Origin of the sequence: Agarivorans sp. DSG3-1, assembly GCF_046774965.1 — a bacterium.
Classification (GTDB): domain Bacteria; phylum Pseudomonadota; class Gammaproteobacteria; order Enterobacterales; family Celerinatantimonadaceae; genus Agarivorans.
The window spans coordinates 1,091,715-1,207,057 of the sequence record NZ_CP177241.1; the positions used below are offsets into that span (position 1 = coordinate 1,091,715).

Annotated in this window: 110 protein-coding genes (2 of these 110 cut by a window edge); 49 read left to right on the forward strand and 61 right to left on the reverse strand. The window is 43.2% G+C overall.

The features are described 5' to 3' along the window. The 4 genes from ACLD71_RS05135 to ACLD71_RS05150 all read left to right on the forward strand — a co-directional run. Positions 1-1,888, forward strand: partial view of a type I restriction endonuclease subunit R gene (locus tag ACLD71_RS05135; protein WP_411993382.1) — the 3' portion only. Its footprint begins 1,412 nt before the window's first position; the window shows 1,888 of its 3,300 coding nt (coding positions 1,413-3,300); its start codon lies off the left edge, out of view; its stop codon occupies positions 1,886-1,888. 293 nt (positions 1,889-2,181) lie between these two features. Continuing rightward, positions 2,182-2,556 carry a DUF6172 family protein gene (locus tag ACLD71_RS05140; RefSeq protein WP_137675371.1) on the forward strand — a complete coding sequence of 125 codons (375 nt, stop codon included), beginning with the start codon at positions 2,182-2,184 and terminating at the stop codon, positions 2,554-2,556. A 195-nt stretch (positions 2,557-2,751) separates the two neighbouring features. Beyond that, positions 2,752-3,516, forward strand: a complete 765-nt coding sequence (locus ACLD71_RS05145; protein WP_411993384.1) for an endonuclease — start codon at positions 2,752-2,754, stop codon at positions 3,514-3,516. Positions 3,517-3,672: 156 nt separating this feature from the next. Then, on the forward strand, positions 3,673-4,944 hold the full coding sequence (locus tag ACLD71_RS05150) for a GGDEF domain-containing protein (protein ID WP_411993386.1): 1,272 nt from the start codon (positions 3,673-3,675) through the stop codon (positions 4,942-4,944). A gap of 44 nt (positions 4,945-4,988) precedes the next feature. Here the strand turns inward: ACLD71_RS05150 and ACLD71_RS05155 are convergent, their stop codons facing one another. Both ACLD71_RS05155 and ACLD71_RS05160 read right to left on the reverse strand, forming a co-directional pair. Next, positions 4,989-6,509, reverse strand: coding sequence for a M14 family zinc carboxypeptidase (locus ACLD71_RS05155; RefSeq protein ID WP_411993388.1), 1,521 nt, complete (start codon positions 6,507-6,509; stop codon positions 4,989-4,991). A gap of 154 nt (positions 6,510-6,663) precedes the next feature. Beyond that, positions 6,664-7,494 carry a mechanosensitive ion channel family protein gene (locus tag ACLD71_RS05160; RefSeq protein ID WP_411993390.1) on the reverse strand — a complete coding sequence of 277 codons (831 nt, stop codon included), beginning with the start codon at positions 7,492-7,494 and terminating at the stop codon, positions 6,664-6,666. A gap of 222 nt (positions 7,495-7,716) precedes the next feature. On the opposite strand from ACLD71_RS05160, the gene ACLD71_RS05165 reads away from it, so the two are divergent. Continuing rightward, on the forward strand, positions 7,717-8,928 hold the full coding sequence (locus tag ACLD71_RS05165; RefSeq protein WP_411993392.1) for a winged helix-turn-helix domain-containing protein: 1,212 nt from the start codon (positions 7,717-7,719) through the stop codon (positions 8,926-8,928). A 32-nt stretch (positions 8,929-8,960) separates the two neighbouring features. Here the strand turns inward: ACLD71_RS05165 and ACLD71_RS05170 are convergent, their stop codons facing one another. Next, the gene (locus tag ACLD71_RS05170; RefSeq protein WP_411993394.1) at positions 8,961-9,599 is read right to left on the reverse strand and encodes an HAD family hydrolase; all 639 of its coding nucleotides are present in this window, start codon (positions 9,597-9,599) and stop codon (positions 8,961-8,963) included. Between the two features lie 494 nt (positions 9,600-10,093). Between ACLD71_RS05170 and ACLD71_RS05175 the strand changes: the two genes are divergently transcribed. From ACLD71_RS05175 to ACLD71_RS05185, 3 genes are all read left to right on the forward strand, one after another. After that, positions 10,094-11,986: a PTS mannitol transporter subunit IICBA gene (locus ACLD71_RS05175; protein WP_137673466.1), complete on the forward strand. Its 1,893-nt coding sequence runs from the start codon at positions 10,094-10,096 to the stop codon at positions 11,984-11,986. An 88-nt stretch (positions 11,987-12,074) separates the two neighbouring features. Beyond that, positions 12,075-13,223 (forward strand): mannitol-1-phosphate 5-dehydrogenase, encoded by a 1,149-nt coding sequence (locus ACLD71_RS05180; RefSeq protein ID WP_411993396.1) that lies wholly within the window; start codon positions 12,075-12,077, stop codon positions 13,221-13,223. Next, positions 13,223-13,822 (forward strand): MltR family transcriptional regulator, encoded by a 600-nt coding sequence (locus ACLD71_RS05185; protein WP_201798736.1) that lies wholly within the window; start codon positions 13,223-13,225, stop codon positions 13,820-13,822. The genes ACLD71_RS05180 and ACLD71_RS05185 overlap by 1 nt, the downstream gene beginning before the upstream one ends. A gap of 73 nt (positions 13,823-13,895) precedes the next feature. On the opposite strand, the gene ACLD71_RS05190 is transcribed toward ACLD71_RS05185, so the two are convergent. The 9 genes from ACLD71_RS05190 to ACLD71_RS05230 form a co-directional block, all read right to left on the reverse strand. Then, positions 13,896-15,380, reverse strand: a complete 1,485-nt coding sequence (locus ACLD71_RS05190) for a hypothetical protein (protein WP_411993398.1) — start codon at positions 15,378-15,380, stop codon at positions 13,896-13,898. Positions 15,381-15,605: 225 nt separating this feature from the next. Continuing rightward, positions 15,606-16,025: a DUF2141 domain-containing protein gene (locus ACLD71_RS05195; protein ID WP_411993400.1), complete on the reverse strand. Its 420-nt coding sequence runs from the start codon at positions 16,023-16,025 to the stop codon at positions 15,606-15,608. A gap of 104 nt (positions 16,026-16,129) precedes the next feature. After that, positions 16,130-18,538 carry a right-handed parallel beta-helix repeat-containing protein gene (locus ACLD71_RS05200; RefSeq protein WP_411993402.1) on the reverse strand — a complete coding sequence of 803 codons (2,409 nt, stop codon included), beginning with the start codon at positions 18,536-18,538 and terminating at the stop codon, positions 16,130-16,132. Positions 18,539-18,862: 324 nt separating this feature from the next. Beyond that, complete coding sequence (locus ACLD71_RS05205; RefSeq protein ID WP_137673470.1) at positions 18,863-19,234, reverse strand: hypothetical protein; 372 nt, start codon at positions 19,232-19,234, stop codon at positions 18,863-18,865. A gap of 111 nt (positions 19,235-19,345) precedes the next feature. After that, positions 19,346-19,534: a hypothetical protein gene (locus ACLD71_RS05210; protein ID WP_411993404.1), complete on the reverse strand. Its 189-nt coding sequence runs from the start codon at positions 19,532-19,534 to the stop codon at positions 19,346-19,348. A gap of 153 nt (positions 19,535-19,687) precedes the next feature. Further along, positions 19,688-21,523 carry a glutamine--fructose-6-phosphate transaminase (isomerizing) gene (gene glmS, locus ACLD71_RS05215; protein ID WP_137673472.1) on the reverse strand — a complete coding sequence of 612 codons (1,836 nt, stop codon included), beginning with the start codon at positions 21,521-21,523 and terminating at the stop codon, positions 19,688-19,690. A 25-nt stretch (positions 21,524-21,548) separates the two neighbouring features. Then, positions 21,549-22,313 (reverse strand): DeoR/GlpR family DNA-binding transcription regulator, encoded by a 765-nt coding sequence (locus ACLD71_RS05220; RefSeq protein ID WP_137673473.1) that lies wholly within the window; start codon positions 22,311-22,313, stop codon positions 21,549-21,551. A gap of 70 nt (positions 22,314-22,383) precedes the next feature. After that, complete coding sequence (locus tag ACLD71_RS05225) at positions 22,384-23,253, reverse strand: sterol desaturase family protein (protein WP_411993406.1); 870 nt, start codon at positions 23,251-23,253, stop codon at positions 22,384-22,386. A gap of 18 nt (positions 23,254-23,271) precedes the next feature. After that, positions 23,272-24,312 carry a DUF2804 domain-containing protein gene (locus ACLD71_RS05230; RefSeq protein ID WP_411994831.1) on the reverse strand — a complete coding sequence of 347 codons (1,041 nt, stop codon included), beginning with the start codon at positions 24,310-24,312 and terminating at the stop codon, positions 23,272-23,274. Positions 24,313-24,680: 368 nt separating this feature from the next. Here ACLD71_RS05230 and ACLD71_RS05235 point away from each other — a divergent pair, with 368 nt between their 5' ends. Together ACLD71_RS05235 and ACLD71_RS05240 are read left to right on the forward strand one after the other, a co-directional pair. Further along, a complete protein-coding gene (locus tag ACLD71_RS05235; protein ID WP_137673475.1) occupies positions 24,681-26,033 on the forward strand; it encodes an MFS transporter in 1,353 nt (450 codons plus the stop codon). Between the two features lie 120 nt (positions 26,034-26,153). Then, complete coding sequence (locus tag ACLD71_RS05240; protein ID WP_137673476.1) at positions 26,154-26,348, forward strand: hypothetical protein; 195 nt, start codon at positions 26,154-26,156, stop codon at positions 26,346-26,348. A gap of 66 nt (positions 26,349-26,414) precedes the next feature. Here ACLD71_RS05240 and ACLD71_RS05245 read toward each other — a convergent pair whose 3' ends face one another. The 5 genes from ACLD71_RS05245 to ACLD71_RS05265 form a co-directional block, all read right to left on the reverse strand. Beyond that, positions 26,415-26,912: a DUF1456 family protein gene (locus ACLD71_RS05245; RefSeq protein ID WP_411993409.1), complete on the reverse strand. Its 498-nt coding sequence runs from the start codon at positions 26,910-26,912 to the stop codon at positions 26,415-26,417. A gap of 137 nt (positions 26,913-27,049) precedes the next feature. Beyond that, a complete protein-coding gene (locus ACLD71_RS05250; protein ID WP_411993411.1) occupies positions 27,050-28,042 on the reverse strand; it encodes an ABC transporter substrate-binding protein in 993 nt (330 codons plus the stop codon). 76 nt (positions 28,043-28,118) lie between these two features. Beyond that, the gene (locus ACLD71_RS05255; protein WP_137673479.1) at positions 28,119-29,096 is read right to left on the reverse strand and encodes a glutathione S-transferase family protein; all 978 of its coding nucleotides are present in this window, start codon (positions 29,094-29,096) and stop codon (positions 28,119-28,121) included. Positions 29,097-29,121: 25 nt separating this feature from the next. Further along, on the reverse strand, positions 29,122-29,961 hold the full coding sequence (locus ACLD71_RS05260; protein ID WP_411993413.1) for a pirin family protein: 840 nt from the start codon (positions 29,959-29,961) through the stop codon (positions 29,122-29,124). Positions 29,962-29,969: 8 nt separating this feature from the next. Beyond that, positions 29,970-30,353 carry a DoxX family protein gene (locus ACLD71_RS05265; RefSeq protein ID WP_411993415.1) on the reverse strand — a complete coding sequence of 128 codons (384 nt, stop codon included), beginning with the start codon at positions 30,351-30,353 and terminating at the stop codon, positions 29,970-29,972. A 146-nt stretch (positions 30,354-30,499) separates the two neighbouring features. On the opposite strand from ACLD71_RS05265, the gene ACLD71_RS05270 reads away from it, so the two are divergent. The 4 genes from ACLD71_RS05270 (at position 30,500) to ACLD71_RS05285 (ending at position 33,655) form a co-directional block, all read left to right on the forward strand. Then, positions 30,500-31,444, forward strand: coding sequence for a LysR family transcriptional regulator (locus tag ACLD71_RS05270; RefSeq protein WP_411993416.1), 945 nt, complete (start codon positions 30,500-30,502; stop codon positions 31,442-31,444). Positions 31,445-31,651: 207 nt separating this feature from the next. Then, on the forward strand, positions 31,652-32,587 hold the full coding sequence (locus ACLD71_RS05275) for an SPFH domain-containing protein (protein ID WP_137673483.1): 936 nt from the start codon (positions 31,652-31,654) through the stop codon (positions 32,585-32,587). 3 nt (positions 32,588-32,590) lie between these two features. Next, positions 32,591-33,049, forward strand: coding sequence for an NfeD family protein (locus ACLD71_RS05280; RefSeq protein WP_137673484.1), 459 nt, complete (start codon positions 32,591-32,593; stop codon positions 33,047-33,049). Between the two features lie 111 nt (positions 33,050-33,160). Beyond that, a complete protein-coding gene (locus ACLD71_RS05285; RefSeq protein WP_411993419.1) occupies positions 33,161-33,655 on the forward strand; it encodes an LEA type 2 family protein in 495 nt (164 codons plus the stop codon). A 17-nt stretch (positions 33,656-33,672) separates the two neighbouring features. Here ACLD71_RS05285 and ACLD71_RS05290 read toward each other — a convergent pair whose 3' ends face one another. Then, complete coding sequence (locus ACLD71_RS05290; RefSeq protein ID WP_137673486.1) at positions 33,673-33,960, reverse strand: peptidylprolyl isomerase; 288 nt, start codon at positions 33,958-33,960, stop codon at positions 33,673-33,675. Positions 33,961-34,148: 188 nt separating this feature from the next. Between ACLD71_RS05290 and ACLD71_RS05295 the strand changes: the two genes are divergently transcribed. Continuing rightward, positions 34,149-35,447, forward strand: coding sequence for a GGDEF domain-containing protein (locus ACLD71_RS05295; protein WP_137673487.1), 1,299 nt, complete (start codon positions 34,149-34,151; stop codon positions 35,445-35,447). Here the strand turns inward: ACLD71_RS05295 and ung are convergent. Beyond that, complete coding sequence (gene ung / locus ACLD71_RS05300) at positions 35,444-36,103, reverse strand: uracil-DNA glycosylase (RefSeq protein WP_411993421.1); 660 nt, start codon at positions 36,101-36,103, stop codon at positions 35,444-35,446. The genes ACLD71_RS05295 and ung overlap by 4 nt on opposite strands. A gap of 66 nt (positions 36,104-36,169) precedes the next feature. Next, positions 36,170-36,949 carry a polyphosphate kinase 2 gene (ppk2, locus tag ACLD71_RS05305; protein ID WP_303513227.1) on the reverse strand — a complete coding sequence of 260 codons (780 nt, stop codon included), beginning with the start codon at positions 36,947-36,949 and terminating at the stop codon, positions 36,170-36,172. Positions 36,950-37,203: 254 nt separating this feature from the next. On the opposite strand from ppk2, the gene gmk reads away from it, so the two are divergent. From gmk to ACLD71_RS05330, 5 genes are all read left to right on the forward strand, one after another. Further along, complete coding sequence (gene gmk / locus ACLD71_RS05310; RefSeq protein WP_303513225.1) at positions 37,204-37,830, forward strand: guanylate kinase; 627 nt, start codon at positions 37,204-37,206, stop codon at positions 37,828-37,830. 73 nt (positions 37,831-37,903) lie between these two features. Next, positions 37,904-38,179: a DNA-directed RNA polymerase subunit omega gene (gene rpoZ / locus ACLD71_RS05315; RefSeq protein WP_137673491.1), complete on the forward strand. Its 276-nt coding sequence runs from the start codon at positions 37,904-37,906 to the stop codon at positions 38,177-38,179. A 110-nt stretch (positions 38,180-38,289) separates the two neighbouring features. Then, entirely contained in the window at positions 38,290-40,401 is a 2,112-nt protein-coding gene (spoT, locus tag ACLD71_RS05320) for a bifunctional GTP diphosphokinase/guanosine-3',5'-bis pyrophosphate 3'-pyrophosphohydrolase (protein ID WP_303513221.1), read from the forward strand. A 10-nt stretch (positions 40,402-40,411) separates the two neighbouring features. Next, complete coding sequence (trmH, locus tag ACLD71_RS05325; protein ID WP_137673493.1) at positions 40,412-41,125, forward strand: tRNA (guanosine(18)-2'-O)-methyltransferase TrmH; 714 nt, start codon at positions 40,412-40,414, stop codon at positions 41,123-41,125. 122 nt (positions 41,126-41,247) lie between these two features. Beyond that, on the forward strand, positions 41,248-42,867 hold the full coding sequence (locus ACLD71_RS05330) for a methyl-accepting chemotaxis protein (protein WP_411993425.1): 1,620 nt from the start codon (positions 41,248-41,250) through the stop codon (positions 42,865-42,867). Between the two features lie 5 nt (positions 42,868-42,872). Here ACLD71_RS05330 and ACLD71_RS05335 read toward each other — a convergent pair whose 3' ends face one another. Together ACLD71_RS05335 and ACLD71_RS05340 are read right to left on the reverse strand one after the other, a co-directional pair. Next, positions 42,873-43,130, reverse strand: a complete 258-nt coding sequence (locus tag ACLD71_RS05335; protein WP_411993427.1) for a hypothetical protein — start codon at positions 43,128-43,130, stop codon at positions 42,873-42,875. 40 nt (positions 43,131-43,170) lie between these two features. Next, a complete protein-coding gene (locus ACLD71_RS05340) occupies positions 43,171-43,602 on the reverse strand; it encodes an HIT domain-containing protein (protein ID WP_137673496.1) in 432 nt (143 codons plus the stop codon). 169 nt (positions 43,603-43,771) lie between these two features. Here ACLD71_RS05340 and ACLD71_RS05345 point away from each other — a divergent pair, with 169 nt between their 5' ends. The 3 genes from ACLD71_RS05345 to ACLD71_RS05355 all read left to right on the forward strand — a co-directional run bounded on the left by ACLD71_RS05345 (position 43,772) and on the right by ACLD71_RS05355 (position 47,149). Continuing rightward, entirely contained in the window at positions 43,772-44,665 is an 894-nt protein-coding gene (locus ACLD71_RS05345; protein ID WP_411993428.1) for an acyltransferase, read from the forward strand. Between the two features lie 76 nt (positions 44,666-44,741). Further along, positions 44,742-46,421 (forward strand): ABC transporter substrate-binding protein, encoded by a 1,680-nt coding sequence (locus tag ACLD71_RS05350; RefSeq protein WP_411993430.1) that lies wholly within the window; start codon positions 44,742-44,744, stop codon positions 46,419-46,421. After that, a complete protein-coding gene (locus ACLD71_RS05355; RefSeq protein ID WP_411993432.1) occupies positions 46,409-47,149 on the forward strand; it encodes a substrate-binding periplasmic protein in 741 nt (246 codons plus the stop codon). Before ACLD71_RS05350 ends, ACLD71_RS05355 begins: the two co-directional genes overlap by 13 nt. Positions 47,150-47,204: 55 nt before the next feature. Here ACLD71_RS05355 and ACLD71_RS05360 read toward each other — a convergent pair whose 3' ends face one another. From ACLD71_RS05360 to ACLD71_RS05395, 8 genes are all read right to left on the reverse strand, one after another. Continuing rightward, complete coding sequence (locus ACLD71_RS05360) at positions 47,205-47,810, reverse strand: thiol:disulfide interchange protein DsbA/DsbL (RefSeq protein ID WP_137673499.1); 606 nt, start codon at positions 47,808-47,810, stop codon at positions 47,205-47,207. Positions 47,811-47,903: 93 nt separating this feature from the next. Further along, a complete protein-coding gene (locus ACLD71_RS05365) occupies positions 47,904-49,565 on the reverse strand; it encodes an AMP-binding protein (RefSeq protein ID WP_137673500.1) in 1,662 nt (553 codons plus the stop codon). Between the two features lie 110 nt (positions 49,566-49,675). Further along, positions 49,676-50,149, reverse strand: a complete 474-nt coding sequence (locus ACLD71_RS05370; protein WP_411993435.1) for a CYTH domain-containing protein — start codon at positions 50,147-50,149, stop codon at positions 49,676-49,678. A gap of 8 nt (positions 50,150-50,157) precedes the next feature. Further along, positions 50,158-51,129, reverse strand: a complete 972-nt coding sequence (locus ACLD71_RS05375; protein ID WP_411993436.1) for a serine/threonine protein kinase — start codon at positions 51,127-51,129, stop codon at positions 50,158-50,160. Positions 51,130-51,188: 59 nt separating this feature from the next. Next, a complete protein-coding gene (locus ACLD71_RS05380) occupies positions 51,189-51,590 on the reverse strand; it encodes an MAPEG family protein (RefSeq protein ID WP_411993438.1) in 402 nt (133 codons plus the stop codon). 5 nt (positions 51,591-51,595) lie between these two features. After that, a complete protein-coding gene (gene ccoG, locus ACLD71_RS05385; RefSeq protein WP_137673505.1) occupies positions 51,596-53,005 on the reverse strand; it encodes a cytochrome c oxidase accessory protein CcoG in 1,410 nt (469 codons plus the stop codon). A 90-nt stretch (positions 53,006-53,095) separates the two neighbouring features. Beyond that, the gene (locus ACLD71_RS05390; protein WP_368411619.1) at positions 53,096-53,368 is read right to left on the reverse strand and encodes a YihD family protein; all 273 of its coding nucleotides are present in this window, start codon (positions 53,366-53,368) and stop codon (positions 53,096-53,098) included. Continuing rightward, positions 53,368-54,504 (reverse strand): GGDEF domain-containing protein, encoded by a 1,137-nt coding sequence (locus ACLD71_RS05395; RefSeq protein ID WP_235836215.1) that lies wholly within the window; start codon positions 54,502-54,504, stop codon positions 53,368-53,370. Before ACLD71_RS05395 ends, ACLD71_RS05390 begins: the two co-directional genes overlap by 1 nt. Before the next feature lie 567 nt (positions 54,505-55,071). Between ACLD71_RS05395 and pgi the strand changes: the two genes are divergently transcribed. Continuing rightward, on the forward strand, positions 55,072-56,724 hold the full coding sequence (gene pgi, locus ACLD71_RS05400) for a glucose-6-phosphate isomerase (protein WP_411993441.1): 1,653 nt from the start codon (positions 55,072-55,074) through the stop codon (positions 56,722-56,724). An 88-nt stretch (positions 56,725-56,812) separates the two neighbouring features. Here pgi and ACLD71_RS05405 read toward each other — a convergent pair whose 3' ends face one another. Together ACLD71_RS05405 and ACLD71_RS05410 are read right to left on the reverse strand one after the other, a co-directional pair. Then, complete coding sequence (locus tag ACLD71_RS05405; protein ID WP_411993443.1) at positions 56,813-57,475, reverse strand: DUF4760 domain-containing protein; 663 nt, start codon at positions 57,473-57,475, stop codon at positions 56,813-56,815. Between the two features lie 426 nt (positions 57,476-57,901). After that, positions 57,902-58,495, reverse strand: a complete 594-nt coding sequence (locus ACLD71_RS05410) for a sugar O-acetyltransferase (protein ID WP_411994833.1) — start codon at positions 58,493-58,495, stop codon at positions 57,902-57,904. Positions 58,496-58,666: 171 nt separating this feature from the next. Between ACLD71_RS05410 and ACLD71_RS05415 the strand changes: the two genes are divergently transcribed. Next, the gene (locus tag ACLD71_RS05415) at positions 58,667-61,060 is read left to right on the forward strand and encodes a DNA polymerase II (protein ID WP_411993445.1); all 2,394 of its coding nucleotides are present in this window, start codon (positions 58,667-58,669) and stop codon (positions 61,058-61,060) included. Between the two features lie 528 nt (positions 61,061-61,588). Beyond that, on the forward strand, positions 61,589-61,723 hold the full coding sequence (locus tag ACLD71_RS05420; protein WP_255437875.1) for a hypothetical protein: 135 nt from the start codon (positions 61,589-61,591) through the stop codon (positions 61,721-61,723). Here the strand turns inward: ACLD71_RS05420 and glgX are convergent. From glgX to ACLD71_RS05435, 3 genes are all read right to left on the reverse strand, one after another. Beyond that, complete coding sequence (gene glgX, locus ACLD71_RS05425) at positions 61,720-63,807, reverse strand: glycogen debranching protein GlgX (protein WP_137673510.1); 2,088 nt, start codon at positions 63,805-63,807, stop codon at positions 61,720-61,722. The genes ACLD71_RS05420 and glgX overlap by 4 nt on opposite strands. Positions 63,808-63,925: 118 nt before the next feature. Then, the gene (locus tag ACLD71_RS05430) at positions 63,926-64,108 is read right to left on the reverse strand and encodes a hypothetical protein (RefSeq protein WP_303513183.1); all 183 of its coding nucleotides are present in this window, start codon (positions 64,106-64,108) and stop codon (positions 63,926-63,928) included. An 80-nt stretch (positions 64,109-64,188) separates the two neighbouring features. Continuing rightward, positions 64,189-65,310 (reverse strand): 1-acyl-sn-glycerol-3-phosphate acyltransferase, encoded by a 1,122-nt coding sequence (locus tag ACLD71_RS05435; RefSeq protein ID WP_411993447.1) that lies wholly within the window; start codon positions 65,308-65,310, stop codon positions 64,189-64,191. A gap of 170 nt (positions 65,311-65,480) precedes the next feature. On the opposite strand from ACLD71_RS05435, the gene ACLD71_RS05440 reads away from it, so the two are divergent. After that, on the forward strand, positions 65,481-66,839 hold the full coding sequence (locus ACLD71_RS05440) for an MATE family efflux transporter (protein ID WP_411993448.1): 1,359 nt from the start codon (positions 65,481-65,483) through the stop codon (positions 66,837-66,839). A 1,890-nt stretch (positions 66,840-68,729) separates the two neighbouring features. Here the strand turns inward: ACLD71_RS05440 and ACLD71_RS05445 are convergent. Both ACLD71_RS05445 and nadE read right to left on the reverse strand, forming a co-directional pair. Next, positions 68,730-69,398, reverse strand: coding sequence for a trimeric intracellular cation channel family protein (locus ACLD71_RS05445; RefSeq protein ID WP_411993450.1), 669 nt, complete (start codon positions 69,396-69,398; stop codon positions 68,730-68,732). Between the two features lie 73 nt (positions 69,399-69,471). After that, a complete protein-coding gene (gene nadE, locus ACLD71_RS05450; protein ID WP_411993452.1) occupies positions 69,472-70,302 on the reverse strand; it encodes an ammonia-dependent NAD(+) synthetase in 831 nt (276 codons plus the stop codon). A gap of 143 nt (positions 70,303-70,445) precedes the next feature. Between nadE and pyk the strand changes: the two genes are divergently transcribed. Further along, positions 70,446-71,882 carry a pyruvate kinase gene (pyk, locus tag ACLD71_RS05455; RefSeq protein WP_235836212.1) on the forward strand — a complete coding sequence of 479 codons (1,437 nt, stop codon included), beginning with the start codon at positions 70,446-70,448 and terminating at the stop codon, positions 71,880-71,882. A 37-nt stretch (positions 71,883-71,919) separates the two neighbouring features. Here the strand turns inward: pyk and ACLD71_RS05460 are convergent, their stop codons facing one another. Together ACLD71_RS05460 and ACLD71_RS05465 are read right to left on the reverse strand one after the other, a co-directional pair. Further along, positions 71,920-72,606 carry a DUF2786 domain-containing protein gene (locus tag ACLD71_RS05460; protein WP_137673517.1) on the reverse strand — a complete coding sequence of 229 codons (687 nt, stop codon included), beginning with the start codon at positions 72,604-72,606 and terminating at the stop codon, positions 71,920-71,922. 158 nt (positions 72,607-72,764) lie between these two features. Next, a complete protein-coding gene (locus ACLD71_RS05465; RefSeq protein WP_411993454.1) occupies positions 72,765-74,456 on the reverse strand; it encodes a mechanosensitive ion channel family protein in 1,692 nt (563 codons plus the stop codon). 213 nt (positions 74,457-74,669) lie between these two features. Here ACLD71_RS05465 and ACLD71_RS05470 point away from each other — a divergent pair, with 213 nt between their 5' ends. Then, complete coding sequence (locus tag ACLD71_RS05470; protein WP_411993456.1) at positions 74,670-75,500, forward strand: hypothetical protein; 831 nt, start codon at positions 74,670-74,672, stop codon at positions 75,498-75,500. Positions 75,501-75,538: 38 nt separating this feature from the next. On the opposite strand, the gene trpB is transcribed toward ACLD71_RS05470, so the two are convergent. From trpB to ACLD71_RS05565, 19 genes are all read right to left on the reverse strand, one after another. Then, positions 75,539-76,762 (reverse strand): tryptophan synthase subunit beta, encoded by a 1,224-nt coding sequence (gene trpB / locus ACLD71_RS05475; protein WP_411993457.1) that lies wholly within the window; start codon positions 76,760-76,762, stop codon positions 75,539-75,541. 154 nt (positions 76,763-76,916) lie between these two features. Next, entirely contained in the window at positions 76,917-78,278 is a 1,362-nt protein-coding gene (gene glmU / locus ACLD71_RS05480; protein WP_303552695.1) for a bifunctional UDP-N-acetylglucosamine diphosphorylase/glucosamine-1-phosphate N-acetyltransferase GlmU, read from the reverse strand. Between the two features lie 90 nt (positions 78,279-78,368). Continuing rightward, on the reverse strand, positions 78,369-79,808 hold the full coding sequence (viaA, locus tag ACLD71_RS05485; RefSeq protein WP_411993459.1) for an ATPase RavA stimulator ViaA: 1,440 nt from the start codon (positions 79,806-79,808) through the stop codon (positions 78,369-78,371). A 3-nt stretch (positions 79,809-79,811) separates the two neighbouring features. Then, a complete protein-coding gene (locus ACLD71_RS05490) occupies positions 79,812-81,461 on the reverse strand; it encodes an ATPase RavA domain-containing protein (RefSeq protein WP_411993460.1) in 1,650 nt (549 codons plus the stop codon). A 198-nt stretch (positions 81,462-81,659) separates the two neighbouring features. Then, entirely contained in the window at positions 81,660-82,085 is a 426-nt protein-coding gene (locus ACLD71_RS05495; protein ID WP_137673524.1) for a F0F1 ATP synthase subunit epsilon, read from the reverse strand. A 31-nt stretch (positions 82,086-82,116) separates the two neighbouring features. Next, a complete protein-coding gene (atpD, locus tag ACLD71_RS05500; protein ID WP_137673525.1) occupies positions 82,117-83,493 on the reverse strand; it encodes a F0F1 ATP synthase subunit beta in 1,377 nt (458 codons plus the stop codon). Between the two features lie 37 nt (positions 83,494-83,530). Continuing rightward, a complete protein-coding gene (gene atpG, locus ACLD71_RS05505) occupies positions 83,531-84,394 on the reverse strand; it encodes a F0F1 ATP synthase subunit gamma (RefSeq protein ID WP_137673526.1) in 864 nt (287 codons plus the stop codon). Positions 84,395-84,423: 29 nt separating this feature from the next. Further along, positions 84,424-85,965, reverse strand: a complete 1,542-nt coding sequence (gene atpA / locus ACLD71_RS05510; RefSeq protein WP_137673527.1) for a F0F1 ATP synthase subunit alpha — start codon at positions 85,963-85,965, stop codon at positions 84,424-84,426. Between the two features lie 14 nt (positions 85,966-85,979). Continuing rightward, positions 85,980-86,510 (reverse strand): F0F1 ATP synthase subunit delta, encoded by a 531-nt coding sequence (gene atpH / locus ACLD71_RS05515; RefSeq protein ID WP_137673528.1) that lies wholly within the window; start codon positions 86,508-86,510, stop codon positions 85,980-85,982. Positions 86,511-86,529: 19 nt separating this feature from the next. Next, positions 86,530-87,003, reverse strand: coding sequence for a F0F1 ATP synthase subunit B (gene atpF / locus ACLD71_RS05520; protein ID WP_137673529.1), 474 nt, complete (start codon positions 87,001-87,003; stop codon positions 86,530-86,532). 34 nt (positions 87,004-87,037) lie between these two features. After that, positions 87,038-87,292 carry a F0F1 ATP synthase subunit C gene (atpE, locus tag ACLD71_RS05525; protein ID WP_137673530.1) on the reverse strand — a complete coding sequence of 85 codons (255 nt, stop codon included), beginning with the start codon at positions 87,290-87,292 and terminating at the stop codon, positions 87,038-87,040. 51 nt (positions 87,293-87,343) lie between these two features. Next, positions 87,344-88,156, reverse strand: coding sequence for a F0F1 ATP synthase subunit A (atpB, locus tag ACLD71_RS05530; protein ID WP_137673531.1), 813 nt, complete (start codon positions 88,154-88,156; stop codon positions 87,344-87,346). Continuing rightward, a complete protein-coding gene (locus ACLD71_RS05535; RefSeq protein ID WP_137673532.1) occupies positions 88,146-88,550 on the reverse strand; it encodes an ATP synthase subunit I in 405 nt (134 codons plus the stop codon). The genes atpB and ACLD71_RS05535 overlap by 11 nt, the downstream gene beginning before the upstream one ends. A gap of 262 nt (positions 88,551-88,812) precedes the next feature. Then, complete coding sequence (locus ACLD71_RS05540) at positions 88,813-89,733, reverse strand: ParB/RepB/Spo0J family partition protein (RefSeq protein WP_411993464.1); 921 nt, start codon at positions 89,731-89,733, stop codon at positions 88,813-88,815. A gap of 17 nt (positions 89,734-89,750) precedes the next feature. Beyond that, complete coding sequence (locus ACLD71_RS05545) at positions 89,751-90,542, reverse strand: ParA family protein (protein WP_137673534.1); 792 nt, start codon at positions 90,540-90,542, stop codon at positions 89,751-89,753. 11 nt (positions 90,543-90,553) lie between these two features. Then, complete coding sequence (gene rsmG / locus ACLD71_RS05550; protein WP_411993465.1) at positions 90,554-91,180, reverse strand: 16S rRNA (guanine(527)-N(7))-methyltransferase RsmG; 627 nt, start codon at positions 91,178-91,180, stop codon at positions 90,554-90,556. Positions 91,181-91,189: 9 nt separating this feature from the next. Further along, entirely contained in the window at positions 91,190-93,079 is a 1,890-nt protein-coding gene (gene mnmG, locus ACLD71_RS05555) for a tRNA uridine-5-carboxymethylaminomethyl(34) synthesis enzyme MnmG (protein WP_411993467.1), read from the reverse strand. A gap of 370 nt (positions 93,080-93,449) precedes the next feature. Continuing rightward, complete coding sequence (gene mioC / locus ACLD71_RS05560) at positions 93,450-93,887, reverse strand: FMN-binding protein MioC (RefSeq protein ID WP_411993469.1); 438 nt, start codon at positions 93,885-93,887, stop codon at positions 93,450-93,452. A 194-nt stretch (positions 93,888-94,081) separates the two neighbouring features. Continuing rightward, complete coding sequence (locus ACLD71_RS05565; RefSeq protein ID WP_411993470.1) at positions 94,082-94,960, reverse strand: LysR family transcriptional regulator; 879 nt, start codon at positions 94,958-94,960, stop codon at positions 94,082-94,084. Between the two features lie 156 nt (positions 94,961-95,116). On the opposite strand from ACLD71_RS05565, the gene ACLD71_RS05570 reads away from it, so the two are divergent. Then, on the forward strand, positions 95,117-95,839 hold the full coding sequence (locus ACLD71_RS05570; RefSeq protein ID WP_411993472.1) for an oligogalacturonate-specific porin KdgM family protein: 723 nt from the start codon (positions 95,117-95,119) through the stop codon (positions 95,837-95,839). 58 nt (positions 95,840-95,897) lie between these two features. Here ACLD71_RS05570 and ACLD71_RS05575 read toward each other — a convergent pair whose 3' ends face one another. From ACLD71_RS05575 to ACLD71_RS05585, 3 genes are read right to left on the reverse strand one after another with little or no spacing between them, the layout of a single operon-like run. Then, the gene (locus tag ACLD71_RS05575) at positions 95,898-96,902 is read right to left on the reverse strand and encodes a cytochrome d ubiquinol oxidase subunit II (protein WP_411993474.1); all 1,005 of its coding nucleotides are present in this window, start codon (positions 96,900-96,902) and stop codon (positions 95,898-95,900) included. Beyond that, positions 96,899-98,290, reverse strand: coding sequence for a cytochrome ubiquinol oxidase subunit I (locus ACLD71_RS05580; protein ID WP_411993476.1), 1,392 nt, complete (start codon positions 98,288-98,290; stop codon positions 96,899-96,901). The genes ACLD71_RS05575 and ACLD71_RS05580 overlap by 4 nt, the downstream gene beginning before the upstream one ends. A gap of 30 nt (positions 98,291-98,320) precedes the next feature. Further along, a complete protein-coding gene (locus tag ACLD71_RS05585) occupies positions 98,321-98,881 on the reverse strand; it encodes a GbsR/MarR family transcriptional regulator (protein WP_411993478.1) in 561 nt (186 codons plus the stop codon). Positions 98,882-99,881: 1,000 nt separating this feature from the next. Between ACLD71_RS05585 and ACLD71_RS05590 the strand changes: the two genes are divergently transcribed. The 19 genes in view from ACLD71_RS05590 to ACLD71_RS05680 are tightly spaced (at most 12 nt apart) and all read left to right on the forward strand, a layout consistent with a single transcriptional unit that may run on beyond the window. Continuing rightward, entirely contained in the window at positions 99,882-101,030 is a 1,149-nt protein-coding gene (locus tag ACLD71_RS05590) for a tetratricopeptide repeat protein (protein ID WP_411993480.1), read from the forward strand. Then, a complete protein-coding gene (locus tag ACLD71_RS05595; protein WP_411993481.1) occupies positions 101,023-101,286 on the forward strand; it encodes a flagellar biosynthetic protein FliQ in 264 nt (87 codons plus the stop codon). The genes ACLD71_RS05590 and ACLD71_RS05595 overlap by 8 nt, the downstream gene beginning before the upstream one ends. Continuing rightward, positions 101,264-102,028 carry a flagellar biosynthetic protein FliR gene (locus ACLD71_RS05600; protein ID WP_411993483.1) on the forward strand — a complete coding sequence of 255 codons (765 nt, stop codon included), beginning with the start codon at positions 101,264-101,266 and terminating at the stop codon, positions 102,026-102,028. The genes ACLD71_RS05595 and ACLD71_RS05600 overlap by 23 nt, the downstream gene beginning before the upstream one ends. Continuing rightward, on the forward strand, positions 102,029-103,093 hold the full coding sequence (locus ACLD71_RS05605) for a flagellar biosynthesis protein FlhB (RefSeq protein WP_411993484.1): 1,065 nt from the start codon (positions 102,029-102,031) through the stop codon (positions 103,091-103,093). 1 nt (position 103,094) lies between these two features. After that, positions 103,095-105,170, forward strand: a complete 2,076-nt coding sequence (locus ACLD71_RS05610) for a flagellar biosynthesis protein FlhA (RefSeq protein ID WP_411993486.1) — start codon at positions 103,095-103,097, stop codon at positions 105,168-105,170. Then, positions 105,171-105,836, forward strand: a complete 666-nt coding sequence (locus ACLD71_RS05615) for a flagellar hook-basal body protein (protein ID WP_411993488.1) — start codon at positions 105,171-105,173, stop codon at positions 105,834-105,836. Between the two features lie 9 nt (positions 105,837-105,845). Continuing rightward, positions 105,846-106,619 carry a flagellar hook-basal body protein gene (locus ACLD71_RS05620; protein WP_411993490.1) on the forward strand — a complete coding sequence of 258 codons (774 nt, stop codon included), beginning with the start codon at positions 105,846-105,848 and terminating at the stop codon, positions 106,617-106,619. A 3-nt stretch (positions 106,620-106,622) separates the two neighbouring features. After that, the gene (locus tag ACLD71_RS05625) at positions 106,623-107,561 is read left to right on the forward strand and encodes a flagella basal body P-ring formation protein FlgA (protein ID WP_411993492.1); all 939 of its coding nucleotides are present in this window, start codon (positions 106,623-106,625) and stop codon (positions 107,559-107,561) included. After that, on the forward strand, positions 107,551-108,120 hold the full coding sequence (locus ACLD71_RS05630; RefSeq protein WP_411993493.1) for a flagellar basal body L-ring protein FlgH: 570 nt from the start codon (positions 107,551-107,553) through the stop codon (positions 108,118-108,120). Before ACLD71_RS05625 ends, ACLD71_RS05630 begins: the two co-directional genes overlap by 11 nt. Further along, complete coding sequence (locus ACLD71_RS05635) at positions 108,120-109,277, forward strand: flagellar basal body P-ring protein FlgI (RefSeq protein WP_411993495.1); 1,158 nt, start codon at positions 108,120-108,122, stop codon at positions 109,275-109,277. Before ACLD71_RS05630 ends, ACLD71_RS05635 begins: the two co-directional genes overlap by 1 nt. Before the next feature lie 12 nt (positions 109,278-109,289). Then, complete coding sequence (locus ACLD71_RS05640; protein ID WP_411993497.1) at positions 109,290-109,661, forward strand: hypothetical protein; 372 nt, start codon at positions 109,290-109,292, stop codon at positions 109,659-109,661. After that, complete coding sequence (locus tag ACLD71_RS05645) at positions 109,662-110,081, forward strand: flagellar basal body rod protein FlgC (RefSeq protein WP_411993499.1); 420 nt, start codon at positions 109,662-109,664, stop codon at positions 110,079-110,081. 1 nt (position 110,082) lies between these two features. Further along, positions 110,083-110,388, forward strand: a complete 306-nt coding sequence (gene fliE, locus ACLD71_RS05650; protein WP_411993501.1) for a flagellar hook-basal body complex protein FliE — start codon at positions 110,083-110,085, stop codon at positions 110,386-110,388. Beyond that, entirely contained in the window at positions 110,388-111,824 is a 1,437-nt protein-coding gene (gene fliF, locus ACLD71_RS05655; RefSeq protein ID WP_411993503.1) for a flagellar basal-body MS-ring/collar protein FliF, read from the forward strand. Before fliE ends, fliF begins: the two co-directional genes overlap by 1 nt. Beyond that, positions 111,821-112,258 (forward strand): hypothetical protein, encoded by a 438-nt coding sequence (locus ACLD71_RS05660; protein ID WP_411993505.1) that lies wholly within the window; start codon positions 111,821-111,823, stop codon positions 112,256-112,258. Before fliF ends, ACLD71_RS05660 begins: the two co-directional genes overlap by 4 nt. A 2-nt stretch (positions 112,259-112,260) precedes the next feature. Next, positions 112,261-112,968, forward strand: coding sequence for a FliH/SctL family protein (locus ACLD71_RS05665; RefSeq protein WP_411993506.1), 708 nt, complete (start codon positions 112,261-112,263; stop codon positions 112,966-112,968). After that, positions 112,961-114,277: a FliI/YscN family ATPase gene (locus tag ACLD71_RS05670; protein ID WP_411993508.1), complete on the forward strand. Its 1,317-nt coding sequence runs from the start codon at positions 112,961-112,963 to the stop codon at positions 114,275-114,277. Before ACLD71_RS05665 ends, ACLD71_RS05670 begins: the two co-directional genes overlap by 8 nt. Beyond that, entirely contained in the window at positions 114,264-114,725 is a 462-nt protein-coding gene (locus ACLD71_RS05675; protein ID WP_411993510.1) for a hypothetical protein, read from the forward strand. Before ACLD71_RS05670 ends, ACLD71_RS05675 begins: the two co-directional genes overlap by 14 nt. Then, a protein-coding gene (locus ACLD71_RS05680) for a hypothetical protein (RefSeq protein ID WP_411993512.1) crosses the window boundary here: on the forward strand, positions 114,719-115,343 show its 5' portion. The gene runs 200 nt beyond the window's last position; the window shows 625 of its 825 coding nt (coding positions 1-625); the start codon lies at positions 114,719-114,721; its stop codon lies off the right edge, out of view. The genes ACLD71_RS05675 and ACLD71_RS05680 overlap by 7 nt, the downstream gene beginning before the upstream one ends.

Below are 115,343 nucleotides of genomic sequence, written 5' to 3' on the forward strand. Positions count from 1 at the left end.
AGCGCACTCAAGCCAAACAGGAACAACTGCACGTAAATTGCGTGAAGTGTTAATGGCAGAGCAGTTAGACGGGAATGAAGAGCTAGACAGTGAAGATATGCTCCGCTTATCGCTGGAAGCTCGTAAAGGCTCAAACAATATTAGCTACTTTGCATTTACCGCAACACCAAAAGCAAAAACATTAGAACTGTTTGGTCGTAGACCTGATCTTGATGAGCCAGCAAGCGACACAAACAAACCACTACCATTCCACGTTTATTCAATGCGCCAAGCGATTGAAGAAGGGTTTATTCTGGATGTATTACAGAATTACACCAGTTATCGAGTCGCTTACCAATTGGCACACGATAACCCAGCCTCAGATCACAAAGTAGACAGTAAAAAAGCCGCTTCAAAAATGGCGAAGTGGGTTAGCTTACACCCTTACAATATTGCTCAAAAAGTCGAAACCATTGTTGAGCACTTCAACGAAAAAGTGAAACACTTACTAGGCGGTGAAGCAAAAGCAATGGTCGTCACCAGTAGCCGTTTAGAAGCGGTGCGCTACAAACTGGCTTTTGAAAAATACGTGCAAGACAAAGGCTATAACAACGTTAATGCAATGGTGGCGTTTTCTGGCGAAGTGAATGACCCAGATTTTCCAGATCAGCCTTTTACTGAAAACAATATGAACCCTAATCTGCGTGGTCGTGATATGCGTAAAGCATTTGATACTGCTGATTATCAGGTAATGTTAGTGGCTAATAAGTTCCAGACAGGGTTTGACCAGCCTAAGCTTGTCGCTATGTATGTCGATAAGCCATTAAAAGGCGTGGAGTGTATTCAGACCCTCTCAAGACTAAATCGAACGTGTAAGGGCAAAGACAAGACATTTGTGCTCGACTTTGTGAATGACCCAGAAGAGATCTTAGCAGAGTTTAAGGTTTACTTCCAAACGGCTGAACTGGCAGACGTATCCGATCCAAACATTGTTTATGACTTGATGAAAAAGCTCAATCAAGTTGGGATCTACCAGTGGTTTGAAGTAGAAGCGTTTGTTGATGCGTATAACAACAAACAAGCAAACCAAGCCAAACTTGCCAATCTGTGTAAACCAGCCGTTGATCGTTTCACCGTTCGCTATAAAGAAGCCACTCAGGTGCTTCAATCCGCACAGGCGGAAGTATCAAAAGCGAAAATTGAAAAGAACGACAAGAAGATTAAGTTTGCAGAAAACAGCGTTAAACACGCTAAAGAAGCACGAGACATTCTGGAAGTGTTTAAGAAGGATTTAATTTCTTTCTATCGCTACTATGAGTTTACTTCTCAGATTGTCAATTTTGACGATTATGAGCTAGAGAAGCTCAGCCTCTTCGCTAAACACCTTCATCCACTATTACGCTTAGATATCGTGGAAGACGATGTAGATCTATCTGATGTAGTAATGACCCACTACCGTTTGCACGAGCAACGTGAAGCGGATTTGCAACTGGGTAATAAAATCGGTGAAGAGCCTAAACCTTACCTAGCAGCAGCAAAAGAAGGCTCAGGCGCAGCACCGAAAGATCCTAAAACTGAGTATCTTAACGAGATCATTGAGCGAATGAACGATTTGTTCATTGAAGATGGTTTATCTGAAAATGATATGCTGAGTTATGCTCAAACCCTGTTTGGCAAAGTGCAGGATGATGAAGTTACGATGGATCAGGTGAAGAACAACACCAAAGAACAAGCTATGCTTGGTCAATTCCCTGAAGCCATACAAACCGCCATTATCGAAAGTATGGAAACTCACAACACGATGGCAATGAAAGCTCTTTCTGATAATGCCGTTAAAGATGGTTTAGCAAGTATCGTCTTTGATATGTTTATGAAAGGGCTGGGTAAGTCAGGCGAAGCTAAACGTTAAGTAGCGATAATTTGGCGTTGAGCGTAAGATGGTGACAAAAATGGTGACAGAAATGTATCTTTAATTTATAAATACCAATACAAACAGATACTTATTAGTGAAAAATACATTCAGATCCAAAACCTCGAATAACCTAATCATAGCCATAGCCTCAAAGCCATAGCCTCAAAGAGGCTTTGAGGCTATGGCTTTGCTGTGCTTTTGCAAACAATCTCGATTAATCCTTGCTCTATAGCCTAGAATCATTACAGTGTGCGTCCGTTCTATGCTTTAGACTGTTTTCTAGGATTATTATGAAAAAGACTTACCCGCTAACTCACCCAAAACTTAACTTAGCGCGCATTATTGAAGCCGCTAAGTATGATGCTAAAAAGTATATTCGCCGCGAGAAGAACAAAGCTTTGCCTGCTGGTGCAGATTTTTGGGCATTTGATTGTAAATACGGTCCTACTCAAGAAGAAGCAGAAGAAATTCATGTTTCACAAATTAACGCATCTATGGATAAAGCAGAGCAACAACAGCTACCGTCTTTCTACTTAGAGATTATGGCAAAGCCTGCAAACCGCCCAGAGCGACCGGTTTCTGAAGAAGCAATGGACGAAGAAGGCGCTGAGTTAGACGATATTATTGCTAACGCAGAGCAAGAGATAAGCAAAAACGCAGAGTAACACCGTTTACATTTGTCTTTAGAAAACAGTTAAGGCCAATCAGTTATTCCGACTAACGATTGGCCTTTGCTCAACCTGCTACACCACACCAACAATGCCCCCTCAAACCTAAGCCCCTAAGTTATTGATGATTAGCTGAGTTTATAAACTGCCTGTACAGTTGCCGCCTGTTCGTTTGGTTTTTATAAGATTAAGATGTACTTAAAAACAAGCCTAAGCAGCCTACTACGTTGTTTATTGCTGCTTACCCTTTGTTTCCCGACGCTCGCCCTTGCTGATGGAAATCAAACCATTGAATCTTTCACCAGCGCCAAGCGTTTGTTATTGCAGCAGGTGTATATTGAGCCCTCGATGCGTAACACCTTGTATTGCCAAGCCTCATTTGATGAGAAGAAAAATGTTAGCTTAAATGCTGGCTTTTCCACCAGCAAATACCTTAATCGACTGGCTCGCTATGAAACCGAACATGTCGTGCCTGCAGAAAACTTTGGTCGTAGTTTTAGTGAGTGGCGAGAAGGGCACCCAAGCTGTGTAAACAGCAAAGGAAAAAGCTATAAAGGCCGCCGTTGCGCAGAAAAAGCCAACAGCGAATACCGCTTAATGCAGGCAGACATGTATAACCTTTATCCTGCTATTGGTGCGGTAAATGCGGCGCGTTCTAACTATAACTTCACCATGTTAAGCGATAGCGCATCTAGTTTCGGCAGTTGTGATATGCGCATTGAGAGCCGTAAAGCGCAACCACCAGAGCTTGCTCGCGGACCAATTGCTCGCAGTTATTTGTATATGGACGCCAACTATTCTCGTTTTACGCTAAGCAAAAGCCAACGCAAATTAATGCACGCTTGGGATAAACAATACCCGGTTACACAGCATGAATGCCTAAGAGCAGAGCGCATCGAAAAGATTCAGCAAAACCGCAATGCCATTTTATATGAGCGCTGTTTAGCCATGAAATAACATAAGCTTAAGTACGATAGATTAGACTGAATGCTCTATTCCGCTCACCAAATGTGGTTATTTATACGTTATGAGCTGTAAAGCCCTTTAAAAAACATAGGATTAATTGATAATAACAGAGGATAAATAGTCACTCTTACTCTCTTCAATTGGTATATGAATTTACAGCAACGAGATGTTTACTACCCGCTACTCTTCCTAGTCTCTTTGGTATTAGTCCTTTGGCAATACTTTGGTATGGAACATCAGCTGAACTTCAACCTACACGAAGATTCTCCCATTTCGCTCTCACATCAGCTAGCAGATGGTCGCGTGGGAAAAGGCCTATTGCTGAAACAACAAAACAAAGCCACCTTGTTTTGTAGTACGCCCGCCGAAGACAGCGCCCAAGCCTGCGGTATGCAATTCCATCTGCAAAATGGTAAGCAACAAGGTATTGATTTAAGCGCTTATCAAAGCATCGCTATAAACTTGTCTTATCAAGGCAATGCGCCCGATAACCTGTTGCTGCAACTGTATAACCCACAGCAAAAAAAGCCTGAATATTTGCACCTCTACCAACAAAGCCTATTACCCCAACAAGGGCGCGGTACTTATAGTTTTGACCTTGACCAGCTTTATATCCCCTCTTGGTGGCAGTATGCTCAGCGCGACAAACCAAGCAGTGATGAAAACCAGTGGGTAACACATTTAACCTTACTTACCGGTGATAACCAGCAGGCTAAGAATATTGAACTATCACTACATTCTTTAGAGCTTGAAGGTAAATGGCTACAAGCTAAAGACCTCTATATAGCGTTACTGGTGGTATGGTTGATTAGCATTACTCAGGCATTTTTTAGCGTATCGCGCGGTGTAAAAGCCCAAAACAAGCAATCTGATAAACATGCACTAGAGCTAAATAAAGTGAATAGCTTTTTAAGCATTGAGCGCGACAACTACGAGTTTATGGCCAAAACCGATCCACTCACTAGTTGCTTTAACCGCGCGGGACTCAGCAGCATCTTCAGTGATATTGTGATCGAATATGTAGATATAGGTATGCCCGCTAGCATTGTGTTATTCGATATCGACCACTTTAAGCGAGTGAATGACCAATACGGCCACGATGAGGGCGACAAAGTACTGGTAAACATTGCTAACCTAATTCGTCAGCAAATTCGCGAGGGCGACTATTTAGCTCGCTGGGGTGGTGAAGAATTTCTTGTGGTATGTACACACACACGGTTAAAAGGCGCATGTGCCTTGGCCGAGCATTTGCGTAAAAGTGTAGAAAGCACAGTTCTCAGTGAAAAAGCGCGTATAACGAGTTCTTTTGGCGTAGCAGAGATTAACTCCGGTTTCATTGAACAATGGATTAAACGCGCCGACAAAGCATTGTATGCAGCAAAAGACACTGGCCGTAATAAGGTTGTTGCAGCTAAGTAGTTAAGAAAGAGAAAACCTGCTGATTACTCAGCAGGTTTTATTCTTTATAAAGGATTATCTGGACAGTTACCACTGATGTACAGCGGTACACCAACGCCCGGGTCTATTGGAATAAGCTGAGGGCCGTTAGTCGCTTGCGAGCCCCAATATTCAGCAGGCAAGTTAGCACGTAAACCTTGGGCGAGGGGATATTCACAGAAGCCATTAGTATCTTGTGGCGGATGTTGAGCATAACCCGCCAAGCTTGATAAGGCTTCAAACAAGGCAATTCGGTTTATCCAAATCTGTTTGCTGATCAAGCTAGGCTCAGGCAAACCAGGGTTCACCCCTATCACCGCTTGTCCATCTACCAACGCAACCACGTCCCCGCGAAGATCTTTAGTAAAGTTAACCGTTTCCCAGCCTCCGGCTGCTGCACCAATAAATTGATAGTTGCCAGTAGCACCGCTACTTATATTACCAGCACCTAACTGTACCTGAGAAAAACGGCCAGTTGAGCCTACAAACAACCTATCGACTCGCTGCATCACTTCCACCGCCAAGCTTTGTACTAACTTTTCTTGCTGAGAATCAGGAATAGCATCGGCAAAGGGGCTTAATAAACGAAAGTTGCCCTGGTGTTCTTCACTTAAGCAATCAACAGTGGGTAACACACCAAGTACTTGCGCGGGCTGAATGGTTCTAAAATCTAGCTGGCAATCGGTTTTTTGCAGGTCTCCGTGTAAATCCAGCACCGTGTGGGGTTGAAACGCCAATGCTGCTGCCACCATGGCTTGGCTCTCTACTGGACGAATCGGTTTATCAAGCTTCACATGGTGATAACGGTTTAAATCGTAACCACGACCAACAATGCCAATAAAACCTGCTTCAGAGTTTTCAGCAAATCCACCACCGGCTTGCGGATCAAGGTTTTGTCTAATGAGGGCACAATTCTCGTCAATCACCGTGCCTGGAGTAGGGTTGAAGTTACAATTCTGCGGATCCGGCTCCCCGCCATCAGGGTTCGCCCGTAATATAACCAATATATCAAGCTGCTCAAGAATACGCCTACTGCTGTAACCAAACCCAGCGCTTAACCAGCGCATAACAGTAAGTGCAGCTTCGGTACCGGCGGGTTCATTGCCATGTTGCTGAGTAATAATCATCACTCGCTTGCCACTAGGGTTGCCCATTCGTATGCCTAGTAGCTCTCGCCCTTGGGTAGACCACCCAATATGCTCAGGGTTGGTATTACCTCGGCCACCGTCGTCTACCGTGCAAACTACCGCCTGACGAATACTTTGCGGCTCAACCTGCTCGCCACAAACTTGATAATTGATATCAAGATCTGTCGGTAGCGCTTGGTCGATATTCACAATACCCTGGTTATTATCCTTAATAATCAATGCCCCTGTTTGCACTGGCACTCGTGCGAAGTAGGGCATAAAACGCAGCTGAGTGCGCAGGTCTTGGTAGGTTGAGAGTCGCCAATAAGGGTTGTCGTGAACTGCCGAGTGAAACCTGGCTGAGGCAGTAGCACTTAAACCTAACAGCAAAGGCAGCAAGCAAATTGAGCTAAATTTCATTGATCATCCTTGATAAGTGAGAGCTAGAGCAAATAAAGCTCAACTCATAGTCAAAAATAAATCATAGGGCTTTGGCTGTTTAATTAGTAATTAATTAATAATACTAATTATCAATTTACTGTAATTTTTCCTTTGCAGTAAGTAGCTTAGCCATTTATTCATCGGCAGACAGCATACGAATTTCGCGCTGCGGAAAGGGGATTTGCACGCCAGCTTGTTGCAAAGCTTTAAACACAGCAAGGTTGGCAGAGAATTTTGTTTGATGGAATATGGGAGTGGGCACCCAAAAGCGGTAACTAATGTTTATGCCGCTATCGGCGAATGCATCAATGCCCACTTTAGTAGCTGGTGTGCTTTGCACCTCAGCAATGGTCGCCAAGGTGCTTTCAATCAAGGCGATGACTTGCTCGGGGTCACTGCCGTAAGCCACTGCCACCTCACCTTCTACTAAACTATTTTGCTCAGTATTTTTAAGAATTTCCCCAACAATATGGCGATTAGGAATGGTCACGCGTTCGTTGTCTTCGTTCACCAACACCGTCGTCGCCAAATTAATTTCTTCTACGATACCGGTGTAGCCTTTTACGGTGATAGTGTTTTTAAGCACGAAAGGCCGCGTAAGAATAATCGCCAAACCCGCACCATAGTTAGATAAGGTACCTTGAATGGCTAAACCTGCGCCAAGAGAAACAGCACCTAATGCCGCCACAAATGGCGTAATACTTACCCCAAGTTTACCCAAGGCAATAATCACCGTCATGCTAATCAGCAATATCTTCACCACATTAGCGATAAAGTTAGCCAAGGTAATGTCTAAACCTTTACTGTCTAAGGTTTTGAATAACCACTTAGCGACTTTAGAGGCAAACCACAGCCCCAATAGCACAATAATAATGGCGCCCACTAGCTGGAAGCTATAGCGCACCATAAAGTCGACAATAGTTTGATATACCGATTCGAGCTGGGCGAGTTCTTGGTCAATCATTTAGCATTCCTTGCAGGCAGTACAAACAGTGAGCAGACTTGCTGATTAATCATGCTCTTAGTCAAGTTTACTCGTTAAATATTAGCTTGATAGGATAATTTTTGCATGTCACTTAATCATTTACTGAAGCGCGCAACGGGATGTGAAAAATCGCTCTCGATCTAGTTTGCTCTCTCTACTCGCGGTAAGCTGGTTTTTATGGCTAGCGATTAAAAATACTTAATGACAGAAACTCTCTCTCTTCAACAAGCTAGAAAACTGGTACTGCACGCTCAGCTCTTGCCGCCAACAGCAGCTCGCGGCAGCGCAATAGATGCCAGCCTAGCCGCCATTGAGCAACTCGCTTATGTACAGATAGATACTATTTCAGTGATTCAACGCGCTCATCATCACACTCTGTGGAACCGCAACCCTCGTTATCAAGTAGAGCACCTAGATCGATTGGTTAAAGATAAAAAGGTCTTTGAATACTGGTCGCATGCGGCGGCTTATTTACCCATGCGTGATTACCGCTTTAGCTTGCCACGTAAACATGCCTTTGCCAGCGGTCAGCAAAAACACTGGTATAACAAAAACACTCAACTGATGGACGCGATATTAAGGCGCATTAGCGAAGAAGGGCCATTAATGGCCAAAGATTTTGAGCACCATGGTAAAAAAACCGGTGATTGGGCCAGTAAACCGGCTAAACAAGCGCTGGAGTGTTTGTTCATGCAAGGCGATTTAATGGTGCCTTACCGTCAAAACTTCCATAAGGTGTATCAGCTTACCGAACGAGTACTGCCAACAACTATCAACACATCTGTTCCCAGCCAAGAAGAACATAGCCGCTTTTTAGTCACCTCTTACTTACGCGCCAATGGTTTAGGCCAAGCGTCTGAAATGGTGTATTTGCTAAAGAACAATAAAAAGGCAGTAGAGAGTACCTTAAACGAAATGCTGAATAGCGGCGAAGTCGATAGGTTTAACGTTAATGGGCATTCCTATTTTGCATTGCCCGCATCACTCCCCCTACTGAGCAAACCGCTAGCACGCAGCAAATTGAAAATTTTATCTCCCTTCGACAACTTGCTAATCCAACGTAAACGTATGCAAAAGCTATTTGATTTTGACTATTTAATTGAGTGTTACGTGCCTAAGGCTAAACGCCAATACGGCTATTTCTCTTTACCTATTTTGTGGGATGGTCGCTTAGTAGCGCGAATGGACTGCAAAGCTGAGCGTAGCAGCCAAACTCTATATATTTTCAACTTGGTATTAGAGCCTTGGTTGAAAAAGATCGACGCCTTTAGCCTAGCGTTAACAAAAGAACTGGCGATGTTTATGCGCTTTAACCAATGTACTGCTCTGCACTTATCTATTAGCCAAGCCAACGCCAAGCAACTGAATACGACCTTACTCAGCCAACTAACCGCCTTTAGTACAATTCAATAAGCTATCGGCTTCCAATAGTTAGCCACCAACGTTTAAAGCAGCGGGATTACCTCGCCCAAATGCGCGAGAATATGCTTGGCTCGGCGCTTAACCTCATCATTAGCTTGCAACATATCTGGAATCATTATCGCCTGGCAACCTGCGTCTAACGCCGCTTGCATACCGTTATTCGAGTCTTCTAATACCAAGCATTCGGCTGGCGGTAATGCCAAGGCTTCACAAGCCAACAAATAACAATCAGGGTAAGGCTTGCCACGACTCACATCTTCCGAAGTAATCACGCGTTCAAATTGCTCTAAAATGGGAGAGCCGGAAAAATAATGCTTAACCTCCGCCACACCAGAGGAGGTCACCAAAGCACAACGAATGGCTCGTTGCTGTAAATAGCCAAACAACTCGGTAAAACCAGGTTGGTAAGTTACCCCGGCAGCACACAAAGCTTGAAAGTGCTTATCTCTTATCGCTTGGTATCGCGGCAAATCCAGTTCAGCACCAAGGTGTTGCACTAACATTTGTTCACAGGCTGCATCAGGCACGCCAATAAAATACTGATACAAAGCATCGCTCAGCTCTAAGCCTTGCTCTTTAGCGGCATATTTCCAACTGGTTTTATAGATGCTTTCGGTATCAAAGATTAAACCATCCATGTCAAACAACACTGCGTTAATCATAAGTGAAAACTCCCACAACCAAAGAATGTCGATAAAGCATCATTATTGCTCGAACCTTTCATTACCAATACTAAAACGCCAAAGAAAAAACACTACAAAAATGTAATTTAACTACAAAATAGCCATGCCAGGCTCAATAAACGAACCGAAACAGCTCAATAAATGAACTAATCAATACCTAAATTAGGCTTGTAATTTAATTTATGAGATATAAGTCACGATAAATCCACCAGGCACCCACCACAAAAGGGTGATACGCATCACCTTAATATTTACTTAAAAGTCACTTAAATTGGCTTGTAAGTTACCAACGCACAAATGACGTGACATCAATCACTAATTATTCTGGTTACACCCAATCAAAAAGAGACTTGCATCACAAAAACCCACTAAGAGTAGGCAAAATGAAATCTTATGCTAAATTTACATCAACTTGAGAGACACCCAGCGGTCCTTCAAGGACCGACAAACAAATTCATTAAAGGGACAATTCTATGCTATCCCCAGATGCAAAGATTAAAGTACAAAACTTTGGACGCTTCCTCTCCAACATGGTGATGCCGAACATTGGCGCCTTCATCGCTTGGGGTTTTATTACTGCACTATTCATCCCAACCGGTTGGCTACCAAACGAAACGCTAGCCTCTATGGTTGGCCCAATGATTACCTACTTGCTACCACTATTGATTGGTTATACCGGCGGTAAAATGGTTGGCGGCGATCGCGGCGCGGTTGTGGGTGCTATTACAACTATGGGTGTAATTGTAGGTACCGACATTCCAATGTTTATGGGTGCGATGATTGTTGGCCCACTTGGTGGTATCGCCATTAAGAAATTTGATGCAGCGGTTCACGGTAAAGTGAAAAGCGGCTTTGAGATGTTGGTAAACAACTTCTCTGCCGGCATTATCGGTATGATTTGTGCCATTCTTGCTTACTTAGTGATTGGCCCAGCGGTTAAATTGCTGTCTGCGGGTTTAGCTGCAGGCGTTAACGCCATGGTTGAAGCGGGTGCGTTACCACTAGCCTCTATCTTTGTAGAGCCAGCCAAAATCCTATTCTTGAATAATGCGATTAACCACGGCATCTTCTCGCCACTGGGTATTCAGCAGTCAGAAGAGTTTGGTCGCTCAATCTTCTTCTTGATTGAAGCAAACCCTGGTCCAGGTCTTGGCTTACTTATCGCTTACATGGTGTTTGGTAAAGGTAACGCTAAGCAGTCTGCAGCGGGTGCGTCTATCATCCACTTCTTTGGTGGCATCCACGAAATTTACTTCCCTTACGTGTTAATGAATCCACGTCTTATCTTGGCGGTTATTGCCGGTGGTATGACAGGTGTATTCACACTGACTGTATTTGACGCAGGTCTGATTTCTCCAGCATCACCAGGGTCTATTTTTGCGGTACTACTAATGACACCGAAGTCAGGCTTTGTAGGCGTGATTCTATCGGTAATCGCTTCTGCTGCAGTGTCATTCATTGTTGCTTCGCTGCTGCTTAAAACCCAAGCTGATACTGGCGAAGACGATTCACTTGAGCAAGCGACTAGCCAAATGCAAGGCATGAAGTCATCTTCTAAAGGCCAATCTGGTGAAGCGGTAACTGCCGACATGGCTTTAGTTAACAAAATCATAGTAGCGTGTGATGCCGGTATGGGCTCTAGCGCGATGGGTGCCAGCTTACTGCGGAAGAAAGTTGAAGCTGCCAACCTCAATATCGAGGTCACCAACTTAGCCATTAATAACCTGCCAAACGACGCAGATATTGTGATTACTCACAAAGACCTAACCGACCGAGCGCGAACTCATGCGGCTCAAGCACAGCATATATCTTTGAATAACTTCTTAGACAGCGCACTTTACGACAACTTAGTCAGCGAACTAAGCACTGCACAGGCAGCTCCAGCAAAAAAGGCTGAAACACCAGCAGACACAAGCTCTAGCGAATCAGGAACGCTTAAGCTTTCAAAAGAAAACATCTTTTTGGGAATGGAAGCAAAAACCAAACAAGATGTGATCCAGTTTGCTGGTGAACAACTCGTGAAGCTGGGCTACGTGGAGGCCGATTACGTGCCAGGCATGTTAGCTCGCGAAGAACTGGTGTCTACCTATCTTGGCGAGTCTATTGCTGTTCCACATGGAACAATTGAAGCAAAACAATTCGTTAAAGCCACTGGCATCGTGTTCTGTCAGTTCCCAGAGGGCATCCGCTGGGGTGAAGACGAAGACGATATTGCCAAAATGGTGATTGGTATTGCAGCGCAAGGTGATGAACATATTCACGTTATCACCGCCATTACCAACGCATTGGACGACGAAGAAGCAATTGAATGCTTAAAAACAACATCAAACCCGGATGATGTGCTTCGAATCCTAAACGGCAAGTAAGCCCCATTCATTCTTAATACCTACGGAGGCCAAAAACAATTTTGGCCTCCTGTTTCAGTTTTACAGTACTATTTTCGGGACATTTATTATGAAAGCATTACATTTTGGCGCCGGTAATATTGGCCGCGGCTTTATTGGCAAATTATTAGCCGACGCAGGCATCGCAGTTACCTTTGCCGACGTAAACGAAACCGTTATTTCCGCACTACAACAACGTGGCGAGTACCAGGTTAAGGTAGTGGGCGAACAATGCACTTTAGAGCCAGTAAGCAAAGTTACCGCGGTAAATTCAACCAGCGCAGAAGTGGTTGATTGCGTGGCAGAATCTGACCTTGTGACCACTGCAGTGGGGCCAACAGTATTAAACATTATTGCTAAAACCATTGCCCAAGGCATTGAGAAACGCTTGCTAGCCGGTGTCACTCAGCCTATGAACATTATCGCCTGCGAAAACATGGTACGCGGTACTAGCCAGCTAAAAGCGGAAGTACTTAAACATTTACCCCAAGCTTTACATGCGCAAACAGAGCTTTTGATCGGTTTTGTTGACTCAGCAGTGGACCGCATTGTGCCACCAGCAGAAGCCGGTGAAAGCGATCCATTAGCGGTAACCGTAGAAACCTTTAGTGAGTGGATTGTTGACCAGACCCAATTTAAGGGAAACATCCCCGACATTAAAGGCATGGAATGCACCGACAACCTAATGGCCTTTGTAGAACGTAAGCTGTTCACTTTAAACACCGGCCACCTCATCACCGCTTATTTAGGCGTAATGGCGGGCCACGAAACCATTAAAGATGCCATTGAAGACCCAGCCATTAGAGCTGACGTTAAAGCCGCCATGCAAGAAAGTGGTGAAGTGTTGATTCGCCGCTATCAGTTTGACCCAACGGCGCATGCAGCTTACATAGAAAAAATTCTTGGCCGCTTTGCTAACCCTTATTTGCGTGACGAAGTAGACCGCGTAGGTCGCCAGCCTATTCGTAAACTCAGCCCACAAGATCGTTTGATTAAGCCATTGAATGGTACTTTGGAATATCAGCTACCCAATAGCTACTTGATTAAAGGCATTGCGGCTGCCTTCCATTATCAAAACGACGACGATCCACAAGCAGTAGAACTACAAGCAATGTTCAAAGAAAAAGGCTTCTGCGACACACTTGCGCATTATTCAGAGCTGAATAGTAGCGACGAAGTTGTTAAACTAGCCGAACAAGCGTATTTAGCGTTGAAATAATGAATCAGCCAAGTGCCACTAATGTGGCACTTTGTTATTACCGAGACCCTATGCCTATTCACCCCACAAATGAAGCTGAGCTATTAGAAGCTATTGCTGAAGCAAGCAGTGCTAGCGAGTGTTTAATGGCGGCGTACGACGCCCTTGATGACACCGTAGACACCCTGCTAAAAAGCATCTTCAACAAAGACGACTATGCCGTTAAGTTTGCGGTAGACCCCTTGTTGAAAAATGATGGTCCGCTGGGCGACATTATGCTGCGTGCAAAGCTAATTTTGGGTTTAGGAGTGATTTCTCAGGAGATTTACGAAGACATCGAAATTTTTGTCACCCTAAGAGAGTGGACAAAAATTCAAGATGAGAAGGTAAGTTTTACTGAAATAGACATTCTGTTCGAACTTAACAAAGTGCACGCTATTCAACGGATTATGCCCATTGAAGAAGACCTTGCCAGGCTTAACAAACTTAGCGGTCCAATGTACGACATGCATCTTGCTCGTCATAATCAAAAAGTGCGGTCAACCATCGTTTTAGCCATTACCGACATGGTTGCCTATCTATGTCGCGACAATGTGTTAATGCAAACCATGATGCGCTAACCCTCACTTTGCAACAGGCAGGGATGCCTAGTCTCTCGCGCAATTACCAGGCAACACTCTCAAACCCGTGCCGCTAGAAACGACGATTTAAACCTGCAATAAATTGGCGTCGGTCTCCACCAAAGCCAACATACTCCACCATTACCGACCAATACGCATTAACGTTGAAGTTACCGCCGACCAGTCCTTGCCATTTATCTTTGTTCTCTTGGCGAATCTTATAGTCTATGGATAAATCAGTACCAGGAATCGGCTGATTACCCTCAATACGTAACTCGCTGTCTAAATAGCTCACGCCACCATACAAGGCCAAGCTGCGATCGTCTTCAAACTGGAACAATTTTCCCACTCGCGGCACCGCGCTAAATACCACACCGTCGCTGCTGGTTCGATCCATATCTGCATAGGTAAAAGTAAGTGGTACAGCCACAAAGTAGCTTCGCCAACCACCAGCTAGCACGGTGCCAATGCTATAGCTGTAACCCGATACATCTACATTTACATTAAATGGTACCGTTTCTTTTCCTTCTAGAACGCGACACGCTGGGTGGCTAATAATGCCTGAACAGTCAATCTCTAGCTGCTCTAATAAATCGTCACCATTGAGTGCAAAATTAACGTTGGCGTCACCGCTTATCCGGCCAAAGGTGCCAAATACGTTCATGAAAGGAAACAGCCAAGCATCCACTTTAATTTGCGGAGTAGAGGTGCTGTTATCATTGTCGCTAAAGGCCACGAAATCGATCGGTACTTTATTTCCACCGCCACCTGGGCCAACTTCTAATTCATCAAGATCCATGTGCTGGTAAGTATCTACGTAAATCAAACTAATGCCGATAGGCATGGGTAAGTCGTAACCTAGGTCTACGACACGCTGGCCGTAAAAGGGCAATACACGGTCCCATTTTCTTGGCGCATGTTGCTTTTGAGTGCCGCGAGATTGGCTGTCTTTCATTGGCAGAGTGATTTTGTTTAAGCCGCTATCGGTAAGTTCTTCATTACGCGAAACGTTCACTAACATCGCTGAGCCAGACAGGTTTGCGCCGCCATCATTCACCACGTAAGCAGGTACGTCATACTCGTTTACATTCATTGTTGTAGCAAACGTTTGGCCGCTTTCACCCAATCGCCATTCTGCCGACACTCCTGTGCCCCAACCGCCTTGATCAAAGGCATCTAAACTTTGTTGGTTTTCAAATAAGGCTATAAGGTAGTAATTACTGAGGCCTAAACCTAAGCCAACATCGTAACGTTCCACATCCATGTAACTAATGCTGTCGTCTTGATTATTATACAAAGCACCTAGTCCCTGAGACTTGCCCAATATAGGTACTTTAAAGCTGGATAATTCAGAACTAAAGTAACCAGCAGAGTTAGCGACTTCTTGCTCTAGCTCAGGTTGTAACTCAAGCAAGCGCTGCAGACCTACGTCGGCACTTTGCTCGACTTGTTGGCGAACTTCTTCACGCTCACCTGAGGGGATAAGGGTTTTGGTGGAGCATGCGCTTAAGCCCATGACTAACAATAAACTCAGGCCGAACGACGGGGTTAATCTCATTACAATCCTTATAGGGAATGAAGTGCTTCCTGCTGCTTCTACTCAAACTATCTCACTAATTACTTTAGCGGAACAAGCTGCTCTTGAACATAATCGCCATCAATTTACTGATTGAAAAAACAGCTAATTAAGTAGAACTATGAGGCAAATTGGTAGTGAAACATTGCTAGCCAACTGGGCTAGTGATGCGCATACAGGTAAATGGGGCAGGATAATGACAGGTGATTAAATCTCTTCAAGGTAAATTTTAAATATTTGTTCATTGCCAGATAGCGTAATCATTCCATCGTTATATTTAGGTGGCCCAAAACGCCCTTTAACATTGTTGCTAATACCAACGGCTTCACGAGGAATACCAAGCCAATTGGTATCTAACTTACCGTTGGCATTCTCGTCATAATAAACACTAATGGCACACTCTTCTGGCAGCGAGCCACTAAAGGTAAACCTAAGCTGGTTATTGCGAATGTTACTAGCAGCATTGGTTTTTATAATAAAAGGGGTTTTAAGATAGCTGTCTTCTGAGTCCCATACGCTGACCACTATTTGCCCTTTTCCTGCCTTAATCCCCAAGATATCTATGTGGACATCTGCGGCGACCACAAAAAATGGAACAAAACTTAATAGATAAATTAGGCGCTTCATAAGGCTTATATTGAACGATATAGATAACGCCAATGATAAGCCTCTACGACTAATTTGTAATGCTGATTTCGCAGCTACCCGCTTACTTGCGTTGAATAATTACCCTACAGCTTGGTTCTATTCAGCCTCAGCACAGCCAACATCAATAGCAGGCCAAAACCTACACTACCGCCACCACTGTCTGAATCCGGTGTGGGCTCAGGATCAGGAGTCGGTTCTGGGTCCGGCGTTGGGTCTGGATCCGGTGTTGGCGCTGTTGTTTTATCTTTTATGCTTACCGTTACAGAATCATTAGTGCCTGCAAGGGCATTAATCAGCGTTCCCATGCTAATCACTAGCGTTTCGTCACCTTCAATCAGCTCGTCTGCTAGTACTCGAAAAGTTAAAGAGCCTTCAGTGCCAGCGTTAATCACTAAGCTACCAGCAACCAAGTTGTGGTCACTGCTATCGGCAGTGCCGCTCAAGGTATAGGGAATGGTCACTGGGTAAACCCCTGCGTCACTAGACAGCATAACAACAATTGTTACCTGTTGATTCTCTTCAACCTCCAAACTGCTAACACTAAAGCTAGCCAGCGGCACTTCTACCGCAGGATTTACACAATCTTCTCCAGGAAGCCCATAACAACCATTACCGGTTGGGCCTAGCTGTCTATCCCAGGTTATGCCCGCTATCCAGTTTTCGTTATCTCCACCTTTCTCGTAAGCGCCAACATCAGGGTTACCATCGGTAACATCGTCGGTAATACCCGCAATAACACGGCCAGCATCAATAGGGGCAGAGCTGGCTTTTAAGCGAAAATCGCCATTGGCATAATCGACAAAAGGAGATTCGGCCGTGGTTAAGTTGTTCTGCTTGTCTGATTGCGGTTCCCACGAGTCTTTATCAGACAAGTTGTTCCAAACATTCACATTAGAAAACGCGGTACCGTCTTTATGCCACGCCCCCATAGTGGCACTGCCATTCCATAGAGTGTTGTTATAAATGTTTATGTCGGTACCATTCCAATTAATTTGAATACTCGACCACTCGGTATTCCAAATCACATTGTGGTGAACCTCAAAACCTTCGGCGTCGTTATCTAAATAGATACCAGCCGCTTTGCTTTTACTACCCGATGAATAAGCATCGTGCAGCCAGTTGTGGTGGATCTCGGTATTGCTAGGGCCGCCCACGGTGTAAAAAAGGCCGCAATCATCGGCAATTAAATTACTGCGAGAAATGTCGTTAAACGCATATTCAGCATTGTTATTAAAGGCTTGAATAGCATCTCGGCCACCACGGGTAATGGTGTTTCTGAGTACCTTGGTATTGTTGCCACCACGAGCGTTAATAATCGCGTCGTAATTGCCCAAGTAGTTAAAATCGTGAATATAAGAATCGAGAACTTGGGTATTTTCACCAGAATCATAAATACCAGTACCAGAGCCAAAGCCAATCTCACTTTTCTCTATCACGTTGTTTACGCTGTTAAACTGATTCCAGTCACTACGAATATTAACGCTTTGATTATCTGACGAAAAACCCGACACCACCCCTAGTGTGTAGTTGCCATATAAACTGGTAACGCCATAAATGTGGTTGTGCGAGGCTCCACTAGTAATCTCTATTGAGCCACCAAATACCGCAAGGTTTTTAATATGAATATAACTGCGTGAAGATAAATCGATAGTGGTTTCACGCTTGCGCATTTGCACTTGGTTTTCACTTGGCATCACGCCATCAGGCAGCTGCACATAAAGCTTGTTGTTATCGCCATCAACATACCATTCGTTTTGATAATCTAATGCTTCTTTAATCCCTTGCAGAAAAAAGTCACCGCCATCGGCAGGGGCATGAAAAGTGCGGATCCAGGTGGGATTTTTGTCTAGGCTAAAACTCACTTGAGTGGTGGTATTGCTGGTAATGAAGGCGCGCCAAGTTGTCCAGCCAGAGCCCGGTTTATCACCGTAAAAATAAACAGAGCCCCCCTTCGACCAATCCGCATCAGGAATACCCGGTGAATAATCTAAATAAGCATTATCGGCTACCTCAGCGGCACTACCACCCGTGTTTCTTAGCGAGTTTTGAGTAAACGGGTCGCCGTCGATATTGTTCGGCCAGCGCGCTAAATCCATGGCAGTATTGCCTTGCATCACAAAGTTCGATTGGCCTAAATCCCAAGCAACATCGGCAACATAAATATTTGCCGAGTCTTCGGTCCAGTTATTTACCGCTTCCATGGCGGTAATAACGACTTTTTCATCTTGATAAGACTGAAACACAATCGGGTTTGACTCTACCCCAGAATGACTTGGCCGTAACACCTCATGATAAACACCTTCTCGAATGTTCACGGTATCGCCAGCAACCGCTATTTGCGCAGCTTTAGACAAGCTTAGAAAAGGCGTAGCAATAGAACCGTCGGCGGCATCATCGCCGCTCGGCGCAACAAAATAGTCAGCAGCATGAGATAAATGTGAAAGCGTGATTAAGGCGATAAATGTCGATATGTGACTTAGCTTAAAGGACACTGATAGATTCCCGTCTTTATTGTGTTCCATGTTAATTGGCGAAACAATATACTAAATGGAATCCACTATCAATTTATTATAAAACAAAGACTTAAATATGATCAGCAACTATTAAGAGTTTAATATTGACGGACAATAGTAACTATTCAAAAGTCGCCATACGCTGGCTAGATTTTTAGACATGGCTAAGTAAAGGTTTGATCGGCGAAGGCCGTATTGGAGTTTCCGTATTAGCAACAATGTGGAGGGTAAAATTACCGCCTTTACAATGGGCAGCAAAATCGAAATTTTTCTGTATAGCCGCAGGCGACACCGATTGGATTGTTATGTGTTATTGCACTTTCTAATTCTATTTACTTCGATTAACTCTCCGCTCATTGATACAAAAAATAAATTGCCATTTTTATACATGACTTCTAGCTTAGAGCTAAACATACCTGCATGAACCACATTCTCAGGAATTGGCTCAGCGGAAAAATAGCTCTCAGTGTCTTTATCCTGAACAATTATACAGCCGCCCCAGCCCCATACTAATTTTGTACTATTGCCACTACTAGCAACCCACGATTTATTTGGATTTGAAGTAGCAAAAATCGTTATGTCCGATACCGCTTGGTTTTTCAATGAGGCATACAGCATTGCTGGGCAGCCTGTTAAATTCATTGCAAGAACCAAAACAATAATTACTCTAATCATATCTACAACTGACCATATAGCTCCTGACTAACCCGCACGGTACCTTCGCGTATACTTTTCAAAGCAAAAATGCCAAACGTTGAGTGTCGAGTTAAACGCCTTGATAAATATTTAGTGCGACAAACTCATATATTTTTCAAATTTCGAGTTAATAGTTCTGAGTTGTGTATTAAACCATTTTTTGTGAGGAACCAAGTTCTGACCATTAGATTGAGCTTTTCCATCTTCAACCCATTCATTCGCGTCTACTGTACGAGTCCAAATTTCATCGACATAAGCTTTGATTTCATCATCAAACAAAAATTCAGCCCCTTTTGTACCAGCAATAAACTTATCACGCTGTGACAGATCAACGCCTTAGTGCAATTTCCTACAGTGGAGACAACTCAAGACAATAAAAAACCCTGCAGCGTTTACCACTGCAGGGCTTTGAAGTCTTAATTGAGCTTGTGCCTATTCCACTGTAACAGCTTTAGCTAAGTTACGTGGTTGGTCTACGTCGGTGCCTTTAATTAGCGCTACGTGGTAAGACAACAGCTGTAGTGGCACGGTGTAAAGTACTGGCGCTACTAACTCGTCTACGTGCGGCAATTCTAATACGCGCATGGTTTCGTCACTGCTAAAGCGGGCGTTTTGGTCTGCAAATACATACATTTGGCCGCCACGTGCGCGTACTTCTTCAACGTTTGATTTAAGCTTCTCTAGCAACTCGTTATTTGGTGCAACAACCACTACCGGCATATCGGCGTCAATTAACGCTAATGGGCCGTGTTTTAACTCGCCTGCTGCGTATGCTTCTGCGTGAATGTAAGAGATTTCTTTAAGCTTAAGCGCCCCTTCCATTGCAATGGGGTATTGGTCGCCACGTCCTAGGAACAAGGTGTGCTCTTTATCGGCAAAATCTTCCGCCAACTTTTCAATAATTTCGGAAGTGGCTAATACCTGCTCAACCTTGGCTGGCAGTAATTTAAGCTCGGCAATTACTTCTGCTTCACGCTCGGCAGTTACGCGGCCTTGTAAGCGGCCAATACCTAAAGTAAGTAGCAATAGCGCCACCAACTGAGTAGTAAAGGCTTTTGACGATGCTACGCCAATTTCTACGCCAGCTTTAGTCATAAAGGCTAGGTCTGATTCACGCACTAGCGATGAACCAGGTACGTTACAAATGGCCAAGCTAGACATATAACCGAGCTCTTTAGCAATACGCAGCGCGGCAAGTGTATCAGCCGTTTCACCTGATTGAGACAAGGTAACAAACAAGCTATTTGGACGAACTACCGATTGGCGGTAACGGAACTCGGAAGCAATTTCTACGTTACAGGTTACGCCAGCCACAGCTTCTAGCCAGTAGCGAGCAACCATGCCTGAGTTGTACGAAGTACCACAGGCAATAATTTGCACATGTTCTACTTTAGATAGCAGTTCGGCGCCGTTAGGGCCAAACTCTTCAATATTCACACCATTTGCCGAAACACGTTGATCTAGCGTTTGGCGTAATGCACTTGGCTGTTCAAAAATCTCTTTTTCCATAAAGTGACGGAAACCGGCTTTGCCGCCGGCATCGTGCTCTACCGTAGATTCGGTAATTTCACGCTCTACTGGCTCACCGTTTAAGTCAAAGATTTCTGCGCCAGCGCGCGTCACTTCGGCTACGTCGCCTTCTTCTAAATAACTAAAGCGGCGAGTAACAGGCAACAAGGCCAGTTGGTCTGATGCAATAAAGGTTTCGCCAATACCGTGGCCAATCACTAGTGGGCTACCAGAACGAGCAACAACAATACGCTCTGGGTCGTTTTGATCTAGCACTACTGTACCGTAAGCACCTTCCAGTTGAGGTACTGCGCGTTGTACTGCTTCACGCAGTGAGCTAGCGGTTTTTAGTTCGTGGTGAACCAAGTGAACAATCACTTCGGTATCGGTTTGCGAGGTAAAGGTATAACCCAAGCCACGTAGTTTTTCACGTAACTGGTCGTGGTTTTCAATAATACCGTTATGTACTACCGACAAAGTATCACTAGAGATGTGTGGGTGAGCATTTACTTCACTTGGCTCGCCGTGAGTCGCCCAACGGGTATGTGCAATACCAATGGCACCATTTACTTGTGATTCGCTTACTGCGTCAGATAGCTCTTTCACTTTACCTAAACGACGCACACGTTGCAGTTCACCCGCAGCGTTAATTACCGCAACACCGGCAGAGTCATAACCGCGGTATTCTAAACGGCGTAAGCCTTCTACTAAAATTTCAGCAATGTCACGTTGAGCTACTGCTCCTACAATTCCACACATAGTTCTTCTTTCCTTGTCGGTAAATTTATTTCGCTATAACCAGATTAACGCCTTGAGCACGAATTTGCTCGGCGATGGCTGGGTCTAACTGATTGTCTGTGACTAAAGTTGAAATTTTGGACCATGCCAACTCTAGATTATGAATTCTGCGGCCAATTTTATTGGATTCGGCCAATACCACGACTTCTCTTGCAACTTCTGCCATTACTTGGCTTAAACCCACCAGCTCATTAAAGGTAGTGGAACCACGCGCTACATCAATACCATCGGCACCAATAAACAATTGGTCGAAGTCGTAAGCGCGCAATACTTGCTCGGCCACTTGGCCTTGAAACGCCTCTGAATGGGTATCCCACGTGCCACCGGTCATCAAAAGGGTGGGCTCGTTTTCCAGCTCACGTAAGGCACCTGCGATGCTTAAAGAGTTAGTCATTACCACTAAACCTTCTTTGCCAGAGAGCTCCGGTAGCAAAGCCGCGGTAGTGCTGCCGCTGTCGATAATAATGCGATTATGGTGGCGTATTAAACCGGCAGCCGATTGCGCAATCGCTTGTTTTTGCTCTGAAACTTGTTCTTCATCGGGTTCGTTGATCAACTCTTTAGGAATAGGCACAGCCCCGCCATAACGCCTTAGCAACAAGCCATTTGCTTCTAAACTCGCTAAGTCCTTTCGAACCGTAACTTCTGATGTTTCAAAAGAGTGAGCGAGCTCGTCAACCTTTACTTCACCGAGTTCGGCAAGCTTTTCTAAGATTAAGCGACGACGCTGCTGAGTGTTTCGTTTGATCATATTGCCAATGGTTAAGTTTCGAATCGAAACTTATTATAGTGAAGCGAAACTTAAGATCAAGGTTGAAATGTTAATGTTTTGATTTTTCTGCTCGCTTGGTCGGCGGGGCAAATAAAACACGCCAGCGTTGTTTAAACGATAAGCCCGCTACGTTCACTTCTCTAAGCATTGTTCGCCACTCTTTAAAGGTCACGACGAAAGGATTGAAGCTATTGATCGGTTGAGTGATGCCGTATTCAACAACTTGCTGTTCCTTCTCAAAACTGCCAAACAATTTATCCCAAATAATAAAAACACCGGCATAGTTTTTATCAATATATTGCGGGTTGCGCCCATGATGCACCCGATGGTGTGAAGGAGTATTAAATAGCCACTCCAAAGGCCCTAAGCTTTTAATGGCTTGGGTATGCACAAAAAACTGTAAACCTAAATTAAGCAGCACCACAAAAACCACCCATTTAGGATCAAAGCCAATAATGACCAAAGGCAACCAAAACAGCCACATACCGGCTAAGGGGTACATTAAGCTTTGCCTAAACGCGGTACTAAAATTCATATTCTCAGAACTGTGGTGTACTACGTGCGCAGCCCACATCCAGCGCACTCTATGGCTAGCGCGATGAAACCAGTAGTAGCAAAAATCCTGAGCCAGTACCAAAGCAACAAAACTCAATACGTTCATTTCTATTTCAAAGAGTCGCCAAGCAAATAGCATTAAATACAGCTGGCTAATCAACAATCCGGTAAGTAAATCGCTGAGCTGATGCATGCCGGCTAATACAAAATTACACAGCACTTCTGTAGGTTTGTAGCGGGCAGATTCTGCCAAGTGCTGGCATCTATCCCCCCAATACCACTCTGCCACCATGCATAGAACAAACAGCGGCGCGAGCACCAACAACAAATATTCTGGGTGGCTAATAAGTATAGTAACATCCACGGATAACTCCTTATTTAACTACCAGCGCGCAAAATGGTCTTCGCTTAAGCCCAGCACTTTATCTAAGCGATGCTGCTGACCGCATTGATCCACAAGCACTCCACTAAAATGCCCAATGTATTGGCGAAAGTTACTCTTTAACAACCAGAGATTGAGCCGTTCTTGGCGGCAATTGAGCGGGCTGAAATGTAAATCAATGCGCCCATCTGCTGAGTAGATATGCCAATCTGTAGGTACTTGTTCGCTGCCACTGACAGGCACTCTGGTGAACTCAAAATGAACCGGGCCCAGCAGCTGCTTTTGTCCGTCTATCCACAGTACATTTTCGTTAAAGCCGGTTTCGTTTACGCCTGCTGCGAGGTTTACTCCCAAACACACATCGTTTAACTGAGCCGATATGCTTGCCCAGCGCCAGCTAGTTTCACGGCGCATATACCCAGCCGAGAAATCGTAACCGGCCAGAGCATCATTTAAGTGTTGGGTTTCTCCATTGATGGTTAAATTGCCGCTAACGCACAAGGCATTATGTTTTTGGGTGTATGTCCAACCGTTATAAGCAGTGGGGCTACACATAGCCATAACTTGATCGGAGTGCTGACACACTAGCGCTAATTCAGCACTTAAAAATGGCGTTTCTACCGCCAGCTGCCATTGGCCATTTTTGATAGTAATACTGAGAGTGTTTTTGCCATTAATGTAAGCGCGGCTGTTCATGCTACTGGGCTCGGTGCCATAAGCCAGTCCGCAGGGCTTTAACCAACTCACTTCTTGCAAGGTTTGCTTAGCAATGTTGTACACATAACAAAAGCCACTGCCTAAATAGCGAATGTCGGCAATCGCAAAACCCAAAATGTAGTGGGCAGTTTTTACGCTAACAAATTGAAATTGCTTGTAGTGAAAATGCTTCGCCCAGGCTAAAGCAGGTTTATCCATGCTGCTTAAGTATTGGAACTCTGCCAAACCAAGCTGCGCTATTGGCTGATTAAATTGACCATATTGCACCTTACCCGAATCATCAATTAAGCAATGAGGCGCTGCTTTCGTTTCAATCTCTCTCAAGTTTTCTTTCAACACCGCACGCTCACCATTACAAATCATTAACATTTACTTAGCTAAGCAGATATTGAGTAAACATTCTAAAATTGTTATTCAAGTCTGTGAGCGAGCTAGCAGCATCGGCGAGGTTGTTCTGTTGCTTTCCCTAATTAATCTGCCAACAGTCAAAAATACAGAGCATTTATTCACCAAACCCTCACGAGGCAGCCCAAAACACCAATAAATGTGACAGTGAAAACACTTTCAACCTTTACTGTGATCTAGATCGTGCAAATTTTGTGGATCAAGTCACCTTTTGTATTCACAATCCAGCCAGATTTTTTAGCATCTAGTTTTACTAGGTAAACACCCTCCCAGCAGTAAGTCAGTTTATGAACACAAACAAACCTAAATTACGCTTTTGGCAAATCTGGAACATGAGCTTTGGATTTCTTGGTATTCAATTTGGTTTTGGTTTACAAAATGCCAACGTAAGCCGAATCTTTGAAACGCTTGGCGCTAGCATCGACCAAATCCCTATTCTTTGGTTAGCCGCTCCTGTTACCGGTTTACTCATTCAGCCAATTATTGGTTACATGAGTGACCGCACCTGGAATGGCTTAGGCCGCCGCCGTCCGTATTTCTTAGCAGGCGCGATTATGTCGTCGCTGGCCTTAATCATTATGCCTAACTCACCTTACCTGTGGATTGCCGCCGGTATGCTGTGGATTTTAGATGCGTCGATCAACATCTCTATGGAACCATTTCGCGCATTAGTGGCTGATAACCTACCTAGCGAACAACGTACCCAAGGTTTTGCCGTTCAAACCTTCTTTATTGGTGTAGGTTCGGTTATCGCTTCGGCCATGCCTTACGTGCTAGCCAACTGGTTTGGCATTGCTAATACAGCGCCAGAAGGGGTTATTCCGCCGTCGGTTAAAATCTCGTTCTACGCTGGTGCCGTAGTGTTTTTTGGTGCTGTTTTGTGGACAGTGCTAAAAACCAAGGAATACAGCCCAGAAGAAATGGAGCGTTTCGAATCAGCCGAGCCTGAGCAAGAAAGCGGAGATGGTTTTGCCGCGGTATGGGCCGATGTGAAAAAAATGCCTGCCACCATGCGCCAATTGGCCGTGGTACAGTTTTTCTCATGGTTTGCTTTGTTCGCTATGTGGATTTACACCACCTCAGCAGTAACCAGCAGTGTTTATGGCGCAACCGATACTTCTTCAGCCTTATACAATGAAGGTGCAGACTGGGTAGGTTTATGTTTTGCGATGTATAACGGTGTTAGCGCTTTAGCCGCCTTTGCCTTACCTTGGCTAGCTGCTCGAACTAGCCGTAAAGTCGTTCACGCTTTGTGTTTAACGCTGGGCGGTGTAAGCCTTGCTGGCATGTACTTCATTAACGATCCTAAAATGCTAATGATTAACATGGTTGGGATTGGTTTTGCTTGGGCGAGTATTTTATGTATGCCATACGCTATTTTAGCCGGTTCGTTACCGAGCAAAAAAATGGGCTTTTTCATGGGTGTATTTAACTTCTTCATTGTTATCCCACAAATTCTAGCGGCTGGTATATTAGGTTACTTTACCCGTGAATTCTTTGGTGGCGACTCAATGATGGCCTTAGTACTAGGTGGCGCATCTATGGTGGTAGCCGCGGTTGTTACTTTAGGTGTTACCGACCAAGATGACCCACAACTTGCCAACGACGACAGTAACGTAAATCAAGCGCAAACCGCTTAATTTACGCAACAGGCGAGGGTTATCTCTCGCCTATTTTTACTCTCTACTACTCCGCTTTAAGATCTAAACCCTGCCAGTAAACGTAACTATTGTTGAACCTTTATCATGAGGAATCAGCACATGAGTGACCATACCTTTAAAGTTGGAATGAACTGCATCTACGAGAATGGCGAAGCAGTTATTGATAAGTTAGATGAAGTTAATCGGGTAGCCCTAATTCGCGACCAACACACTGGCAACCTGCATACTCGGCACACCTACGAGCTTTATCCAGACGATGCTCAGTTTCATAGTGACAGTGATACTTACTACTAAATTTAGCTGGTTCAAAAACTGAAAAGCCGAGCATTGCTCGGCTTTTTAATCTGAATAACGGGAAGCTTATTCTGTATCCCACTCAAAGTCTGGAGCTTCATCTGGGTTGGCGCGATACTTTAATTGCATGCCATGTAGGAAGTTACGCATAACTTGGTCTTTACACAAACGGTAATGTTTGTGGTCAGATTTGCGGAAAAATGCACTTAGCTCATGCTTGCTAAGTTGGAAACCGGTTAAGCCTAATACATCCAACATATCTTCTGCTTTTAGGTTTAAAGCAATTTTCAGCTTCATTAGCATAATGTTGTTGGTTAAGCGTTTTTCAGGCTCTGGTTGAGCGCCTTCGCGCTTACCACGCTTGTCGTTGATTAAACCGTTTAAGAAAATGGCTAAGGTTTTATCGCTTAAATTTTTGTAAGCGGAATCATCTTCTTTTTTTAACCAATCACTTACTTCTGCGCGGCTCACTTTCAAATCAGCTTGGGCGAAAATGGCAATCATCTTGTTATCGTTGAAGTTAAAGCAATAGCGAAGACGGCGAAGAATATCGTTATTAGTCATGCAAAAGTCCTGAATCAAATAGAAGGGCAGTCATGCTGCCTTAAAAACCAGCAGGAGTTTACGCGATAGTGAATCAAGTAGATAGGCTAATTCCTGCTTATTTATTGAGCGTAGTCAAAGGCTAACACTTAAGCGAGTTAGTCTATAAATATGGCTTTACTATTAATGTTGTCCGGTAGCGTTATATTATAACGCTCTAACTGACTGCGACTGAATAAATAACGGCCTTTTTCTCCGGTTTTAGGCCCAAGACTATGCGGCACCACATCAGTGGTTAAAATGGTATGTGCTAACTCTGCGGCTAGCCGCCCTTGCTCAAAACCAAATAGCACTAACCCACCAATGGCTTTATCTTTTCCTATGGAAAAATCCCAGAAACCAAAGGGTGGAACAGAGGTGTTTTTTGCCGACCACGCTATCACTTGCTCGGCAGGAACATGCTTATTCTTATCGTCTCTTAGCGTATGATATAGGCCAAATACAACCGCATCAAACCCCTCTTCCTCTAGATGATTAATACTATCTTGCCACTCGCTCCAAGAGCTCATCAAGCGTAATTCAAGCTTTATCCCAGACACATTTACTTGGGTATTTCCGCCAAATGTTTCTTTTAATACGGTTTTGGAGGTGGTGCTATCGTCAAACAGTATTAACATCCGCTTAGGCGGCTCATTCATAAACGTACTCACCGTGGCCACAGTGCGCTTTATTAATGGCCGCTCTAACACTCCAGTTATATTTTTCCGCTGGTGAACATGATAACTACGGGGATTATTGTTAATGCCTAAATACACCACTGGTAGCTTGGTTTTAGCAAACCTTGGACCTAGGTATTTAAGCGCGTTATCGTCACCGAGTATCACGAGATCTGGCTTTAGGTCTAGGTAACGCTGCCACGCCATTTCTCCGCGGCTACGATGACGTGAACTGGGGATCCGTTTGGTATCCATTTGAAAGTAACTGAGTTGGTAGTCGTCGGCCAATACCGACTCTAAGCCTTTAATGTAACTTTGGTCCCATGCGTATTCCTGATGATAGCTTTCAATCACCAAAATATGGGGCTTAGCCATTGCTACCAGCGGCAGTAGCAACAATAAACTAATAGTGAATAAACGGCTCAACTTTGTCACTAAGCATCTCATTAATAAGCACTAAACCTAAGTATAGTCAATGCCAATAACCGACACTGACTATTCATTTTCCAGTTTACAAGTGATCTCGCTGGTGGGCTTTATTTAAGTATAAAATAGGCCCGACAGGTACCACCCTAGTAGGATTAACCATACCATGGCTTTGATAATAATGGCGTTTGATATGTTCAAAATTGATGGTTTCAGCGATCCCCTCTATCTGATAAAGCTCACGCATATAAGCATCTATATTGGGGTAATCAACAATACGTTTTAAATTACATTTAAAATGCCCTACATAGACCGCATCAAAACGGATCAAGGTGGTGAATAAACGCCAATCAGCTTCGGTGAGTTGCTTGCCGGTTAAGTAACGCTGTTTAGCTAAGATCTGCTCAATAAAATCTAAGCTTTCGAATAAAGGATACAAGGCCTCTTCGTAAGCTTCTTGAGTAGTCGCAAAACCTGCTCTATATACACCATTATTTACGCTGTGATAAATACGCTGATTAAGCGCCTCAATCTCTGCACGCAGGGCTTGCGGGTAATAATCACCGGCTTTAGCGCCAACGTCATCAAAGGCTGAATTAAACATGCGAATAATGTCGGCAGATTCGTTGGACACAATAGTTTGCTGCTGTTTGTCCCACAATACTGGAACCGTTACTCTGCCGCTATAGTTGGCATCTGCTGCGGTATACACTTGGTGCATAAACTCCGCCTGATTAATTGGGTCACTCACCACTCCTTCACCAGGGGCAAAAGTCCAGCCGTTCTCACCCATAAACCAATGCACCACCGAGTAATCAATCATCTGCTCAAGGCCTTTGAGTTTGCGAAAGATCATAGTGCGATTAGCCCATGGGCAAGCATGCGATACATACAAATGATAACGACCCGCTTCTGCCTTAAAACCCTCTTTACCACTAGGGCCAGCGCTACCATCGGCCGTTACCCAATTGCGAAATTGCGCTTCACTGCGTACAAAGCGCCCTTTGTTTTCTTTGGTTTCGTACCACTTATCTTGCCATTTTCCATCAACTAACAGACCCATTATTTACTCCTAAAATTGTTCGCGACTAAAATTTGTTGTTTTGAAAATCATCAAAGGCCTGTAGCACTTCTTCACGCGTATTCATTACAAATGGCCCGCCCCAAGCGATCGGTTGATTAATCGGTTCTCCGGTTACCACTAACACTCGGCTAGCCTGCTGGCTCTGCAAACGTAGCTCATCCCCTTCGCTAAGCACTCCAAGCTGGTAAGCCTTAATCGCTTGTTTGCTTTGGCCAATGGTCACTTCACCTTCAATCACATAAACAAAACCATGATGATGTGTTGGCAACACTAAATTTAGGTCAGCACTTTCCACCAAGCTTATATCTAAATAACTGGCCGCTGTTTGCTGGGTTTGCACCGCTCCCTTAATGCCGTTCGCCAGCTCGCCTGCTACTACCCTTATTACGTTGCCTTGCTCGTCTTGGCTCACTGGAATTTGCTCGGCACTTAATTCTTGGTAACCCGGCGCCGACATTTTGTGCTCGGCTGCTAAGTTAACCCAAAGCTGAAAGCCCTTAAGCAAACCATTTTCTTGTTCTGGCATTTCTGAATGAATCACCCCACGCCCGGCATTCATCCACTGCACGCCACCCGCTTCAATCACACTCTCGTGGCCAGCATTGTCTTTGTGGCGCATTCGGCCATTAAGAATATAGGTTACCGTTTGAAAACCCCGGTGAGGGTGCTCGGGAAATCCAGCCAAATAGTCGTCAGGCTTATCCGATTCAAAACAATCCAACATTAAAAAAGGGTCTAAGTGCTGAAGCTGAGTATTACCTAGCATTCGCGTCAGTTTTACCCCTGCGCCGTCGCTAGTGGCTTGGCCAGCCACCACTTTCTCTAGCTGTCTCGAGTTCTGCATGCATCCTCCTAAGCGCTACGGTTATCGAATGAATATGCACCCGCGCCATGAGCGACGAGCAATAAAAAACCACCAGCGATAGCAACATTTTTCATCAACATAATCATTTGAATTTGATCGTCAGGATTAAAGTGAAATAACAACCCACTTACTACGCTAAAACCGGCTAACAAAAAAGCAATCGCACGGGTTTTCCAGCCCACTAAAATAGCTAATCCACCCACTAACTCTAGAGCAATCACCAACGGTAATAACATGCCAGGTACTCCCATTGCCTCCATATAAGCTTGGGTGCCGGCGTAGCCAGCAATTTTCCCGTAACCCGACACAATGAAAATTAAGGCCAGTAATAAACGGGCAGTTGGTTGGCTAATTTGTTGTAGTGCGTTCATAACATTATTCTCCTGGTAATTTGGGCTTAAGCCCAATGCTTGAGAACAGATTAGTGTTGTTTTAATAAGCAATAAACCGTGCAATCGGCAATTCATTGTTCCTATAATAGCAACAATACTTTGATACAAAATAAAGGAAGCTAGCCGTGGGCCAATTAGAAGAGATGCAAGTCTTTGTGCGAGTGGTTGAAGCGGGCAGTATTAGCCGTGCCGCAGAGCAATTGGGTGTGGCCAAGTCGGTGGTGAGTCGTCGATTAAGTGCCTTAGAGCAGCGGGTGGGCAGCAATTTAATGCAACGTACTACGCGCAGTTTAAGCCTAAGTGACAGCGGCCAGCAATTTTATCAACGTAGCTTAGTCATCCTTGATGAAGTTGCTCAACTTAACCAAGAGGCCAGCTGCCAAGAACACACTCTAAGCGGCAGTTTGCATATTGCGGTGCCTTTATCCTTTGGTTTGGCTCACTTAAATAGCGCGTTTGATACCTTTATGCAGTTGCACCCAGGAGTGAAACTAAAAATTAGCTTAGCCGATAGCCAGCACGATTTAGTGGCAGAGGGCATTGATATCGCCTTGCGGATTGCTGAACTAAAAGACTCCAGCCTTAAAGCGCGCAAAATTACCCCGATCAACTTTGTATTAGTCGCTGCCCCGCATTACCTAAATAAACATGGCCGCCCTAAACATGCCCAAGATTTAGCTCAACATCAAATACTGCACTATAACCATCGTCCAGCGCCGAGTTGGCAACTAATAGACCAACAGGGCAAGCAACATAATGTTCATTATCAGCCGCATATTAGTGCCAACAATGGTGATTTTTTAAGAGACTTAGCCATTGCAGGCCACGGTATTGCGCTTGCGCCTAATTTTATTGCATGGCAAGCAATTGCCAAGGGGGAATTGGAGGTAGTGTTACCGCACTATAGTTTGCCCTCGCTGTTTGCATGGGCAGTCTATCCCAATACTCGCCATTTGCCGCAACGCAGCCGAGTAATGATAGATTTTCTCAGTGAACGCTTTGGTTTAAACCCTTATTGGGATCAGGCCTTAAACCAGCATTTAGCGTCGTTAAATGACGCTAAACAGTAAAGCCAATCTATTTATCCTTGGCTTTACAACCGCAATCACTTATCTATCAAAAAGCGCTGTATTCTATGCAGTTTTTATGATTACCTTGCAGCTCAATAATAATTGACCCTGGCGAGCATTCTGCGTCATCAGCGGTCCATATAAATGCCGTAGTGTAACGACCTATTCGCGATACAAATTAGTTTTTTAACTGGTAAGGAAAGTGTTATGCCAATTGTTTTTGATTACTTCTTCACGGTGCAAGTTGCGCTACTGATTTTTGCATTGTTCGTGCTTAAATCCTCGATTAAATTTGTACCTCAAAATGAAGCGTGGGTGATTGAGCGTTTCGGTAAATATCAGTCAAGCAAAGAAGCCGGATTAAACTTCCTCATTCCAATGATTGACCAAGTATCAGCTCGTCGCTCGCTAAAAGAGCAAGCTTACGATGTGCCTAGCCAAGCGGCAATTACTAAAGACAATATTTCATTGTCGGTAGACGGTGTATTGTACTTTCGCGTACTTGACCCATACAAAGCTACTTACGGCGTAGAAGACTACGTGTTTGCGGTAACTCAACTAGCACAAACCACCATGCGTTCTGAAATTGGTAAAATTGAGCTGGATAAAACCTTTGAAGAGCGTGATGCGCTTAACGCCAAAATTGTTACCCAAATTAACGAAGCATCGGCTTCTTGGGGTGTAGCAGTATTACGTTACGAGATTAAAGACATTACGCCACCGGCTTCAATTATGGATTCAATGGAATCGCAAATGCGCGCCGAGCGTGAACGTCGTGCTAAAATTCTGGAGTCGGAAGGTGAAAAAGCTGCTGCCATTAATATTGCTGAGGGTGAAAAACAAGCCCGCGTATTACAAGCAGAAGCAGAAAAACGTGAGCAAGTACTTAGCGCAGAAGGTGAAGCCGAAGCCATTATTGCAGTGGCTAATGCCCAAGCTAAAGCCATCACTACGGTGGGTGAGTCAGCAGCTACACCTGAAGGCCAAAAGGCGATTCAATTAGATCTTGCCACTAAGGCGATTGAAGCCAAACATGCCATTGCTAAAGAATCGAGTGTAGTATTGTTACCCGATAGCAGCACAGAAGCAGGCTCGCTAGTAGCTCAAGCTACCACCATTCTTAATACGCTAAATAGAGGCTAAACCATGGCTGAATTGTTTGCCAATCACATTCCGCAAATCTTAATTGCACTGGGCATTGTTCTACTCACTGTTGAAGTAGTGATTATTGGTTTTGCCACGTTCATTTTGTTTTTTGTAGGCTTGTCGTTGGTAATCACCGGCTCACTGATTTGGTTAAACATACTGCCCGATACTTGGAATAGCATTTTGCTCGCCAATGCAGTGTTAAGCTCGTTGTTAGCAGGCGTATTGTGGAAACCAATGCGCAAGTTACAAAATAGCTCAGACGATAAACAAGTGAGTAGCGATTTTGATGGTCACCGTTTCTTCTGTCACCAAGAGATTGATAAGCGTGGTTTAAGCACTTACAAACACTCTGGCATTAGCTGGACCTTAAAGAGTGAACACACCATCGCAGCAGACACCGAAGTAGAAGTCGTGCGCGCAGAAGTGGGCACCTTTTGGGTGAAAACAGTCGACTAATAACCCTAGAGCCCAGTGTTAAACTGGGCTTCTATTTACTCCGCCATTAATGCAAAGCCTTATCGAGTGTGCTTAACTAGCTATAGTTTCTTTGTATATAGGTTTCCCCACATGTGGCAAGCGCTGAGTAAAATCTTGATCTTATCTTCTAGCTTTTGGTTAATTGCCTGTAGCAGCATGGTTCCGAACTACCCGCCTAAAGTAAATTTGGTTTCGGTAATCCCTACCTCTGGTGACAGCATGACACCAAGCTTTGATATTAACTTACGCGTGGTAAATCCCAATAAACAAGCCTTAAGTTTAGCCGGAGCGGTATACACGCTGTCACTAAACGGCCATGAAGTGGTCACTGGCGCAACCAGCGATTTACCAGAAGTACCGGGTTATGCTGAAGCCAATTTTACCCTGCCAGCGCAAGCAAATCTAATCGCAACTTTCCGCCTGCTAGGCTCTTTAGTGCAACTAAAAAGCCCCGAACTGGATTACCAAGTAGATGTAAAACTGGACATAGGAAGCTTATGGCCAGTGGTTAACGTAACCGAAAAAGGAACATTTAAATTAGAAGATTTGGGTCAACAATTGAGTTCGAGTGTTCAGTCACTTTAAGTGACCGAGTAAACCGCTCAATCCCAGCGCTCTGTTACTTTAATCAAGTGATAACCAAACTGCGTTTTTACTGGCCCTAATACTTGGTTTAACGGGCCAGAAAACACCGCTTTATCGAAACTTTTTACCATTTCACCTTTCACAAACTCACCCAAGTCGCCGCCTTCTTTGGCCGATGGGCAACAAGAAAATCGCGCCGCCATGGCTTCAAAACTAGAACCCTTGTTGAGTTTTTCTACTATCTCATTGGCTTTCTTTTCTGAGCTAACAATAATGTGCTTGGCGCGCGCCTTTGCCTTTGCCATAAGTCCTCCCAAATGACTCTGTGGAAGTTATACCGCGCCCCCAAAGATTGGACTAGACTTTGAGCAATAAAAAACAAAAAACGTAAGTAAAAGCTTAATTAACTTATTAGCTCACATTATTTTTAGCCGCATCCAATTAATATTTTAATAACATTAATTTCTTTATTCATTAAATCAACAAGGTGTGAATGAACAAACATTCTAACTACTGGTCGTGGACACGTAATATCTTAATTATTGGTTCCTTGGCGGTGTTAGCGGCAGCGCAGTGGTTACCCAGTAAAAAACTGCTGCTTTACCCCCGTGCTGATATGATGATCGATCTCTTTTCCGACAAAAATAATGGTGGTAATTCTTATGCTTATTGGCTTACCAGTAATCAAGAGTTGGTCTGTGACGTAGAGGATAGCGCCATTCCGGCCAAATATTGCGGAGTGAGTATTAAGTACCATTCTCAGGCGGCAGGTGAATCCGGCGATAAATACTTAGGGTTACGTAACATCGACCTTAGCGACTACGACAAGGTTAATGTCGACGTAGTGTTTGAAGGTCCAAGTACCGAGTTACGCTTTTTTATGCGCGGCACAGAGGCAACCAACGGCAACGATTTATCTAGCGCCAAGTTTATGTTTACTTATTTTAAGCAAAAGGAGCTTCACCAAGTAGCCAGCGCCCAGTTGAGCCACTTTTCTATTCCTGCATGGTGGCTAAACCGCTTTTACCAATCGCGTGAAGACTTCCAGCTAGACTTTTCGTCAATTAAAGAAATCTCCTTTGATATCCCCTCAACAGCAGCAGACGGTTTGTATAAAATAGAGCTGTTCAAGGTAGAAGCGGAAGGTAAATGGATCAGTAACGAGAGCCTGTATGCCGGTATTATTTTCATCTGGTTAGCGTACTTTAGCGCTGAGTGTTGCCGTTATATTCTCCATCAAAAAAAGCGTTTAACCCAATCCATACACACCTTAGAACAAGATGTAGATGAGCTAAAGCATAGCGCCAGCAACGACCAACTTACAGGTGTGCTTAATCGTCGTGGTTTATTAGATAGCGTTGAAGAACATCCGCTGACTGGCGAAAACCACTATTTGTTTGTTTTTGATATTGACCACTTTAAAAAAATTAACGACCGCTATGGCCATAACAACGGTGATGAAGTATTACGCTTTTTTGCTCGCCAACTTAGCGCAGCCATTCGTAGCCAAGATATTTTTGCTCGTTGGGGTGGAGAAGAGTTTGTACTGGTATCGCAACATCCACATGAAGTAGATGCCTTTAACTTTGCTGAACGTTTACGCGAACTGATTTATCGGCAAGATTTTTTACTGTCTAGCCAAGGTAAACAGCAACACATAAAACTCAGCATGAGCATTGGTTTAACCCGAGTAAATAAAGATGAAGCCTTTAACCATGCATTCAATCGAGCCGACGGGGCTTTGTACCAGGCCAAAGATAGCGGCCGAAATCGCTCTCAATTAGCCAGCTAAACTTGCCAGTTAATCGGCTGCTTGTTTTGCTGTGTTAATAGTTGATTAGTTTTAGAAAAGTGCCCACACCCCAAAAAACCACGATGTGCCGATAAGGGCGAGGGATGCACCGCACTCAACACATGATGTTTGGTGGTATCAATAACCTTGCCTTTCTTTTGCGCATGCGCTCCCCACAACAAAAACACCACACCTTGGCATTGCTGGCTAATTTGCTTAATCACAGCATCGGTAAAGGTTTCCCAACCAAACTTAGCATGAGAATGAGCCTTAGCTTGTTCCACGGTTAACACGGTATTTAGTAGCAATACGCCTTGATTAGCCCACGCACTCAAGTTGCCATGCTGTGGAATTTCAAAACCGATAATATCGGCGGCGAGCTCTTTGTAGATATTACGTAAAGACGGCGGGATTTTAAGGCCTTCGGCCACACTAAAACTCAAGCCATGTGCTTGGCCTTTGCCGTGGTAGGGATCTTGGCCAAGAATGACCACCTTTAACTGATCTAAATGGCAGGCATCAAAGGCAGCAAAGACTTGTGACTCGGGCGGGTAAATAACTTTGCCCAACTCACGTTCAGCTGCCACTCGGGCGAGTAATTGCCGGTAGTACTCTTGCTGTTGCTCAGTCTCGAACAAGTGTTGCCAAGTTGCCACGTAATCACCAATGTTATGTCTAAAAATACCGACTAATAATACCCTTTAGCCAAGACAAAACCTCAACTAATAACGCTCTGGTACAAAACTTTGTTCGTTAATCGGTACTCTCACATAATCTTTTTTGTCGATCGGCGGCAATACAATCTCGGCATGTTCTAAATCTTGGTAATCAATTTGCGATAAAAAGTGGCTAATACAATTTAGCCGCGCACTTTTTTTATTGTCTGAGTTAACCACCCACCATGGCGAATGTTTGGTATCGGTATAAGCAAACATTTCATCCTTAGCTTGTGAATAAGCCACCCAGCGGGAGCGAGACTCTAAATCCATAGGGCTAAACTTCCAGCGTTTCATGGGGTTTTCTATACGCTCTAAAAACCGTTTCTCTTGCTCTTCATCGGAAACCGAAAACCAATACTTAATCAAAATAGTGCCAGAGCGAATCAACATTCGCTCAAATTCGGGGCAGGCACGCAAAAAATCTTGATGCTGTTGGTCACTACAAAAACCCATCACTTTCTCTACACCTGCTCGGTTATACCAAGAACGGTCAAACAGCACTATTTCACCCGCAGCCGGTAAATGTGCCACATAACGCTGAAAATACCATTGGCTTTTCTCGCGTTCGTTAGGGGCAGGTAAGGCTGCAATTCGGCAAACCCGAGGGTTAAGCTTTTCTGCTATCCGTTTAATCACACCACCTTTACCCGCAGCATCACGCCCTTCAAAAATCACCACTACTTTCAGGCCTTCGGCAACCACCCATTGCTGCAATTTCACTAGCTCAGTTTGTAATTCTGCCAAGCGTTTTTCATAAGACTTCTTATCGATTTTAGCTGCCATAAACGAACTCACCTTTAATGTTGATAAACAAGCACTACTCGCCTGCCAAATAAAAACAAAAATGAATTAATACAATGAGTTAAATTTAGCAGCTACACAGCCATTTGCCACAAATCAAGCCACGAAAAACGCTTAGCAATACAAAAACAAACAGAATCATAGGATTAGCCGGCGATTTTCCAAGCGCGGGTACTTTAAAAAAAACCACAAAATGGTAACCTTAGGCGCCTTTATACATTCGTTAAGAATTCAACATGGCAATTACCGGCACTTTATACATCGTTTCAGCCCCTAGCGGCGCAGGTAAATCAAGCATGATCAATGCCTACCTTTCTCGCCACCGCGCTTATCCTGCTCAAGTGTCTGTATCTCATACCACGCGTGCTTCACGCCCTGGTGAAATTGATGGTAACCACTATCACTTTATTGACCACGCTGAATTTAAAAAGCTGATTAGCGAACAGGCATTTTTTGAATACGCTGAAGTATTTGGCAACTTTTATGGCACCTCTCGCCATACCATTGAAAAAACCCTGGCCGAAGGCATTGATGTATTCTTAGACATCGATTGGCAAGGTGCTCGCCAAGTAAAACAAATGATGCCAGAAGCGGTATCGGTGTTTATTTTGCCGCCTAGCCGCGAAGAATTAGAGAATCGTTTACACATGCGCGGACAAGATAGCCCTGATGTTATCAAGAAGCGCATGGACGAAGCAGAAAGTGAAATGTCTCATTATAATGAGTACGATTACTTAATCATTAACAGTAATTTTGACGAAGCATTAAGTGAGCTTACCGCCATTATTACTGGACAAAGATTACAAACCCGTCAGCAAGCCGCTAAACACCGCGACCTGTTAGATGAACTTTTATCGAAATAATCACGTTAAATGCTAGCTAATCATCATAAGATCGGCTAGGATCTTGCGTCATTTTTAGTCAACGGAGCTGTGCATGGCACGAGTAACAGTAGAAGATGCAGTAGAACAAGTCGGCAACCGCTTTGATCTTGTCCTTATCGCCGCACGTCGCGCGCGTCAGATCGCAGTAGAAGGCAAAGACCCTCTAGTTGAAGTAGATAACGACAAACCAACCGTTATCGCTTTGCGTGAAATTGAAGAAGGTTTGATCACCACAGAAACAATGGATGCTCAAGACCGTCAGGAACGTCAGGAACGTGAAGCCGCCGAATTGGCAGCCGTTGCCGCTATCGCCGATAAACGCATCTAGTCCGTACCCGTCTATAAAATTACCGTGCTGGGTTTACTCTGCACGGTAAAACTCCCATAATTCCATTCAATCATATCTATTTCTGCGCTCCTCCGCTGATGAGGTAATGTTTGTACTTATTCGAAAGCCTGCGCGAAGTCGCCTCAAGTTACTTAAGCGAAGAACACGTAACACTATTACGTGACGCCTATATATTGGGCAAAGATGCCCATGAAGGCCAGTTCCGCTCTAGCGGCGAACCTTATATTACTCACCCGCTGGCTGTTGCCCGCATTCTTGCTGAATTAAAACTGGATCATCAAACTCTTGCCGCCGCCGTGCTGCACGACACTATTGAAGATACGCCAGTGACTTACGAACAGCTTCAAGAACAATTCGGTACCGAAATTGCCGACTTGGTAGAAGGTGTCAGTAAACTCGACAAAATTAAATTTCGAGACAAAAAAGAAGCGCAAGTAGAAAATTTTCGTAAGATGATGATGGCGATGGTGCAAGACATCCGCGTAATCCTTATCAAACTTGCCGATCGCACCCACAACATGCGTACTTTAGGGTCATTGCGCCCAGACAAACGCCGTCGTATTGCGCGCGAAACACTGGAGATTTACGCACCTATTGCCAACCGCTTAGGTATTCATAGTATTAAGAATGAGTTGGAAGAGCTTGGTTTTGAAGCGCTTTACCCAATGCGTTACCGCGTATTAAAAGAGTCGGTAAAAAATGCACGCGGTAATCGCAAAGAGCTGATCAACGGCATTCATCAAGAACTACAAGGCCGTATTGAAGAAGCGGGCATTGAAGCCGATGTAAGTGGCCGTGAGAAAAACCTCTACAGCATTTACAAAAAAATGGTTAGCAAAGAGCTGCAATTCCATGAAGTTATGGATATTTACGCTTTTCGTATCATTGTAGATAGCCTAGACACCTGTTATCGCGCATTAGGCTTAAGCCACAGCCTCTACAAGCCACGTCCAGGTAGATTTAAAGACTATGTAGCGATTCCCAAGGCGAACGGCTACCAGAGCCTTCACACGTCGTTAGTTGGGCCGCATGGTGTGCCAGTGGAAGTACAAATTCGTACTGAACACATGGACCAAATGGCCGACAAAGGTGTGGCCGCTCACTGGTCTTATAAACAGACTGACGAAAGCTCAAGCACCACCGCGCAAATACGCGCTCAACGCTGGATGCAAAGCTTGTTAGAACTGCAGCAAAGTGCCGGTTCTTCTTTCGAGTTTATTGAGAACGTTAAAACCGATTTATTCCCTGACGAAATATACGTATTCACTCCAGAAGGCAAGATTATTGAATTGCCTACTGGCGCAACCCCGGTTGATTTTGCCTACGCGGTGCATACCGATGTTGGCCACGCCTGTGTTGGCGCGCGGGTAAATCGCCATCCTTTCCCGCTAAGTAAAGCACTGAGCAACGGCCAAACCATTGAAGTGATTACCGCTCCGGGCGCTCGCCCAAATGCAGCATGGTTAAACTTTGTGGTAACCGGTAAGGCGCGCGGTAAAATTCGCCAATTACTGAAAAACCAACGCCGTGAAGAGTCGGTAAACTTGGGCCGTCGCTTACTAAACCATGCCCTAGGCAGCGTGAAGTTAGACAAGATAAACCCTGAGTCTTTAGAGCAAGTATTAAAAGATTTAAAAGCTGAGTCGCTAAATGACTTGCTGGCAGAAATTGGTTTGGGCAATGCCATGAGTATTGTGGTGGCCCGTCGCTTGTTAGGAAACACCGATGAGCTAAGCCACCAGAGCAAAGGCAAAATTGCCATTCAAGGCGCCGAAGGTTTACTGCTTACCTACGGCAATTGTTGTCGCCCAATTCCTGGCGACCCAGTCGTTGCCCACATTAGCCAGGGCAAAGGCTTAGTGGTGCATTTAGAAGCCTGTAAAAACATTAGTGGTTACCAAAAAGAACCTGATCGCTACATCAACGTTGATTGGTCGAAAGATGCTGCGGCTGAAGCTGAATACAAAACTGAAATGCGTATCGACATGGTTAACCACCAAGGTATTTTGGCCAGTTTAACCAATGTAGTGGCCTCCACCGGCGCCAACATTGTAAACATCGTTACCGAAGAAAAAGAGGGGCGGGTTTATACCGTTGACTTACTGGTAACCACGCATAGCCGAATTCATCTTGCCGATATCATGCGTAAAATTAGGGTAATGCCTGAGGTATTACGCGTAGTGCGCTTAAGAAACAAGTAACGAGAACACCATGACACCAGAACGCTATCAACGCATTCGCGCAATGTTAGATGCCCGCCAAACCGATTTAACCATCTGTATGGAGAATGTGCATAAACCCCACAACCTATCGGCGATTGTGCGTACCTGTGACGCTGTTGGCGTAGACCACGTGCATGCTGTATGGGAAAACTACCAAGACGAATTACGCCGAGGCACTGCCACTGGTAGCCAAAACTGGGTTAACGTACATAACCACGAAAACATTGACGATGCGGTGGCTCAAATGCGTAACAGTGGCATGCAAATTCTTGCCACTAACTTGTCTGAAAGCGCCGTGGATTTTCGCGAAATAGACTATACCAAGCCTACCGCCATTTTAATGGGGCAAGAGAAATACGGCATTTCTGATAAAGCCTTAAGCTTGGCAGACCAAGATATTATTGTGCCAATGGTGGGCATGGTTCAGTCCCTAAATGTATCGGTAGCCAGCGCCCTCATTTTGTATGAAGCACAGCGCCAACGCGAAAATGCCCAAATGTATCAAGGCCCAAGTTCAGTGCCCGCAGAAGAGCAAAACCGAATTATGTTTGAAGGCGGTCACCCGATTTTTGCAGAAGCTTGCCGACGCAAAGGGTTGCCGATTCCGCAAATTGATGATGAAGGCCAAATTGTCGCTAATGATGCTTGGTGGGCCAAAATGCAAATGAGTAAAGAGGCGTGGGATCACTTAGATGATGAGTAAATGATACAAATTAGAGTTATTACTTTAATTTGATTTTAAACTTGTTAGTAAATTGATCTAAATTAAGCCCAAAACATCAACCTTATCTGAACATAGTTGCACTTAAATCGAGAAGTGAAACTATGTTCAGTAAAATAAAAATCCCCCATCTATTTCTACTTAGTTCAGCGCTAGTGCTACTGGTAGTGTGTATACAATCTTGGACCAATACCCAAACACTTAAGCAAACACTCTACCAAAGCTACGAAACTCAACTTAGCACCAACTTAGATTTAGCCACCAGCCTAGTATCACACTACCAACAGCAGCAAAACACCCTGGGACGCGAAGAAGCCCAACGGCAAGCGTTGGCGGCGCTGGCAAAACTGCGTTACCAAGGCAATGAATACTTTTGGGTGAATGACTTAGACCTGAAACTATTAATGCACCCAATTCGCCCTGCCAGCATTGGCCGAGATATGAGCCAAGTGCGTGATGCCAAGGGTTTAGCTCACTGGCAAGCGATGCGCGATACAGTGAGAAGAAGTGGCGAAGGCGCAGTTGAATACAACTTTTTACACCCGCAAACGCAAGTGATGCACGCTAAGCTGTCTTATGTAAAACAAGTTAATGATTGGAACTGGATCATTGGCACCGGCGTATACATTGACCGAATCGAAGACGAACTCAATAGTGTGTACTTATTCACCTTACTACGCCTTGTGTGTGCTTTTGGCCTATTTGGCATAGTGGGTGTATTAATCAGCCGCAGTCTAAAGCGACAAATGACCCAATTATCCAGCGCCATTGACCACCTAGCAGCGGGTAACTATAACCATTCCATTCACATTGAAGGCAATAACGAGTTATCAGAGATTGGTGTAAAACTAGAAAGCCTACGCCAACAAACCCAAGGTTTACTGCAGGACGTAAAAGCCTCAAGCGACAACTTGCTGGATGCCAATACTGAGCTAGCCTCAGCCACTCATACCACTCGCCAAAATACTCAAACCCAATTTGGCGAAATCGACCAAATTGCGTCCGCCATGACTGAAATGAACAGCTCGGTTGAAGAAGTGGCCAGTAATAGTGCCGAGACGGCTCAAGTATCCAAGCAAACTGTAGAGCTTGCTCAAACAAGCTTAAAACAACAACTCAACACCGTGCAGCAACTTAACCAACTGTCGCAGCAAATGGCCTCAGCCAAACCTGCAGTAGAAGAGTTACGTGAGTGCAGCCAAAACATCGGCTCTGTGATTGATGTGATTAATGCTATTTCTGAACAAACCAATTTGTTAGCGCTAAATGCCGCTATTGAGGCCGCTCGAGCAGGTGAACAGGGGCGAGGTTTTGCGGTAGTAGCTGATGAGGTGCGTAACTTAGCCTCACGTACTCAGCAGTCAACCGAAGAAATCATGCACACCATTGGGCAGTTGCAGCAAGTATCGGAAACGGTCGAAACAGAGATTGTTGGCACCACTAATGGCTTAGCTGAGCAGGCCGAGCAAGCTCAGAAAAATATTCAGCAAATTGAACAAATTGAGCAAATGGTGTCTGGGTTAGAGCAACGTAACCAACACAATGCAGTGGCAACCGAACAACAGCGCCAAGCCACCGATGAAATAGCACAAAATATTGTTGTATTGCGCGACGGTAGCGAAGCGAACGCGGGAGCGGCGCAGCAAAGCCAACAGGTGCATAGTCACTTAAGTGGTGTTGCAGAGGCTCTGAGTTTACACCTCAAAAACCTCCGTTTTAGCTAAATTAACTATTCTGCTGGAGGAGCGTCGTCTTCTCTAGCCTTAGCATATTTAAACTCGTAATCATCGGCAAACGGCGAGTTGTAGCCCCATATAATCGGTTCACCGACTTGTTTGTCTACCCAGATAAATGGCGTAACTAAGAATCGTGGCGCTTCTAAACGGATGCCGTTCTCTTCAGCTTTGTATAAAGAGCTATTGGTGTCGCACCTTACCGTTAACATCACCAAAATGATGATGAATAACCCTTTCCAAAAACCGTTCATAGTTCTCCCTAACTGTTCTTATTTAGTGCACTAAAGTGTGCTATTCAGCTTTTAACTGCCAAAGTGGCGCTAAAGCATGGTGTAATTGAGCCACTTGCTGGGCTTTTTCTTGCTCACTATAAGGCTTAGCGGGTAGTTTTCCCCATATAGGCTGCGGCCAAAGAGGGTCGTTATGATAACGAACTACGTGATGAACATGCAGTTGTGGCACCATATTACCTAAAGCAGCCAAATTAAGCTTATCTCCCTTATAAAGCTTGATGAGCGCTTCACTCAAGCGTTTAGATTCTCGCCAAAACTGTGCCTGTTGGCAACTATCTAATTGATATATATCACCAATATCATCTTGCATAGGCACTAAAACCAACCATGGGAATTGACTATCGTTAATCAGTAATACTCGAGACAATTCAAAATCGCCGAGCCAAATACCGTCTTTTTGCAGTTGGGGGTGTAAAACAAACTCACTCATGTGGCAATCCTAATGGTGAAACTAAACAGCGTTCAATGACAGTTACTATACAGTGGTCTGCGTTTCGCTTATCAAAAAAAATGCTAGAATGGCGCCAACCATAATTTAAGCTGATTTAAATCTCAATAACTACCGACCCTAGGCTATCTATAGAGCTATATCGATCACTATGTTACGTTTTTTGCCTACACCTTTTTTAACATTGCTTTCAGCAAGTTTAGCCATCATCAATACCGCCTTAGTGGGCTCATTGATTATTGTTTGTAGCCTTATCAAACTGCTACTGCCTAAGCCGCTATACCCATTGATAGGAAAAGTCACCAACCAACTAATGTGGTGTTGGAGTGAAATAAATCGTGGAATTTTTCGGCTAGTAAACAACACAGAGTTTGTTATTGAAGATAACAGCCAACTGAACAAAAACAGCTGGTATTTGATGATATGCAACCATCAAAGCTGGGCCGACATCGTGTTGTTATGCATGCTTTTTGGTTCGCGTATTCCCATGCCTAAGTTCTTCTTAAAACAGCAACTTTTATACGTACCCTTTGTGGGCTTGGCTTGTTGGGCGCTAGATATGCCATTTATGCGCCGCTACTCACGCCAGTACTTGCTTAAGCACCCAGAAAAGCGCGGTAAGGACTTAGCCTCTACTCAACGTTCTTGTGAAAAGTTTAAAAACAGTCCCACCACTGTGATTAACTTTGTCGAGGGCACGCGATTTACTCAAGGCAAACAACAAAATCACAGTACTTATCAGCATCTATTACCTCCCAAAGCATTGGGCATTGCTTACACGCTTTCGGCTTTAGGCGAACAATTTGACCAGATTATTGATGTTACTTTGGCCTATCCAGGCACTACCGAGCAACACCCGCCCTTTAAGGCTTTGCTGGCAGGCCGGCTAGATAAAGTGGTGGTAAAAATAGACACCATTAGCATTGGCAACGAATTACGGGGCGACTACCTGCAAGACAAACATTTCAAACGCCAGTTTAAACTGTGGTTAGATGACACATGGCAAAACAAGGATCAGTATCTACAATCCGTACTAAAAAACTAACTCCGACCAATTTGCAGCCATGACAGCCTGATTTTACTGCTATTTTTATAGGAGTGAACTGTTAGGGAGAGACAACTTGCGTATCATCTTGTTGTTCTTGTGCTGCTTTATTAATGCTAGCTGGGCTGAAGATTATAGCCCTTGGCTTAAAGAGTTTCGTCCATCCAGCCTCAGCCAACAACAACAAATTGAAGAGCTTGCTTGGTTTAAACAAGCCGCCAAACCCTTTCAAGGCATAACTATTCGCGCCATCTCCGAGCGTATCAATACTCACTTGTATGAAGCCACCGTCATTGCCCCACTGTTTTACCAACTCACTGGCATTAAAGTGATTCACGAACTTAGCAGCGAAGACGATGTGGTAAAAAAGCTGCAAAGCCAAATGGATTTAGGCATTAACTATTACGATATATATGTCAGCGATAGTGATTTAATTGGTGGTCATTTTCGCTCAAACAAAGTTCTCAGCTTAAGTGAATTTATGCGTGAACAAGGTAAGCAAGTCACCCTGCCCAGCCTAGATGTGAATGACTTTATTGGTTTGGCTTTTACCACTAGCCCTTATAACGAAATACTGCAGCTACCTGACCAGCAATTTGCCAATCTATATTGGTATCGCCAAGATTGGTTCGCTCGCCCAGAACTGCAGCAACAGTTTAAAGCCATTTATGGCTACCCGCTTGAGGTACCAGTGAATTGGTCGGCTTATGAAGACATCGCAGAGTTTTTTAGCAAGCACGTAAAACAGATTGACGGGCATAAAGTGTATGGCCATATGGACTACGGTAAACGCGACCCTTCATTAGGCTGGCGCATTTCTGATGCTTGGTTATCTATGGCGGGTATGGGCGATGTAGGCTTGCCTAACGGCCTTCCTGTTGATGAATGGGGAATTCGCCGTCATGGGTGCCGCCCAGTAGGAGCCAGCGTTAAACGCGGTGGCGCACTGGATTCGCCAGCAGCCATTTACGCAATACAAAAATACGTAGATTGGCTAGTGCGCTATGCCCCACCAGAAGCACAAAAAATGACCTTTAGTGAAGCCGGTGCAGAAATCGCTAAAGGCCATATTGCCCAACAGATTTTTTGGTATACCGCCTTTACTGCCGATTTAAGTCACCCAGACTTATCCATTACCGACGACAATGGCAAACCCTTATGGAGAGTGGCACCTTCACCACGCGGCGCTTACTGGCAGCCGGGCATGAAATCAGGCTACCAAGACGTAGGCGCATGGACCTTACTCAAATCTACTCCGCTAAAACGCCAGCAAGCAGCGTGGTTATACGCCCAGTTCAACGTGGCCAAAACGGTATCTTTACGTAAAACCATGGTAGGGCTAACCCCTATTCGTGAAAGCGATATTATGTCTCCCGAGTTTACCCAGCGCTCTGAGGAATTAGGGGGCTTAGTTGAGTTTTATCAAAGTAACGCGCGTAACGAATGGACCCCAACTGGGCTTAATGTCCCCAATTACCCCGCATTATCGGCTTTATGGTGGCAATACATAGGGCGCGCCAGTGACCAGAAGGAAGATGTAAGTAAAATCATGCAAGAGTTAGCCAAAAGCATGGATGCGGCGCTCGCTAAAATAGGCCATGAAACCAGAGGCGCTTGCAGCCCTAAGCTAATCTCAAGCCAAGACGAAGCCTTATGGCTAGCCCACCCGGGCTCACCAAAACCCAAACTGGAAAATGAAAAACCGCCTGGCAAAACCCTCGCTTACTCGGAGTTGATTAAACAATGGCAACCCTAGTTAAGTTGTTGGTAACCAGCCTATTGCTCTCCAGTCAAATGCTTAGAGCCAGCGATTTAGTATTTAATACTTATATCGATCCACCTTATGTCTCTCAAGGTGATGAAGGCGTCACAGGCATCAGCATCGATATTCTTAAACTACTAAGACAACATAGCCAACTAAACATAGAGCTGCACTTACTGCCGCTTAAACGCGCTTACGCAGTAGCCTTAGATTCTGCAAACCAATGTGTATTTGCTATTGAACGAACGCAATCTAGGGAGAGTTCTTTTATTTGGATAAGCCCAATGTTTATTAGTCGTTACGCTATTTACCAGCGTAAGTTGCATGCTAAACACTTAGCCAGTCTTGATGATTTAACTAAGCTACGCATCGGCAGCTACTCTGGCAGCGGTGTAGGTGAATACCTCACTAGCTTTTCAATCACGGTTGATTTGGCTAAAACCAACTTAAACAGCGCCAAAAAACTTACCCGCCACCGCACCGGTGCTTGGGCCAGCGACATATTGTCTGCGGCCTATATTGCCCAACAGTTTGATTTAGATATCTCACCTAAAAAGTACCATTTTTATAGCGCATTGCGGGCCATAGCGTGCAACAAAAACAGTGACTTAGGGGTATTAGACAAGCTGCAAAAAAGCCTGAATCAACTACAAAAGAGCGGCCAAATAGGGCAAGTATTAAGTAAATATGAACAGCAGTATCAGGTAGATTTAGGTTTATAACACCCATAAAAAAAGCAGCCACATAAGGCTGCCTTATTAGCTATATCAAGTAAACTTAACCTTTAAGGTTAGCCAAATAGCTAACTAATTCATTTAACTCTTCAATTGATTTAACTGAACCGGTATTTACTTGGTACTTACCGTTAACAACTAATGCAGGCACGCCGCGAATTTTATAGTTAATGGTGTTCTTTTCCATTTGCGAAACCATGCCGTTCACCACAAAGCTACTCGCTGCACTATCAAACTTCTTGCCGTCTACGCCGTTAGCAACAAAGATACTGCGCAAGTCGTCGCGACTGGTAAAGTTTTGGCGTTTGTTATGAATTGAATCGAAGATCGCATGGCTAATCGCTGGCTCTACTTCTAGCATTTCAGCTGCAGCAAAAGCACGAACCATTTCTTCACCCATTGAACCACCAATAAAGCTTACGTGATTCTTTTTGAAAGCGACGCCTTCAGGCAAAGATTTTTTAATGCTCTCAGCCACTGGCTCAAATTTAAAACAGTGTGGACAGTAGTACGAGAAAAACTCGATAACTTCTGGTTTAGCAGTAGCCGTTTGTTTAATTACGTCGTAATGCGTGCCTTCTTTAAAATCAGCCGCCATTGCCATTGGTAATGCGAGCATTGCCATTAAACCAATCAGTAACTTTTTCATCACCCTGTATTTCCTTCCAGTGAATTCATAAAAAACCGAGCATAATGATAAGCATTCGCTCGGTCAATCGCAGACTATAGCCTTGACACTAATTTACGTATTCCAAGATCCCATTTCAAACATTACTTTGGTATCTGATTCACGATGAATAAGTTCAGCATAATGCTGTTCAATTTGGCTACGTCTAATTTTTAAGGTGGGAGTGAGCAAGGCGTTATCGACATTCCAATCTTCTTCCACCACCATAACGTGCGACAGCTTAGCATGGCTTTCGAGGTGTTCGTTGACCTTATTTAAGGTTCGGTTAAGGCTAGCTTCAATTTGTGCCTGTGAGTGCTGCTTCATTTCTGCAGCTAACACCACTAGAGCACAAGGTTGAGTCATTGCGCTACCCACCACGCACACTTGTTCCACCATGGAATTTTCCGACACGCTCTGTTCAATAGGAACAGGGGCAACGTATTTTCCTTTCGCAGTTTTAAAACTTTCTTTTAAACGACCAATAATTTTTACATAGCCATCGTCATCTAGCGTGCCTTTGTCACCGGTATGCAGCCAGCCATCCACAATTGATTCTTCGGTAAGATCGGCGTGTTTATAATACCCCTGCATCATGCCATTGCCTCTGGCGAGGATCTCTCCCTGCTCAGAGATTTTAATCTCTACGCCCGGCCCAGCTTTGCCAATGGTGCCTATTTTATCGCTGCGGAACGGTACATTAAGCGTGCCGTAAGCCAGGTTCTCTGTCATCCCCCAAGCTTCAGAAATATTCAAACCAATCGACTGATACCAACGCAGCAACGAAGGCGCTACTGGGGCACTGCCACAGCCTAAAATCCGCGCCTTGTTTAACCCCAAGGCTTTTTTAATTTTGCGTTTAATCAAGCCTGATACCAAAGGAATAGCCAGTAGTAGCTTAAGTTTTTTGGGTGGCAGTTTTTCAAATACCCCTTGCTGAAAGCGAGCCCACAAGCGCGGCACCGAAATAAACAAAGTAGGTTGCACACTGCGCAAATTATCAGGGAAGGTGTCTAAAGACTCTACAAAAGACACGCTAAACTGGCCGTTAAAGAGACTAGTGCCTTGAATGTACACACGTTCAGTAATATGCGCCAAAGGCAGGTAAGACATCACTCGGTCTTCGCTAGAGGCTTCTAATACCTCAATCAGTTGTTCACTGGCGAAACGGTAAGCAGCAAAGCTGATTTCAGCGCCTTTGGGGTCACCCGTACTGCCCGAGGTGTAGATGATGGTCATAATGTCATCTTTATCCCACAGGTGATTTTTTTCTATCACTGGCAGATCATTTAACCAATCTTGCCACTGAATATGGCAAGGCATGGTGGGGTAAGGCATCGCCACGGTTTTTAAACCAATCGGCACTGCAGAGGCTTGTTTACCCCACTCATCTAACTTACCCACAAACAGCAATTTTGCTTCACTGTGTTTAAGTACAAAGGAAATGGTATCGACACTGGCGGTAGAATAAATAGGGATACTGATGCAGCCAGCCATGATAATTGCCAGATCAGCAATAAACCACTCAGCACTATTTTTAGCCAGAATGGCGACCTTGTCACCGGGCTCTAAGCCTTCAGAAACAAGGCCTTGAGCAATTTGCCCAGCTTCTCGGGCCACCATAGCCCACGTTTTCTCATGATATACGCCATCAATAGGCTGACGGAGGTAGACGCGCTGTGGATCCTGCTTTTGCCAATGCATCATTGCATCAACGGGGGTGACAAAATTTGTCATTCACAACCTCGTTACAAGTTATTCACCTTTTATATCAATCCTATACGGCTAGCGGCAGGATGCCAGCACAATTCGAAAATATGCGAGAGTAATGTGAACAAACACTCTGTTTAAGGCCAATTTTTGAAAGGGTTTTGGCTTAATTGAGAGTTGTAGTATTGAGTTTGTCCTGTCACCTCTTGGCCAAGCCAACTGGGCTTTTCAAAGCATTCTTGCTCACTCCCGAGCTCTACTTCAGCTACCACTAAACCGTGGTTATCGTCAGCAAATACATCCACTTCAAAAATGTGCTGAGCCACGGTGACTAAGTAGCGCACCTTATCAATGGCGCCCGGCTCGCACAGCGTTAACAGTTGCTCGGCTTCAGCCAGTGGAATCTCTTTTTCCCACTCGTAACGACTTAAACCCGATTCATTGCTGGCACCTTTTATAGTGAGAAAACCTTGCTGGCCGCGAATACGTACCCGCACGGTACGCTGTTTATTGCTACTTAAGTAAGCTTGTACAATGCGAGTATGTGAGCTGGCTTGAGCAATAAAATCATCACTATTTACCAGAAACTTTCTTTCAATTTCAACACTCATAAGCGCTCCTAGTAAGCGGGTGTTAAAGATAAAGGCGGTAGCTGCAAAGCGGATAACTGCTCTTTAAGTGCCAGTATCTGGTCTTCCCAGTAACGTTGCGAGTTAAACCAAGGAAATGCGCGCTGAAAAGCGGCATCTTGCCAGCGACGCGCCAACCAGCCCATATAGTGAATCATGCGCATAGCGCGCAGCGGTTCAATAAGGCTTAACTGGCTCATATCAAACTCACAAAAAGCTTCGTAGCCCTCTAGCAAAACTTCTAGCTGTAAACGGCGCTCGTTATCATCACCTGCTAGCATCATCCATAAATCTTGAACCGCTGGGCCATTACGGGCGTCATCCAAATCCACTAGCATCGGGCCATCTCGCCACAAAATATTGCTGGGGTGGCAGTCACCATGCAGGCGAATAATCGATTTAGGTTGGTAAGCTGCTTTGGCGGCCTCGGCCACTTGCTCGGCAATGGTAAAAAACGGCAGGGTTAAACCTTCAGGCAGCCAATCCCGCAAAAACTCTAGCGGTTGGTCGAGCATTTCTTCGGTATTAATTGATAAACGGTGCTCAAATAAAGTTGTACCTACCTTTTGGTGCATCCGCCCTAGGTATTGGCCAACTCGCTCAATTTGGTCAAGATTATCTACCTCAAAGCCGCGCCCACCAACACTAGGGAAAATAGTAAATAACCACCCTTGGTATTCAAACAAGGTGCGGCCATCAACCACCAGCGGTGCAACAATGGGCACATCCACTTCAGCCATTGATAAGCTAAATTGGTGCTCTTCAATAATTTGCGCTTTGCTCCAGCGTTCCGGGCGGTAAAACTTCACCACATAACGCAGATCATCTTCCGCTTTAAACTGATAAACCCGGTTTTCGTAAGAGTTTAAGGCAAGTAAACCGCTGCTGGGGAAGATCCCCTGAGATTCAATAGCATCGAGGATTAAATCGGGATGCAGTTCAGCAAATAGAAAGGCGCTCATGGCATGACTTCAACAAGAGATTATCGGCGCAGTGTAGCAGTAAAAGGGGTTGTCAGCGACTAAGCGCTTAGCTGGCTAAATGCTTGAACCACGATGTAAATACAACTTGCCCACGCTACCGCCATCACTAGCGAGCGTAATGTGGCTAAGCCGTAAACATATACCACCGGATGCACTAAGCGAGTGGCTAGAAACAACAACGCGGGGATTTGAATAAGCTGAAAATCGAGGCCAGCGAGTTGGGCAATCAGTAAGCTACCGGCAAAGAGGATAATAGCCTCCCAGGCATTTTGCTGGGCGGCATAAATCCGTTGACCAAAACTGTTTAACTGGGAGGCTTGTTGGCGCGGATTAAGATTATCAACCCGCCCCAATTGACGTTTTCGTACCACCGAGCCACATGCTGCCAATAGATAAGGCAGCACCAGCAAGGTGGCAAAACAAGCCAATACCAATCGCATACTGCTTAGCCACCACTAATAAAGCGGCTAGCTTGAATAAACTGGTCGTCACCGCTTTCTAGTACAAACTCAATATCAACAATCGAGCGTTTAAACAGGTAAGGGTCACTGGCTAGGGTAATAGGCACACTAAACACCTCACCACCTGGCACCGTAACAATTTGCTGGCCAATCCACTCTACCTCTTCAAAACCACGCACATTTAAATGAAATTCACGAGCATTAGAAGATTTGTTAATCACTTTCAGGGTGTAAGAGTTTTCCACTAAGCCTTCGGAGTTTTCGGTATACAAAGCGCCCCGGTCACGCAATACATCTAACTGCATTGGTTTAACACTAAACAGGGTAAAGACGAAGGCCACTAACATTAGGGTGAGTACAACACCGTAACCAATCAGCTTGGGTCGCAAAATATCAGTTTTTTGCCCAGCCAAATTATGCTCGGTGGTATAACGAATCAGCCCTTTTGGATAATTCATCTTCTCCATGGTTTGGTCACAAGCATCAATACAAGCACCACAGTTAATACACTCGTACTGCAAACCTTCGCGAATATCGATACCCGCAGGGCACACCTGCACACACAAATCACAATCAACACAGTCACCTAAACCCAAGGCTTTAGGGTCGGCACTTCGCTTACGCGGGCCGCGGCTCTCTCCGCGCTCGGTGTCGTAAGCCACAATAAAGGTGTCTTTATCAAACATCGCAGACTGGAAGCGCGCATAGGGGCACATGTGAGTACACACAATAGTACGCATCCAACCGGCATTTGCGTATGTAGCCACGGTGAAAAAAATCACTGAGAAGTTAACGGCACTGCTGGCATTAAGCGTGAAGAAATCCCTCCACAACTCAGTAACAGGCACAAAGTAGGCAGCAAACGACAAGGCGGTAAATACCGACACACCTATCCACGCGGTATGTTTGGCGGTTTTTCGCCATATTTTATTGAAGTTCCAACTGGACTGATCGAGTCGCTTCCGTTTGTTGGCACTCCCCTCTATTTTTTCTTCAAACCAAATAAAAATAAAGGTCCACACCGTTTGTGGGCACAAATAACCACACCACACACGGCCTAAAAAGGTGGTAATAAAAAACAAGGCAAAGGCGGCAATAATGAAAAACCACGCCAACAAGAGTAAGTCTTGCGGCCACAAGGTTAAGCTAAAGAAGTGATATTGGCGCGCACCCATATCCAACAAAATAGCTTGGCGATCCCCGTAAGGAATAAACGGTACAATCACAAAGGCGGCGATAAACACCCAGCCCATGTATTTACGCAAACGCTGAAATACGCCTTTTTGCTCGCGCACATAAATTTGTTCTTGGGGATTATATCGATCAACCGGCGCGCGCTTTTTAGCGGCTTTGGGTTTTGGGCTCACATCTTTTACAGGAATTCGTTCACTCATCACTCAATCCTTTTGAGGGAGGCACTGGTGGAACTGATGCCTTTGCTTAAGCAAAAACGGGCAATTGAGAAACAATTGCCGCTTAAGACATTACACTTTTACGCCGCGTGCTTTAAGTAAAGCAGTTTTAAAATCATCTTCACAATCTTTAGCGATGCCAGGAATCATGTCCTCTTTACCAATGGTTAGCATTTTTAATTGGTAAATCAGCACGTCGTCGGTAAGTTCACTCATTGGTTTGTCAAAACCTGCTTGGTCGGCGATTTGAGTGATAATTTCCACTAAGTTTAACTCCGGTTGTTGTTTCCAAACCGGCGTGAGTAAATCGATTAATTCTTCAATACGATGTAACTGCATACTCATTATACTTCTCCACGGGCGGCCACTACAGCTTGGTTTCTGCCTAGCTGCTTGGCTCTATATAGGGCCTTGTCGGCCTTGTCTACGATCTCTTTGGTACTTTGCTGGGCTACCGGAATTAAGCACGACACACCAATACTCACGGTAACATAGCTGGCTGCGGCCGAATATTCGTGGCGTAGCTGCGCCTCGGCCAATAGTGTTCTTACTCTTGCGGCAACTTGCAATGCACCTTTGGTATCGGTGTTGGGCAATACCATTACAAATTCTTCGCCACCATAACGCGCCACTATGTCATCTTCACGCTGCAGCGCTTCGGTGAACAAGTTGGCCACCATAGTTAAGCATTGGTCGCCAGCAACGTGCCCGTAATGATCGTTATAAGGCTTAAAGAAATCAACATCGATCAGCAATAAACTCAAAGAAGTATTGGCTCGGCTACTCAAACGCCAGTGCAACGATAAGGTTTGCTCAAACACCGCACGATTATACAAACCGGTTAACGAATCGCGCTCACTTTGGCGGCGCATAATAGCGTGGCTGTCTTCCAGCTCTAAGGCTTTAACGCGGTTAAGCGCCCCTTCGGAAAAGTTGTCTTTAACTAAGGTTTCAGCGCGGCGCAATACAATGTTGAGCTGCGCCCAGCACACCAACAGCACTAAAAAGGCCACCAGTTCAGTTTTTTCGCCGCCAACCACACTCACTAGCAAGGCCAATAAAATGGGGATGCTAAAACCATTAAAGCTACGAATACTCAGTAAATTTGGCACCACCACTAAAGATAATAGGGCGCCCACCAGCACTACTAATAATAGCCGTTCCGCACCTGCCAACTCTGGCATAAACAATAAAATGCCCACTCCCCACAATACTCCGCTACTGGTAGCGAGGCTAAAGTAGCGGGTTAACTGGGAAGACGGTTGAGCATCAGAGGAAAAGTCTGTTTGATAACGGGCAAAAAAGTAAAATGCCGCCGACAGTACCAGCATAAACACTAACCACAACATATGAGAATTAGACTGATAATGCGGCGTAAACAAGCCCCACCAAATCAGGCTATACACTGCGGTCATTATTGCCACCAGCCGCCCATTGTTGAGCAAATAGCGAGCGTTTTCAGTGTTTACTTGTAGCTGCACATTGCGCAAAAACAGAACCCTTACAAGGAGTGGCGAATAATTTGTGTGCATTGTAGCAATAACTAGAACAACGAGAACAGAAAAACCCTCGCTCACATCAGCTTAAAACACAAGGCGAGATCACAAAATTTTGATGGTGATTTCAGTTAGTAATGACTTTAAGGCTTGGCTTGCTGGTTGTTCCGTAAATGTCTTTTTTATCAGAAGAAATAGCGCAAGCCCCACAACAAACAACTAAAAGGGAATAGCCCTCAAAAACTCAGTCTCACATCTTTAGTTCTGCAAGTTAAAGCAGCGAATTTAGGGTAGCTTCTTACATATAGGCATTGTTAAATCTCCACAAAGCAACTTAATCAGCCAGCCGTTGCCTGCCAAAAATTGTTGTAGTTAGGCACATTCACCACAAATCCATCAAACTTAGCTAAAATAAATCGCAGGCTTGATAACAATATTGATCTGATTGCTTGCGTCCTTTTTCCCAGAAAGGGTAAAGTGCTACCCGCAAGTATATTGGTCAATAATCTTGCAACTCGGTCAACTAGGTAAAGCATCTAAGGAACAAGGTCAATGCTGGACAACATTAATCCAACTACTACACAGGCTTGGAAAGCGTTACAAGCACATTTCGAAACACAAAAAGAGGTTCAACTTAGCGAGCTATTCGCCGCTGATTCAGACCGCTTCAACCGTTTCTCTGTATCGTTTAACGAGCAAATCTTGCTAGATTACTCAAAAAACTTCATCACCGAAGACACCATGCAACAATTGCTTGCCCTAGCCAAAGAAACCAAGCTAGACAGCGCAATTAAAGCCATGTTCTCGGGCGAGAAAATCAACCAAACTGAAGGTCGCGCCGTATTGCACACCGCACTACGTAACCGCAGCAATACCCCAGTAATGGTAGACGGCGAAGACGTAATGCCGGGTGTAAACGCAGTGCTAGAGAAGATGAAAGGCTTCTGCGCAAAAATTCACTCTGGCGAGTGGAAAGGTTACACCGGTAAATCAATTATCAGCATTGTAAACATTGGTATTGGTGGTTCTGATCTTGGCCCAGTAATGATTACCGAAGCGCTAGGTGCCTACAAACTAGAGCACATTACTACGCACTTTGTATCAAACGTAGACGGCACTCACATTGCTGAAACACTTAAGCAAGTAGACCCAGAAACCACATTGTTCTTGGTAGCCTCTAAAACCTTTACTACCCAAGAAACCATGACTAACGCACACAGCGCACGTGATTGGTTCTTAGCAGCCGCCAGCGACGAAGCACATGTAGCGAAGCACTTCGCCGCGCTATCTACCAACGGTAAAGCCGTAGCAGAGTTTGGTATTGATACCGACAACATGTTTGAATTTTGGGATTGGGTAGGCGGTCGTTACTCTTCTTGGTCGGCAATTGGCCTTTCAGTAGCGCTAACGGTTGGTTTCGATAACTTCATCGAGTTGTTAGATGGCGCACACGCCATGGACAAACACTTTGCAGAAACCGAATTAGAGCAAAACTTGCCGGTTATCTTGGCTTTGCTAGGTATTTGGTACAACAACTTCTACGGTGCAGAAAGCGTATCTATTTTACCTTACGACCAATACATGCACCGTTTTGCTGCTTACTTCCAGCAAGGCGACATGGAGTCTAACGGTAAAAATGTAGACCGCAACGGCAACCCTGTAGACTACCAAACTGGCCCAATTATTTGGGGCGAACCGGGTACCAACGGCCAGCACGCGTTCTACCAGCTAATTCACCAAGGTACTAAACTGATCCCTTGTGACTTTATTGCACCAGCGCAAACCTACAACCCCTTGTCTGATCACCACTCGAAGCTAATGTCTAACTTCTTCGCCCAAACTGAAGCCTTAGCTTTTGGTAAGTCGCGCGAAACCGTAGAAGCAGAGTTAGTAGCAGCCGGTAAATCAGCCGCCGAAGTAGCTGAGCTAGCACCGTTTAAAGTATTCACCGGTAACAAACCAACCAACTCAATCTTGGTTAAGAAAATTACCCCGTACTCTTTAGGTGCCATGGTAGCAATGTACGAACACAAAATCTTTGTACAAGGCATAATCTGGAACATTTTCAGCTTCGACCAATGGGGCGTAGAATTAGGTAAGCAGCTAGCTAACCAAATTTTACCAGAGCTAAAAGACGGCGAATCAGTAGATAGCCACGACAGCTCAACCAATGGTTTAATTAACGCCTTTAAAGCCTGGAAATAACCCTCCGCTTTATGTAACGCGTTAAATGCAAAAAGCTGGCCTAGGCCAGCTTTTTTTTCTGCTCAATACGAATGGCATAGATCTTGTTTTATTTGTCTTTTGCATGAATTTTACCATGCTGTATTTTGTCTAGTTCTTTCCAAACTATAATCAACTTCTTTTTAGTCTCGTTTTCTTGATAGCTATCTCGTCTAATTGACCACTTTAGAACTAACCAATTGAAGTTACAGTAATAAGACGCATTGCTTTGTTGGAGTTTGCTAATATACATGCGGAAATAGATACCGAGATCAAGAATCATAGATTTATGGGCTTTGTATAAAAACTCTTCATCGAAAATACGATGCTGCATAGCTAGCGCCGCTCTTTCCCATTTATTTAACACATATCGAATAGCCGCAGATACTTCATCGGACTGTTTATGTCCGTAAGCTTTGTAAGTGTCATCAGCATAGTGTTCTATTTTCAATTTGCCTCGCTCTCGAATTGCCTTTTTAACTAAATTTAATGAATCTGAATATTTTGAGTCAGAGGCGAGAGAGTCTTGAAAACTAAGAGTGTTACTCTCCCTTGCAGTTTGGCGTTGATACTTAACTCCAATCATTGCTGCAGTTAGTGCAATTGTTGCCGATGTTATGATGGCACCGGCAGAGTAAAAACTACTCCCTAGATATCTAGATATACAAAAACCAGCTAACAAGACCGAGCTAAATACAACTAATATCCAAAAATAACTCTGTGGTTTATCCATAGAGAGCTAACCTGTTATTGATAAAAACAAAAAAAGAGAGCATATAATGCTCTCTTTTTAAAAAAATTCATTAGGCGTTATGGCTTAAAAGCCCCAATCTTCTTCTCTATACATAATATCTAATCCTAAATTCCGTTTTTATTGAAACTCGTTCCGTATACAAAAATAGAATGCGCTTGGGTCATTTCTGCGCCTTTATGGTACCAATATAGACTGTGACGTCAGCATATGCAAACACCGAGATCAAAGTAATTATCTAATACCAGCCCTTTTGAGGGGCATAATTATAGCACTAAACATTCAGTTGTTAGCCCTTAATTAACTCATTCATTAGCGTTTTATTCTGCCACTGTATCTTATGTCATACACAATTGCTGGGGATAAAAGGGACAGAATTACTTTATTTTGCTCAAATCTCTCCTGTAATTAAGCTCTTGCTTGGCGCACCGTCTCACCCGCTTGTATCTCGCGAATCACCTTAGCCGGATTGCCTCCCACCAATACGCTCGAAGGCACATCTTTAGTCACTACCGCGCCAGCAGCGATGACTGAGCCATTGCCAACTGTTACCCCAGCTAGTATCACTGCATGACCGCCGATCCATACATCGTCACCAATGGTGATTGGCGCTGGGTAGTCGATCACCTCTCGCTCGCCTTGTTGATTAATGTAGGTTTTGCGTAGCTCTGGGTCTAAAGCGTGATTAATCGAGAACAAACTGACATTGGGCGCAATCATCACCCGATCACCAATAGTAATTTTGCCGGAATTTACCAAGGTGAAGTTGGTATTAATAAATACATCGTCGCCAATAAACACCGTATCGCCATAATCCACTGTGAGTGGTGGGCATACCTCGATGTTTTTACCTACTTCAACAAATAGCTCACGCACCAAGGTTTCGCGCAATTCGGCTTCATCTGGTGCAGTTTGGTTAAAGCGATGGGTAATAAGCCGCGTGGCGAGGCGGCGATCTGCTAAGTCTTTGTCCCAACGATTAAAGCTTAACCCTGCGATCATCCGTTCAAATTGTGTTGTCACTTGTTGCTCCAGCCAGCTCGATGTATTTAACCACTGTGCAAGCAAAATGAGGGCTTGTCTATTAGGCTGGCAACATAAACCACTATTCACAAATATCAGAGCAAAGAAAGTAATAAGCCAGCGCTTAAATTGGCTAAGCAGCTAGCGTTTATGCTAAGTTGCCCAGCAGAAATAGCAGCCAAAGAGTGCTTAGTAGTGACGCGCCAGCAGCGGCAAGGACAAGGTTTTTTACTCACCGCCAATAGTTACGATCGTCAAGGCCGAGCCTGTATTCAATTGTGGCTGGCCAGCGACAATGGGCCAATCCGCCTAGAGGTAAATAACCAGCAGCCGGTATTTTTTGTATTAAGCGCAGAACTACCACAAGTACAAGACGTGCTAGGGAATGCACTGGCGAAACATCAGCAGCTTGAGCTAAACACCTTTCAGCATCAAGCCATCAGCGCCTGTTACTTCGCCAGCATAGACGAGCACTACAACGCAGCCCAGCAACTTAGACAGGCCGGTTTACACTGTTTTGAAAGCGACATAAAACTGCATGAGCGCTTTCTTACCGAGCGTTTTTGCTATGGCAGTATGGCCTTTGCTGGCGAGCAAAGCACTAATCCGCAATATCCGGCAGTGCAACAGGCCAAAATCAAAACTGTCCAATATACGCCTACGCTGTCAGTATTATCGCTAGACATAGAATGCAGCGAAAAAGGCCAGCTATATTCGATTGGTTTATACAGCGATAACTACCAACGAGTATTGATGATCGGCCCCGAGCAAGCCGCCGATATGCCCATCACTTGGCTAGCCAACGAATATGCTCTGCTAAAGCAGCTAGAACTTGAATTTCAAAGCATTGACCCGGACATCATAATTGGTTGGAATGTCATCAATTTTGATTTTAGATTGCTGGTAAAACGCGCTGCCTTACATGGCTTAAAACTGGCGATTGGCCGTGAGCAAGGGGCAGCCCGTTGGCGCGAGCGCAGCGATAATGAACATACTGGCTTTATTAGTATTCCTGGGCGCGTGGTGGTGGACGGTATCGATTCACTAAAGTCGGCTACTTACCAATTTGATAGTTTTAGCCTAGAGAATGTTGCTCGGCAGCTATTAAATCGTGGCAAGTTAGTGGATGAAGTACACGACCGTATGGCCGAAATTAACCACAACTTCGCCCATAACAAGCCGCAATTAGCAGCTTACAACCTCGAAGACTGCAAACTGGTATTAGATATTTTTAAACACACCCAGATTTTGGAATATTTGTGTTTGCGCAGCCAGCTCACCGGCTTGATGTTAGACCGAAGCGGTGGCTCGGTGGCCGCCTTTACCAATGTGTATTTGCCGAAGCTGCACCGCGCCGGTTATGTCGCGCCTAATTTAACCCGCGACTTTGTGGCCGATAGCCCCGGCGGCTATGTAATGAACTCTAAACCGGGTTTATACAAAAATGTGTTGGTATTGGATTTTAAGAGCCTGTATCCCTCTATCATTCGTACTTTTAAAATTGACCCATTAGGGCTTATTGAAGGCCTAGCTGAGCCAGAGAAGGCCGTTGAGGGCTTTAGAGGGGGATTATTTAGCCGTGACAAACACTTCTTACCAGATATTATTAATCAGCTGTGGTTACAGCGCGATCAAGCCAAAGCCGATAAAGACAGTGCCCGCTCGCAAGCGATTAAAATTTTAATGAACAGTTTTTATGGAGTGCTGGGATCGACCGGTTGCCGTTTTCACGATCCGCGCTTAGCCAGCTCAATTACCATGCGCGGCCACCAGCTGATGCAAGAAACCGCAGATTGGATCGTCAAGCAAGGTCATGAAGTAATTTACGGCGATACCGATTCTACCTTTGTGTGGCTAAACCAAGAGGTGAATCCAGAGCAAGCCAAACAGATTGGCCAGCAACTGGCGGAGGGCATAAATCAATATTGGCAGCAAAAATTGGCCAATGAGATGCAACTAGACAGCCATTTGGAAATTGAGTTTGAAACCCATTTTTCGCGATTCTTAATGCCCACCATTCGTGGCTCGGAAACTGGTAGCAAGAAACGCTACGCCGGTTTAACTTCGCAAAACCAAATGGTAATTAAAGGCCTAGAAACGGTGCGTTCTGATTGGACCGAAATGGCTAAGATATTTCAAACGGGCCTGTTAGAGCGTTTGTTTGCAGACCAAGATCCGCGACAGTTTGTATTAGATACTGTGGAACAGCTAATGGCGGGAGATTTCGATCAGCAGCTCATTTACCGAAAACGACTACGCCGCAAGCTAGCCGAATATGTAAAAAATGTACCGCCTCAAGTACGAGCAGCGCGCCTAGCCGATGAACATAACAAAGCCTTAGGCAAAGCACTGCAATATCAAAACAAGGGTAGCATTGCTTATTGGATGACCATAAATGGCCCCGAACCCATTACTAACCGTATTAACCAAATTGATTATCAGCACTACTTAGATAAACAATTGCAGCCAATTGCCGATGGAATTTTGCCTTTTATTAACTTAGATTTTGAGCAAATCACCAGCGCTCAATTAGGCTTGTTTTAAATCGCTTGTTTTTACTCGTGCGATATTGCCTGCATTGACTTCCATGGTGCAACTTACCATCAGCAATAAGGTAACCGATGCTAGTATCGTTCGCAGCAGCATGGTCCTTTGATAGAGCGCTTTATTTAGTTTCTGAGTATTCACAGTAATATTGTTCCGTTTGCTTATCACTTAACTATTCACTGCGATAACAGTGAGCAAATATTCGTTCTCATTCACATCAGTAGTGCCGCTCACTTCGATGAACCTAACAACCTTGCTAGTTCCATGGTTAAGTGGCGTAAGTTAACCCAGCAATGCGCTGAATTCAGGCCGATATTATGAATATGAACAAGTAACAAAAACTGACTAATTACGAATACAACAAGAATTTGTTATCTCAGCATAAAAATCCAACCTGAGTCACTTTTATCAAACAAATATCCGTAAGCTATTAAAAAAGTGAAACTTTCCGTTAATACTGCTCTCAAATCATTTGATAGCAAATAAACAAACATTCACAAGGACGGAGGCAAAGAGGAACAGAACATGGCGTTTTTATCGATTGGTGTGCGGGTTTTATTATTGGTGTTGATGTTGGGTAGCGTGTTTAGCTATTCACACGCTTCCCACCCATCTTGGGCTAAGCATTGCCCAGCCCTTATTACAGATAAAGCTGCTTAGCAGACATCCTCAATACGTTTTTCTATTTGCGGGTTAGCCACAAATATCATTACCGAGCGCGCCGCGACTTTAACCGAACCGGTTTCGAGCATAGGTGCCGTTTTAAAGTCATACACATCTTCTGGCGATTTTGCGGAAGTATTTACCAGCATAAACCAATGCCCTTCAATGCTTGGAACTTCAAACTCTAACTCTTCCCAGTAGGAGTTAAACACCATATACATGCGATCTTTGCTATATGGGTCTAACATGGTCATGGCAACAGAGTGACTATTCTCAGACCAATCTGGTTGACCTTGTTTTACCCCATGCCACTCAATATTGGCATCGTGAATCACATCTGACAGGCTTAAGTGAATTTTCTCTTCCAGCACATCGTCGTAACGGCGCAGCTTAATCAGCTCTTGCACAAAACGCAGTAGCTCTGGATTTTTGTCCACTAGGGTCCAATCAAACCATGAGGTTTCGTTATCTTGGCAATAGGCATTGTTATTACCACCTTGAGTACGCTTAACTTCGTCGCCCATGGTAATCATTGGTGTACCTAGCGACAGCAGCAAGGTAACAAAGAAGTTCTTCATTTGCTGTTCGCGCAAGTCATTCACTTTAGGGTTTAAGGTTGGCCCTTCTACACCATAGTTATAACTAATGTTGTGGTTGTCACCATCACGATTGTTTTCGCCATTTTCAAGATTGTGTTTATCGTTGTAGCTGACTAAATCATTGAGGGTGAAACCATCGTGAGCGGTCACCAAGTTAACTGAGCGCTGTGGCGAGTGGTTATCTTTGTAGTAAATGTCTGGGCTGCCTAATAAACGCGAAGCAAATTTACCCACTACGCCGGAGTCACTGCGGAAGAACGAACGTACGTCGTCTCGGAATTTACCATTCCACTCGTTCCAACGGTCGCCAACAAACTCACCGACTTGATACAGACCTGCGGCATCCCACGCTTCGGCAATAATTTTAGTGCCGGCGAGCGAAGGATCTGAATCGATTGACCATAGCAATGGCGGCTCTTTCATTACATGACCTTTAGAGTCACGCGCCAGTACCGAGGCTAAATCGAAACGGAAGCCGTCTACATGCATTTCGTTAACCCAAAAACGCAGTGCGTCTCGAATCATCCGGCGCATTACTGAGTGGTTAGCATTACAAGTATTGCCGCAGCCAGAATAATTGCTATACCAACGTTTCTCATTCTCTAGCATGTAGTAGGTGTCGTTTTGCAAACCCTTCATGCTTAAGGTAGGTCCGTCGTGGCCACCTTCTGCGGTGTGGTTAAATACCACATCCAAAATCACCTCAATGCCGGCTTTATGTAGCTCACGCACCATGGTTCTAAATTCGTTAAAGGCGCCACAAACACTTTTATCTGAGCTGTAAGCGTTATGCGGCGAGAAGAAGTTAATTGGGCTGTAGCCCCAATAGTTATTCTTTCCTAGTGGTGCATCTTGTAAATCAAACTGCTGCACTGGCATCAGTTCAATGGCGGTAACTCCAAGCTCTTTAAGATAAGGGATTTTTTCAATTACCCCGGCATAAGTACCCCGTTTATGCTCTGGCACCCCCGAAGATGGATGCTTAGTAAAACCCGCTACGTGCAATTCGTAAATCACCGTATCTTGCAGCGAGCGCTTAATAGGATGCGTGCCTTGCCAGTCAAAGCCACGCGAATCTACCACTGCGCCTTTAATACACTGGTTGGTATTAACGTGACCATGGCGTGCAGCCACTTGGCGTAGGTAGTTATCGGGGAAATGAGTAATTTTAGCGTAGGGGTCGAGCAGGACTTTACTTGGGTCAAAACGCAAACCGCGCTCTGGCTCCCAAGGGCCGTCTATTTGATAACCGTATAAGGTGCCTACTTCTAGATCTTCGACAAAGATATGCCAATAGTGATCTGTACGATTTAAGTTTGCATCTAAAGAGATTTCGGCAAAAGGTTTACGAGAGTTCACTTCTTTAAATAAAAAAAGCCTTACTCCCGTAGCACTTTTAGAGAAAATACTAAAATTTACGCCCTTACCTTGGTAAGTCGCGCCGAGTGGAAATGACACACCCGCTTGAGTTTTTAAGGTCATATACTGTGCTGTCTTATTTTATGCTGAATAACTGAGATGGAGAACCTATTCGTTGGCTCTTTGAATATAGTCTATCAGTATCAGACGATTACACAGTAAATATATTAAGGCTTAATGACTAAAGTTTGGCCGAAATTGAGTGCGAACGTCCGCTAGCTTGTCGCTTTCTGCGGCAATGTTGCGACCCCATTTGGTCTAGCTCACTCAACTCATCAGGCAGCATTAAAGAAAGCAATTGCTCAAGTTTATCTTGATCGGCAACGACATTAGCAATGGTTTGGCTGGTTTTGGTTCTGAACATGGTTTACCCCTTAAATTTGATACCTATTAAGGGGTATGCAGCTACAGTGCCAAGGCAACATTAAAGTTTTAAAAACCTTATTATTCAGATAGTTGCTGTCTAGCTTTGATCGGATTTGCGTACATTGCGTACAACTGAGATCGAACCTCTGCACTAACATCGCGAGACTTCGCCTCAAAATAGCGCTTAGCGTTAGCCAATTCGTTAGCAGGAATACCTTCAGGAATCGCATCACCCAGGGCTATCCAGTTGGTAGGCATCAATTGGTAATTACCAATAATCGCTTTATCTAAGGCTTCGGCCACTTCTTTGGCTGACTCATATTCACCACTTAGCGGCTCAGCAAAGTGCACATGTACCTGGCCTTTTTGACCCACAATGCCTCGCGAAATACTGTAAATGTCTTCATGCTCTTGTTTTTGATATTCGCCATGCTCATTTTGCTCTACCAATTCATTGGCTTTGGCTAAGTCGCAAGGGTCAAACTCATAGGAAATAGACACAGGCACAATGTTTAACTGGCTAATGTATTCAGCAAAGCTTTGCTCTTTAGGTTTATTCAGCGCTAGCATAGAAATAAGTGCCGAGTTGGTAATATCTAAACCGTCTTTAGCGCGGCCTTCACGCTGAGCAATCCAAATGTGGTCACCAGTTTTATTCAAAGTATGTTGAATGTATGCAGATAACTCTTTTAGGTTCGCCAATTTCTCTCGTTTAGCACTGGCCGAACGTTTAACAATAAAGCTACGGTTTAAACGCATCATATCCGCCACCCAAGGTTTGGTTAGCAGATTGTCACCAATCGCAATTTGCACGGTGTCTTGGCCGTTGTTATGCAAAATGTAGTTTACAAAGGCGGGATCTAAAGCAATGTCGCGGTGGTTAGAAATAAACAAATGCGGTTTGCTTAAATCGAGGTGGTCTAAACCGCTAGAGCTTAATTGCGAGGTAGTTGTTTTCACCATGTGAGCCATGTAACGCTCTACCATTACCTGGAAGTCGTAAACTTTGGTCACATTTCTTACTTTAAACTTAAGCACTTGGCGCAAGGCAAATGAAGTTAGCGCTAAAAAGGCTCCACGGGCGCGTGGAAAGCGAAACTTAATCAGTGTAGAGGTAAATTCAGGGTCATTAATTAGACGTTTAAGCGTGCTTTTTACTTCAGAATCTTGGTAAGGGCGAATACTGTCAAACTGAGACATAACTTCTCTCGCAATTTAGGAAGGCGCAATTTACCGTTTTCCGCTCTTAAAAACAACAATAGCGATTAAAAAATGAACAGTTAATGGTAGTTTTTCATGCTAAAGCTGGATTCTTTCGCTAAAGCAGCTAGCCAAGTATACTGAGCGCAAGACCTTAAAGCCTGATGTTAATGGAACAACAACGCCAACAATTGCTTGATGCCCCCATCACGCCTCTTATCATTAAAAAAGCCAGCCCCAGTTTTGTGGGCATTTTTGCGATCATTTTCTTTAACCTTGTTGATACCTTTTTTGTGGCTATGTTAGGCACCGATCAACTCGCGGGTGTGTCTTTCACCTTTCCTATTACCTTTGCGATAACCAGTATTGCCATGGGTTTAGGCATTGGCTTGTCGTCTCACGTTGGCAGGCTATTGGGTGCTCAGCAGCAACAGCAAGCTGCTCGCTTAACCAGCCACGGATTACTACTCAGTTTATTGCTAATAATACTCATCGCCAGCTTAGGCTATGTAAGCATATTTCCCCTTTTTAGTAATTTGGGCGCTGAATTACCGGTAATGCCTTATATCGAGCAATATATGCAGATTTGGTACTTGTCGGTGCCCTTGCTGGTGGTTCCCATGGTGGGAAATGCCGCTATTCGCGCCAGTGGTGACAGCAAAACCCCCAGTATGGTGATGTTGGTAGCGGGCATTGTGAATGGCGTACTCGATCCCATTCTAATTTTTGGTTGGAGGCCGATTCCCGCAATGGGCGTGCAAGGCGCAGCGCTAGCCACGGCAATTGCTTGGGCACTGACCTTCTTAGTGGCGTTTTACTTACTAAAATTTAAACTTAAATTACTGCGCTTTGAATTATGCTCGTGGCAACAATTGCTTAGTTCTTGGCAAAAGCTGTTAAGCATTGCGCTACCCGCAGTGTTTTCACAACTACTCACACCAATAGCAACTACCGTTACTTTAGTAATACTGGCCAGTGCAGGCACCGCGACAGTGGCGGCTTATGGTTTTGCAACTAGGGTTGAGGCCTTATTGTTTATTGGAGTAATGGCCATCAATTCAGTGATCCCTATGTTAGTGGGGCAAAATGTAGGCGCAGGCCAAGCGGCGCGTGCACAATATATTGTGCATCATGCTATTCGCTTGGCGGTTGTTTGGCAGCTACTACTGGCAGTACTAATGTACTTACTGGCCCCAGTTATTAGCCAAAGCTTAAACCATGATGCAGAGGTGGCAGAGCTGAGCCAATACTATTTGCAACTGGTGCCATTTTGTTACGGCATGATGGCAGTACCTTTGTTATTGGCACAAACTCTTAATGCGCTGGCTAAACCCTTGCTGGCGATGGCCATTAACTTAATTCGCTTATTTGGTTTTATGTTACCGGCTATCTACTTAGGTGCGCTAATGGGAAGCAGTAAATTGATTTTCTTGGCAATTATTATTGCCCATACCCTAGCGGGTTTAAGCAGTTTACTGGTGCTTAGCTATTTAATGAAGCAAGCAAATTGGTGGGGCACTAAGCAATAAAAAAAGGGCGATACCGAAGTATCGCCCTTTTTTAGTAGTCATATCGCTCAAATCCGTGAACGGGTAATTGCTCCCTGCAATCCTTTTTGACTTTTTCACACCAATCCTTAGTGTTTCCTCTTCCCAATTCCTTTGGGCTATCCTTTAGCCGTCTATGGCATAAGCATTCATCCTAAACGCTTGCTCTCTCCATCCTGGAGGTGTCCTTTACTTCATCCTGAAGCTGTTTGGTACTTTGCTTTCTAGCACGCCTGTGCTGACATCCTTAACTCATCTACCTTGATAAGTCTGCTCATCCTGAGCCTTGCTTCCTTTGTACCTTGGCATCTTGCCCTGACTCTTCCTAAGCCTTGGCTCGTCCTGATGGTTAGTACTTTACCGCTTTGACTGACGAATCCCAGTAGCCCCAAAGTTTATTTTTACTTTTTCTCGTTCAAGAAAAGCCCATAAAACACCAAGTGACTGAAAAATAAAAAATATTTTAAATATCGAAAGTAAAGACAGTGATATTTCTGAGCTTAGGTCGGGCAGATCTCTCACACCAAGGCTAGCGAATAAAGTAAAGCTGATACTGGCTTATAAAAGATAAAAAGTTACCAGCACCTATGCAAACCAACTAAAAAACTATTTGAACAATAAATGGCCTAGGAAAGCAGTAGAGGGGAAGTGAAATATTTAGCCTTAAGCAAAGAAAAAGGCGATACCGAAGTATCGCCTTTAAAGTAGTCATATCGCTCTATTTCCCTGAACGTTAATTGCTCCCTGCAATCCTTTTTGACTTTTTTACACTAATCCTTAGCGTTTCCTCTTCCCAATTCCTTTGGGCTTTCCTTTAGCCTTCTATGGCATAAGCATTCATCCTAAACGCTTGCTCGCTCCGTCCTGGAGGTGTCCTGATACTTCATCCTGAAGCTGTTGGTATTTCGCCCTCTAGCACTCCTGTGCTGACATCCTAAACTCATCTACCTTGATAAGCCGCTCATCCTGAGCCTTGCGTCCTATATACCTTGGCGTCCTGCCTAATTCTTCCTGAATCCTTGCTCTTCCTGATGGTTAGTACTTTACCGTAGTCACTATAAAAGCCTAGCCACCCCAAAATAAAAAACACCAAACAAAACTATTACTTAAGGGGTAAAAAAAGCTAAGTATTTGAAATATAAATACAAGCTAGATTACTTGCTGACAAACAAAAGGATTTATCCCGATAATAGAATGGTCGATCTCTCACACAGCTAAAGGAGGATCACCAGACAAGTATCTAACAGAAACAAACTAATAAGTGATTAAAACCACCAAATAGACAAAAATGCAGTTTAATAATCCACTTGACAAGATTAAGCAGATCTAAAGAGGTACAAAATAATAACTAACAGCACAAACAAAAAACCCAGCACTTGGCTGGGTCTTAGAAAAAGGTCGGGGCGACACTTACGTGTCGCCCCTAGTAGTCATATCGCTCAAATCCGTGAACGGGTAGTTGCTCCCTGCAATCCTTTTTGACTGTGTTACTACGTCCTGTAGTTATCCTTTTCTCAAATCCTTTGAGCTGTCCTTTAGCCTTCTATGGCATAACCGGTCTTCCATACCAGTTGCACGTCTCCTTCCTAGGAGGTGTCCCTTTACTACATCCTGTAGTTGTCCTTTTTAGCTCCTGCTACGTTTCTCTTCCTGATAAACGTCAGTGCCTCCGTGCACAAACAACTATACGGAAACTAATTTTTAGAAAAAGCCGATAAACAAAAAAACTTTCACTTTTTTACTTACAAGAACTGACAAAAACACTAAACCATTGTTTTTTATAATTAATTGTTTTCAAACTTTGTAAGCTTTGCTGCTGTTAACGCACAAGCTTGTGAGAGATATCGCACACAGCTTGTAGTTAATAAGTAATTACTGACGGTTTTTGGCAAGCTTAGGCAGCGATAAATGATAACGAATAGCCACTAAACGAATGATAAGCGCGGTAAAAATGCAGGCGCTGGTGGCAAGTGTGGCGGAAAACTCTAAAAATAATGCCGCCACCCAGACCAAACCGCCAACAATACAAGCAGTGGCGTACACTTCTCTTTGTAATACTAAGGGAACTTGATTAGCCAGCACGTCACGGATCATTCCTCCACCACAAGCAGTAATAACCCCCATGGTAACCGCCACAATCATTGGCGCGCCATATTGCAGGGCTTTTTCTGCACCAATCGCCATGAATACCGCCATTCCAATAGCATCGGCCACTGGTAGTAACCAACGAGGCGGTGTTGGAAAGTTATTGAGTAATAATACCGAGCTTAAGCTGGCAATGAGAATAACCCAAAGGTACAAGCCATTTTCAACCCAAAATACTGGGCTGGCACCTAACGCCATATCCCGAATGGTGCCTCCGCCAATGGCGGTAACGCAGGCTAAAACTAAAGCACCAAATAAATCCATTTTTCTGCGGCTAGCAACGAGTACCCCAGAGATAGCAAATACTGCAGTGCCAAAAAGGTCGAGACTAAATAGGATGGTGTTGCCCAAAATGGATTCCTCAAAAAATTCGGCTGCAATTAGACAACAAGTCATGCTAACAATATAGGATGCAGATCAAACAAAGCCGAACCCTGGCAAGCTCGGCTTATACCCTATGGCGATGGGCTTAATCGTAAATGGTAGGTATCGCTTGGCGTTTATGCTGCGTACGCTGATAAATGGCGATCAGCTTCTGTTCTACTTCAGCCTCTACCGCTCTACCTTCTAAAAAGTCATCAATTTGATCGTATGTTACACCTAGCGCCACTTCGTCTGGCAATTGTGGGCGGTCTTCTTCTAAATCTGCAGTGGGCGCTTTGCCAATCAGCGGCTCTGGTGCCCCTAAGTAAGCCGCCACCTGACGAACTTGGCGTTTATTCAAACCAAAGATAGGCGCAATATCACAGGCTCCGTCACCATGTTTTGTATAAAAACCGGTAAGATTCTCTGCCGAATGATCGGTACCAATCACCAAGCCACCCGTAAGACCGGCAATTTCGTACTGTGCCACCATTCGCATTCTGGCTTTTACATTGCCCTTGGCAAAATCTACCGCTGCTTGGTTTGGCATCGTTAAACCTGCAGCGAGTAAGCTTTCACTGGCACTTTGGTGTAAACCCTCGGTGCCGGCTTTAATGTTGGTAGTAACAATGTGAGAAGGTTTGATAAAGCTTAAAGCAAGCTGCGCATCGGCTTCGTCTTTTTGCTCACCAAAAGGCAAACGCATAGCGATAAAGCGATAATCTTGGCTATTAGTGTCTTTATTTAACTGTTCAACCGCTAGTTGAGCCAAACGTCCTGTGGTAGTTGAATCTACACCACCACTGATCCCGAGTATTAAGGTTTTTACTTTTGCTTGTTGTAAACGCTCTTTAATAAACTCGATTCGGCGTTTCACTTCGTATTCTGGATCGATTTCTGGCAGTACTTTCATTTCTGCCAAGATTGCTTGTTTCATCTTCTTCCCCACACGAATAATATCCCTAAAGGGCAATGTACTTGAGAGATAAAAAAAAACCAAGAGACAAGCCGATTTACATATAATTAAAACAGTAACAGCGGATTTAAACAGACATCTCACTCTTTTTAAGGATAAGCAACATGTTAAGACGCACTAAAATTGTCACCACCTTAGGCCCCGCCACCGACAAAGACGATGTACTTGAGCAGTTAATTTTAAATGGCGCAAACATGGTGCGGCTAAACTTTTCCCACGGCACCGCTGAAGACCATTTAGCCCGCGCCAAACAAGTTCGCGAAATAGCGGCTAAACATAAAGTTCATGTGGCTATATTGGGTGACCTACAAGGTCCAAAAATTCGGGTATCTACCTTTAAAGATGGCAAAGTAAACCTTAACTTAGGTGACCAGTTTGTATTAGACAGTGAGCTAGGCAAAGGCCTGGGTGATGAAAAGCAAGTTGGCCTAGATTACAAACATCTACCAAACGACGTAGAGCCCGGTGATACCTTGTTACTTGATGATGGTCGTATCCAACTAAAAGTAACAGGTGTACAAAATAGTCAGGTAACTACTGAAGTAACCATTGGTGGCATTTTGTCTAACAACAAAGGCATTAACAAACTGGGTGGAGGCTTATCTGCTGCGGCACTTACCGACAAAGACAAAGCCGATATTCTAACCGCTGCAAAAATTGAAGTTGATTACTTAGCCGTTTCCTTCCCCAATAGTGGCGAAGACATGCACTATGCAAGACGTCTTACTCAACAAGCTGGCTTGGCCACAAAGCTCGTAGCCAAAGTAGAGCGCGCAGAAACCGTTGCAACAGAAGAAGCAATGATCGACATTATTAAAGCCTCAGACGCAGTAATGGTAGCGCGTGGCGATTTAGGTGTTGAGATTGGTGATGCAGAGCTCGTTGGCGTTCAAAAAACCTTAATTCGTTTAACCCGCAAATATAATCGAGCAGTGATTACCGCCACGCAAATGATGGAATCGATGATTAGCGCACCCATGCCAACCCGCGCTGAAGTCATGGATGTGGCCAACGCGGTACTCGACGGTACCGACGCGGTAATGCTTTCAGGTGAAACGGCCGCTGGCGAATACCCTATTGAAACCGTACAAGCCATGGCAACCGTATGTTTAGGCGCAGAAAAGCAACGCAGCATAAACGTTTCTAAATACCGAATTAACGAGGTGTTTGAAAGCATTTCTGAAACAGTAGCCATGAGCACCATGTTTGCTGCTAACCACATGAAGGGCATGAAAGCGATTATCGCCTTAACTGAATCTGGCAGCACACCGCTACTGATGTCGCGTTTAAGTAGTGGTTTACCGATTTTCTCTTTATCACGCCATGCCAAAACGCTCAGCCGCTGTGCGCTTTATCGCGGGGTTTACCCAATTCATTTTGATGAAAGCAGCGAAGATATTATTTCGGTTTCACACACCGCGATAGCTTTGCTAAAAGAGCAGGGTTATTTAAATAAAGGGGATTTAGTCATACTGACTCACGGTGATGTGTTTGATCAAACCGGCCATACCAACACCAGTAAAATTCTGAAAGTAAGCTAAAGGTATTGGCTTAACTTGCTCGGACTCACCGGGCAAGTTAATGCTGACGTAGCAAAGTGGGTCCGCGTGCACCTTCAACCGGGCGATTAACCGACAACTTACGACCTTTCTTTATACCGGTTTGAAAATCAGGAGTTAACTGGCCCATTGAAGCTTTAATTTTAGCTTTAAAGGTTTCGCGATCTAACTTCTCAAACATTTCATCTAAGTAGTCATCCATATGCTCGTTGCGGCCATCGGTAACTAAGTCAGGCAGTTTTTCTAGCGCACCTTCTAACCATCCGGCAGTAAACGAGGCAACTCTGCGAGCAAGTGTTACGTTGTCGGTACCCGAACCAGCAAAACTATTACGGAACGACCCTACTTGCTGGTTCATTTCTCGGTAAACGATATCAAAAGCAAAAGCGGCAAATACTGCGCGTTCAGCTAAACCTACAAACTCAGCGCGTTTTAAGCCTTTGTGATTAATTAATACCGCTTCAACACCAAAGCGGCCATTAATACCGCGAATAATACGCAGGATGTTTTCACCAACATTGGCAGGCAGTAAGGTTTGGGTAGAGGTTTTGCCCATTTGAATCAGCTCAATATCGGCTTGATCTAAACCGTGTTTAAGCATTAAACGGTGGGCCATACGAATAGCTTGGGCGGCCTCATGTACATTTGAGGAGTTACCCAATTCTAAACACTTGGCAATTTTTTCTAGGGCACGTTGACGACTCACGAAACGGCTATAACCTCTGCTCAAAAATGAAGCGCTATTTTACTTATTTTAGCCAAATTTTCCAGCTATTCACGCAGCAAGATAGCAGACCAAAACAAAAGGGCTTGGTAACAATCACCAAGCCCCTCGTCTAATCCCTTAAAAAGGAACGATAAGTACTATTTTTCGATTTGAGCAGCCTCTGCGGTGGCAGGGTAAAAATGCACATCGCGCTGCGGGAATGGAATAGAAATACCATCGTTGTCGAAGCGCATTTTAACTTCTCGAGTAATATCCCAGTACACATCCCAGTAATCGTCGGTTTTAACCCAAGGGCGCACAATAAAATCTACCGATGATTCGTTAAGTACGTGTAACTTCACCATTGGTTCTGGCTCTGGTAGCACCATTGGGTGTTTATCTAACAGCTCTTTAAGTACCGCTTCTGTTTTTTCAATATCGTCGGAGTAACCAATACCAAAAACTAAATCTACACGGCGTAACTTTTGAGCCGTCACGTTTTTAATCACGTCCCCCCAAATTTTACTGTTAGGTATTACTAAGGTTTGGTTATCAATGGTTAAAATGGTGGTAGAAACAAGGTTCATGCTTTTTACCTTACCAAATACACCACCACCGACTTCAACCATGTCACCTACATCGTAAGGGCGATAGATTAAAATCATCAATCCAGCGGCAAAGTTACCAAGAGTATCTTGCAAAGCAAAACCGATAATGAAACCGGCCACACCTAAACCCGCCAAGATAGGAGCCAGCGAGATGCCCACCTGGGCTAGCGCGAACAAGATACCTATAATAATCACAATCCGCGCTACTGACGAAATGATCATGTCTTTCATTAAAGATGATAAGTTCAGCTTTGATGAATCTAAACTCTTGGTCATTAACTTACGCACTAAGCGCGATAACGAACGGAACAAATAGTAAATAGCCACCAGCAAAATGAGTTTAAAGATCCACTCACCACCATGCTCTACAAAATACTCAGTTAAGCGGTCAACCCAACGTTTAGCAATGCCACCAAGAATATTCACATCCAATACGTCAGTAGTGATTTGCCCGCCTAGCTTAAGTAAGGTTTGCTGATAGAACGAAGCATCAAAACCCAACTGAGTGAGTAAATCTACAGTAAGTTTAAAACTAACCCCAGCAACAGCGAGCTGCTCGGTAACCACCGCTAATTGGTCTTTTAAACTTTGGTCTTCAGGGGTAATTTTAATTAGCTTGCCTAACTCTTCGCGCTTTTTACCCACTAAGCCCACCATGCCTGAGAACGACTCTGCACGCGTGTATAGGTGGTCAACGGTATATTGCTTCTCGCTGGCAACATCAAAGCCTAGCGCTTGCTGGTTAATAATTTGCTGAACCATGGCGGAATAAATTAAATCAGCACTTGATAGGTGTTCTATATAAAGCTGAAACGCTTTAATGCTATCTGCTTCTTCTTTGGCATAGTCTTCGTTAAATTGCTTTTGTTGCTTCTCAATACCGCTAACCAAATCTTGATTGTTTTGATTAATGATTTGCTCAACTTCAGCCAACACTTGCTTATCCGCTAGCCCTAGCGCATTTTGCTCGATCAAATATTGAGATAATTGATTTATGGTTTCAAAAGCATGCAAGTGTCGTTCTAACAAGCGATGTGAAATAGCGGCTTGTTCAATGGTAGAGACGGTATCTTGATTGGCTCTAATACGTTCAATCCGCTCTTGCTGGCGCTGATACTTATCCAGTAGTAGAGAAGCTTGATCGCTCCCTGATTCTTGAGCGTAAACCGTATGTACTGGGGATGCGAGCAGTGCAACACCCAAGACAATCGCACTCCAATAGCGCATTAGTTCCTTTAACATCTTCTTCTCCAGCAAATCTATTAGCTTCAAAGCCAAACCACAGTGTTAATTAAAACACTCAAACAAAGTACAACTGTAAGCTAATAATAGAGACTTGTTAGTATTTTACTATCAGATTTAAGCGCTTATACTAACAAATAGCTCACATTGATAGTGACTAAGGTAGAAGTAGCCTAATGAGAAGCTATTTCAAGCTCGTTACAAGGACAGTATATGAAAACCAAGCAGTGGCTTTGCCTCGCCGCGTTAACAACAATGATTAACGCCCCCGTGAATGCTGGTGAATGGGTGATAAAAGCCGGTGGTTTTTGGGCTCAAACCGATTCTTCTATGACCACAAAGACACTATTAGATAGAGATTTAACTCTTGATTTTGAAGATACTTTCAATCTAGAAGAAGAACAATTCCTTCCATTTGCCCAAATAGGTTACCAGTTTAACGACCGCCACCATGTTTTTGCTGACTGGAGAAGGCTACATCGCTCTGCGCAAACCAAAGCTGTAGGAGCTATAGAATCGCTTCCAAATTTTCCAGAATATGGCATTGCAGCAGGAGCAAGTATAAATACTCGAATGGATATAGATGTACTGCGTGCGGGCTATGGCTATTCTTTTTATAAAACCGAACGCGTGGAGATAGGCGGCTCACTGGGCTTACACGTAATGTTCATAGAAATGGGTTTTAGCGGAGAAATAGCGGGGTGTGTTGAAAAAAACGGCGAATTGATTTGTGAGAGTACCAGCACAAGTGGCGAGGTAGTAGATGAATCAATAACCGCTCCTTTACCGGATATAGGATTTTGGGCAAGTTATGAATTTGCTGATGATTGGACAATTGCAGCCCATTCAGAGGTATTTTACATAAGCCTTGATAATGTTAGTGGATACCTAACAGACCTCAACGCTACGATATCTTACGCCATTTCGCCAAACTGGGATGCTGAGATAGGTTATAACTATTACCAAGTAGGTGCAGATTGGGACGAAACCTCTCTTAAGTACAAATACCAAGGCCCTATGTTTAACGTGGCTTATAAGTTCTAAAAATCTGGCCACAAACCTTTAGTTTGTGGCCAAACTATTTATATCAGTGACGCAATACCGTATTGCTTACCGTAGTTCTCTACTACAAAGTCGATATCTTTATCGCCCCTGCCTGACAAGTTAATCAAAATTGTTCCTTTAGCACCTTGCTTGGCGAGGTTAATCGCATGAGCAACCGCATGGGCCGATTCAATAGCTGGAATAATGCCTTCTAGTCGTGACAACTCAAAAAAAGCATCTATCGCTTCTTTGTCGCTTACCACCCCATATTGCACGCGGCCGAGGTCTTTCAGGTAAGCATGTTGTGGGCCTACGGCTGGATAATCTAAACCGCTGGCTACCGAGTAAACTTTCTCTGGTTCACCCTGTTCATCTTTTAGCATATAGGAGTGAAATCCATGCATTGTGCCTGGTTCACCTTTAGTTAGGGTGGCAGCATGCTCGCCCACTTCATCTAAGCTTCGGCCTGCGGGTTCACAACCATGCATGGCCACGTTACTGTCTTCTAAAAAGGCGCTGAACAAGCCCATAGCATTTGAACCGCCGCCTACACAAGCCACCAAGTGGTCTGGCAGTTGGCCTTTCATATCTTGAAACTGCTGACGCGCTTCAATACCAATAATCGATTGAAAATCGCGAACCATCATTGGGAATGGGTGAGGACCAACCACCGAGCCTATAGCATATAACTGAGTATGCGGATCAGCCATATAAGCCTGGAAAGCACTATCTACCGCTTCTTTAAGGGTTTTTCGGCCATGAGTTGCAGGAATGACATTAGCGCCGAGGATACGCATTCTCACCACATTAGGGTGCTCTTTTGCAATATCCACTTCCCCCATGTGAATATCACACTCTAAGCCTAATAGCGCAGCCGCCGTAGCCAACGCTACACCATGTTGGCCAGCTCCAGTTTCAGCAATGACTTTAGTTTTTCCCATTTTCTTAGCGAGCAGTACTTCGCCCAAGCAATGGTTAATTTTATGAGCTCCAGTATGGTTTAGATCTTCTCGTTTAAGATAAATGTCACAACCATAGGTTTGAGAAAGGTGTTGAGCATGGAAAATAGGGCTAGGGCGGCCAACATAATCTTGATACAAACGGGTTAATTCAGCTACAAACTCAGGATCTTGACGAATCTCTTGGTACGCCTGATTAATATCGTTCATCACCGCTTGTAACTCTGGTGGAATAAAACTGCCACCATACTCACCAAAGTAACCTTCGCTATTTGGTAGCGTGTGCTCAAACTGTTTGTTCATGGTCTATCCCTACAGACAAAAGCCTAGTTATACCTAATAAAAGTAAGGATTTATGTGCGCTAGTTACAGCTTCAAAAGATTCAATTTTTTATAAAACGGTCCCTAAAACAAAAAAAGCGACCTTAGGTCGCTTTTTTAACAGAGTATTAATTAGTTAAGACTTTTTAACTGGTCGTTGCCAACCGCTAATATTACGCTGTTTGGTACGAGAAATAGCTAAGGTTTCTGGCTCTACATTGCTGGTAATAGTAGACCCAGCCCCTACCGTTGCGTTCTTACCCACGGTAACTGGCGCTACTAACTGAGTATCACTGCCAATGAATACGCCATCTTCAATAATGGTTTGAAACTTGTTTACACCATCATAGTTACAGGTAATCGTGCCGGCACCAATATTCACTTTTGCACCCACCGTAGTATCACCTAGGTAAGTTAAGTGCCCAGCTTTAGAGCCTTTGCCTAATGTTGATTTCTTCATTTCTACGAAGTTACCCACATGAGCATCTTGCTCTAATTTAGCGCCAGGGCGTAAGCGAGCAAATGGACCCGCTGAAGCATCAGCCGCTAAGCTCGCTTGCTCAATAATGCTGTTGGCTTTAATGGTTACGTTATCGCCAATCTCACAGTCGATTAAAATGGCATTCGCTTCGATAGTTACATTGTTACCAATGGTAACTTTACCTTTAATAATAACGTTGATGTCGATGAAACAATCGTTGCCAATACTTAACTCGCCACGTAAGTCAAAACGATTAGCATCGGCTAGGCTCACGCCATCTCGCAATAATTGCTCCGCTTGCCCTTTCTGGTAAGCGCGCTCTAAACCATTAAGTTGAACCCTGTCATTTACCCCTTGAACTTCAACAATAGAGTCTGGTTGAACCGCTTGTACCACGTTGCCTTCTTTCGTCGCCATTTCAATAATGTCGGTAACGTAATATTCACCCTGAGCATTATCGTTACTTAACTGAGCTAACCAACGGGTAAAGTCATTGCTGTTTGCCACTAGCACACCGGTATTTACTTCGGTAATAGCCAGTTGCTCTGGAGTGGCATCTTTATGCTCTACAATCGCTGCTACGCTGCCGTTTTCACGCACAATACGTCCATAACCAGTAGGATCAGCTTGGTCAACTGTTAGCAAGCCAATACCATTGTTAGGCAAAGCTTCGATCAAACGTTGAATAGTTTGCTCGCTAATTAGTGGCGTATCGCCATATAACATCACAACCGGCTGATTAGCAGCGAAGTGAGGGGCAGCTTGTTGCATCGCATGGCCCGTACCTAGTTGCTCAGCTTGTTCTACCCAGTTTAAACTTGGGTCTTGGATTTGCTGTTGAATTAAATCGCCGCCATGGCCGTAGATAAGGTGAATGGCATCTGGTTTCAGTTTTTTAGCGGTATCGATAACATGTTGCACCATTGGTTTGTCTGCTAATTTGTGCAGAACCTTAGGTAATGTTGAACGCATCCTTGTTCCTTTACCCGCAGCCAAAATCACGACACTAAAATTCATTTTGTTTCCTTTTTTACGGCTAATTTTTCCCAATTAACCAATCTGATTCGATAACCCAACAAGTGTAAGCGAAACTGATTCGCTTTGGAATTAGCGTTTAAACAAGCGCTGAATGGGTGAGCGAGTGTAGTCCCACAAATGATCGAAAATTTGCATTAGCTCTGGATTACCGTAGCTAGATAAGTTTAAGGCATGAAAACGGTTTTTCTCTGCTTTTAGCTGCTCGATTTTTTGCGTTAAGGCTGCTGGTGGCGCGGGAGCAATAAAATCTGATAGCACCACTAAATCAGCATTTTTATATTTGTCATCGAGCATCTGTTCGATGGCTCGTTCAAGCGCAGACGGCATATCTGTGCCGCCATGAAAACTATAAGACAAGAAATTGAGGACTTCTCGCAGACCATCTTTTTTAGTGAGTTCGTAGGTAATGAGTTCGGTAGAAAACATCACTACATAGCAATCGCGCTCTTCCGCCAAAGCTATCTGCATCAAACCATAGGCCAGAGCTTTAGCGCATTTCTCAGGGAAACCTTCCATAGATCCCGAGCTATCAATGGCTAAAATAAACGGGCCTTTATCTAACATGGCTTGTTCAGCAGCTTTTTTGTGGGTTTTTACTTTGCGTAACTTACGCTGCTTACCCTGCATATGGTAATTCATTAATTGATTATCGACTAAGTGCTTATAGAAAATCACTTCGAGCTCAGGGTAGGCCAAAAACATAGTTTCATTGGGCAGTAATTTGGATAAATCATTCCCTTCATGAATACCCACAATATCGTCGGTCACTTGATCTAACTGTTCTTCAACCAGCTCAAGTTCTTCCACTGGAGCTTTGGAACTATTAGGGTCACTTACTTGGTCAGCCATTCTTCCCAGCTGCTCAGCTATTTTTTGCAAACCCTTTTGCCCTTTTAAAAAAGCGGCAAATTGCTGTAGCAGGTTAACTTCAGTTTTACTGAGTTTAGCGGCAGCCATATCCCACAAGCGGCCAAGTTTATTAGCGTCGCCAGATTCGGTCATTTCAGGCATCGCGTTTAAGGTATCAACTCGCTGATAGAGATCAGTTAACAAGGCTTGTTTGTGTTGTTTCACTTCATCACTTTGGGCTTGTTTAAGCTCAGCGGCAATGCTTTCAAACCATTGGTTGCAAAAATAACTCTGAAACATAGGGCTGTAACGATGATGAGGGTGGGCGGCTAATTCGCTGGCTTTACCAAAGAAAGCCGAACAAACGCTGAGTTGTATAAGAATATCGTCCAGCCGTTTTACAAATTCAGTACTGTCTAATTCAATAGACAATTGATAGAGCGCGATCTCTTCGGCGAACTTTTCTTCAATAGTTACTTGACCAAGTTGAGCGCGAATTTGGTTTTTCCATTTGCTCACTTGGCTTTTCATTGCGCTTTGAATACCGGGGCTAGATTCTGCAATCATCATTAGCTGCGGGCGCATCATCACTTCACGCACCGCTTCGTCAAGCAGCCCCGATTCGGCCAACATAACCCCAAATTGCAGGCTATCTAGCATAGATTATTCAAAAAACTCGTTTATATTACGCATTCTGTAAGCCTGCTTGTCCAATAACTCACTCACTGCATTCACCATTTGATCCACTTCCATTAAGCTTATTTCAATCGCTTCTGGGAGTTGGTTAGCAATGAAATTATGCGGTAAAGCCCCGTGAAATTGACCACGACAACGCTTCAATTCAAATTCCGCTTGTTTGATGGTAGCCAATACCGCGTCAATTTGCTGCTGCCAACCTTTAACCAGCTCTTCTGCTAAAGCTTGCTGTTTAGCTAAACCGAGTAACAACGGTCTGTTGGCAATATCTTTAATCACCAGCTGGTGGTTGATATCAATTTCAAATTGTAGTCGACATAATTCAGAACCTTGGTTAATTCGACCCAGCATTTCACAACTGCCGCTTTTTATTTTCTTAGTAAACTCTGCTGCATCAACGTATACCCAACGGGTTTCACCTTTATCTTTTTCACTCACCGCTAGGTTGCTTTGCAGAACCACTAACTTAAACAATTCACCGCCATGTTTGTTGGCGTAACGTTTAGCATCGCTAAAATCAAACTTGTATTGGTCTTTACGCAAACCGGAGTCATGGGTGAACTGCACACGCAGTTGCTCACAAATATCGTCTACCGTAGCGTTATAGTGGCGCTCTGCGCCCTCTGCAAGCTCTTTAAGCTTAAGCTGGTCAAAGGCATGATTAACCGCATAATCACTGATACGGGTCTGTACAAATTGCCGATCTTCTAAGTTATGCCATAGACAGTCTTGTAGCAGGATGAGATCCAATGGATTGATTTCTGAACGACCATTAAAAAACGCACTGGTTTGCAGTAAGTGAACCGACTTTTTCCAGCGCCTGTCCGATACATACAAATCGCTAATAATGGTGGCATCGCCTGCAACTGGTGAGCCTTGTTCAATCAGGCCTTTAATCAGGTACATTTTTTCAAAAACGCTATCGCTCATGCTTACTTGGCCAAGTTGATTTTGCCAAGCTTGATACTCAGAATCCTTAATCACTAAGTGTTCAGGAATATCCTGCAGAGTTTGGTTGTCTAACAGTAGCGCTTTAAAGTTATCTTTGTGCTGAATGCGGTTTACAAATACCCGCAGTAACATACGGTCATAAAGTGCTTCTAAGCCGCTGTCTTCTTCGGGTAATTCGTTAGACGCAGAGATAAGTAAGCGCATCGGTACCGGTAGGTTTTCATAGCTATTTCTAAAGGTACGCTCGTTAACTACGGTAAGTAGGGTATTAAGAATTGCAGGTCCGGCTTTCCAAATTTCATCGAGAAATACGATATGTGCAGTGGGCAAGTAACCTTCAGTTAAACGCACATACTTGCCGTTATCTTTGAGCTCTTGAATCGATAAGGGGCCAAACACTTCTTCTGGCGTAGAGAAGCGAGTCATTAAGTAATCAAAAAAGCTTTGGCTTTCAAACGCTTTAACTAAACGTTTGGCAATCATGCTTTTGGCAATGCCTGGCGGACCCAATAGGAATACACTCTCGCCCGCTAAGGCCGCTAATAAACATAATTTAAAGCTTTCTTCACGCTCGTAAATGCCCGCCGAAAGGGCCTTAATAAGGCCTTGAATACGCTCCGACAATAACGCTTTATTAGCCTGATTTAATGGCGCAATTGTTGCCATAACCATCCTTTGCCTTTTGGTCGCAAAGCTCTCGCTCTGTCAGCCAACTATTATAAATGTACTAATTAACACTGTTAACTAGCGGTCTGTATTAAAACCTATAGTAGCGGGTAAATTGCGATCTTTCGTTGATGTTAACATCATTTTACACAGACAAAAAAGGCGCTCTGAGAGCGCCTTTTTATTATCAAACTAAACCTATCGGATGTTTTTTCCGAGGATTTCGATAACCTGAAGTTGAGCCATCGCTTTGGCTAATTCAACTTGAGCTCTCGCAAAATCCACATCGCTGTTTGGATTGCTAATGCTTTCCTCAGCTGCTTGTTTAGCTTGCTGGGCTTTGGCTTTATCGAGCTCGTTGCCTCGAATCGCTGTATCAGCTAGTACGGTTACATTTCCTGGTTGTACTTCCAAGAAACCACCCGAGATGTAAATAACCTCTTCGTGACCGTGCTGTTTTACCATGCGAACCATACCAGGCTTAATTGGGGTTAGTAGTGGAGCATGACCATGCAATACTCCTAACTCACCCTCTTCACCGGTTACTCGTAGATGTTCAACGCGACCCGAGAAAATCTTCTCTTCGGCGCTAACCACGTCCAAGTGAACTGTCATCGCTGCCATTTCAGCCTCCTGTTACGCCAATTGGCGAAGCTTACATATTTTTGGCGCGCTCAAGCACGTCATCAATATCGCCTGCATACAAGAACGCTTGCTCTGGAATATCGTCGTAATCGCCAGCCAATAGGCCTTTAAAGCTACGGATAGTATCTTTAAGCGGAATAAGTTTACCTGGGTTACCAGTGAAAACTTCGGCTACGTGATAATCTTGAGTTAAGAATTTCTCAATCTTACGCGCACGAGCTACGGTTTGTTTGTCTTCTTCAGACAATTCATCCATACCTAGAATCGCAATAATATCTTTCAATTCTTTATAGCGTTGTAGTACACCTTGAACACCACGAGCAATGTCGTAGTGCTCTTGACCAACCACTAGTGGATCTAACTGACGAGAGTTTGAATCCAATGGGTCAATGGCAGGGTATAAGCCCATAGCAGCAATGTTACGGTTTAGAGTAACGGTTGCGTCTAAGTGAGCGAAGGTGGTTGCTGGAGATGGATCAGTCAAGTCATCCGCAGGTACATATACCGCTTGGATCGAAGTAATCGAACCAGTCTTAGTAGATGTAATACGTTCTTGAAGAACACCCATTTCTTCAGCCAGTGTTGGCTGATAACCTACCGCTGATGGCATACGACCTAACAGTGCAGATACTTCGGTTCCGGCTAAGGTATAACGGTAGATGTTGTCGATGAACAACAATACGTCTTTACCTTCGTCACGGAACTTCTCAGCCATAGTCAAACCAGTTAACGCTACGCGTAAACGGTTTCCTGGTGGCTCGTTCATCTGACCGTAAACCATGGCTACTTTATCTAGTACCCCGGCTTCTTCCATCTCGTAGTAGAAATCGTTACCTTCACGAGTACGCTCACCAACACCAGCAAACACAGATAAACCTGAGTGTGCTTTAGCGATGTTGTTGATTAACTCCATCATGTTTACGGTTTTACCTACACCGGCACCACCAAACAGACCAATTTTACCACCCTTAGCGAATGGACAAATCAAGTCGATAACTTTAACGCCCGTTTCTAACAACTCGTTAGACGTAGCTTGCTCTTCGTAAGAAGGAGCAGCACGGTGAATTTTGTAGCGCTCTTCAGTCTCAATTTCACCTTTGTGGTCAATTGTATGACCTAGTACGTTCATAATGCGACCTAGGGTGGCTTCACCCACAGGTACTTTAATCGCGTCACCAGTATCAACCACTTCTAGGCCGCGACGAATACCTTCCGATGCACCCATACAGATACAACGAACTACGCCACCACCAATCTGCTGTTGAACTTCAAGTACGAGATCTTCGCCTTGAACTTCTAGAGCATTGTATACCTTCGGTACACTGTCATGTGGAAATTCAACGTCCACAACAGCGCCAATTACTTGGACGATGTTACCGTTACTCATGTTGATTCCTCTAAATATTTTTGCTTAATGCCTCGCCTTAAACGGCTGCAGCTCCCGCAGAAATTTCGCTCAATTCTTGAGTAATTGCTGCTTGACGTTCTTTGTTGTAAATCAACTGAAGATCGTCAATTAAATTACCCGCATTGTCGGTTGCCGCTTTCATTGCAACCATTCGTGCAGCTTGTTCACAAGCGAGGTTTTCTACCACACCTTGATAAACTTGAGATTCGATATAACGTACCAATAAACCGTCGAGTATTTCTTCGGCACTAGGTTCGTATAAATAATCCCAACTGCGAGACGCAATTTCTGGGTCATCTGCTTTAGGCAGCGGCAATAATTGGTCCATTGTTGGTTCTTGTACCATGGTGTTAACAAAATGGTTATACACCACATAAATGCGATCCAATTTGCCTTCATCGTAGGCTTCAAGCATCACTTTTACGGTACCGATTAGCTCTTCAACGGTTGGGTTATCACCCAAGCCTGAGTTTTGAGCTACCACATTGCCACCGTGGTTATTAAAAAATGCGGTTGCTTTTCCGCCAATAACGGCTAAATCAGCTTCTACACCTTTATCTTTCCACTGCTGCATGTCTGTAACAACTTTCTTAAACAAGTTAATGTTTAAGCCGCCACACAGACCGCGGTCAGTAGACACCACGATGTAACCAACACGCTTAGCTTCTCGTTCTACAGCATACGGATGCTTATATTCGAGTTTACCAAGCGCGATATGACCAATTACTTTGCGCATAGCTACTGCGTAGGGGCGGCTGCTTTCCATGCTGTCCTGAGAACGACGCATTTTACTCGCTGCAACCATCTCCATCGCTTTGGTAATTTTTTGAGTGTTTTTAACACTACCAATCTTACCTTTAATTTCTTTAGCGCCGGCCATATCTATTCGCTCCTATTCGTCAGGGTTGATTACCAAGATTGCGTAGATTTAAAGCTTTCTAACAAGCCTTTAATCGAAGCTTCAATCTCGTCGTTGTAATCGCCTTTTTCGTTAATAGACGCCAATAGATCAGCATGCTCGTTGTTAGCGTAAGCTAGCAACGCGGTTTCAAAATCAACAATCTTGTTAATTTCGATATCCATTAAGAAACCTTTTTCCGCTGCGTATAAACCTAGCGCCTGTTCAGCTACAGATAATGGGCTGAATTGCTTCTGCTTCATTAGCTCTGTTACTTTTTGGCCATGGTCTAACTGCTTACGGGTTGCATCATCTAAGTCAGATGCAAACTGAGCAAATGCCGCTAATTCGCGGTATTGCGCCAGTGCGGTACGAATACCACCAGACAGTTTCTTAATAATCTTAGTTTGTGCAGCACCACCAACACGAGATACCGAAATACCTGGGTCAACCGCCGGACGAGTACCAGAGTTAAACAACTGGCCTGTTAGGAAGATTTGACCATCGGTAATCGAAATTACGTTGGTAGGTACGAATGCAGATACGTCACCGGCTTGAGTTTCAATAATCGGCAATGCCGTTAATGAACCTGATTTGCCTTTAACTTCACCTTTAGTGAACTCTTCTACGTATTTCTCGTTAACTTGAGACGCACGCTCTAATAGACGAGAGTGAAGGTAGAAAACATCACCAGGGTAAGCTTCACGACCAGGAGGTCGACGTAGTAGCAATGAAATTTGACGATAAGCAACAGCTTGCTTAGATAAATCATCATAGATGATTAACGCGTCTTCACCGCGATCACGGAAGTATTCACCCATAGTACAACCCGCGTAAGGCGCTAGGTATTGTAATGCGGCTGAATCAGAAGCAGATGCTGCAACAATCGTGGTGTATTCCATTGCGCCATATTCTTCTAACTTACGAACAACGTTCGCGATAGTTGAAGCTTTTTGGCCAATAGCAACGTACACACACTTAATGCCAGAGCTTTTCTGGTTAATGATGGTATCTACAGCGATAGCTGTTTTACCGATCTGACGGTCACCAATAATCAACTCACGTTGACCACGGCCGATTGGAATCATAGAGTCAATCGCTTTAATCCCTGTTTGCACAGGTTTGTCTACCGATTTACGTTCCATTACGCCAGGTGCAATCACTTCGATTGGTGAGAAACCATCGTTGTCTACTGCGCCTTTACCATCAATTGGCTCACCCAGTGTATTAAGAACACGTCCTAGCAGGCCACGACCTACTGGAACTTCCAAAATACGACCAGAACTTTTAACTTTATCGCCCTCTGCTAAATCAGCATAAGGACCCATTACTACAGCACCAACAGAGTCACGCTCTAGGTTTAATGCGATAGCATAACGGCTACCAGGAAGCTCAATCATCTCGCCTTGCATTACATCGGCAAGACCATTAATACGAATAATACCATCACTTACAGAAACGATAGTACCTTCGTTACGAGCTTCACTGACAACTTCGAACTGTTCAATTCTTTGCTTGATCAGTTCACTTATTTCAGTGGAATTCAGTTGCATACTCTATTCCCCAATTACGCTTGCAGTGCGTCGGATAGTTTTGCCAATTGCCCTTTTACAGAGCTATCAATCACTAAATCGCCAGCGTGAACAATCACTCCGGCCATTAGCGAGGCATCAACACTACAGTTAAGCTTCACTTTGCGTGATAAACGCTGTTCCAAGGAAGCACTAATTTGCGCTTGCTGCGCGGCATCTAGTTCTGTAGCAGAAATAACATCAGCTGTTATCTCTTTAGCCAATTCGGCTTTGTACTCCAAAAACAGTGCTAACACAGCAGGCAACGCGTCTAAACGTGCATTTTCAGCCATTAACTTAATTAAGTTAAGGCCATACTCGTTAAGCTGCTCAGCACATACAGTGGTAAATAAATTAACCAAAGTACCTGCAGATTCCTTTTTCAGTTGCACAGAAACATGCTCGTTGGCTGCCACTTCGGCAACAAACGCTAACATTTCAGTCCACTCATCTAAGGCTTTGTGCTCAACGGCAAAATCAAACGCAGCTTTAGCGTAGGGACGAGCAATGGTGGTTAAATCAGCCATAAGCTCTACCTTTTATCCCTTATTTCAGCTCAGCGACTAGCTTATCAACAATATGCTTGTTGGCTTCTTTGTCGATTGAACGCTCAAGAATTTTCTCAGCGCCAGCGATGGCTAAAGCAGCAACTTGTGCACGTAACTCTTCGCGAGCACGATTACGTTCTGCTTCAACTTCAGCATTACCTTGAGCAAGAATTTTCTCACGCTCTAGGTTAGCCAACTCTTTTGCTTCGTCGATGATTTGAATTTTGCGCTTATTAGCTTGCTCAACAATCACAGCAGCTTCCGATTTAGCATCTTTCATTTGCTCAGACGCTTTCGCTTGAGCTAATTGAAGATCTTTACCGGCACGTTCAGCGTCAGCTAAACCATCCGCAATTTTCTTTTGACGAGCTTCAATCGCGTCGATTAATGGTGGCCATACGTATTTAACGCAGAACCAACAGAAGATCGCGAACGAAATTGCTTGTCCAAACATGGTTGCATTGATATTCACAACGACACCTCCCTATTTGTTAGGAATCGAAGGATTAACCTAACAAGGCAACAAACGGGTTAGCGAATACGAAGAATAACGCGATACCCACAGCAATCATTGAGATCGCATCTAGTAGACCAGCAATAATAAACATTTTAGTTTGTAGTGCAGGGGCTAGCTCAGGTTGACGGGCTGATGCTTCTAATAATTTACCGCCTAAAAGTGCAAAACCGATAGCAGTACCAAGAGCGGCCATGCTCAGCATGATTGCAACAGCGATAATAGTAAAACCAACAACAGTTTCCATGAATTTCTCCAAAAGTATTTATTAGGTTAAAACAGTTTTTATTAAACTTAATTAGTGATCTTCATGGGCTAAGGCTAGATAAACTATCGTTAGCATCATGAAAATAAACGCCTGAAGCACAATGACCAAAATATGGAAAATTGCCCATGGAACAGAAAGTGTCCATTGAGCCCATAAAGGAACAAGTGCGGCAATAAGAATAAAGATCAATTCACCTGCATACAGGTTACCGAACAAACGCAAAGCGAGCGAAAATGGCTTGGCCAATAAAGTGACCGTTTCCAATAAGAAGTTAAAAGGAATAAAAGCCCAGTGATTAAAAGGTTGAAGCGTAAGCTCTTTAGTAAACCCTTTAACACCCTTCACTTTAATACTGTAAAAAATGATTAAACCAAACACAGCAATAGACATGCCTAATGTAATGTTTAAATCAGTGGTAGGTACAATTTTAAAGTACTCAGCGCCCATCAGTCCGGCGACGTGGGGTATAAAGTCAACAGGGACTAAATCCATCAAGTTCATGAGGAAAATCCACACAAAGATGGTTAAGCCAATTGGCGCAATAACACGGTCAGTGCGATGGAAGGCATCTCGTACCGCCCCATCAACAAACTCAACCATCATTTCAACAAAACATTGAAACTTGCCAGGTACGCCAGTTGTTGCTTTTTGCCCAGCCTTATAAAAAAGAAATAAGAACAAGGCACCCAAGCCAACTGAAAACAGGAGTGAATCAATGTGCCAGGTCCAGAACCCTGCATCCTTACAAGCGTAATTAAATGCCAGACCGCCATCGGCCATACACATTTGAGCGTTTGTCAGGTGGTGCTGGATATAGCCTGAAACGTTACCTTCAGCAGCCATTTATCATCCTATTTTTGTTACTAAGAAAAATAGAGGCAGTCCATTGCGTTAACGTACTAAGTATAAAACCAAGCAATAGGGCCAAAGGCTCTACATTTAGCAAGGCAAATACCAGTATGAACATTATGGCTGTAAGAGAAAGTTTTACGACTTCCCCGAGATAAAAACTTAATACTACGTATTTTTGATGTCTAGCGCCGACAAACATAAATGCCATCAACGTAAACAACGCATTCGGTAGTAAGAAGATCAAACCTCCGATTAACACAGAAACAGCAACGTCTTTATCAAAAAAGAAACCACTTTTAAGTGTTAGCAGTGCGACAAACCCTGTCTGAAAAATAACAAAATATAGCGCCTTAAGGCGAACTTCTGTTGTTAAAGACCCAGACATTCTCGACCTCTACTAGTTTTTACATTTAACCCATTACCTAAAAATAGGTAAAAAGGGCTTGCGAAAAAGCCTAATGATTATACGTTGAAAGTGTGGTTTTGCAATCAGTAGCGGTGTCCAAGACACTAATTTGTAACAGGCTATATAAACAAATAGCGTTTATTGTTAAATTTTGTGTTACAAACCAGTGGTTTTGGTCATTTTAAGGTGAAAAGAAGGTAAGTGAGATCAAGGAAATGTAGGCGAAGATAGTTTATAAAAACTAAAGTGTTTCATCAGAATCGATGAAGAGCGCCAAAATAGCATCTAACTCATCCAAATTAGCATAATCAATAACCAGTTTTCCTTGGCCTTTCTTATTTTGTTGGATTTTAACGCCAGCCCCTAACCGTTCGCTTATTCTTTGCTCTAGTCTATTAATGTCTGGATCAACTTTAGCTTCGGGTTTAGGTGCTTTAGGGTTCAAAACAGTCTTAACTAACTTTTCAGTATCGCGCACCGTTAAACCTTTGGCTGCCACATTTCGAGCCGTTTCAGCTTGAGTTTCGCCACTCAACGCCAGCAATGCACGAGCATGACCCATTTCAATGTCGCCATGCTCCAGTAAGATTTTTACGTCTTCGTCTAAGCTATTTAAGCGCAATAAGTTAGTCACGGTTGTACGTGATTTCCCCACTGCTTCAGCCACTTGTTGGTGGGTTAACTCAAACTCGGTCATTAAGCGATCTAGCGCCACCGCTTCTTCCATGGCGTTAAGGTCTTCACGTTGAATGTTTTCAATCAGCGCAATGGCCACTGCGTTTTCATCACTAACGTTCTTAATTAAACAAGGCACTTCATGCAGGTGAATTTGCTGTGAAGCACGCCAGCGGCGCTCTCCGGCAATAATTTCAAACTGGTTTTCACCCAACTCTCGAACCACAATAGGTTGAATAACACCTTGTGCTTCAATCGAATGGGCAAGTTCTTCAAGGGCTTCTGCCGACATGTCTTTACGCGGCTGGTATTTTCCAGGACGTAGCCATTCAATGGGTAATTTGCGTAAATCTCCGCGGTTTTGATCAACGGTTTGTTGATTAGAATCGGCTTTTGTATCTTCTTCAACTTGGCGTTGACGAGCGTTACTACTGGTACTCAGTAATAAGTCTAAACCTTTGCCTAATCCACGTTTTCTCGCTGACATGTCTTTATCCGTATTCATTAATCGACAACCACTGCTTCGGTTTCTTCTTCGTGTCGGCGAATAATTTCACCGGCTAAAGCGAGGTAAGCCTTAGAACCATTTGATGTTTTATCATAATACATGGCTGGTTTACCAAAGCTAGGCGCTTCGGCCAAACGTACATTTCTTGGGATCACAGTACGGTAAACTTTCTTACCAAAGTGCTGTTTAAGTTGATCACTCACATCTGAGGACAAACGATTGCGAGGATCAAACATAGTTCGCAGAATCCCTTCAACTTGTAGATCTGGGTTTACTACCGAGGCTAACTTACTAATGGTATCTACCAAAGCCGTTAAACCCTCTAAAGCATAGTATTCACATTGCATTGGCACCAGCACACTGTCTGCTGCGGCCATTGCATTCACAGTAAGCATGTTTAGCGAGGGCGGACAATCAATGAAAATGTAGTCGTAATAGTCACGTACAGGTGCTAGTGCATTGCGCAGTCGCACTTCGCGAGCAAAGAACTCCATTAATTTTATTTCAGCAGCCGTCACATCAGAGTTGGCTGCCACTAAATCAAAAAAGCCGCTGGTATCTTTAACGGTCACTTGATCGATAGGTTCTTCATCAATCAACAATTCGTAGGCTGTTTTTGGTACTTCGTATTTATCTACACCACTGCCCATGGTGGCATTCCCTTGTGGGTCTAGGTCAATTAACAAGACTTTGCGTTTAGTGGCCGCCATTGACGCCGCTAAATTTACGCTGGTTGTTGTTTTTCCTACGCCACCTTTCTGGTTGGCTACCGCAATTACTCTACCCACAATATTTTCGCCTAAGGGTTATTTTTATCAATAATAACTAGATGTCGCTGACCTTCAAGTTCGGGAACCGATAAACTCTCAATACTGTGTAAGTTTAGCCCTTCAGGCAGGTTTTCTAGTTCTTGTTCAGGCACTAAGCCTTTTAAGGCATAGAATTTACCACTATTTGCCGGTAGGTGAGAACACCAACTCAGCATATCCTGCAAAGAAGCGAAAGCTCTGCTTATTACGCCATCAAATTCGAGGTTTTGTTGGTAATCTTCTACTCGACATTGCACTGCAGTCACGTTTTCTAGTTTAAGCAAGTGGCTTACTTGGCGAATAAAAGTAATGCGTTTACCTAAACTGTCGAGCAATACAAACTGTTTATCAGGATTAATAATGGCTAAAGGCAAACCGGGTAAACCAGGCCCCGTTCCCACATCAATAAAACGCTCACCTTGTAAGTGAGGGCTCACCACTAAACTATCGAGAATGTGTTTTACCATCATCTCCATAGGATCTCTTACCGACGTAAGATTATACGCTTTGTTCCATTTATCGAGCTGCTCAACCAAAGTGACCAGTTGAGATATTTGCAGCTCGGTGAGCTGTAAGTTCGTTTGGGCTAATAAACCCTGTAAGCGAGATTTTAACACCCGATCATCCTAAGCCGACTTGCGCGCTAAGTCGTGTTTCTTCAAATAAACTAATAATAGCGATACGGCCGCTGGAGTAACACCTGAAATACGCGCGGCTTTACCAATGGTCTCTGGGCGAGAATTAGTTAGCTTAGCCACCACTTCGTTTGATAAACCACTGATCTTAGAAAAATCCAGATCGATAGGCAGTAGGGTGTTTTCGTGTTTTTGGGTTTTCTTAATTTCTTCGAGTTGACGCTTAATGTAACCGTCGTACTTAATTTGAATTTCTACTTGTTCCGCTGCTGCGGGTAAATCGACTCCAGGTCCAAAACCATCAATACGCATAAGTTGTTGATAAGTTAACTCTGGTCTGCGGATCAATTCTTCTAAAGAATGCTCGCGATTGATCGGATTTTTCAACATTGGATTAAGTTGATCCAATTGAGTCGAATTAGTGTGTACCCACGTGTCTTTTAAACGCTGCCGTTCTTGCTCAACCACTTCCATTTTGGTGTTAAATAATTGCCAGCGATGCTCGTCAACTAAACCTAGTTCGCGGCCTTGTTCAGTCAAACGTACATCGGCGTTATCTTCGCGCAATAACAAGCGGTATTCAGCACGGCTAGTGAACATTCGGTAAGGTTCTTTGGTGCCTAATGTGGCGAGATCATCAATCAATACCCCCATGTAGGCTTGATCGCGACGTGGCGCCCATGAATCTTTACCTTGAGCAAACAATGCTGCATTTGCACCAGCAATTAAGCCTTGAGCTCCGGCTTCTTCGTAACCAGTGGTTCCGTTAATTTGCCCAGCAAAGAACAAACCTTTTAAGTATTTGTTTTCTAAACTTTGTTTTAAATCTCGAGGATCGAAAAAGTCGTATTCAATGGCGTAGCCTGGACGCGTGATATGGGCATTTTCTAGCCCTTTCATCGAGTGTACTAACTCAACTTGCACATCAAACGGCAAGCTGGTTGAGATGCCATTTGGGTAAACTTCGTGAGTGGTTAAGCCCTCAGGTTCAATGAAGATTTGATGAGAATTCTTGTCTGCAAATCGAGTAACTTTGTCTTCGATAGACGGACAATAACGTGGCCCAATACCTTCGATTACCCCAGTAAACATTGGGCTTCGGTCTAAACCACCACGAATAATATTATGAGTAGATTCGTTAGTATGAGTGATGTAACAAGGGATCTGCTGTGGGTGATCACTTTGTTTACCAATAAACGAAAATACTGGTGTTGGGGTATCACCTGGTTGAGGCTGCATTTGGCTAAAATCGATACTACGGGCATCAATACGTGGAGGTGTACCGGTTTTTAAGCGATCAACACGCAATGGCAATTCGCGTAAACGTTGCGCTAAAGCGATCGACGGTGGATCGCCTGCTCGGCCACCAGCATGATTATTTAAACCAATGTGGATCATACCACCTAGAAAGGTCCCTACAGTGAGTACTACGCTGCGTGCGCGCAACTGTAAGCCCATTTGAGTCACTACCCCTACCACTTGGTCGTTTTCTACGATCAAATCGTCACAGGACTGCTGAAAGATAGTTAAGTTAGCTTGGTTTTCTAAACGTTCGCGAATAGCTGCTCGATACAATACGCGATCTGCTTGTGCGCGGGTGGCTCTAACTGCTGGGCCTTTTGACGAATTTAAGGTTCTAAATTGGATCCCAGCTAAATCTGCAGCCTGGGCCATCAAGCCGCCTAAGGCGTCAATTTCTTTGACTAAATGGCCTTTACCAATGCCACCAATGGCTGGGTTACATGACATCTGACCTAAGGTCTCAATGTTATGAGTAAGCAATAAGGTATTTTGTCCCATACGCGCAGCTGCCGCTGCAGCTTCTGTACCGGCATGACCACCACCGATCACAATGACGTCGTATTGTTGTTTATAGAACATGTGTTATTACCTCAAACCAAGCAGATCCCAAAAGGGTGCGATATTTTACTGGTTAAGTGACGATAAGGGAATGCTTAGATCAGAATTAGATCAAGGGTAGATCTCTTAATATATATAAGATCTTTTTTTAAAGATCTTTTATTAGATCTACTATTAGGATCGGCCTGATCTGTAGATAAGTCATTTTTTAACTTTTAGATCATTAACTTAGATTAGATCAGATCATGTTGACGGATAGCGATCTAAACGGGGGACAAGCTGGGATCTAAATTAGTACTTACCCACAGATGAATAGTGGGTAAAGGTTATCCATAGGAATAACTATAGTAAATTAATAGCTAATCCCTATGCTTATCCACAGAGTTTAGGTTTAAATAAGTTCATTTTTCCAGCTTTTTAACCATAAAGCTGCTGGTTCTTCGGGGACAGGTTCGAGGTCTACGTCTATTTCTAAGCGTGGTTTTAAGGATTTAGCGCCTAGTTTTTCCATTTGTTGGTCAAGATCTTTGCCTGCACCACAAAAAGTATCGTAGCTACTACTCCCTATTGCTACAACACTGTAAGACACCGTTGAAAGATCGGGTTGTTGTTCAAGTAAGTGTTGAAAAAAAGGCTGCAAATTGTCTGGTACATCACCTGCACCATGCGTTGAGCTGCAAATTAGCCAAAAAGCACTTGGATTTAACTCTGAAAACTCAGCATTTAGATGAATTTTTACCTGATGGTCATCTTTTAGTAGCGCTTCTAGCTCATCGGCTACGTATTCAGCCGAACCTAAGGTTGAACCTACAATAATCTCTATATCCACTTACGATCCTGTTAACAGCAGAGGTTTTAACCATTGTAACGTGATCATGACTGAATTAACTAGCTGCGTGTTAGCTGTGATCTAGTTGTTGATAGTTTCACGTGGAACTATTCCAATGTTGAATCTAATCCAGCAAAGATAATAGTGATCCCTTTTTTAAGGTGTGAATAAATACTTGTTCACAAACTAGCGACTTAAGCCGAGGACTCGTTGTTGAACTCTGCTTTACACACTTTGATTAAAGCCTGAAGTGTTGGATTTGGACTCGCGTGTTTGCTGTAAACTAATCCCAACTGTTCATTGGCAATGGCGTCGTTATGCGCAATCACTTTAAGCTCGCCAGATTTAATATAGGGAATGAGCTGCTGCTGTTGGCCTACAAATACGCCTACTCCCTGACGGCATAGTTCTATTGCGAGTGAGTGTTGCTCTACTTCAATTTGTCGTTGAATACTGTCTGGATCCCACACTTGGGTATTAGATGAAGCGAGAATGGTTACCCAAGTGTAACTTAGTACTTGTTGCAGATTAGGTGACTTTTCTTTTGTTAGTGGATGAGTTGCAGAACACACCGCCACTAGCGGCATTTCGCAAAGTGGTTCTATGGTGTAATCATTGGGAAAGGCATCTCGGTAAAAACAAATGGCTAAATCGAGTTTAGGGCCCTGCCAATTAAGTAGCAGTTCGTCGCGACGCTGAAAGATTTTTAAATCAACATTTGGATAAGCGTGATTAAATCGACTTAGTATTTTAGCCACGGTACTGTCTTGTAAAAAACTACTTACCCCTAGGTTTAATCTAAAACACCCTTGCTGTGCTATCTGTTCTACTTGCTGGCTAAGATGGTTTTGCGCTTTAAGCATTTGCTCACACAAAGGCAGCATTTTTAAACCCTGTTCACTGAGCACTGGTTTATGGCCGCTGCGGGTAAACAATTCAACGTTCCAATCTATTTCTAGATTACTGATCCATTGGCTTAACTGGGCGCGGTTCTTTTGCATATGTTTAGCTGCGGCAGAAATACTGCCCAGCTGATGACTCAGTACAAATGCTTCAATGGCTTGCAGGTTCATGTTGTCGATCTCTCTGTTAATAAAAGCTAACACAGTCTGATTTGTTCAGGATGCCCAATCTCATCATCATAGCGCCGATGGATATATTTGTGAGTATGTTACTGATACTCAGCGATGCATGGATGTTTTAGTAAAAATCTACTGAAAGGTTCCAAAATGAAAAAAATTATAGTTGCTTCAACACTTTCTCTTGCTGCTTTTAGTCAGTTTGCTGCCGCAGACGCTATTCGTGGTGAAGTTGCTGCCGAGATTAATCGAAACGGTCCGCACCTGGGTATTCTAAAAGGTGGTTATGAGTTTGATACTGATTATGGTCAGTTTGGTTTTGATGTTGAAGCAAAAAGTCGTTTAGGTGGTCGCCCTTATGGTGAAAACCAGCACGAGTCTGGTTTACATGAAGCCACCTTTGCTGCTGATTACACCTACAAGTTTGGTAATGCTTATGTGCAACCGCGTGCTGAGTACACCCGTAATGTAGCCAATGATGCAAACACTGGTAAGCTTGCCCTTAAAGGCGGTTACAACTTCGATAACGGTATTTTTGTCGCTGCCCGTTACCGTTATGAGGATACGCAAAACAACGGTTTTAGTAAGACCGAACTTGGTGATGTGAAAACAAACCGTACCGATTTAACCGCAGGTTGGGCTGGTGATATCGTTGGTGTATCTTTTAACTACATCAATAAAGATGCAAACGCTGAACACAAAAACAATAACCTGAAGGTGAATGAACTAGAAACCAAAGTGTTTCTTACTAACTTAGGCAGTTATCAGCCTTATGTTCAATACACGCAGAAAAACTTCGATGGTACCGGCTACGATAGTTCTCCTATTAAAGATGATAGCCAAATCAAACTTGGCGTAAGCATGAAGTTTTAAGATTTATCCTGATAAAAAAAGAGCGCCAATAGGCGCTCTTTTGGTTTGTGTTAGCAACTTAGTGGTAGTTGAGAGAGGTCGCCTTACCTCTAAATACCCAATATGAAAAAGCGGTATAAGCCAGAATCACTGGCACTACAATTAGTACTCCAATCAAAATCACCGATAAAGACTCCGGTGCCGATGCTGCTTCCCATACGTCCATTTGGCCCGGCACAACATCGGGGAAGAAGCTGAATCCCAGTGCGCTAAAACACAGTAAGAAAATAAGCATCACTAGGCAAAATGGTACCCAGCAATGACGATCGTCTGATTTGGGTAAACGACCCAATAAAAAGTCATTAAACAAAAATGCGGTGAAACATAAGGCTGGGATCAGCAATACAAACATCACCAGTGGAAAATCAAACCAGCGATCAAATACACCAGGGTTAACCAGTGGGTTTACTATTGATACGGCAATCACGCCAACTAAACAAAAGCGGCCAGTAAGTTTTGCCCAAGTAACAGCACGCTGTTGCAGTTGGTGTTCGGTTTTCATTACCAACCATGCCGCGCCAATATAGCTATAGGCCGCAGTAACACCTAAGCCACTCAATAAGCCAAATAAGTGAGTGGTTACGCCTCCTTCAAAGCCCATTACATATAAACCTAGCATGTAGCCTTGAGCTAATGTAGTGAGAATAGAACCTGCTTTGAAAGTACGATCCCAGGCTAACTTATGGTCTACCGCTGCTTTAGCTCTAAAGTCGAAGGCTACGCCACGCATAATAAGTCCGATCAGCATAATCGCCACCGGAATATACAGGTGGTAAAGCACAATGCTATGGGCAGCCGGGAAGGCAATGAGCATGATACCAACGGCCAGTACTAGCCATGTTTCGTTGGCATCCCAAAATGGGCCAATTGACGCAATCATGGTATCGCGCTGCGCTTCATCAGCTTCGCCCATAGGCAGTAAAATACCTACCCCTAAATCGTAACCGTCGAGTATTGCGTAAATCAGAACCGACAGGCCCATTAAACCGATGAAAATTACCGGTAACCAGTAAGCGTCCATCATGCTTTGGCACTCCCTTCAGTAGTGTCTTGCGGATTATTAATATTAGTTAAGTTACCGTCTGGTTGGGGTTCATTGGTTTCAAACTCTTCTTCTTTAATCGCTTTTCGTGCCATTAAGAATACCGTGTGAATGTAGGCAATCAGCAAGAAGGTATAAACGATTAAATACAGCGCCAATGAAAAGGCAACGTTTGAAGCAGGCAATGTTGTTACCGCATCTTCGGTACGCAAAACACCGGTGACTAACCAGGGCTGACGGCCTATTTCGGTCACATACCAACCAGCTAGCGTAGCAACCCAACCAGAGAACGTAGTGGCCACTAGTACTTTGAGCATCCAGTTAGGCATTTTGCCTTTTCTAACCATGTGGTAAGAACCAAACCAGCTTAGTGCCAACATTAGTAAACCTAAGCCAACCATGACTCGGAAACTCCAAAATACCGGAGCTACTGGCGGATGTTCGTTTTCAAATTCGTTAAGGCCTTTTAACTCACCGTCTAGTTCGTGGGTTAAAATTAGGCTGGCCAGTTTAGGAATACCAATCGCGTACTTATTGGTTTTGGTTTCTTCGTCTGGCAATGCAAACAACAATAAGGGCGCGCCTTTCTCGGTATGCCAAATACCTTCAATGGCCGCTATTTTTGCTGGCTGATGCTCAAGCGTATTCAAGCCATGAAAATCACCGACTAAAGCTTGAGTTGGCGCTAATACAGCGGCCACCAGCAAACTGATTTTTAGGGTTAGACGAGGGGCTTTTTTTATATCACCTTTCAATATGCGATAAGCAGAAATGCCCGCAATAAAGAACGATGCCGTTAAGCCAGATGCAATTAACATATGAGTTAAGCGGTAAGGAAATGAAGGGTTAAATACAATGGCGACCCAGTCTGTTGGAAATGCTACGCCATCGCGCATTTCAAAACCGGTTGGTGTTTGCATCCACGAATCTAGCGCTAGGATCCAGAAGGCCGATAAACTCGTGCCTACCGCTACTAAAACAGTCGCTAAGGTATGTACCTTATTGGGCACCCGCTTTATGCCGAATAACATAATGCCCAAGAAGGTGGCTTCCAAGAAAAAGGCGGTGAGTACTTCGTAACCTAGCAATGGGCCAGCAATGTTACCCACAGTTTCCATGTAGCCAGGCCAGTTAGTACCAAACTGGAATGACATAGTAATACCGCTTACGACTCCAATCGCAAAAGAGAGCGCAAAGACTTTTACCCAAAAGCGATAAGCGCGCATCCATACCGGATTGCCGGTCATATCATGGCGTACTTTAAAAAAAACTAGGAACCAACACATCGCAATGGTGATGGTGGGAAACAGGATGTGAAAGCTGATATTTGCAGCAAACTGTATCCTTGAGAGCATTAGGGCATCAAGCATGGTTTAGCCTCGTTAAGGTTGATAATCTCATTAGCTGGCGGCAGATCCTTTGTTACCAACGATTTTGTCTTTTAATTCCAAAATTCTGCTAATACCAGAGCCCATCTTCATCAAACTCTGCAGTTTGTCTGGGTTCATGGTATTGAGTGCATATGACCATTGGGTGATTAACTCGAGCAGGTCGTGGATCTCTTCCATCTTTTGCTGGGTAAACTGGTCTGCTTCGTTTTCTGGCGTTTCTAATAAATTAGAACGTAATAAGGAAAGGGTTGGATCCACTTCGCGTTTACTGCGCTCTTCAAATACGGTTCTGGCCATTTCCCAAATAGAACCGGCGGCAGTAAAAAATTCACGACGTTGACCTGCTTGATGACTAAGTTTAACTAAACGCCAAGACTGCAGTTCTTTTAATCCCATGCTCACGTTGCCGCGGCTAATGCCAAGTTGTTGCATAATTTGTTCGGCGTGCAAAGGGTGCTGGTTAATCACCAACAAAGCCAGTATTTGGCCTACGGTACGATTGAATCCCCAACGGCTGCCCATTTCTCCAAAGTGGAGAACAAAGGCTTGGCTCTTCTCTGATAATTGCACGCGATAAATTCCTTTTATTGAACTTTCAGAAAACAGTGAAACTTTAATTGAAAATTGATTTAAGTCAATATTTTTAGCGATAATTGATGGAGAGTGATGAAACTGTGAGGCAGATTTAGCTTAGTTTGAGAGTGGGTTTATCTGTTAATCGAAAACCTGATAATGGCTTTATGTTTACTTGCTGTTTATCAGGTTTTGTTGGTGTTTATCTATATTTTAAGGGTAGCTTGGTAATAGTGAACACTTACTTATTAAGCTATTTTCCGATACAGAAAGTGAAGACGCCCATAAACACAGGTGAGGTTGCACACTTGGGGGACCGATTGGGGAGCAAATTGATAAATGTGTTCTCAACCCAAGTGTACTTTCCTAATAGAATATAGTCGTGTGTTCACCCCATGTCATTTGTAAATCTTATGCGACACAAAGGTCTTGGTTTACGGCTTGTGAGATACATCTGAATAGTTAATGTTTAGCGCTGATATTAAATGTCACACAAATATGCTCGGTAAATGTTTGTAGAAGATGATAACAAGAAGGTAAAGTTAGTCTAAAGCGCTAATCATCGTTCTGGCTGACGACAAAATGTATCGACTTTGAGCTTTTGAGGGAACACCAATACCTCAATTGTGCACTATAGGCTAACGGAAGCACAAGTTGTTACATGTCATGGGACATGGCGTTCGGAATATCCTCTTCAGTATCACAACTTGTTTCTACAAAAAAGTGTTCGTATAGATGACCTATCAGTTAAATCCTCAATCGGACGGTTTTGTTGTAATACATTAGGCTAAAAACAATCCATGATTTTACCATCCTACATTTGGGGTATTTGGTTATGGTATTTGTAAGCTTGTGATCTGAGTCATGGATGAGTTATCAATTTGGAGTGTAGCAATAAATAGTAATATTTCATTATTGATCTGCTCAATAACAGGCTGTACTCTAGCGGTCTTACTGAATATTTGACTTTTCAGTAATTATAAACTACCGGATTGATATGGATATCAGTAAAAAGCTAATTGAGCGAAAAAAATACCTAAATTTTGACCCTACTAATATACGCTTGATTGCGGAAGTTATTGAGCTGTCTATAAAGTCTGGTGATATAAAATTCGCGTGGGATTTGTCCTTTGATACCATGAAAAATTTAGAGGCGGATGAAAACTGCCTTTATTGGACTGTTTACTCTGCGCTTGCTTGTTCAGAGTATCAACATGTGGTGACCTGGTTAGATAGCTATATATTTGGTACGGAACCCAAAAGCTGGATGTTCCATAACTATTGCTATGCGGCAATGCGGTTGGGTCAGTATCGAGAGATTATCGAGCTGTTGGAAAGTAATCGCGAAGTAATCAAGGAATCTCCAGAACTACTTTTATCAAAAGCTAAATCACAGCATTTTTTAGGTTCTTTTGAAGAATCAGAAGATACGCTTAATTCTTTTTTATCTAGCTCGCCAAGTCACCCTGAAGCCTTAGGTCAACTTGGTTTACTCTATGTGGATTTAGGCAGAAACTCAGAAGCTAAAGAATGTGCACAGTTAGCCCTTTCAATAGATAAAAACCAACTCGACTCTTTATTAGTATTAGCTACTGTCGAGCTAATTGACTTAAACTTTAGTTTAGCTAACAGTCATGTTAAACAGGTTCTAGATAAGTCTCCTAGATTAGGTAGAGCATTGACTCTTAAAGGGCAATTACAATTAAATGACAATGCTCCTGAGAAAGCATTGATTTCTTTTAAGCAAGCCATTAAAACTATGCCTAATCATATTGGAACCTGGCACGGCCTAGCTTGGTCATACATGTTATTGGATCAGCTACAAGATAGCAGGCAATGTTTTTTTTCAGCACTAGAATTAGATCGAAATTTTGCAGAGTCTCATGGTGGATTGGCTGTTCTAAGCGCTATCTCTGGAGATTTATCTGGTTCAAAGGAATATTTAGCTAGGGCTTTAGGAATAGATAAACAAAGTTTTTCTGGTCTATTCTGTAAAGCAATAATTCTACGAAAAGAAGGTCATGAAAAGAAAGCAGATGACCTAATTGAGATAATCCTAAACTCCAGTCTTCCACACTATAATCAATCTATAAAATCTTTATTAAATACAATAAATGATAAACGAGCTGGTTATATAAATGACTAGCGACTCCGCGGTAATCATTCTTTCACAAATGTTGCTTAAAGCAGCGGCTATTTCTATGCCTATTCTTGGTGTTTGCTTAGTTGTGGGTTTGATCGTTAGTTTGTTCCAGGTTGCTACTCAGATTCAGGAAATGACATTAACTTTTGTACCAAAGTTACTCGCAGCAGGCCTTACTTTGCTACTTATTGGTCGCTGGATGATTCTTTCTTTGGTCCAGTTTACAACAGACCATATTGAAAAAATCGTCAACTTATGAGTTTTTATTCTTGATGACTGCTTATGAATCCATCGTATTATCAGCGGCGCGTTTAACTCCCCTAGTTATTAGTGGTGGGGTTCCCCCTTTCTCGCGAGTCCCCAAAACTATTAGAATTGTTTTTCTGGTTGTACTTTCAGCACTGTATGCGCTGTCTGCAGATAATAGCCATATATTTATTGACAACATCCTCATCAGTGTTTTTTTTGAGTTAGCTATAGGGTGTGTATTTATATTTGGTTTGGCAATTGTGTACGGTGCAATAGATATGGTGGGTAAAACATTAGATGTTCATGTCGGCTTATCTGCCGCCAGTATGTTTAACCCTTTTTCTGGGCAATCTGGAACGCTGTTATCCAGTGTTTTGGTTACTACGTCTATTACACTATTTGTTACTTTAGATATTCATATAGACCTGATTAAAATGATCATTCTTAGCTTTAAGATAGTTCCTTTAGGTGGAGCCGAAATATATTTAGATCCTAATAAGTTCATTGGTTTTATGGCTATCACTTTTATATCGGCATTTATGATTTTCTTACCTGTATTTGTGGCTTTGTTTTTAGTGGATGTAGCGATTGGAATGATATCTAAAACCATGCCTCAGATGAATGTCTATTTCGTCACATTGCCATTGAAAATTTTGTGTGGTTTATTTTTTGTTGCTGCTGCAGTTCGTACCTCTGGGCCTGGCTTAATTGATATATCCCATCAAGTTACCAAGTTTGTAGAGGGATTATAAATGTCTCAAGACGAACAAAATAAAAGTGAAAAACCTACCCCCTATAAGCTAGAAGAGGCAAAGAAAAAAGGGCAGGTAGCAAAAAGTACAGAGTTCACCGGAGTCGTAAGTTTACTTCTATTTTTGGTGTTGAGTTATGCCGTATCGGATTGGTTTGTGGGCTCTGTGTCATTAGCATTCTCACTATCAATGCGCTCAATAGGGGAACTGGGTACATCAAACAATGAAGTTTTGGTCACATGGGTGTGGAGTTATTTGTTGAAGGAATACTCAGTGGTACTTCCTGTTCTTTTTATTTCTCTTATTTTTTCAATAGTGATAACCATTTATCAAATAGGTTTTCTATGGTCGACAGAGCCTATCAAAATTGATTTCAAAAGACTAAATCCTATAAGCAATCTCAAAAAAATATTTTCAATTAAAATTTTGTTCGAATCTGTGAAAGTTTTATTAAAGTTTTTGTATGTTGGGTTGGCTGGGTACTGGCTAGCTTCTGATTTTTTAAGAAATATTTTTTCGATGAGGTACTTAGATCCCTCTAACGTATCCACGGAGTTTTTTGAGCTTATATTTGTCATGGGGTTGGTGATTGGTGGCGGCCTTTTCGTATTCTCATTGATTGATCTAGCTTTTGTTCGCTGGAGCTTTATTAAGGACATGAAAATGTCACATAGAGAGATACGAGATGAACATAAAAAGCGAGATGGCGACCCAGAAATAAAAAACAAAAGACGGAAGCATCAACAAGAAATGATAAAGAAAATCACTTCTTTAGCAAGCGTAAAAAATGCTGATTTAGTGGTTACTAATCCTACTCACTACGCAGTAGCGTTGCATTATGAGCCGGAATCTATGGTGGCTCCTAAAGTGTTGATTTGTGGTAAGGGGGTTTTAGCTTTTCTAATTAGAAGGCGAGCAAGTAAGTTCTCTGTTTTAGTAAAGCGGAACCCTCCTCTAGCGCGTTTACTATATAAGGATTGCCAATCTGGTGATTTCATTTCAGCAAGATGTTTTGATGGCGTAGCATCAGAGTACCGAGCTATCTGGCAGGCAAAAGGGCTGTGATGTGAAAAAAGGATTATTTGGAAAGAAAAGTGATTTTCTTTTTGTGGTAGGAACTGTTGGAATTCTTGCTGTTTTGTTTATTCCTCTTCCACCAGTAGCTTTAGATTTTTTTCTAATTTGTAACCTAAGCACTGCTCTTTTGGTTCTACTATTAACCTTTTATGCTGAAAAGCCGCTGAGTTTTTCTACTTTTCCATCTATTTTGTTGATAACTACATTGTTCCGCTTAGCGCTCAATATTTCAGCGACTCGGTTGATATTAGATGATGCTGGAGCGGGTAAAGTAATCGATGCTGTTGGGCATTACGTTGTCGGCGGAAACTATGTCGTCGGTGTAGTTGTTTTTATTATTTTAATTGTTGTTCAATATGTCGTTGTCACGAACGGTGCTCAGCGCGTTGCTGAAGTTGCTGCAAGGTTTACTCTGGACAGTATGCCAGGCAAGCAAATGAGCATCGATGCCGATTTGAATATTGGTGTAATAGATGAATCTGAAGCTAAGATAAAACGTGAAGAAATCCAACAGGAAGCAAATTTTTACGGTGCAATGGATGGTGCTACTAAGTTTGTTAAAGGTGACGCAATTGCCGGGATTATAATTATTTTTATCGATATTATTGCTGGCTTAATGATGGGCGTCGGGCATCATGGAATGAGCTGGAGTCAAGCTCTTCAAACTTATACTTTATTAACCGTCGGGGATGGTATTGTTACTCAAATACCTTCATTGATCATAGCGACAGCGACTGGCATTTTAATAACTCGAGCTGCCACCGACTCTAAATTGGGCTCAGAAGTTATCAGCCAAATTACTTCTCATCCTATTATATTAGTTATATTGATTTTTGTTCTAACCTTCTTAATGTTCCTTCCCGGATTACCTAAACTTGCATTGGCTGCGGTTATTGTCGGGGTTATTTGTTTGCTTGTATATGCCTATAAAGCAGCTGATTCCGCTTCAGATAGCATACCAAATCCTGATTCGTCTAAAAAAGAGACTGTAGGTGGGAAAGAAGATTTATACCAGAATATAGAGTTACACCCCATTGAACTTAGATTGGGTTCCGGTTTACAGAATGCACTCGAAGAAATAAGGGAATCTATATTTGAGCGAGTCCAAAACATGCGAAAGCAGTACGCCTTAGAGTCAGGATTTGTTATCCCTTCAATAAAAGTGTTAATCGATGACACCGAAATAGATCAGAGTTCTTACGGTATTTTTATTTATGGGGCTAAATTGGGTTCAAGCCATGTAAAGCTTAACCACCAGTTGGCTATAGCTGGAGCGCAAACAAAAGTGGAGCTAGATGGTGAAAAGACTGTTGAACCCACTTATGGGCTACCAGCAATCTGGGTTTCAGAAGCGGGGCAGAAAACAGCTCAAGCCGCTAATTATACCTTGGTTGATTGGCAGACTATGGTGGTCACTCATTTAAGTGAACTAATACGTTCAAATTCACATGAATTATTAACTAGAAGTGAAGTTGATAACATTATTGCTAGGAATAAATCTCAATGCGAAACATTGTTAGAAGAGATTGTACCTGCTGTGTTAACTATCACCGAGATCCAAAACGTTTTAAGGATGCTACTAAAGGAAGGAGTATCTATACGTAATATACAGCTGATATTGGAAGTGTTAGCAGATACTGGAAAAAGAACTCAGTCTCCAGAAAAGCTTGTAGAAGATGTAAGAAGTAGGCTTGGAGCCTTTATATGTCAGCCTTTGGTTGGATCTAGTGGAGTATTAGACGTACTTACCTTAGACCCAGTTTTAGAAAGAACACTAATATCTTCCTTAAATCCACCTGAGCGAATGGCTTCATTTTCAATTGACCCAACTAGTACCGAGAAACTGTTAAATTCGATTTCTCGTGGCGCTCAAAAAATGATGTCGCATAATCAAATGCCTGTATTGATTTGTTCTCCAATTATAAGACGACGTTTAAAGCAACTAACAGAAAGAATACTACCAAAGCTAGCGGTGATTGCTATGTCGGAAATTCCAAACTCTATGAATGTTAATTCCTTTGATGTTGTATCTGCAGCGATTCAACCTATTAAGCTGGAGAACTAAATGACCGATCCAATTTCTATTGTTTCCACGGCGATGGCTGAAGATACACTTCGCATTAATACCATAGGTAACAATGTTTCCAACGTTAGTAGCGTTGGCTTTAAAGCTCAAACTCTTTCAAGTAAAGGTGACGTTCATTCCGACCTTATTAATAACTCTGATGGTCGGCTACTACGAACAAACCGTAAGTTAGATTTAGCTTTGCAAGGAACGGGCTTTTTTGTTGTTGATAATAACGGACAGCAATTGCTTTCCAGAAATGGTTCCTTCTCTGTGAATGAATCTGGGCAACTTGTTACTTCGAACGGTAAATTTCTAGTACAAGGCAGAAGTGGGCCAATAAATGTTGGAATAGACTCTTTCTCTATCGATTCCAAAGGAGTTATTTGGGTAGGAGATAGAGAAGTTGATCGCCTATTGATTAAACAACCTAACGATTCGATGTTACTAGCTACAGCAGGAAACTACAGCTCAGCTTCTTCTCGAGAGGTAAAAGACGGATATGTTGTGTATCAAGGTGCTTTGGAATCGTCAAATGTAGATGTTGCAGGGGAAATGGTTCAACTAATGGCTGCCCAAAAGCACTTTAGTTTAATGCAACGTTATTTTCTTTTATATGACGGCTTAATGAAAAACGGCATAAACCAAATTGGAAAATCTAAATAGGGACATAAAATGATTGATGCTTTGTATATAGCAGGTTCGGGTATTCAAACCCAACAAACGTATGTCGATGTAATATCTAATAATATCGCCAATGTTAATACCATTGGTTACAAACGAGATTCGGTGAGTTTTTCTCAGGTAGTTTCTGGAGATTCAAGTGCGCAAAATGCTAAGGCTAATGAGGGATCATATCGCGGAAATGGCGCATCAGTAAATGAGATTAATTCTGTTTTTGAAAATGGTGATCTTCGTGCAACAGACTCAGAATTAGATATCGCTATTTCTGGTCAAGGTTTCTTAGAGTTGGTGTTAGACAATGGGTCGCATGCTTATACACGAGTTGGCCAACTTACAGTTAATGCCGATAGAAACTTGTCTAGTCAAAGTGGTCACGTTTTAAGTTCCAATATATCTGTTCCACTGGAAGCTAAATCTTTAAAAATTAGCAGTAATGGAGAGGTTTATGCTCAGCTTCCAGAGCAAACGGATTTAGCATTTCTTGGCGAGTTAGAACTGTCTAGATTTACCAGTGTCACCAAACTCGAATCACTTGGAAGTGGTTTATATGCAGCGAATGAATCCAGCGGTTCAGCATACTATGGAAAACCGGGTGAAGAGGGGTTTGGTGAAGTTAAGCAGGGTTTTTTAGAGGTCTCTAACGTGTCTATGGTTGCTGAAATGGTGAATCTAGTTCTTGCGCAAAGAGCATATCAGTTAAATGCGAGAGTTGTACAAGCAGCAGATCAGTTAATGGAAACAGCAAATAATTTGGCAAGAGGGTAAGCAGTGCGCTATTGCATTTTCTTTCTTTTATTTGTGATTTTTAATTCGAATGCAACAACTGTAGCGCTTTCGTTTAAAAGGCCTGAACTTAGCATAGAAGAGAATGCTCGGTTATCTGATGTATTACATGTTCGTAGTAGCGATAACTCTCTACACAATAAAATTAGCAATATTCTCATACCTCAGTGGAAAGGAAGTGTAACAAGCGATGAAGTGCTAAACCTTGTTAAAACCGTTTTGGTTGATGCTATTTCAGTTAATTGGAGAGGCGCTAAACAGGCAAAAATCAATGTTGTTGAGGTTTTGGAACCTGAAGTTGTACAAAGCATCATGAATGATAAAACGCAACAGTGGGTTATTAACAGTTTTGGAAAGGAGGCATTTTTCAAATGGTTTCCTGGAAATCAACCTGTATTTATTAATGGTGTATCTACAAAAACTCATTTCAATTTAGATGAGAGGAGTTCCAACTCTTCAGTGGTTGTAGGTGATTTGATTTTTGATTCTATAGAAAAACAGCGTTTAGTCCGAGTTAGGTATGGACTAAGTGTATTTATTCCGGTGCTTGTGGCGGCATGTCCCATTCCTAAGGGACAAGTACTTAAGGAAGAATGTTTAATAAGAAAGTACGAGAAGGCTAGATTTGTTAACGATAACTACTTTTATGCTGAAGATGGGAAATTACGAGGAGTATTTGCCCTAAATGACATAATGCGTGGAGAACTTATTAATAATGACTTAGTCAAGGAACCTAGCCTAGTCGAAGCTGGAGATAGAGTTATTGCAACATATATGAAGAATGGCGTGAAAATAGATTCAATTGCTATAGCAGGCAATGCAGGTGATGCAGGGCACAAGATTACTGTTTCAATAAAGTCTTTAGGGGTTAACTTACCGGCGACAGTTAGTTTACAAGGGAGAGTACTAATAGATGAGCATTAAAGTAGCATTAGTATTGTTATTTTTCTCTGCTAGCGGAAACGTTTTAGCAGAAGACTTTTTCGGTCAAGGTGGTTTTTCTTCATTGGTCTCTGACAATAGGGCGCATCAAGTTGGAGATACTCTAACGGTTCTTATTGTGGAAAGTACAGAAGCTAAAAGCAGAGCAGGCTCGGGATCCGAAACTAAGGTTGACATCGACGCGTCGATTTACACCACACAAACTAAAGAATCTGCGGGTTTAGGCTACGGAAGAGATAGCATTGATGATGCTAATACTCGCAGAGAAGGGTATTTCAAGGGCCAAATATCTGTTCGAGTGAACAGTGTGGATGAGTTTGGCATGTTAAATATTTCAGGTGAACAAGTTTTACTCATTAATGGTGAAGAGCAGCGTATAGGTTTAAGTGGTGTTGTTAGACCAATTGATGTTCGAGATGACAATACTGTGTTGTCTAGCCGATTAACAAACTCTCGTATTGAGTTTAACGGTAACGGTGTTGTAAATGATGGCCAGACGCCAGGAATAATCTCAAGAATATTTGGTTGGTTTGGTTTGTGATGAAAAGTTGTAAATTTTGTGGAATTGTATTTTTTTGGCTTTTCCTTAGTTTTGCCTTACCTGTTGACGCATTCAGTGGAATAAAAATTGGGTCGCTAGCCAGAGTTGAAGGCGTGAGAGACAACGTGCTCGCTGGATACGGAATTGTTATTGGATTAAGTGGAACTGGTGATAGTAGAAGAAGCCAGGCAACACTTCAGTCAGTGGCTAATGCATTACAAAAATTTGGTGTGTCAGTATCACCTAAGGATTTAAGTAGCCGAAACGTCGCCGCGGTTATGGTGACCGCAACAATCCCCGCGTTTTCTGAAAAGGGCAATAGAATTGATGTCAATGTTTCTTCTATTGGGGATTCTCGGAGCCTTGTTGGTGGCACATTATTATTAATGCCTTTAAAAGCGGTAAATGGACGAGTTGTAGCAATAGCTCAAGGGTCTGTTTCAGTAGGGGGGTATACCTTTGATTCTAATGGGAATAAGGTCCAAAAAAATCATCCAACGGCTGGGGTTGTTCCTAAAGGGGCTGTAGTTGAATATGCCACCGATGATCAGGTTATTTCTAGTGATGGTAGTTTCACTTTATTGCTAAAAGAACCGAATTTTCATACTGCTAGCAAAATTGTTGACGCGATAAATAGCAAAGACTCAAGTTTGCATGCTGAAACTCTTCATGCTGGAAGGGTTAGAGTTGATTTAGGTCAAGCTCCTAGGAACCTAGCTTTCCGGAAAATAGGTGAAGTTCAGGAGCTGAGCATTATTCCAGAAACCGCTGCTCGAATAGTTATTAATGAACGGACCGGAACCATAGTTGCCGGAGGAACCGTCAAAATAGATAATGTAACTATCACACACGGTGACTTGAAAATTCGTATTCAAACAGACTATTTGGTATCACAACCTAACTCTGTTCTTCGTTATGACCGGTGGGGCTTACCTGGCGAAGATTCTAATAGCAATGCAAGAACGGTGGTTGTGCCTGATACAGATATCAAAGTTGAGGAAGCAGGAAACGGAGGTGTAACTCTAGATCAAGGTGCAACAGTTTCTGACTTAATCAGTGCTCTTAACGATATGAAATTGTCGACCAGAGACATCATAACGATATTGCAATCGATTAATCGTGCAGGAGCTTTGCACGGAGAGTTAGTCGTTCAATAAGGAAGTTTTAGAATGATAGACGATGTAACCAGCAAACTGTTGGTCTTTAGTATGAATATGGAATCATACAAACAACAAGTATCAGCGATTAACGTTGCTAATGCGAATAATGCCAACTTTAAAGCCAAAACGGCAAGCTTTGATTCGGTCATGGAAGTGATGTTGCGTCAAGATAATGCAGCTGATTTACATAAAACAGTAGAGCAATACCAACACTTTCGTATTCAACAGATAGCGGACGCTCAACATCCAGAAAGTAATCATGCTGTTGTACTTGACCAAGAGATCATCAATTCTGATCGAGCATCGTCAAAATATAATAAGTTGGTTGAGCTGTTAAATAGGAAAATTGGATTAGTGAAACTTGGCATAAAGGGTCAATAAATGAGTATCGGAGATATTAAGTCAATCGCAGCGTTTGGAATGTTGCAACAACGAATGATTATTGAAGCCGCCGGTATGAACATCGCTAACGCTAATAAACTCGTGAAAGCAGGAGATTCCTTGCCTTTATTTCGAGTGGATGTGCCTAAAGTAGATTGGATGCGTGCGACGAGTACAGCTTCAAGTGATAAAAACTATCCAAGTATAAAAATAACCTCGGATAACATACCACTAAAGTCTAGTTACTCACCTAATGATCCAAATGCTGATAGCTCAGGAATGACTTGGAGGCCGGATATCGATACTACTCAACAGCTAATCGATGTTGTTAGTGCGAATAGAGCTTACGAAGCCAACTTACGTGTATATAACGCTGCAGGCTCTATGGGAAGCAAAATTATGGAACTAGGAGGCAAGTAAGATGTTGGTCGAATCTATTAGTTTTTTAGATGAAGGCAAAGCCACTAGTCTTCTTCAGCAATCAGATAAGCTTGATAATAAAATTGCAGAAACAACATTTGATAGCTTAATCGTTCATGGTGTAGAGAACCTGAATAGTTCGTTAAGTAAGGCTGATACGCTAACATCCGATTACGCATTAGGTACTGCTGATATCCAGGATGTGATGTTAGCAGTTGAAGAAGCCAATATGACAATGCAGCTTGCTGTTACTGTGCGGAATAAAATGGTTGAAGGTCTGCAAGAGTTATTAAGGATGCAGTTATAGTGAGTGCAAGCAATAGAGATATAGTTTTTAGTTACTTAAAAAAACCACTAGTTATTGGATTGATATTTGTTCTTATTTTTTCAATGCTTGGTGTGTGGTTTATATATCGACCAAATTATAGTTTGCTCTACTCAGGAGTAGAGCAAAGTGAAGCTTCAAAAATAACCAAACAGTTAAAGGAATTGAATATACCTTTTCAGCTAAGTGAGAATGGGACCGCAATCAGTGTCAACGAAAATGTGGTACAAGAAACCCGTATTAATCTTGCTGGAGAGGGGGTATCTATAACGGAGCCTGTGGGGTTTGAAATATTTGATGATGCTGATTTTGGTTTAACTGAGTTTGCCCAAAAAGTGAATTACCAGCGAGCAGTAGAAGGTGAGTTGGCTAGAACGATCTCAAGCAGCAATAATGTTAAGCAGGCTAGAGTACACTTATCTATTCCTGAGAAAAGGTCTTTTCAAAAAGAAGAAGAACCGGTTAAAGCTTCTATTACGGTGATTACTAAAGAAAATAAAGTACTCAGTAAGAAACAAGTTGTGGGTATCAAAAATCTAGTGTCTTCATCAGTAGTAGGTTTGCAAGTTGACAATATAACTTTACTAAATGGAAATGGAGATATCCTCGCCGGTAATGATAACCTTTTGCAGCAAATGGAAGAAGATGGTAGCCGGTTGCATTATCAGAAAGAGTTTGAAGAGTATTTTACTGGTAAAATTGTAAATATCCTTTCACCAGTGTTGGGAGAGGATAATTTTCAGGTTGGTGTACATACCCAGTTAGATTTCGATAAGGTTCGCTCTACAAAGCGAGGCCTAAGTAATTCGCAGAGTGGTGGGAGTGGATTTCTTAGCCGTCGATATGAAAAAACAGATGAATCTTCTGAGAAAAAAATTAGTCAATCAAAAGGAAAGACTCTTGAAGAAGAGTATACCTATGGTAACGAACTCATTGAAACAGAAACTGCAACAGGAAAATTAGTTCGTCTGTCTATCGCTGTCTTAGTTATAGGTGACGTTGATGAAAGTGACCTCGAATCTATTCGGCTGTTGGTCGCTTCTGCATCCGGTATTCAAGTTGAAAGAGGTGATGTGGTCACCGTTAAAGCGATTCCTAGACATCAGCCTTCTATTATAGAGAGCAAAGCTACTCCACTAGTGGAAGAAAAACCTTCTCCAGCTATTAAGATAACTAGCTCTAACGAGAGTACCCCTTCGGGAGAAGTCGTTAATAAGTATAGCCAATACCTAAGTATTGATTTTATAGCTTTTTTCCTCTTTATTTCAGCTTGTATTTCGGTTGTTGTATTTCAATTAACCCGGTTCCATTTAAAGAAAAAAGTCAAGCTACTTGATTTAGATGAAAAGCAAAAACTACTTAAAGAAGTATCAGATTGGATTGCGTTGGAAAACAATAAAGTTAAGGGTTCACAATGACTTCGCCCTTAAAAGTTATAGCGAGCAGATTAGCGGTATTAAATAAGCGTGATTTAAAGTGGATCCTAAAAAGGTTACCAAATGACGTAGCTATTGAATTGAAAGGTTACGTCGATAATTTTATTTTAAAAGCTCCTGAGGATCTAAATGCTCTTACATCAGAGATCGAACTTCACTACGCAAAAGAATGTGAGTTAGCATTTATTAATAGGAGTAACTTGGCTGTGCTCAGCGACGAGCTCTCTTACTTAAGTGCAGAGGACGCCCAATTACTTAATGAGTTTTTTCCTGATAGTGTCAAAAGAGAACTTAAGGCTAAGTACTGCTGGAACTGGTTAGATACTCTAATTGATGGAAATGTTTCTAATACAACTACCTATGTACAAGAAAAAATTCTGTGTTTAGCTTCTGAACACTTGAGTAAGGAGCTTTAGTTATGGCCTCAGTTTTATTAGATACGAATAAAATAAAGAGAAAGCAAGCTTTACCTGTTCCAGCTAAATCGGAATCCACCTTAACGTCAGAAACAGCTAAGAAGCAAAGCAATGAGGATTTGCACTCTGCTATTACTCTAAAAGTTAGGCAAGAAATGGATAGTTATTATCGCCAACAGCTAGAAGACGCATATGAGAAAGGGTATCAACAGTGTAAGAAGGATAATAAGAAATCAAACGATAATTTGGTAGCGGCCATAAGCGAACAAAAAAATAAGTTAATTAAAACAGAGCAATTGCTAAGCGATGCTACTAACGCTCTAACTAAAGCCAAAGGCGACTTATACCTTAAAGCCAAAAGTGAATTGTTAGAGGTTGTGTTTGAAGCCGTAGGTCGTATTGTCTGTGAAGATTACCTGCAAAGCGATAACAGAGTTGAATTTCTTATTAATAGTATTCTAGAAAACCTCACTTTGAACAATAAAGTTACGTTAGCATTTCATTCCGAAGACTTGCATATCATAAAATCTCAATACTCTTCTTTAATTGATAGCAACCCTCATTTGGCTATGGTTAGTAGTCAGCACCAAGAAATCGGTGGAGTAACTATAACATCGGCAGATGGAGAGTTAGACCTTAGGCTGTCTACTAAGCTACAGCAGTTTCAACAGTTACTCATTCAATCTTCAGAAGAAAGCTTTAATGTTTAACTCACTGCTTAAAAGTATTAAGTCAACGCAGTTTGGCAAAGCTTCAGGCCGAATTACTCGCTACAGTGGCTTGATGGCAGAGGCTTCTGGGCTAGATGTTTTCGTAGGTGAGCGCTGTGAAATATTTAGTGAAGATCATCATCAAACTATTCTAGCTGAAGTAATTGGGTTTATTGAGAACAAAACCCTGCTTATGCCAATTGGGAAAGGGGAAGGAATAACACTAAACAGTCGTGTGATCGGTCTGGGTGTTAAATCTATGGTTAAAGTAGGGCATGAGTTGTTGGGTCGAACCATAGATGCTTTTGTTAATCCAATTGATGATTTAGGTGCACTTAAATGCACCTCATTAGCTCCTCTTAGAAGGGACAAAAGACATAACCCACTCAGTCGAGAACGAGTGGATTATAGAGTCAGTACAAGCGTTCCAATTATCGACACTATGCTACCTATCGGAAGAGGGCAGAGAATCGGAGTATTTGCAGGAAGTGGTGTAGGTAAAAGCACTTTATTAGGGCAGTGTGCGAATGCAGACCCTGGTCAGATAAACGTAGTGGCTTTAATTGGCGAACGAGGAAGAGAAGTCGCAGACTTCATCGAAGATAATTTGGGTCAAGAAGGTTTAAGTAGGTCAGTAGTTATTGTGGCTACCTCCGATGAGCCACCATTGGTCAGGCGGTGTGCAGTATTTACAGCATTGGCAATAGCAGAATACTTTTGTGAGCAAAATAAAAATGTTTTGCTGACACTTGATTCAATAACTAGATTCGCGATGGCACAGCGCGAAATAGGTTTAGCTGCAGGAGAACCCCCAACGTCAAAAGGTTACACCCCATCGGTATTTAGCATGCTCCCGGAAGTAGTTGAGAGAACGGGAAACTTTAAAGGAAAAGGCTCGATTACAGCTTTGTTTTCAGTGCTTGTCGAAGGTGATGACCTTTCAGAACCCATTGCTGACGCGATGAGGGGGATTCTCGATGGTCACATTGTGTTATCAAGAAAAATGGCGTCCAAAGGTCTATATCCAGCAGTAGATGTCTTAATGAGTAACAGTAGATTGTGGCATAGAGTTTCTTCTATAGAGGAGCAGAGTGTTGTAAATCAACTTAGAACACATTTGTCCGATAAAAAGGATGTCGAAGAAATGATAGAAATTGGTGCCTATAAATCGAATGAAAATGCAGATTTAGACTTAGCTTATAAAAAAGGCAAACTTATAGAATCTTATTTGCTAAGTAAAAAAAACGAAAATAAGAGTTTACAGCGTCTTTATTCAGACCTCCAAGGGATATTGAATGATGCAGGTTGACAAGAGTGAAGTTGAGCGAATGATTATTCTTTACTCTCGGTCTTTGAAGGCTAGCTTAGCTATGTTAACCAAACTAAAACAAAGTATGAGCCTACTAGCTGTAGAGATGTCCAAGTTACAAAAAGATATTAAGTCCTGCGATAATCGCATCAATGACTTATACAAATGCTGTATAGATACTCATAAAGAAAGTTATTATAGAAGGCAAGAGATATTTGAAATAATAGATGAGATTGAATATGAAAAAGAACGATTGGTCAATATGGAAAATGCAGCCTTAGATAAAGAGTTGTTGATCATTGATGAGCTTTCTTTTATTCACAAGAAAATCAATCGTATTAAAACTTTGTTGTACACTTTGTTCAATAAAAATGCTTTGATTATTGATGAAAAGCATTTGGAACCATGGTTATTACAATATGCTAGAAAAGGTAGTGTAGTATGTTAGAGGTTGCGGTCACTTCGAGTGAAAACTTTGCAAAGTACCAGTCCAAGCTTAATAAAAAGAATGCGTCTGAACGTGATTTTTATCAATTAGTTGATGGTAAGAAAGAATCAAAAGTGCTGTCTAGTTCAACTAAAGTGCATTTAGAAAGTAGCGCAGAACTATTGATGTTGAACTCTTCCCAAAATGGACATTTATCTAACGAGGGTGAATATCAAGAATGGTTTGAGTCTCGAGGGCATAACTTTAGTTTTAGTTTTGGTCACTTTCAAACAGAACGTATATCGACTAATAACTCTTTGGAAGATAATAAGTTTGCTGAATTATACCCTTATACTCTTGTCGCTACAGGAAGCTTAGAGCATATAAGTACAATAGCTTCTAATGCTCAGTTATTTACAGAAAATAGTAATACAGTTAGCTATTTACAAGTTGCTCTATCGGCTAACTATAAAGTTAACCAAGCTGTTAGCTTCAAAAATGTTAGCAGCACTAAACGCCTAAAAAGTGTTTCTGATGATATTGGCCTCAGAGCTTTCAGCCACTTTTCTAAACCTGCTCAGAAGACATCAAAGCAACTTAGCTCTTATCAAATGGCGAATAGTCCAACATTACAATCTT

Excerpts from the sequence above, each read along its gene's own strand:
- ACLD71_RS05175 (WP_137673466.1), top strand. The coding sequence starts at position 10,094 with ATGCTATCCCCAGATGCAAAGATTAAAGTACAAAACTTTGGACGCTTC.
- ACLD71_RS05575 (WP_411993474.1), bottom strand. The coding sequence starts at position 96,902 with ATGATGGACGCTTACTGGTTACCGGTAATTTTCATCGGTTTAATGGGC.
- ACLD71_RS05235 (WP_137673475.1), top strand. The coding sequence starts at position 24,681 with ATGAACACAAACAAACCTAAATTACGCTTTTGGCAAATCTGGAACATG.
- ACLD71_RS05150 (WP_411993386.1), top strand. The coding sequence starts at position 3,673 with ATGAATTTACAGCAACGAGATGTTTACTACCCGCTACTCTTCCTAGTC.
- ACLD71_RS05565 (WP_411993470.1), bottom strand. The coding sequence starts at position 94,960 with ATGAACCTGCAAGCCATTGAAGCATTTGTACTGAGTCATCAGCTGGGC.
- ppk2 (WP_303513227.1), bottom strand. The coding sequence starts at position 36,949 with ATGGCAGCTAAAATCGATAAGAAGTCTTATGAAAAACGCTTGGCAGAA.
- ACLD71_RS05390 (WP_368411619.1), bottom strand. The coding sequence starts at position 53,368 with ATGAGTATGCAGTTACATCGTATTGAAGAATTAATCGATTTACTCACG.
- ACLD71_RS05260 (WP_411993413.1), bottom strand. The coding sequence starts at position 29,961 with ATGCAGAACTCGAGACAGCTAGAGAAAGTGGTGGCTGGCCAAGCCACT.
- ACLD71_RS05405 (WP_411993443.1), bottom strand. The coding sequence starts at position 57,475 with ATGGATAAACCACAGAGTTATTTTTGGATATTAGTTGTATTTAGCTCG.
- trmH (WP_137673493.1), top strand. The coding sequence starts at position 40,412 with ATGACACCAGAACGCTATCAACGCATTCGCGCAATGTTAGATGCCCGC.
- ACLD71_RS05410 (WP_411994833.1), bottom strand. The coding sequence starts at position 58,495 with ATGATCGCAGGGTTAAGCTTTAATCGTTGGGACAAAGACTTAGCAGAT.
- ccoG (WP_137673505.1), bottom strand. The coding sequence starts at position 53,005 with ATGAGTGAACGAATTCCTGTAAAAGATGTGAGCCCAAAACCCAAAGCC.
- atpE (WP_137673530.1), bottom strand. The coding sequence starts at position 87,292 with ATGGAAACTGTTGTTGGTTTTACTATTATCGCTGTTGCAATCATGCTG.
- ACLD71_RS05170 (WP_411993394.1), bottom strand. The coding sequence starts at position 9,599 with ATGATTAACGCAGTGTTGTTTGACATGGATGGTTTAATCTTTGATACC.
- gmk (WP_303513225.1), top strand. The coding sequence starts at position 37,204 with ATGGCAATTACCGGCACTTTATACATCGTTTCAGCCCCTAGCGGCGCA.
- ACLD71_RS05160 (WP_411993390.1), bottom strand. The coding sequence starts at position 7,494 with ATGATTGACCAAGAACTCGCCCAGCTCGAATCGGTATATCAAACTATT.
- ACLD71_RS05255 (WP_137673479.1), bottom strand. The coding sequence starts at position 29,096 with ATGGGTCTGTTAGTTGATGGAAAATGGCAAGATAAGTGGTACGAAACC.
- atpA (WP_137673527.1), bottom strand. The coding sequence starts at position 85,965 with ATGCAACTGAATTCCACTGAAATAAGTGAACTGATCAAGCAAAGAATT.
- ACLD71_RS05275 (WP_137673483.1), top strand. The coding sequence starts at position 31,652 with ATGCCAATTGTTTTTGATTACTTCTTCACGGTGCAAGTTGCGCTACTG.
- ACLD71_RS05245 (WP_411993409.1), bottom strand. The coding sequence starts at position 26,912 with ATGACTAATAACGATATTCTTCGCCGTCTTCGCTATTGCTTTAACTTC.
- ACLD71_RS05675 (WP_411993510.1), top strand. The coding sequence starts at position 114,264 with ATGATGCAGGTTGACAAGAGTGAAGTTGAGCGAATGATTATTCTTTAC.
- ACLD71_RS05155 (WP_411993388.1), bottom strand. The coding sequence starts at position 6,509 with ATGAAATTTAGCTCAATTTGCTTGCTGCCTTTGCTGTTAGGTTTAAGT.
- ACLD71_RS05290 (WP_137673486.1), bottom strand. The coding sequence starts at position 33,960 with ATGGCAAAGGCAAAGGCGCGCGCCAAGCACATTATTGTTAGCTCAGAA.
- ACLD71_RS05380 (WP_411993438.1), bottom strand. The coding sequence starts at position 51,590 with ATGCGATTGGTATTGGCTTGTTTTGCCACCTTGCTGGTGCTGCCTTAT.
- ACLD71_RS05195 (WP_411993400.1), bottom strand. The coding sequence starts at position 16,025 with ATGAAGCGCCTAATTTATCTATTAAGTTTTGTTCCATTTTTTGTGGTC.
- ACLD71_RS05420 (WP_255437875.1), top strand. The coding sequence starts at position 61,589 with ATGGCGTTTTTATCGATTGGTGTGCGGGTTTTATTATTGGTGTTGATG.
- ACLD71_RS05185 (WP_201798736.1), top strand. The coding sequence starts at position 13,223 with ATGAATCAGCCAAGTGCCACTAATGTGGCACTTTGTTATTACCGAGAC.
- glmS (WP_137673472.1), bottom strand. The coding sequence starts at position 21,523 with ATGTGTGGAATTGTAGGAGCAGTAGCTCAACGTGACATTGCTGAAATT.
- ACLD71_RS05240 (WP_137673476.1), top strand. The coding sequence starts at position 26,154 with ATGAGTGACCATACCTTTAAAGTTGGAATGAACTGCATCTACGAGAAT.
- ACLD71_RS05375 (WP_411993436.1), bottom strand. The coding sequence starts at position 51,129 with ATGAGCGCCTTTCTATTTGCTGAACTGCATCCCGATTTAATCCTCGAT.
- ACLD71_RS05605 (WP_411993484.1), top strand. The coding sequence starts at position 102,029 with ATGTCTCAAGACGAACAAAATAAAAGTGAAAAACCTACCCCCTATAAG.
- ACLD71_RS05340 (WP_137673496.1), bottom strand. The coding sequence starts at position 43,602 with ATGAGTGAGTTTGTTTTACACCCCCAACTGCAAAAAGACGGTATTTGG.
- ACLD71_RS05670 (WP_411993508.1), top strand. The coding sequence starts at position 112,961 with ATGTTTAACTCACTGCTTAAAAGTATTAAGTCAACGCAGTTTGGCAAA.
- pgi (WP_411993441.1), top strand. The coding sequence starts at position 55,072 with ATGCTGGACAACATTAATCCAACTACTACACAGGCTTGGAAAGCGTTA.
- ACLD71_RS05465 (WP_411993454.1), bottom strand. The coding sequence starts at position 74,456 with ATGTTAAAGGAACTAATGCGCTATTGGAGTGCGATTGTCTTGGGTGTT.
- ACLD71_RS05540 (WP_411993464.1), bottom strand. The coding sequence starts at position 89,733 with ATGTCAGCGAGAAAACGTGGATTAGGCAAAGGTTTAGACTTATTACTG.
- ACLD71_RS05495 (WP_137673524.1), bottom strand. The coding sequence starts at position 82,085 with ATGGCAGCGATGACAGTTCACTTGGACGTGGTTAGCGCCGAAGAGAAG.
- ACLD71_RS05635 (WP_411993495.1), top strand. The coding sequence starts at position 108,120 with ATGAAAAGTTGTAAATTTTGTGGAATTGTATTTTTTTGGCTTTTCCTT.
- mnmG (WP_411993467.1), bottom strand. The coding sequence starts at position 93,079 with ATGTTCTATAAACAACAATACGACGTCATTGTGATCGGTGGTGGTCAT.
- ACLD71_RS05620 (WP_411993490.1), top strand. The coding sequence starts at position 105,846 with ATGATTGATGCTTTGTATATAGCAGGTTCGGGTATTCAAACCCAACAA.
- ACLD71_RS05180 (WP_411993396.1), top strand. The coding sequence starts at position 12,075 with ATGAAAGCATTACATTTTGGCGCCGGTAATATTGGCCGCGGCTTTATT.
- ACLD71_RS05280 (WP_137673484.1), top strand. The coding sequence starts at position 32,591 with ATGGCTGAATTGTTTGCCAATCACATTCCGCAAATCTTAATTGCACTG.
- ACLD71_RS05265 (WP_411993415.1), bottom strand. The coding sequence starts at position 30,353 with ATGAACGCACTACAACAAATTAGCCAACCAACTGCCCGTTTATTACTG.
- ACLD71_RS05220 (WP_137673473.1), bottom strand. The coding sequence starts at position 22,313 with ATGATCAAACGAAACACTCAGCAGCGTCGTCGCTTAATCTTAGAAAAG.
- ACLD71_RS05360 (WP_137673499.1), bottom strand. The coding sequence starts at position 47,810 with ATGAAAAAGTTACTGATTGGTTTAATGGCAATGCTCGCATTACCAATG.
- ACLD71_RS05615 (WP_411993488.1), top strand. The coding sequence starts at position 105,171 with ATGACCGATCCAATTTCTATTGTTTCCACGGCGATGGCTGAAGATACA.
- ACLD71_RS05145 (WP_411993384.1), top strand. The coding sequence starts at position 2,752 with ATGTACTTAAAAACAAGCCTAAGCAGCCTACTACGTTGTTTATTGCTG.
- ACLD71_RS05665 (WP_411993506.1), top strand. The coding sequence starts at position 112,261 with ATGGCCTCAGTTTTATTAGATACGAATAAAATAAAGAGAAAGCAAGCT.
- ACLD71_RS05430 (WP_303513183.1), bottom strand. The coding sequence starts at position 64,108 with ATGTTCAGAACCAAAACCAGCCAAACCATTGCTAATGTCGTTGCCGAT.
- ACLD71_RS05470 (WP_411993456.1), top strand. The coding sequence starts at position 74,670 with ATGAAAACCAAGCAGTGGCTTTGCCTCGCCGCGTTAACAACAATGATT.
- ACLD71_RS05440 (WP_411993448.1), top strand. The coding sequence starts at position 65,481 with ATGGAACAACAACGCCAACAATTGCTTGATGCCCCCATCACGCCTCTT.
- atpG (WP_137673526.1), bottom strand. The coding sequence starts at position 84,394 with ATGGCCGGCGCTAAAGAAATTAAAGGTAAGATTGGTAGTGTTAAAAAC.
- ACLD71_RS05285 (WP_411993419.1), top strand. The coding sequence starts at position 33,161 with ATGTGGCAAGCGCTGAGTAAAATCTTGATCTTATCTTCTAGCTTTTGG.
- atpD (WP_137673525.1), bottom strand. The coding sequence starts at position 83,493 with ATGAGTAACGGTAACATCGTCCAAGTAATTGGCGCTGTTGTGGACGTT.
- ACLD71_RS05345 (WP_411993428.1), top strand. The coding sequence starts at position 43,772 with ATGTTACGTTTTTTGCCTACACCTTTTTTAACATTGCTTTCAGCAAGT.
- rpoZ (WP_137673491.1), top strand. The coding sequence starts at position 37,904 with ATGGCACGAGTAACAGTAGAAGATGCAGTAGAACAAGTCGGCAACCGC.
- glgX (WP_137673510.1), bottom strand. The coding sequence starts at position 63,807 with ATGACCTTAAAAACTCAAGCGGGTGTGTCATTTCCACTCGGCGCGACT.
- viaA (WP_411993459.1), bottom strand. The coding sequence starts at position 79,808 with ATGCTAGATAGCCTGCAATTTGGGGTTATGTTGGCCGAATCGGGGCTG.
- ACLD71_RS05190 (WP_411993398.1), bottom strand. The coding sequence starts at position 15,380 with ATGAGATTAACCCCGTCGTTCGGCCTGAGTTTATTGTTAGTCATGGGC.
- ACLD71_RS05370 (WP_411993435.1), bottom strand. The coding sequence starts at position 50,149 with ATGAGTGTTGAAATTGAAAGAAAGTTTCTGGTAAATAGTGATGATTTT.
- ACLD71_RS05205 (WP_137673470.1), bottom strand. The coding sequence starts at position 19,234 with ATGATTAGAGTAATTATTGTTTTGGTTCTTGCAATGAATTTAACAGGC.
- ACLD71_RS05445 (WP_411993450.1), bottom strand. The coding sequence starts at position 69,398 with ATGACTTGTTGTCTAATTGCAGCCGAATTTTTTGAGGAATCCATTTTG.
- ACLD71_RS05330 (WP_411993425.1), top strand. The coding sequence starts at position 41,248 with ATGTTCAGTAAAATAAAAATCCCCCATCTATTTCTACTTAGTTCAGCG.
- ACLD71_RS05595 (WP_411993481.1), top strand. The coding sequence starts at position 101,023 with ATGACTAGCGACTCCGCGGTAATCATTCTTTCACAAATGTTGCTTAAA.
- ACLD71_RS05140 (WP_137675371.1), top strand. The coding sequence starts at position 2,182 with ATGAAAAAGACTTACCCGCTAACTCACCCAAAACTTAACTTAGCGCGC.
- ACLD71_RS05590 (WP_411993480.1), top strand. The coding sequence starts at position 99,882 with ATGGATATCAGTAAAAAGCTAATTGAGCGAAAAAAATACCTAAATTTT.
- ACLD71_RS05335 (WP_411993427.1), bottom strand. The coding sequence starts at position 43,130 with ATGAACGGTTTTTGGAAAGGGTTATTCATCATCATTTTGGTGATGTTA.
- ACLD71_RS05580 (WP_411993476.1), bottom strand. The coding sequence starts at position 98,290 with ATGCTTGATGCCCTAATGCTCTCAAGGATACAGTTTGCTGCAAATATC.
- trpB (WP_411993457.1), bottom strand. The coding sequence starts at position 76,762 with ATGAACAAACAGTTTGAGCACACGCTACCAAATAGCGAAGGTTACTTT.
- ACLD71_RS05630 (WP_411993493.1), top strand. The coding sequence starts at position 107,551 with ATGAGCATTAAAGTAGCATTAGTATTGTTATTTTTCTCTGCTAGCGGA.
- ACLD71_RS05435 (WP_411993447.1), bottom strand. The coding sequence starts at position 65,310 with ATGTCTCAGTTTGACAGTATTCGCCCTTACCAAGATTCTGAAGTAAAA.
- atpB (WP_137673531.1), bottom strand. The coding sequence starts at position 88,156 with ATGGCTGCTGAAGGTAACGTTTCAGGCTATATCCAGCACCACCTGACA.
- ACLD71_RS05570 (WP_411993472.1), top strand. The coding sequence starts at position 95,117 with ATGAAAAAAATTATAGTTGCTTCAACACTTTCTCTTGCTGCTTTTAGT.
- ACLD71_RS05365 (WP_137673500.1), bottom strand. The coding sequence starts at position 49,565 with ATGACAAATTTTGTCACCCCCGTTGATGCAATGATGCATTGGCAAAAG.
- ACLD71_RS05415 (WP_411993445.1), top strand. The coding sequence starts at position 58,667 with ATGCTAAGTTGCCCAGCAGAAATAGCAGCCAAAGAGTGCTTAGTAGTG.
- nadE (WP_411993452.1), bottom strand. The coding sequence starts at position 70,302 with ATGAAACAAGCAATCTTGGCAGAAATGAAAGTACTGCCAGAAATCGAT.
- pyk (WP_235836212.1), top strand. The coding sequence starts at position 70,446 with ATGTTAAGACGCACTAAAATTGTCACCACCTTAGGCCCCGCCACCGAC.
- ACLD71_RS05535 (WP_137673532.1), bottom strand. The coding sequence starts at position 88,550 with ATGTCTGGGTCTTTAACAACAGAAGTTCGCCTTAAGGCGCTATATTTT.
- ACLD71_RS05355 (WP_411993432.1), top strand. The coding sequence starts at position 46,409 with ATGGCAACCCTAGTTAAGTTGTTGGTAACCAGCCTATTGCTCTCCAGT.
- ACLD71_RS05295 (WP_137673487.1), top strand. The coding sequence starts at position 34,149 with ATGAACAAACATTCTAACTACTGGTCGTGGACACGTAATATCTTAATT.
- ACLD71_RS05490 (WP_411993460.1), bottom strand. The coding sequence starts at position 81,461 with ATGGCAACAATTGCGCCATTAAATCAGGCTAATAAAGCGTTATTGTCG.
- ACLD71_RS05165 (WP_411993392.1), top strand. The coding sequence starts at position 7,717 with ATGACAGAAACTCTCTCTCTTCAACAAGCTAGAAAACTGGTACTGCAC.
- glmU (WP_303552695.1), bottom strand. The coding sequence starts at position 78,278 with ATGAATTTTAGTGTCGTGATTTTGGCTGCGGGTAAAGGAACAAGGATG.
- fliE (WP_411993501.1), top strand. The coding sequence starts at position 110,083 with ATGTTGGTCGAATCTATTAGTTTTTTAGATGAAGGCAAAGCCACTAGT.
- ACLD71_RS05640 (WP_411993497.1), top strand. The coding sequence starts at position 109,290 with ATGATAGACGATGTAACCAGCAAACTGTTGGTCTTTAGTATGAATATG.
- ACLD71_RS05645 (WP_411993499.1), top strand. The coding sequence starts at position 109,662 with ATGAGTATCGGAGATATTAAGTCAATCGCAGCGTTTGGAATGTTGCAA.
- ACLD71_RS05660 (WP_411993505.1), top strand. The coding sequence starts at position 111,821 with ATGACTTCGCCCTTAAAAGTTATAGCGAGCAGATTAGCGGTATTAAAT.
- atpH (WP_137673528.1), bottom strand. The coding sequence starts at position 86,510 with ATGGCTGATTTAACCACCATTGCTCGTCCCTACGCTAAAGCTGCGTTT.